A 114,278-nucleotide genomic window follows, 5' to 3' on the forward strand; every position below is an offset into this window, starting at 1 on the left:
GTTCCGCCACCCGGGCGCGGAACTCCTCGAACTGTGCCGGGTCCAGGATCGGGTTGGTGAAGAAGGATCCGGCCGACCACGTGTCGTGGTCCTCCGGGTCGAGCACCATGCCCTTGCCGGCCCTGAGCCGGAGCACGGTCTCGCGGGCGGCCGCGGCGGGAACGCGCTCCCCCTCCTCGACGCCCATGGCGCGTGCCGTCTCGGGGTACTTGAGGGGCGCGGAGAGGCCGCCGGCCTCTTCCAGCCCGAAGCGCACACGCAGCACGACGAACCGGTCGGGTTCGGCCTTGAAGCGGCTGTGCCGGTACGCGAAGGCGCACTCGGAGTTCGGGATGATCACCGTCTCGCCGGTGTGCCGGTCGTAGGCGACGACCTCCGTGAGGGTGGACGACACCTCCTGCCCGTACGCCCCGACGTTCTGGATCGGCGTCGCTCCCGCGGAGCCGGGGATGCCGGCGAGGCATTCGAGGCCCGCGAGTCCGGCGTCCACGCTGCGGCTGACGGCGTCGGTCCAGACCTCTCCGGCGGCCAGTTCGAGCGACGCCCCGTCCAGCACGAAGCCCTTGGTCGCGATGCGCAGGGCGGTTCCTTCGAAGCCCTTGTCGCCGATGACCAGATTGCTGCCGCCGCCGATGACGAGGAGCGGGGTGCCGCTGTCGTCGGCCTCGCGCACGGCCTCGACCACTTCGGCGTCGGTCGTCGCGGTGAGGAGGCGGGTGGCGGGGCCGCCGAGCCGGAAGGTGGTCAGGGGGGCGAGGGGCGCGTCGTGGAGTTCCTGCACGGGGACAAGAATACGGTCCGCGCCCGCCCGCACGAGCGAGGAGCCCGGCCCCTCCCCGTGTGGGGAGCGGCGCGCGGTCCCGACGCCCAGGGGCGGGAGGCGTCCACACGCGTGAAGGGGTGGGGTGGTCCCGACCCCCCGGGGCGCGGCGGGCGATTCCCGCACGCAAGGGGCGTGACAGGCGGTCGCCGCGGCCACGCGCAAGGCCGGGAAGGCCCACTCGTAAGGGGCGTGGCCCTATGGACCACGCCCCTTACACACATGCCGGTGAAACGTCAGCCGAGCTGCACGACGGCGCGGGACATGCCCAGCACCTTCTTGCCGTCACTCATGACCGTCAGGTCGACCCGCACCCGCTTGTCGTCCAGCAGGGCGGCCACCTTGCCGCTGACCTCGACCAGCGCGCCCTGGTCGTCATTGGGGACGACGACGGGCCTGGTGAACCGCACCCCGTACTCGACGACCGAACCCGGATCGCCGGCCCAGTCGGTGACCACGCGAATCGCCTCGGCCATGGTGAACATGCCGTGGGCGATCACATCCTCCAGGCCGACCTCGCGCGCGAACTTCTCGTTCCAGTGGATCGGGTTGAAGTCGCCCGAGGCGCCCGCGTACTGCACCAGCATCGCGCGGGTGACCGGGAAGGTCTGCGCCGGCAGCTCCGTACCGACCTCGACCGAGTCGTAACTCACCTTCGCCGTCATCACGCCTCCTCGGCGCCGCGCGCCACCAGCTTCGTCCACGCCGTCACGACATGCTCACCGGACTCGTCGTAGACCTCGCCACGCACGTCCACGATGTCGTTCCCCGCCATGGACTTGACCGCCTCGATGGTCGAGGTGACCGTCAGCCGGTCCCCCGCCCGCACCGGACGCACGTAGGCGAACTTCTGGTCACCGTGCACCACCCGGCTGTAGTCGAGACCCAGCTGCGGATCACGCACCACCTGCCCGGCGGCCTTGAAAGTGATCGAGAACACGAAGGTCGGAGGCGCGATCACATCGCTGTGACCGAGCGCCTTCGCCGCCTCGGGGTCGACGTACGCGGGATTGGCGTCGCCCACCGCCTCGGCGAATTCTCGGATCTTCTCCCGGCCGACCTCGTACGCCGGGGTGGGCGGATAGGTCCGCCCCACGAAGGACTGGTCGAGCGCCATGAGCTCGCAACCTCCCTGATGAATGATGAAGGGGCCGCAGTGCCGTTGACTCGCGGCCGGGTACATACAACGACACGAGGCCGCCCCCAGTGGGGACGGCCTCGTGTACGAGCCTGATTCAGCGCGTTTCGCGGTGCGCAGTGTGCGAGTTGCAGCGCGGGCAATGCTTCTTCATCTCAAGTCGGTCCGGGTTGTTACGCCGGTTCTTCTTGGTGATGTAGTTCCGCTCCTTGCACTCCACGCAGGCCAGCGTGATCTTCGGGCGGACGTCGGTGGCAGCCACGTGAGTGCTCCTTGGACGGACGGTGGACGGATGAACGCAAAAAAAGAGTAGCCGATCGGAGGACCGACCCCACAATCGGCTACTGGTAGTAGCGGTGACCGGACTTGAACCGGTGACACAGCGATTATGAGCCGCTTGCTCTACCGACTGAGCTACACCGCTTTGATGACTGAGTCCCCCCGCCGAAGCGGGGTTTCCCGATCACCAGAGCCCCAATGCGGAATCGAACCGCAGACCTTCTCCTTACCATGGAGACGCTCTACCGACTGAGCTATTGGGGCGAGCGATGAAGACATTACACGCTCGGTCGCCGATCGCCCAAATCCGTTTCGAAGCCCCGGTCCGAGCCCTTGATCGGTACGGCTCCGAGCCTCCCTCCGGCCCCTTGATCAGCCACTCCTCCATCCCTGGGCCCCCTGGGCGAGCCCGGCCCCGCAGGCACCACGGGACCGCACCGGTACGACTATTTCGCTCCTCCTCGAACCGGACCGGGCACGGCCCTAGGCTCGTCTCACTCTGCGTGATCTTGCCCCCCTTCCAGGAGCCGCGATGCCCGACAGTCAGCCGCGGCAGCCGGACGACCACGCGGCCGACGCCCCCGGCGGTCCGGAGAGCTCCACGCTGACGCTCTGCGGTGCCCGTCTCGCCGACGGCCGCCTGGTCGACGTGCGGCTCGGCGGCAGCCGCATCGAGGCCGTCGGCACGGCCGGCAGCCTCGTCGCACCGGGCGCCCGCGTGGACCTGCGCGGCCATCTGCTGCTGCCCGCCCCCGCCGAACCGCACGCCCACAGCGACACCGCGCTCACCGCGGACGGCGCCGGACCCGAGGCCCCCGGACCCGCCTCCCAGCACCCCGACGACATCCAGCGCCGCGCCACCGAGGCCGCGTTGCTGCAAATCGGCCACGGCGCGACCGCACTGCGCTCCCACGTGCGGATCGGCGACGTACAGGGCCTCGGCGCCCTCGAAGCCGTCCTCCAGGCCCGCCGCTCGCTGCGGGGCCTCGCCGACCTGTCCGCGGTCGCCGTCCCCCGGCTGCTCACCGGCGTCGCGGGCGCCGGCAACCTGGCGATGCTCCGCGACGCGCTGAAGATGGGCGCCGGTGCGGTCGGCGGCTGCCCGGACCTGGATCCCGACCCGGCGGGCTACGCGGAGGCCGTCCTGGAGGTCGCCGCCGAGCACGGCTGCCCCGTCGACCTGCACACGGACGGTGACGACCCGGCCCGGCTGGCCCGGTTCGCCGCGATGGCGGGCGGAATGCGGCAAGGGGTCTCCATCGGCCCCTGCGCCGGCCTCTCCCGCCTTCCCGACGAGGCCGCCGCCCGCGCGGCGGACCAGCTCGCCGCAGCCGGTGTGACGGTCGTCTGCCTCCCCCAGGGCGGTTGCTGCGGAGCCGAGCGCCGGGGCACCGCCCCCGTACGCCTGCTGCGCGCGGCCGGGGTGCGGGTCGCGGCGGGAAGCGGGGCGCTGCGCGACCTCGCCAACCCGGTGGGCCGCGGCGACCCGCTGGAGGCCGCCTTCCTGCTGGCGTCACAGAGCGGACTGCGGGCCGAGCACGCCTACGAGGCCGTCTCCACGGAAGCCAGGCGGGCCATGGGCCTGCCCGAGGTCCGGGTCGAGGCGGGCTTCCCCGCCGAACTGCTCGCCGTACGCGGGGAACGGCTGGCCGGGGTGCTCTCGCTGGCGTACAGCCGCATCGTGGTGCACCGCGGCCGCGTGGTCACCCGGACCAGCGCGGTGCGCGAGTACTGCGACTCGGAGGCGGGCGGCGGCTCGTTCGGGCTGCCGCGTCAGGGAAGACCCGAACCGGGGAACGGCGGCGGGCCCTGAGCGCGGCACCGCCCCACGGCGTACCGTCGAGTGCATGCGCATTGTCATCGCAGGTGGACATGGTCAGATCGCGCTGCGGCTGGAGCGGCTGCTCGCTGCGCGCGGGGACGAGGCGGCGGGCGTCATCCGTAACCCGCAGCAGAGCGACGATCTCCGGGCCGCGGGCGCCGAACCCGTGGTCCTGGACCTCGAGTCGGCCACCGTGGAGGAGGCCGCCGAAGTGCTGCGCGGCGCCGACGCGGCGGTCTTCGCGGCCGGAGCGGGCCCCAACAGCGGCACGGACCGCAAGGACACGGTGGACCGGGGCGCCGCGGTGCTCTTCGCGGACGCGGCACAGCGGGCGGGGGTGCGGCGGTACCTCGTGGTCTCGTCCATGGGCGCGGACCCGGACCACCCCGGCGACGAGGTGTTCGACGTCTACCTGCGGGCGAAGGGTGCGGCGGACGCGTACGTGCGCTCGCAGGCGGGCCTGGACTGGACGATCCTGCGCCCCGGAATGCTGACCAACGACGCCGGCACCGGCCAGGTCCTGCTCGCCGCGTCGACCGGCCGCGGCCCGGTCCCGCGCGACGACGTGGCGGCGGCGCTCCTGGAACTGCTGGACACCCCGGCGACGGCGGGCCTGACGCTGGAGCTGATCTCGGGCCATGTCCCGGTGTCGGTCGCGGTGAAGGACATCGCGGGGAACTGACCCCGACTGCGCGTCACCTGACGTGTCGAAAGAGGTCCTCGCGGAATTCGAGCCCTGGAGCGACGAGCTCCACGGCGCGTCCTGGATGTCCTGGGCGGAGCTGGCGGCCGCCGCCCGGGACGAGGTCGCGAACGAGGTCGACAGCTGCGTGCACGCGGTACCACCGGAGCTCTGACGGCAGCTGGAAGATGCGAATGGGGCGCCGTCCGGTCGGTCATGCGCACACGGGCGGCCCTGTGCGGCGATGAGGGGGTCCGCCTGGTCGTCTGGTTCGACGGCTGACCCCATCGGCTCGCCCCCATGCGAAAACCCCGCCCGACCTGGTGTTTAAGCAGGTCGGACGGGGTTTCACTTCCAGTGGCGGCGCCAGGGTTCGAACCTGGGTAGGCTGAGCCGGCAGATTTACAGCGGGCTACTTCCATGCCCGCCCACCAGGCACTTTCGGGTCTCTCCCTTCCCTCGGGGGACGCCTGGGGGGGGCCGCATCTGATTCAGCCTGCCCGGCCACAGTCCAAGACGGTGTGATCACGCCGAACATCACAAGCCGCCTCACCCGTGGCCGGCAAGTTTCGGATCGCCGGATCGCCCCCTGAGCGTCCCCCTTCGCGCCGAAGGAGGACGCGTCGAGGGTTGGGGTGGTGGTCAACTCGCCAGGCTTCGTGCGATCGCCAGCCCCAATGCTCGTGCGACGAAGGAATCTGACTAAAGCTGGCGTCCCAGGCGTCCACAACTGTCAGACTGCACCTCAAGCCTGCGCCCTTTGTTTAGCCATCTAGGGCGAAATGCTTGTGCTTCGGCCGAGACCTGACACGATCTCCAGCCAATTAGCTGCGATGGCGCGGGAGGTATTGCACAGCCCATGACTTCTCCAATCAGCAGGAACACGACCAACGAATTAATTCAATACCGCCGAAATGTCGCCGACTTGCAGCGGCGCATAAGAAATCGACGCATGCAGGTGCTCGGACTATACGGCACCCCCATTCTTTTCATCCTCAGTCTTTTTTCATGGATCGCTGCAAAGAACTTCCTCTGGCTAGGCAGGAACATGCCCGATTCGGCGCATGGGGCCTTCTTTGTGGTCGCGGCAGCCCTGGCATGCGCCAGCGCCTTCCAGTTTGCCATTGAGTTCAGTTCCGAATTCTGGGAATGGGAGGACGAAAAAACATCAGTAGCCAAACTCAGGCTCGACCTGGAACTCTCAGAAGAGCGTCGAATCCTTGAAGCGAGGAGGCTTACCCCTTCAGCAGTAGAGCGCCAGGCATCCTATAAGGAAAGAACCCCTGCGGAGGTAGATCGCCTCCGAAAGGAGTCTCGACACTACCGTCGCGTACACCTATGGATGCAATGGCTGCTCTTTTTTAGTTCGGCTAGCATCTCTGCGATCACTGCCTGGTATGACCCACCTCAACCAGGCAAAGGAGCTCTCATCTTCTTGGGTTTCACGATCACGGTGATAACGGCTGCCACTGGATACTTCAAGCCCCGCGAGCGCGCCTTCAATCTGCAGCAGACCGCAGACACTATTGAACAACATGTCACGGCGCTCGATCTAGGTATCGCACCATATGCGCAGACGGATGCTGCCAACCTAGAGCTCTTCGCAACCACCGTGGAAAACATGCGGGTTGAGCAGAGAAAGCGTGAGCAGCAGCTCGACCAGCCTCATCAAGGGCAGCAAGAGGTCGTCTGACCCTTAGCTAGCGAACACCAAATTCCATAAGGTCAATCATTCTGAGGAGAGGCAATGTCCTCGCGATCAATAAGTGAAAAAATCAGCGCATCCATCTTCGTGCTCATCGCGGGCCTCATTGCGGACGCGTCAGCAGCCGCGCTCTTCTTGCTGTCACCAGATGTCCGCGCATGGCTGAAAGGAAATTATTTCCTTGTCTCAATTACTGGACTGCTTCTTTTTGCCGCAGTGGTGACTCTAGCGAATCTACTAGCGGCTCGCCGGGTAAAGGTGACCGAGCTGCAAGGGGAGGTGCGCAACTTGACCAGCCTACTTGCCGCGCCAACTAATCACGACACTGAGATGTTCGCAGCAGTCAACGACCAAGCGTCGCCTCAGACCAGATACATCATTTGGTTGCGAGAATATTTTATGGTCACGCGCGCCAACTCGGAAACATTCCGCGAACTCGAAAAAATGATTGAATTCTTCGAGCGGGAGCCGAGGGGGTTCGACGACGCTGACATGGATGGCACATACCGGAAATTTCGCGAAGCCGGGCGCGATCTGATCAACAAGATGACCGAGCACATGTGGTACGAGGGAGATGAGTTGGCCCGCCTTGAAATTCCCAGAGAATGGGAACGAACGCAGCCGGAAAGACATGAGCAAGCAATTACCGAGATCGGCGAGTCTCACGATTCATTCATGATCTCCTATGATGACCTCTTCCGGATGGCTCAGCGTAAAAGGCTGACGAGCGTCCTCTCTGGGCTCACCTCGCGAAACAATGCCCCTGTCTGATCGTCGGGCCAGTGATTCCTGATGCAGCCTGTCAAGCCGCGCGTGCGGTTGATGGCGTGACAGGTCACATCATGGCCCGAGGCCTAGTTCGCCGGCACGAGACGGCTCGTGAACCCTTCGGAACACAGACGCTCGTAGGCCGCAGCAACAGGTTCCGGCACCTCCTGCCTGATCATGAACCCTTGCTCTGGGTAGATGAGCAGACGCTGCTGGGCACCTACAAGCATGTCCAGCACGAGACGCGGGTCCTTCATGGAGTCGACGTACTCCGAAAGCGTCATAGGAGTTGACGCACTGACGATCTCGACTCCCGGCCAGAGTTTCCGGGCCGTCGCGTAGGCGCGGCGCTCTTCGTACGGCTTACTCACGAGCAGCACGGATGACACCTCAATGCCTCGCTCTTCGAGCAGCACGCGTGTGAAGTTGATGTTCTCGCCCGTGTTCCGTGCCTTGGACTCAATGACGATCGCTGAAGCAGGAACGCCAAGTTCCAGCGCCCGCTCTCGATAGTGCTCGGCTTCCCCTCGGGGCATCCGATCGCGAGTCGTCCGACTGGTCGCCCCCGTGAAGACGATCAGCGGAAACATCCCACGCTGGTACAGGCCCACGGTCACATCAGCTACACCCAAGTCGTGACTGCCGAGACCGATGGCGACCGAGCAGGGCCGCGGCTCGTGATGCATCTGCTGAAAGTCCCAGAGCCGCTGAGCGTCAGACCACGTCTGTACCGAGATCACTGGGCTGATCCTTCCGCCGAGTCGGGCACCTTGAAGTCGTACTCCCACGCGAAGCGGGACGCCGCGTGGACGCCGACCGCGAACTCGACCACCGTGTCGTCCGCCGTGAACGTCGTGCGGTGCAGCTCGACTACCCACTCGCCGGCGGCCAGCTGCAGGAGCTTCGCCTCGTCCGACGTGGGGACGCGCGCGAAGAGTTGCTCCTTCATGTGGTCGATCTCGTAGCCCGCGTCGTACAGGACGCGGAAGCCCCCGCCACGGCCGGCGGGGCCCGGTGTGGGGTCGACGATGCGCGTGCCCTCGACGTGCTCGGGACGGTAGTAGCTGGTCAAGGTGTGCGTCGGCTGGTCGCCCTCCTTCACCAGGCGGGCTCGGGCGTAGACGTCCGCACCGGCCGGCAGGCCATGCGCTTCCGCGACTGCCGGCGGAGCTTCGACGAGAGAGACCGTCTGCGTCTGATCTCCCCGGCGGTAGGCCCGGCCTGTGGCAACCCGGTCAGCGATGAACGCCACTTGGTCGCCGTCGCGCCACTTCGCCTTGTCGTACCGGGCGACGCCGAGCCGCTTCAGCGGGGTCTGTTGACGCACGACCGTCCCGTGCCCCCGTGACGACGCGACCAGCCCTTCGGCCTCCAGCGCCTTGTACGCCGCGTGAACCGTGGACTTTGAGCCCTCGCCAGCCTCGACAAGCTCTCTGATGTGCGGCAACTGCTGGCCAGGGGCGTACTCGCCCGACCTGATCCGAGCAGCCAGCGTGTCGGCGAGCTCTCGCCATTTCGGTGCCATTCCAGCCTCCTTTCGACCCGCCCAGTCAAACACAGTCCCAGGACTGTTGACAGTCCTGGGACTGTGGGTGCATTGTCTCACTAGCGGTCACGCAGTCCCAGGACTACAAGCCTCGGGGGTTTGTTCTGCGTGCCTGCTCGCACCGCCCGGAGGGCTCCGTGAAACGGGTTCAAAGGAAGCGGCCGTTCATTGAGAACTGAACAGCGTGCCAAGGATCGCCGCCTCTCCTGTGCCTTAAGCAGGCGGCAGCGCGGGACACCATCCCGTGTGCTCAACCGCGTGACTCGACCACTTCGCAGCCCCCATGACCGCTGCGGCCGGTTGCCTCCTCCGCCCGTCCGGCCCTCATCTCAGGGCTGTACGGGCGGGGCTGAGGGGAGCCGGATGGCCCGGAACCAGGAGCGGCACCCCGGGGGCAACCGGGGTGCCGCGAGACAGGCACCTATGTAGGAGGCACCTGTGATCAGCAGTCTGACAGAGCAGGAACGCGAGGAACTCTCCAAGAAGGTCAGCGAGGCCAACCGCCGTTCTACCGGCGGGTCTGGTCGCTGACCATGCACCGCCCCGGATCACGGCGTGAGGCTGCCGGATCGAATCCGGCTCGGGGCGCTGGCCGCCTGGTCTGGCGGCTGGGCCGGCCGCCAGACGCGGCAGGCCATCTCTGAACGGCACGCGGCCCCGGGTCTAGCCACCCGGGGCCGCTCTTTGAGGCCGTCTCACCGCTAGGAGAAAACGACCCATGAAGACCATCGTTGCTGGTCGCGAGCCTGTTACCGCGACTGAGTTCATTGAGCTGGCTCTGGGGATCGACCTGGAGCTGTTCACTGGTTCGGCCGCGGAGTCCGCGATGGAGCGGGCGGCGCGGCTGGACGTCGCCCACGAGGTCCTGGCGGACCTGCGGGAGGGCGAACCGGAGACCGCGGCCTACGCCGCGAGCCTGCTACGGACGCTTCCCCTGAAGGTGCAGACGAACGGCCGGCGCCCGCGCCGTACGGTCCGCCGCCAGGGCGCGACGGGCTTCGCCGCCAATTCGGCGGTGGCCGCATGAGGGAGCACACCGCGCAGCTCTCCATCCGTGACGGCCGGTGGCGCCTGTATGTCGCGCTGATGGGCGTTCCGGTGTCCCAGTGGCCGGAGCACGACTTCGGCCCCGCGCTCGTCGTGCCGACGATGGCCGCGCGTTCACAGGCCCTTGCCGGGCTCGGGTTCGTGTTCACGGACGGTGCCGAGTGGGGGTGGGAGGAGTACAGCGAGACGCTGGACGACGACGCGTCGCCTGTGCGGCTGCTGGCCTCGGTTCAGGTGCGTTCACGGGACGGGGGTGCGCCGTGAACAGTGTTCAGATCCGTTCAGCAGAGCGCGCCCTGTCGGTCGGGACGTGGTTGATCGTGGGTGGGGCGATGCTCTTTTCCATCCTCACGGTGACGCCGCTGATGGAGAAGCACACGGCCGAGGGGTGGAAGTGGACCGCGCCGATTCTGCCCCTGGTGGTGGATGCCGCGGTCGTGATCGTGGTCCGTCTCGATGCTGTCCTGGCCCGTCTTGGCGGGCATGGGGGGCGGTGGCCGGTTGCGCTGCGGTGGATGACGGGGTGCATGACCCTGGCGTTGAACGTGGCCGACTCCGCGCTGAGGAAAGAGCTGGTCGGCGTGGCCGTGCACGCGGTCGCCCCGCTCCTGCTCATCGTCACCGCAGAGACCGGTCTTGCCTACCGCCAGGCCATCACGGCCGCCCTGGCCGCGCAGGAGGCCCGGCAGAAGGCAGAGCAGGCCGAGCGCGAGCAAGCCGCCGTGGAGCGCCGTGAGGTGGCCGAGCGGCGGGCCCGTGAGGAGCGCGAGCACGCCGCCCAGTTGGTGCGTGAGCAGCGTGAGCATGAAGCGCTGTTGGCCCGTGAACAGACCGCCCGGGAGCAGGCGGCGCGGGCGGAGGAGCGCGAGCGGGCCGAGGTCCGGGAGTGTGCTGAGCGGGAGGCTCGTGAACGCCGTGAACGCGAGCGTGAACAGCAGCAGGTAGAGCGTGAACGCCTCGAACGCGAGGCCGCTCAACGCCGTGCTGCTGAGCGTCGTGAGCGCGAGGAGCGTGAGCGCCGTGAAGAGGCCGAGCGGCAGGAGCGGGCCGAGCGTGAACGCGCCGCGCTCCTGGCGGCCGGCCCGCCCGAGAAGAAGCTGCTTGAGCCCCAAGCCCTGGAAACCGTGAAGGCGGCGTTCGTCGCGGGGCTCCCGGTGAGGGCTGCGGCCGAGTTGACCGGTTGGTCGATCGGCTGGATCTCCACCCGCTACCAGGAACTGCGCGACCCCGCCCCGAACCGGGCGCTTGAAAGCGCGAGCCAGTGAGCACGCTGCCGGTCTACCCCTGGCACCTGGCCCCGGACGGCTACGCGACCTTCCGACAGCTCCGGACCCGCGGGCTGCGGCCCGGCGGTCAGGACGTCGCCGCCGTGCTGGAGCGCCCGCGCAAGCGCCGGGGCCCGCTGGTCGCCTACCTCTACCGCGTGGACCGGGCTAAGCCGGTCCGGCCGATGACGCCGGCCAAACGGGCCGCGCTGGCGAAGGCGAATGCCGCTCAGCAGGTCTGCCCGAACTGCCGGCGGGACGCCGGGTATCGCATTCCGTCATCGCTCGGCATGTGCGTGCCGTGCCACGACGCCCCGCCCACACCGTGAACACCCACTGGGAGATCAGACATGCCCGAGGAACTGCCCGAGTACCACTTCATCATCACCGCGCAGAAGCCCTTGCCGGGCGGTGGGCACGCGATGGCCACCTGGTCCGCCTACCTGACGCCCCGGCCCGGGCAGAGGCGGCACGAGGTGTACGCGGAGATCCGCAACGCGTACGAGAAGCGCTACCCGGACCTGGCGCGGGCCTGCGTCACGTTCTTCTCGCTCGAACTGAACACGCTCTGACCTCGTACGACTGGCTGCGCGGTGACCCGGACGCCTGCTTGGACGGCCGTGTCCGGGCCACCGCCTCCTCCGCCAAGGGAGTGCACTCAGCATGACGGAAGTCAGCACAGCACCGGTAGCAGCCCCCGCTGCTGCCCCGCCCGAAACACCCCCGCCCACCAACCCGGCACCCACCCCCGCACCCGAGCAGCCCACCAGCAAGAGGGTGGAGCACACCGCGGGCGGGTGGCCGGTGGTGCCGCTTGCCGTGACCGGTGCGAACTCCACGATCGGGGTGGTCGCCGCATCCGCGCTCGCGGCTGGCCCGGTCGGTGCCGCGGTGGCCGCCGCCGGGGCCGCCGTGGTCGCCACCACGACCGCGGTACGCCGCCGCAACAAGACCCGCACCGCCCACCGCAAGGCGAGCCGCATCCGGTCCGGCACCCTCCAGAAGGCCGCAGGGGGCCGCACCGGCGGTGCTGGCCGCGGTCTCCCGACGCAGGGCCGCCCCACCGCGTCTCGCTCCACCGGCACCAAGCCCCGCCCCCACAGCGGCACCAAAGCCGCCACGGGCAAGGGTCGTTCGGCCGGCGGCGCGTCGACTCCCGGTGCGAGCCGGACCGATTCCGGGCTGACCCGGGGCGGTTCCGGCGGAAGGCGGGGCCCGCTCGGGAAGTCTGCGGGCCGTGGGTCTGCTGGCCGGGCTTCGCAGGTCAAATCCCTGCGGGATACGGCCCGGAAGCTGCCGCCGTCTCGTCACGCGGCCCGCACGGGAACGAACCAGGCGCGCCGTTCGGTGGCCGATGCCCGCCGCGCCGCCCGCGCCAACAGCACCACCGGCCCCGGCAAGACCCGGTCGGGGCTGATCGGCCGGGCCGGTAAGGCCGCGGCGGGCAAGGCCCGTTCCGTCCGCGACGCCGCGATCCGCAAGGGCCGCACCGCACAAGACCAGCGGGCCGCCGCCCGGCTGGAGTCCAGCCGGGACCGGGTACGTAAGGCCGGTGTCCGCAAGGCGGCACGGGCCGCGCTGCGCAGGTCCGCGGCCCGGAAGCAGGGCCGTCGCCTGATGGCCGCACTGCTGGCCGCCCCGCTCGGGGTGCTCGGAATGCTGAGCACTCCACTCGGGCGGAAGCTCGGCTGGGCCTGGCTGCAGCAGCCCGGCCGCCGCCTCTACCAGCACATGATGCGCTCTGCCGAGGAACGCAAAGCCGCCCGCGACGCCGCGATACGCGAGCGTCTGGCCGCCGAGGAGAAAGCCCTCGACGACGCCGCCGAAGGTCACGGCGAGGAGATCGGCGACACCGTTCAACGCCCGTTCCACCTGCTCCCCGCACAGCCCAACACCACCCCTGTGGAGGTTGTCAGCATGTCCGGTTTCAAGTTCGAAGAGGCCGCGGCCGAAATGGAGAACGCGGCCCGCACCTACGAGCCCGAGAACAACATGGAGATCCTCTCCATGGTCGAGAACCTCCCCGACGCACTCACCTCCGTTGCCAACACCTTCCGCATCCTGGCCGAGCGCTCCGACAGCGAGTTCCCGCTGGAGAAGGACATCGCCGGGGCCTTCGACGAGATCTACGGCGCCCTGATGCGGGCCGTTGACGCGTCCGGCGACCTCGGAGAGCTGTTCCGTCATGTTCACGAGCACGACATCGCCCGTCACGAGGACCCCCGCAACGGTCCCGAGGCCGAGAAGGGCTGGAACGTCTGACATGAGCACCAACACCACCACCACGAACCATGAGGGTGGTCCGGTGTGGGACTGGGCTGCTGGTCACGGACCCGTGACCGGCGCCCTGTCCGCCACCACCGGAGCATTCGCCCTCGCGACCACCGGCGCAGCCACCGGCATGCCCCCCGGCTGGGCCCTCGCCGTCGGCACAGCCGGCGCGATCGGCCACACCATCAGCTCCCTGCGCGACCGCCTCTCCGCCCGCACCATCAGCATGCGGTCCGCATCGTGGCTGGTCGGCGCCGGATGGACCACCTGGGCCATGACATCCGGGCCCCTGACCTGGACCGCACTCGGCTCGCTGGCCGTGATCGGGGTCGGGATCGGGACCACCGCCCACTCCACCCTCATCCACGAAGAAGCCCGCGAACTCGAAGCGCTGGAGGCGGCCGAACGGCAGGTCGCCGCGGAACTGTCCGCCGGCCGCCGGGCAATCGCCGCCGAGTGGGTGGACCGGATCCAGCGGGTCTGCGGGATCACGCTGCGGGTGCTGGCGGTGGAGATGTGGCCGACCGGGACCGGGTTCACCATCGACGCCGAACTTCCGCCCGGCGGAACGACGTACGGGCGGATCGCCCAGGAAGCGGCCAAGCTCAGCGCCGACGCACGGCTCCCGCACGGCTGCACCGCCACCGCGGGTCCCGGCATCGATCAGGGCCGCGTCCTGATCGACGTCACCACGAAGAACGTCCTTGAGCAGGAAGTGTTCTACCCCTCCGACTACAGCCGCCTGTCCATCCACACCGGCATCCCCTGGGGACTGCGTACCAACGCCGACGAGATCCGCGCGTACCTGCGCGAGCAGTGCGCGTTGGTCGTCGGGCCGACCGGGTCGGGCAAGACGAACATGGTCCACACGATCCTCGCCGGATTCGCCCGCGCCGAGGACGTGCTGACCTTCGTGATCGACCTGAACGCCGGATCGGCCGGCCTGCCCTGGATCCGTCCCGCATTCGACGCCAACGGCAACCTGCTGGACGGGGCCCGCCCGGGCATTGACTGGCTGGCCGCCTCCCACACTGAGGCGCTGGTCATGCTGAACGCCCTGGTCAGGATCGCGAAGCAGCGCAAGACCGCCTACCAGGACCTCATGGCACAGGCCAACACCGACCTCCTGCCGATCAGCCCGCAGATTCCCCAAATCATGCTGGTCGTCGATGAGGGTGCGGAGATCCTTTCCAGCAACGACCGCGAGTTGAAGAAACTCGCCGCCCTCATCCTCGAAGTGATCCGGATCGCCCGCGCCATGGGTGTCCGCACCGTCCTCACCGCGCTCGGCGCGACCAGCAGCGTCCTGGGCAACCTCATGCTCCGCCGGGAAGCCAAGGTGCGGGTGGCGCTGACCGGCGGGGAGAAGGAGGGCATGGACCTGGGCAAGCAGTTCCCCGGATCCCGAGGACTGCGCCCCGAACAGGCCCCCTACAAGGGCGCCGGGTTCATGGGCACCCCCGAGAGCGAGCCGGGGCTGTTCAAGTCGTGGCGAATCCTGCCCAACCAGATCCGCGACATCGTCACCGCGACCGCCGGCATCCACCCCACCCTCGACGGCCCCTCCGCAAAGGCTGCCGGACCCGCGTACACGACCCGGTGGGACCCGGACCGCACCCAGTGGATGCGCGACCACACCACCACCCCGAACCCCGCCGGACCGGCAGCACAGTCAACGGCCGGTGGTGGGAGCAGCCTCAACCTCTCCGCACTCCGCAACGACCAGCAGCCCACACCGGCCACCGACGAGGACGCCACGGTGCGGGCGTTCATAGAGCAGATCGACGCACAGTTCGCGACCGCCCCGGAGCCCGGCAGCACGCCGGAACCTCCGGCCGCACCGGGGCTGAACCTGTCCGCGCTACGGCCGGAGAACAACGCCGCCCGGCAGGCCGCGCTCCAAATCCTGATGGCTGCCGGCGCCGAGGGCACCGGGGCCTCAGCCATCGCCCGCGCCCTGGCCGAGGAGCACGGAACCACCCGGCAGACGGTTGCCGGATGGCTCAAGGAATGGGCCGAGACCGGTGAAGCCGTCCGCGTCGGAGAGGGCACCAAAACCCGCTACGTCCACCGCCGCTACACCTGACCGCGCCCCTTGCTTGTCGCCTGTCACCCGACCCGCCCAACAACCCCTCCACACGGGCCTCTGAGGGCCGAAAACGGCTTGTGACCTGCAAGGCGACAAGCGACACGACAAGACAAGCGACAAGCCGCACGACAAGCCAGACGACAAGCGACACGACAAGCCAGCACGGGCGTCACCCCGCACCAACGGGTGCCGCCCGTGCTGCTGAAGGAGCCCCGTCGTGCATGACACCACGAACCAGATCACCACCCCCACACCCACCTACCCGACCCTCACCGCGCCCGGGTACCCGAGCTATCTGCCCGCGCCCGAGGGGCCGGTGATGCTGCCCTCGGAGATCCCGCCCGGGGTGCAGATGGTCACCCTGCCCGGCGGCATCCGCACCCTCGCCTACACCCCGGCACAGGCCCCGCCAGCGCCGCCGGTTCCCGTCGCGCAGCCGATCCCGGCATGGGCCAAGACCACCGCACTCCTCACCCCGACCATCGGCGGGGGCATCGCCGCCGCGGGCATCGGGATCTCCTACGCAGCCCCGGGACTGATCGCCATGAGCCAAGCCCTCTGGGCCGCCGTCGCCCTCATCGCCGCCGCAGCCATCGGCGTCCCCGTGCTGCTCCGGCTCGGCAGGGCCGCCACCGGCACCAGTCGGAGCAGCACGCACATCACGCAGAACATCACCGCGTCCGGCATGTTCGGCCGCGCCAACGGCACCATCAACCACCGCTGAACGCTAAGGGCGACCCCCTCTCACGCCAATGAACCGGGGCCGCCCTCATCCATCAGCCCACTACAGACCTTCTGGAGGTCTCCAGCATGGCCCATGACCGCAATACCGCGCTGCTCGATGCAGCGTTACGAGCCGCTGACCGCGGCTGGCACGTCTTCCCACTCCGTCCTGGCGACAAGCGCCCCGCCCTCCACGGCGAGCAGGCTTGCCCCGCGCTCGGGGACTGCGTGAGCGGGCATCGCAAGTGGGAGGACCGGGCCACCACCGACCCGGACCGCATTCGTAGGGCATGGTCGGACCGGCCGTTCAACATCGGGATCGCCACGGGCCCCTCCGTCCTAGTTGTCGTCGACCTCGACATGCCCAAGCCCAACGGCAGCACGGACACGCCTTGCGGCGTGACGACCTTTAAGGCGCTCTGCGAGCGCACCGGGCAGGCCGTCCCCACCACCTACCGGGTGGGGACTGCGAGCGGTGGAGAGCACCTGTACTTCGCCGCCCCGGACGGCATCCGGCTTGGTAACACCGCCAGATTCCTCGCTCCGACCATCGACACCCGGGCATGGGGCGGATACGTCGTCGCCCCCGGCAGCACCGTCAACGGGCGTACGTACGACGTCATCGACCCCGCGCCAGTAGCCCGGCTGCCCGGATGGCTGCTGGACGTCCTCAAGCCCGCAGCGCGCCCCACTGGGCCCGTGAAGCTGTCCCTGCCGAAGCGAGGTGCTCGGGCAGCAGAGGCGGCACTGGAGCGTGAAACCGCCCTCGTAGCAGCCACCGCAGAAGGCAGGCGCGAGGCGCAGCTCTTCGAAAGCGCCCGGAAGGTGGCCCGCTTCGTCGGATGGGGCGACCTCACCCGGGACGAGGTGGAGGAGGCATTTCAGAGGGCGGGTGAGGCGGCCGGACTCCCCGCTTCCCAGTGCCGCTCGACTCTGCGCAGCGTTCTGAACTGGTCCCTGCGCACCTGCCGGCCCCGGGAGACGACATGAGCCCCCGGCCGAACCGCCCTCTGAAATGCCTGCCCTCCACCCCCACCGGCCCCAGCCTCGCCCAACCGGCCCCGACCGGCACCGGCGGTGGTGCGCCGAAAGGCTTCGCCGAAGGCGTCCCCACTGCCGTTCGCCCTGACCAGCACATGCGAGACGGGCGCTACCCCATCGCCTGGCTCACCATCAGCGCACCCCGCGGCGCGGTCCCGACTGTCACCAGCGCCTGTGCGTGCGGTCGCAACCGGTTCGCCGCAGGACATCGCAAAGCACTCGCTCTGATCGCAGACCACACCCGCCACCGCGACCTCTGCCCGCTCCGCACCCACCAGGAAGGCGCCGCCGTATGAACGCGACACCAACCGCACCGCCCCTCGACGGCGCCACCGTGCTCAACGACGTGGAGACCTTCCACCGCAGGTTCAACGTCTTCCCCACCGAGGCCGCCTACGTTGCCGTGACCCTGTGGGACGCGCACGCCCACCTGGTGGAGTGCTTCGAGACCACGCCGCGCATCGCGTTCCTGTCCCCGGAGCCGGGGTCGGGGAAGTCCCGGGCGTTGGAGATCGTGGAACTCCTCACCCCTCGCCCGGTCAGCACGGTCTCGGCATCCGCGAACGCCCTGTACCGGCTGGTCGACTCGGCCGCCGGGCTGCCTACGGTGCTCTTCGACGAGGTGGACACCATCTTCGGCCCGAAGGCCGGCGCGGACGAAGCACTGCGCGGATTCCTGAACGCCGGGTACCGGCGCATCGGTGGCGCCCTGCGGTGCGTGGGTGAAGGCTCCAACCAGAACGCGCAGGTCTTCGGCTCGTACTGCGCAGTCGCCATGGCCGGGCTCGGCTCCCTGCCCGACACCGTGCTGACCCGCTCCGTCATCGTCCGCATGCGCAAGCGCGCCCCGAACGAGAAGGTGGAGCCCTACCGACAGCGCATCCACGAGAAGCAGGGCCACGAACTGCGCGACCAGCTCGCGGCGTGGGCCGACTCCGTCCGCGACCAGGTTGCGGAAGCGTGGCCCGAGATGCCGGACGGGGTCACCGACCGGCCGGCCGACGTGTGGGAGCCCCTCCTGGCCGTCGCTGACGCCGCCGGGGGCGATTGGCCCGGCCGGGCCCGTGCCGCGTGCGTGGAGCTGATCAGCGCCGCCCACGACAACGACGAAGCCTCCCTCGGAGTACGGCTGCTGACCGACCTACGCGACCGGGTGTTCTGCGGTGCCGACCGCGTCCCCACCGCCGTCGTACTCGAAGGCCTACTGGCCATGGACGACGCCCCGTGGGGAGATCTGGAAGACAAGCCGATCAACTCCCGCACCCTGGCCCGACTCCTCGCCCAGTACGTCACCCCCGCCAACAAGCCCATCAAGCCGCGCGGCATTCGCACACCGTCCGGCTTCCCCAAGGGCTACTACGCGGAAGACCTCACGGACGCCTGGACCCGGTACTGCCCTCCGCCCCCGGAGGAATCCGCCACGTCCGCCACCGCCGCCACACCGCAGGTCAGCGGGGGTGAATCCGTGGCGGATACCGCCACGGCCATCCGCCACATGTCTGCGGAAACCGCCACACCGCTCTTCCCGGTCGCGGGCTGAGACCCAGCGCCACGAGGGGTCGTCACACTCCGGGTGTGGCGGCACCTATCCGCCACAGAATCGCTATCCGCCACAAACGCAGGCCTCTGACCTGCGGTGTGGCGGCGTGGCGGACGTGGCGGATCCCCCAGAGCCAAGAGACCACGCGCTCAAAGAGGAGTCGCCACCATGGCCAGCCCGCAGATGCTCAAGCTCCCCGAAGTCCTCGCCGAACTCGGCATGAGCCGCGCCGCCTTCTACCGCATGCGCGCCCGCGGCCTCGCACCGAAGCTCATCAAGCTCCCGAACCACCAGGTTCGCGTACGACGCACCGACCTGGACGCGTGGTGGGCGAAGCACGAAGAGTCCGCCGCCTGACCTCGATCTGACGAACCAACCACCAAGGGCCCGCCACTCCGGCGGGCCCTTTCTCTCTGGAGAACCATGCCTCTCACGTACGACGTGCGCCTCTACTCGATCGAAGTCCGCCGGGACCGCCCCAAGCCCTACCGTCTGCGTTGGCTGGTCGGGCAACGCAAGCACTCCAAGAGCTACCAGCTCAAGGCTCAGGCGGATGGACGCCGGTCCGAGCTGATGTCTGCCGTGCGGCGCGGCGAGCAGTTCGACGAGGAGAAGGGGCTCCCCGTCTCCGAGATCCGCGCCATGCAGGGGTCAGTGACTTGGTACGAGCACACCCGCGCCTACATTGACCGCAAGTGGGCCGACGCCCCGGCGAAGTCGCGGAAGAACTACGCGGACGCCCTTGCCACCATCACGCCAGCGCTCGTGAAGACCGCCGTCGGTCGCCCCGACGCGGCCACCCTCCGCAGGGCGCTCTACGGGTGGGCCTACAACCGCAACAGGTGGGACGACGAACCGCCGGCAGAGATTGCTCAGGCACTTCGCTGGCTGGCCAAGAACTCCCTGCCGATCTCCGCGCTCGAAGAGTCGGCCACCGTACGGATCGCCCTGGACGCGCTCGCCCTGAAGATCGACGGAAAGTCCGCCGCAGCCCGCACCGCGCGACGCAAGCGAGCCTGTCTGAGCGACGTTCTCGGGCTTGCTGTCGAACAGCGGTACTTCTCCACACCGGTCAATCCGCTCACGACCGTGAAGTGGGTCGCCCCGAAGGCCGTCGAAGAGGTCGACCCCCAGAGCGTGGCGAACCCCCGCCAAGTGCGGGCGCTACTGAAGGGCGTACGCGAGCAGGGCCCGCGCGGTGAACACCTCGAAGCGTTCTTCGGCTGCCTCTACTACGCTGCCATGCGGCCGGCGGAAGTGACAGCGCTCCGGCTGGCCCAGTGCCACCTCCCGGATAAGGGGTGGGGCACTCTGACCCTCCGGGGAGGCTTCGTGAGGGTCGGAAAGGGCTGGACCGACGACGGACAGGCGCACGAAGCCCGCCACCTCAAGGCCCGCGCAGAGAAGGACTCGCGCCCGGTGCCGATCCCGCCACACTTCGTGCGCATGCTTCGACAGCACGTCGCCACACACGGCACCGCTCCGGACGGGCGGCTGTTCCGTACCAACCGGGGCGGCCTGCTCCAAGAGACCGGATACGGCGAGGTGTGGGCCCAGGCGCGCGCGGACGTGCTCACCGAGGAGGAAGCGGCGTCGCAGCTCGCACGGCGACCGTATGACCTGCGTCACGCCGGGGTGTCCTTCTGGCTCAGCTCCGGCGTGGACCCGATGGAATGCGCCCGGCGAGCAGGGCACACCATCGCGGTGCTGTTCCGCGTTTATGCCAAGGTGCTGGCCCGTACGCAGGACCGGGCCAACAGGCGGATTGACGCAGCGATGCGGGAGTGGAACGAACCGGAGTAGCCCCTCCCCCGGGGGACGCCTGGGGGACACGCCCTGATCAGACCTGGGATCGGGGCGAGATCAGGTGAGACAACGTGGCGTTTCGGGCCCTTCGGCACGCCCCGTCACGGAATCAAGAAAACCCTCCCGACCTGCCATAACAGCAGGTCGAGAGGGTTTTCACTTCCAGTGGCGGCGCCAGGGTTCGAACCTGGGTAGGCTGAGCCGGCAGATTTACAGTCTGCTCCCTTTGGCCACTCGGGCACACCGCCAAGGGATGTCGCCGTGAGATCCGCCTTGCGGCGGCGCTCTGTGGCAACGACGTAAACGATACCTGATGACCAGGGGTGCTCCGCCACCTGATTGACCAGCGCCCGGAGCGGGCGCGGGTGGCTAGGCTTTGTGCCGTCCCCCAAGCATTCGACACAAGGAGCCACACGTCATGGCCGACTCCAGTTTCGACATCGTCTCGAAGGTCGAGCGGCAGGAGGTCGACAACGCCCTCAACCAGGCCGCCAAGGAGATCTCCCAGCGCTACGACTTCAAGGGCACCGGGGCGTCGATCTCCTGGTCCGGCGAGAAGATCCTGATGGAGGCGAACGGCGAGGAGCGGGTCAAGGCCATCCTCGACATCTTCCAGTCCAAGCTGATCAAGCGCGGCATCTCGCTGAAGTCGCTGGACGCGGGTGAGCCGCAGCTGTCCGGCAAGGAGTACAAGCTGTTCTGCACGATCGAGGAAGGCATCTCCCAGGAGAACGCCAAGAAGGTCGCGAAGATCATTCGTGACGAGGGCCCCAAGGGCGTGAAGGCGCAGGTCCAGGGCGACGAGCTGCGGGTCAGCTCGAAGAGCCGGGACGACCTGCAGGCCGTGCAGGCGCTGCTGAAGGGCCAGGACTTCGACTTCGACGTCCAGTTCACGAACTACCGGTAGGCCGCGGCGGTCCGGGCACGGGGCGGAACGCATCGCTCCGGGCTCGGACTGCATGTCCGAATCCCGCCGGTCGCGGGTGTCCGGGCGACGCAGACTGGTCCGTGGCAGCCGGCGATCCGGTGGGCCGACGGACGAGGAGAGGGACGAGTCATGACCATGTACGCGACGGTCGACAGCCCGCTGGGCGCACTGCTGCTGGTCGGCGAGGAGGCCGCGGGAACCGCGGGGGTCGCACTCGTCTCGCTCTCGCTGCCGGGCCAGAAGGGTGCGGCGCTCGTCCAGGACGGATGGCAGCACCGGCCCGCGGCCTTCGAGGGGGTCGCCGTACAGCTGCGGGAGTACTTCGAGGGGCGGCGGACCCGTTTCGACCTCGTGTACGCCGACGGCCTGGGCACGGACTTCCAGCGCCGGGTCTGGGCCGCGCTGGACGGTGTTCCGTACGGGGAGACGGTCTCGTACGGGCAGATCGCCGCGCGGGTCGGTTCCACCGGGGCGGGGGTGCGGGCCGTGGGGACGGCGATCGGGCGCAATCCGCTGCTGGTCGTGCGGCCGTGCCACCGGGTGATCGGCGCGGACGGGGCGCTGCGGGGTTACGCGGGCGGCCTGGAGCGCAAGCAGCAGCTCCTGGGGCTTGAGGGCGCCCTGGCGGCGGGCTGATGGCCGGGCTGTTCCCGAGACCGCGGGCCGTGGTCGCGCCCGGCGCCGTGCACGTGCCCGAGTGGTTGCCGGACGAGCGGCAGCGGGAGTTGGTGGCGGCGTGCCGTGCGTGGGCGCGTGGGCCCGTTCCCATGCGGCACACGGCTCTGCCGGGTGGCGGGGTGATGTCCGTGCGGACCGTGTGCCTGGGGTGGCACTGGCAGCCGTACCGGTACGCGCGTACCGCGGACGACGTGAACGGTGCGCCGGTCCTGGCCTTCCCGGAGTGGCTGGCGGAACTGGGGCGGGCGGCGGTGGCGGAGGCGTACGGCGCGGAGAGCGCGGCGGCACGGACGTACGCGCCGGACGCCGCGCTGGTCAACTTCTATGACGACGCGGCACGGATGGGCATGCACCAGGACAAGGAGGAGCGGTCCGGCGCCCCCGTCGTGTCGCTCAGCATCGGCGACACCTGTGTCTTCCGTTTCGGTAACACGGAGAACCGGGGGCGGCCCTACACGGACGTGGAGTTGGCGTCCGGGGACCTGTTCGTCTTCGGCGGGCCGTCACGGCACGCGTTCCACGGCGTGCCGCGGATCCTTCCCGGAACGGCGGCCCCCGGCACGGGGATGAGTGGGGGGCGGCTCAATCTGACGTTGCGCGAGACGGGGCTCGGCGCTCCGGGGGACGGCTGAGGTCAGCGGCGTTCGCGGGAGTTTCCGAACAGCAGGCGGTAGGCGATCAGCAGGACGAGGGAACCGCCGATGGCCGACACCCAGGTCGCCGGGTCGAAGAAGTCCTCGTTGTCGATCGTGCGGTCAAGGAAGCGTGTCGCTATCCAGCCGCCCACGAAGGCGCCGACGACCCCGATGAGGGTGGTGCCCACGAGGCCGCCGGGGTCGCGGCCCGGCAGCAGGATCTTGGCGATGACGCCTGCGACGAGTCCGAGAATGATCCAGCCGATAACAATGGTCATGCGCGCCAACCTATCCCGTCGCCCGGTCCTGGAATCCAAGACGTCGGCGCCGTTCGGATGGTTGCGGACCCGGGGTGCGGACTGCGGTGATCCCGCCGCCGTACGCGTGGGCTACCAGCCGGCGAACTGCTCGTCGGTGCGCACGATCTCCTTGCCGAAGGGCATCAGCGAGACCGGGATCAGCTTGAAGTTCGCGATGCCCAGCGGGATGCCGATGATCGTGAGGCACAGGGCGATGCCGGTGGTGATGTGGCCGAGCGCCAGCCACCAGCCGGCGAGGACCAGCCAGAGCACGTTGCCCACGCAGGAGGGGCCGCCCGCGTCCCGCCGGTCGACGACGCGGTACCCGAAGGGCCACAGCGCGTAGACGCCGATGCGGAAGGCCGCCAGGCCGAACGGGATGCCGATGATCGTGATGCACAGCAGGAGTCCCGCGAGCATGTACCCGAGGAACATCCAGAAGCCGCACAGGATCAGCCAGATGACGTTCAGAATTGTCTTCATGGGCGATGACCAGCCATCTTCTCGAGTCGGGCGATGCGCTCCGCCATCGGCGGGTGGGTCGAGAACATCTTGGACATGCCCTGCCCGGGGCGGAACGGGTTCGCGATCATCATGTGACTCGCGGTCTCGATCCGGGGCTCGGGGGGCAGCGGAAGCTGTTTGGTGCCCGCCTCCAGCTTCCTGAGGGCACTGGCGAGGGCCAGGGGGTCGCCGGTCAGCTGCGCGCCGGAGGCGTCCGCCTCGTACTCCCGGGAGCGGCTGACGGCCAGTTGGATGACGGAGGCGGCGAGCGGGCCCAGGATCATGATCAGCAGCATGCCGAGGACGCCGGGGCCGTCGTCGTCGTTGGAGCGGCCGACCGGGATCAGCCAGGCGAAGTTGACGAGGAACATGACGACGGAGGCGAGCGCGCCCGCGACCGACGAGATCAGGATGTCGCGGTTGTAGACATGGCTGAGCTCGTGGCCGAGGACGCCGCGCAGTTCCCGTTCGTCCAGGATCTGGAGGATGCCCTCGGTGCAGCAGACCGCGGCGTTGCGCGGGTTGCGGCCGGTGGCGAAGGCGTTGGGCGCCTGGGTCGGCGAGATGTAGAGCCTCGGCATGGGCTGGCGGGCGGCGGTGGAGAGTTCACGGACCATGCGGTAGAGCTGCGGCGCCTCGAACTCGCTCACCGGGCGGGCGCGCATGGCCCGCAGCGCCAGCTTGTCGCTGTTCCAGTACGCGTAGGCGTTGGTGCCGACGGCTACGAGGAGCGCGACGATCAGGCCCGTACGTCCGAAGAAGCTGCCGATGACGATGATGAGTGCGGACAGGCCGCCGAGGAGTACGGCGGTTCTCAGCCCGTTGTGCCGGCGGTGCACGGTACGCCCTCCAAGTGGTGCAGCAGGGGAACCCTTGCTCTGTGGTGCTCCACTCCCCAGTGGAGCCTCCCGTACTGGTCAACGCCAGGCGAGGAGAGCTAGTTCCCTTGTGCTCATGGCCGCAGGGCCGGGCCCGTCCGCGCGTTCGTGCCGGAGCGGGCCGTAGGCCGTACGGGTGGAGGGCGCCGCCGGGTCAGCGCTGGACGGGGAGCTTGGCGAGCGCCAGGGCCTCGGGGTCGGGCTCGACCTCGCTGGTGCAGTAGGCGCAGCGCGACGCGACGGCCGGGATCGCCGTGTAGCAGCGGGGGCAGTCGCGCAGGGCGGCCTTGATGTCGACCTGCTCCTGGTCCTTCTTGGTGGTGAAGCGGTCCTGGACCTTGGCCATGGGCACGACGACGCAGAAGTAGAGGACGGCGGCGGTGATCAGGAAGGCGATGGCGGCGCTGACGAAGAGGCCGTAGGGGAACTTCACTCCGTCGACGGTGAAGGTGGCCTTGCTGAAGTCGCCGGTTCCGCGGGTGATGACGCCGATCAGCGGCACGATGAACGCGTTGCTGAACCCGGTGACGACCGCCGTGAACGCTGCTCCGACGGCGAGGCCGATCGCCATGGAGACCACGTTGCCGCGAAGGATGAAGTCCTTGAACCCGTTCAGCACTGCCTCTGGCTCCTCTGTTGCGATGGGAAGGTTGTATGCGCCGTGCGCGCGCATGACCCTGCCCTGTGGGAGGCGCCCGGGGCAAACCGATCTTGGCGGCGGAGGGTGTCAGAACAGGCTGACGTCGGCGAACCTGAGGAGGGTCTGCGGGGCGCCCGACAGGGCGATTCCGGCGACGGCGGTGAGGACGATCGCGACGGTGAGGGGCGCCGGAGTGCGGTGCCGGGCGACGGGCTGGTCCGCAGCGTCCTCCGCGGGGCTGCGGAACAGGGCGGCGGTCCAGCGCAGGTAGTAGTAGAGCGCGATCACCACGTTGACGGCCATGACGACGGCGAGCCAGCCGAGCCCGGCGTCGACGGCCGAGGAGAAGACGGTGACCTTGGCGAAGAGTCCGATGATGCCCGGCGGCAGTCCGGCCAGGCAGAGCAGGAAGAAGGCCATGGCGAGCGCGGCGAGCGGGCGGGTGGCGTACAGGCCGCGGTAGTCGGCCATGCGGTTGCCGGGGTGGGTGCGGGCGACCAGTGCGGCGACGGCGAAGGCGCCGAGGTTCACGACGGCGTACATCAGCGCGTACGCGACGGTGGAGCCGATCTGCCGGTCTCCGGCGTACGCGGCGGCGGCGATCGGCACCAGGAGGTAGCCGGCCTGCGCGACGGACGACCAGGCGAGCAGCCGTACGGCGCTGCGGGCGCGGGTGGCGCTCTGGCGCAGCGCGGCGGCGTTGCCGACGGTCATCGTCAGCGCGGCGAGGACGGCGAGGGCGGGGCCCCAGACGTCGGCGTACGACGGGAAGGCGACGACGGTGACGAGGATGAGGCCGGAGAAGCCGACCGCCTTGCCGACGACCGAGAGGTAGGCGGCGATCGGCAGGGGGGCTCCGACGTAGGTGTCGGGAACCCAGAAGTGGAAGGGTGCGGCGGCCGTCTTGAACGCGAAGCCGACGAGGGTGAGGGCGACGCCCGCCTGGGCGAGGGTGGAGAGCTGTCCGGGGACGTCGTCGAGGCGGGCGGCGATCTCCGTGAGGTGGAGGGTGCCGGTCGCCGCGTACACGAAGCTGACGCCGAGGAGCATGACGGTGGTCGCGACGACGGAGGACAGGAAGAACTTCAGCGCGGCTTCGGAGGAGCGCCGGTCGCCGCGCTTGATGCCGACGAGGGCGAAGGCGGGCAGCGAGGCGACTTCGAGGGCGACGACGAGGGTGGCGAGGTCGCGGGCGGCGGGCAGGAGCGCGGCGCCGGCGGCCGAGGACAGCAGCAGGAACCAGAATTCGCCGGCGGGCAGCTTGCGGGTGTCGCCGACGGAGAGCAGTGCGGTGAGCAGGGCGCCGCCGAGCACGAGGGCCTGGATGACCAGGGTGAAGTGGTCGGCGGTGTAGCTGCAGGCGCGGGTGCCGGTGGTGAGGCAGAAGGTGGAGCGGTCGCCGTCGTGCAGGGGGACGAGGAGGGCGAGCGCGGCGGCGAGGCCGGCGACGGCGCCGTAGCCGAGGAGCGGTTTGCGTGCCGCGGGGACGAAGAGGTCGGCGACCAGGACGACGAGGGCGATTGCCGCGACGACGACCGGGGGCGCGATCGCGAGCCAGTCGACGGACTGGACGAGGCCGGTGGCACCGCCCCCGGCCGCCGGCGCGAGGGCGGTGGCGCTGCTTTCGGCCGCCGACTGGGCGAGGCCGGCGGTTGCGGCCGCTGTGGTCACGACTTGCCTCCTGCGAGGAGCTTCTGCACGGCCGGATCGGTGAGGCCGAGGAGGACGGCGGGCCACAGGCCGGCGAGGACGGTGAGGGCCGCGAGGGGGGTCCAGGCGGCGAATTCGTAGCTCTGGACGTCGGCGATGGCGTGCGGTTCCTCGCGCTGGGCGCCCATGCAGACGCGGCGGACCACGACGAGGAGGTACGCGGCGGTGAGCAGGGTGCCGAACGCGGCGATGGACATGAAGGTCAGGAAGGCGGCGCGGTTCAGTCCCTCGGCGGGGTCGAAGGCGCCGAACAGGGCGAGCATCTCGCCCCAGAAACCGGCGAGTCCGGGCAGGCCGAGGGAGGCGACCGCGGCGAACGCGAGGAGGCCGCCGAGGCGGGGCGCCCTGCCGTAGAGGGCGGCGCCGGTGGCCCCGGCGAGGGTGTCGAGGTCGGCGGTGCCGTACCGGTCCTTGACCGCGCCGACCAGGAAGAACAGCAGGCCGGTGATGAGGCCGTGGGCGATGTTGGCGAAGAGCGCCCCGTTGACGCCTGTGGGGGTCATGCTCGCGATGCCGAGCAGGACGAAGCCCATGTGGCCCACGGAGGAGTACGCGATGAGCCTCTTCAGGTCGCCCTTGGCGCCGGGCCGGGCGAGGGCCAGGCAGGCGAGCGATCCGTAGATGATGCCGGCGACGGCGAAGGCGGCGAGGTAGGGCGCGAACGTGTGCATGCCGTCGGGTGCGACCGGGAGCAGGATGCGGACGAAGCCGTACGTGCCCATCTTCAGCATGACGCCGGCCAGGAGGACGGAGCCGACGGTCGGGGCGGCGGTGTGGGCGTCGGGGAGCCAGCTGTGGAGCGGCCACATCGGGGTCTTCACCGCGAGCCCGATGCCGATCGCCAGAACGGCGGTGACCTGCACGGACGAGGTGAGGCCGCGGCCGTTGTCAGTGGCGAGTGCCACCATGTCGAAGGTGCCGCTCTTCAGTCCGATGAGGAGCAGGCCCAGCAGCATGACGACCGAGCCGAGCAGTGTGTAGAGGATGAACTTCCAGGCGGCCGCCTGCTTCTGCGCACCGCCCCACCGGGCGATGAGGAAGTACATCGGGATGAGCACCATCTCGAACGCCAGGAAGAACAGCAGCAGATCGAGGACGGCGAAGGTCGCGAGGGTGCCGGACTCCAGGACCAGGATCAGGGCGACGAAGGCCTTCGGGGAGGGGCCGGCGGGCATGGCGAAGTAGCTGTACAGCGCGCAGAGGAAGGTCAGCAGCGCGGTCAGTACGAGAAGGGGGAGCGAGATGCCGTCGATGCCGAGGTGGATGCGGACGTCGAGCGCCGGGATCCAGCTGATGTCGGTCGTGGCCTGCATCTTCGACGGGTGGTCGTGGTCGAAGCCCGCGGCCAGCACGATCGCCGCGATGAGGATCACGCCGGTGACGGTCACGCCGTGGCGGAGCACGGCCTGGTCGGGGTTCCTGCCCTTCAGCCCGGGCGGGGCCGGGAGCAGGGCGGCGACGGCCCCGAGGAGCGGGGCGACGACGAGGAACGCCAGAAGGTACTGCATCACGGATGCGCTGATATCGATCACGGCTCACGACCCGGCGTTGACGTTGGCGAAGACGACGGCGGCGACCGCCAGGACCAGCGAACCGGCGAGCAGTGCGCTGAGGTAGGTCTGCACGTTGCCGGTCTGGGCGCGGCGGACGGCGGCGCCGAGCCAGCGTGCGCCGGTGGCGGAGCCGCGTACGTAGGTGTCGACGACCTCGCGGTCCAGGAAGCGGACGAGGCTCGCCGCGGCCTGGACGGGGCGGACGAACAGGGCCGCGTACAGGGCGTCGAGGTGGAAGCCGGTGGCCGCGTGGCGGTGGAGGGGGCCGAGCAGCAGGCGGCCGGGGTCGGCGGGGTCGGGGGCGTCACCGGCGGTGCCGTAGGCGGCGGTGCGGGCCTCGATGGCCTCGATCTCCACGAGGGCGGGTTCCGCGTCGGGGTGGGCGACGACCGAGCCCATGGGGGTGCGGGCGGCGAGTGCCGTGGTGTGGCGCCAGGCCCCGTAGGTGACGAGGCCGCCGACGAGGCCGACACCGGTGGACAGCACGGCGGTGGTCAGCGACGGGGTGAGGGCGTGGCCGTCGAACCAGTCGGCGATCACTCCGACGGTGAGTCCGAAGGCCATGGTGGGGACGGCCAGCACCCACAGGACCGCGGTCATGGCGACGGGCTGCCTGCCGTGGTCGGGGGCCTCCGCGCCGCGGCCGCGGAAGGTGAGGAGCCAGAGACGGGTGGCGTACGCGGCGGTGAGCACGGCGGCCAGGAGACCGGCGACGAGCACGGTCCAGCCGGCGGCGGCCGGGGCGACGTGCCGTTCGCCGAGGGCGGTGTGCTCGGCGGCCACGAGGACGGCTTCCTTGGAGAAGAAGCCGGCGAACGGCGGGATGGCGGCCAGCGCGAGGAGGGCGACCGTCATCGTCCAGTAGGCGTCGGGGATGCGCTTGGCCAGGCCTCCCATGCGGGACATGGCGGCCAGTGAGTTGGTGCCGGCGGCGTGGATGACGACGCCCGCGGCGAGGAAGAGGACGGCTTTGAACGCACCGTGCGAGATGAGGTGGAAGACGGCGGCCCCGCGGTCCCCGACGGCGAGGGCGCCGGACATGTAGCCGAGCTGTCCGATGGTCGAGTAGGCGAGCACGCGCTTGATGTCGTCCTGCGCGAGGGCGGCGAGTCCGGAGCCGATCATCGTGACGGCGGCCATCACGGCGAGGACGACGAGTGCGGCGCCGGATTCGGCGAAGACGGGGAGGAGCCGGGCCACGAAGTAGATGCCGGCGGCGACCATCGTCGCCGCGTGGATCAGCGCGGAGACGGGGGTGGGGCCGGCCATGGCGTCGGGCAGCCAGGTGTGCAGGGGGAACTGTGCGGACTTGCCCGCGACACCGGCGAGGAGGAGCAGGGCGATCAGGGTGGGGTGATCGAGGCCGCCATGGGCGACGGCTCCCAGGATGCCGGTGATGCGGAAGGTGCCGGTGTCGGCGGCGAGGGCGAACAGGCCGATGAGGAAGGGGACGTCGCCGAGCTTGGTGACCAGGAAGGCCTTGAGGGAGGCGGCGCGGGCCTCGGGCGTCTCCCAGTAATGGCCGACCAGGAAGTACGAGCAGATGCCCATGATCTCCCAGCCGACCAGGAGCACCATCAGGTCGCCGGAGTAGACGACGAGCAGCATCGCGGAGGTGAACAGGGAGACCAGGGCCGCGTACGAGGGGTAGCGCGGGTCGTCGCGGAGGTAGGCGGTCGAGTAGATCTGCACGCAGCTCGCGACGAGGGCGACCAGGACGGCGACGAGGACGGCGAAGCCGTCGAGGTGCAGCGCGAGGTCGATCGGGACCGAGCCGGTGGGGGTGAGCTGGGTCGCGGCGTCGATGGCCCGGCCGCCCCCCTGGCGGGCGGCGACGACGGCCGCGAGGACGAGGGTGGCGAGGGCGGGCAGCACGGCGAGCGGCCGGACGAAGCCCGGTGTGCTCCGGCCGAGGAGAAGGCCGGCCGCCGCGCCCAGGAACGGGAGAAGGGGGACGAGAACGGCGAGGGTCGTGGTGGTCACGCGGTGGCCTCTGCCTTCTTTGCCTTCCCTGCCGGAGCAGTGGCCTGGTCTTCGGTGCCGTCGCCGGTGCCGGTGGGGTCGTCGCTGTCGCCGTCCGGGACCGTCTCGGCCTCGTCGGTCTCGGCGGTGTCGCGGAGGCGGTCGACGTCGGAGCTGCCGCGGTTGCGGTACACGGCGAGGACGATCGCCAGACCGATCCCGATCTCCGCGGCCGCGATGGCGATGGTGAACAGGGTGAGGGCCTGGCCGGAGTGCAGGGCGTCGCGGAGCCAGACGTCGAAGGCGACGAGGTTGAGGTTGACGGCGTTGAGCATCAGCTCGACGGACATCAGGACGAGGATCGCGTTGCGGCGGGCGAGGACGCCGTACAGCCCGGTGCAGAAGAGGAGGGCGGCGAGCACGGCGGGATAGGCGAGGTGCATCAGCTCTTGGCCTCTCGGCTCGTACGCGCTCGGGGAGCGTTCGCTGCGGGGGCGTGCGCCCGGCCCTTGCCGTCCCCGCCCCTGGCGTCCCGGTTCCTGCCGTCCCGGCCGTTGCCGTCCCCGCCCTTGCGGGACAGGACGATCGCGCCGACCAGGGCGGCGAGCAGCAGGACGGAGAGCGCTTCGAAGGGCAGTACCCAGTGCCGGAAGAGGAAGGAGCCGGTGACCTCGGTGGAGCCCTGGGCCGGTCCGTCCAGTTCGATCCACGTGGCCCGGAAGGCGTCGACGACGACCCAGACGAGGGTGCCGGCCGCGGCGACGGCCACCGCGAGGGCGGCCCACCGGTTCTCCGAGTCGGCGTCCGGGGAACGGCCGATGGGGGCCCTGGTGAGCATCAGGCCGAACAGGAGGAGGACGACCACGGAACCGACGTAGATCAGTACCTGCACCCAGGCGATGAACTCCGCGGTGAGCAGGAGGTACTCGACGGCGAGACCGCCGAGCGCCACGATCAGCCAGAGGGCGGCGTGCACCAGCTGCCTGGTCGTGACGGTGACGAGGGCTGCGCCGAAGGTGGCGATGCCGACGAGTACGAAGGCGATCTCGACCCCGGTCGGGGAGAGGAAGCCGGGGTGGCTCGCGGCGGCGGCGAGGGCGGGGCCGGTTGCGGTGATCACTCCTGTCCCTCCTGATCCGTCGGGGCGGGCGGCGCGGGCGGAGCCTGGGGGGCGGGCGGCGCGGGCGGGGCGGCCTCCGCTGCCGCGGCGGCTTCCTGTTCGCGCTGGGCGCGGAGTTTGTCCGCCGTCTTGCGGGCGGCGGCGACCTCCTTCGGCTCCTCGGCGGCCGGGTCGAGAGCGGGCGGCTCCGGAACCGTCCACATCCAGTCGCGGAGCTTGTCGCGCTCGTGGGTGAGGTCGAGGATGTCCGTCTCCGCGTACTCGAACTCGGGCGACCAGAACAGCGCGTCGAACGGGCACACCTCGATGCAGATGCCGCAGTACATGCAGAGGGAGAAGTCGATCGCGAAGCGGTCCAGCACGTTGCGGCTGCGCTCGCGGCCGCCCGGGACCGCCGCGGGCACGGTCTCCTTGTGGGAGTCGATGTAGATGCACCAGTCCGGGCACTCGCGTGCGCAGAGCATGCAGACCGTGCAGTTCTCCTCGAACAGCGCGATGACGCCGCGGGAGCGGGGCGGCAGTTCGGGCTGCACGTCCGGGTACTGGGCGGTGACGGTCTTCTTCGTCATCGTCCGCAGGGTGACTGCGAGGCCCTTGGCCAGGCCTGCGCCGGGGATCGGGGGCACTAGTTGATCGCCACCTTCACGATGCCGGTGAGCGCGATCTGCGCCAGGGCGAGCGGGATGAGAACGGTCCAGGCGAGCTTCTGGAGCTGGTCCTCCCGGAGCCGGGGATAGCTCACGCGCAGCCAGATGACGACGAACGCGAGGATGCCGGTCTTCAGGAGCGTCCAGACCCAGCCGAGCCCGTCGGCGCCCAGCGGGCCGTGCCAGCCGCCGAGGAAGAGGACGGTGGTGAGTCCGCACAGCACGACGATGCCCGCGTACTCGGCGAGCAGGAAGAGGGCGAAACGCAGGCCGGTGTACTCGGTGTACGCGCCGAAGATGATCTCCGAGTCGGCGACCGGCATGTCGAAGGGCGGGCGTTGCAGTTCGGCGAGCCCGGCCACGAAGAAGACGAGGGCGCCGACGATCTGCCAGGGCAGCCACCACCACTCGAAGGCGTTGAGGATGCCGGGGAGCGAGACCGTGCCGGCCGCCATCGCCACGGAGGCGGCGGCGAGCAGCATCGGCAGCTCGTACGCGAGCAGTTGCGCGGCGGTACGGAGGCCGCCGAGCAGGGAGAACTTGTTCGCGGACGCCCAGCCCGCCATCAGGGAGCCGAGCACGCCGACGCCCATCACGGCGAGCACGAAGAAGATGCCCGCGTCGACGACCTGGCCGACCGCGCCCTCACTCGGCCCGATCGGGATCGCGACGAGGACGAGGAGGTACGGGAGCAGCGCGACGGCGGGCGCGAGCTGGAAGACCCGGCGGTCGGCGTCGGCCGGGACGATGTCTTCCTTCTGCGCGAACTTGACGCCGTCCGCGACGAGCTGGGCCCAGCCGTGGAAGCCGCCGGCGTACATGGGGCCGAGGCGGCCCTGCATATGGGCCATCACCTTGTGCTCGGCCTGGCCCACGAGGAGGGGGACGACCATGAACACGGCGAAGACGATGACGAGGCGGAGGGCGACGTCCAGTACGTCGTTCACTCTTCGCCTCCGGCGGGGGTATGCGGGGTGCTGGGCGGCTGGGAGGTTCGGTCAGCGGGTGGTTCGGGAGCCGGATCGGCGGAAGCCGCATCCGCGGAAGCCGGACCAGCGGAAGCCGCATCGGTGGACGCCGGGTCATCGGAAGCCGCATCCGCCGAAGCCGCGTCAGCGGAAGCCGGATCAGCGGGGGTGTCGCTGTGCGGGGCCTCGCCCCGGCCCGCCCCGTCTCGAGCCGGGGGCTCCGCCCCCGGGCCCCCGGTCCTCAATCGCCGAAGGGGCTGACCTTCACCCGGTTCACCGGCTTGGCCGGTCTCACCGGGTTCCCCGGCTCCACGCCCTGTGTCCGCAGGCTCGTCGAACGCCGGGCGGGCCTCGTGCCACGGCGCGTCGGACGGGCGCCCGCGATTCTCGCTCGGGGGCACGGGAGCCGACGCCGCATCCGGATCCGCGCCCGGAGTGGCCGGGCCCGTGGGTGCTGTCTGCTGGCTGGCCGAGCCCTGCGAGGCGCTGCGGGCACGGCGCGGGGGCTTCGTTCCGGGGGCCGGTTCGGCCACCGGCGCCGCCGGGGTGGCGGCGGCGTCCGGTGTGGCGTCGCTCGTGGTGCGGGTGCGGCGGGCCGGGCGGTCGCCCGTGGGACGGGCGGCGCGGGCCGGGCGGGCGGGGGCCGGGGGGAGCTGGCCCTTCAGGGGGCCCCACTCGTTCGGGTCGGGTACACCGGGCGGCAGCATCGTGCGGCGCTTCGGGCCGCCGTGCTCCGACTCGCCCGGCTCCTTGGCTCCCGGCCACGCCTTCGCCACGCGGGCCGCCAGGACGAAGTCCTTGCGCAGGGGGTGTCCCTCGAAGCCCTCGGGCAGCAGCAGCGGGACCAGGTGCGGGTGTCCTTCGAATCCGATCCCGAACATCTCGTGCGTCTCGCGCTCGTGCCAGGCAGCGCCGGCGTACACACCGATCGCGGTGGGCAGCACAGCCTCCCCGTACGCGACCGTCGTACGGACCAGCAGCCGGCGGACACGGCCGCCCACGGCCGGCAGCGCGGCGACATGGGCGCAGACCCGGAAGCCGGCGCCCGCCTCGTCCACGGCGCTCAGCCAGTCGAAGTAGGTGCAGCCGAGCCGGTCGCGCGCCGTTTCGAGTGCGGCGATCCACGCGGCGGGGGGCACATCGACGGTCAGCAGGTCGTACGCCTGCTCCGCCGTGGCGTCCTCGCCGAAGATCTCCGTGACGGCGTCGGGGAGGCGGTCGTAGTCCTCGGCGGCGGTCACTTCTCCTCCTCCTTCGAGGAGCCGGGCGCCGCCGGGCCCGCGACCAGGCCGCTGCGCAACGCGGCCGTGGAGGGCCGGCCGCCGGCGGCCGTGGCGTAGCGCTCGCCCAGCGACTCGCGGGCGATCTTCTCCTGGAGCTTGAGAATGCCCTGGAGCAGAGCCTCCGGCCGGGGCGGGCAGCCCGGGACGTAGACGTCGACGGGGATGATCTGGTCGACGCCCTTCGTCACGGAGTACGAGTCCCAGTAGGGGCCGCCGCAGTTGGAGCAGGCGCCGAAGGAGATGACGTACTTGGGCTCGGGCATCTGCTCGTAGAGCCGCTTCACGGCGGGCGCCATCTTGTCCGTCACCGTGCCGGAGACGATCATGAGGTCGGCCTGCCGGGGGCCCGGGGCGAAGGGGATCACGCCGAGCCGGATGAAGTCGTGGCGGGCCATGGACGCGGCGATGAACTCGATGGCACAGCAGGCGAGTCCGAAGTTGAAGACCCAGAGGCTGTAGCGGCGGCCCCAGTTCAGGACCACCTTCATCGGCTCGGGCGCCAGCCGGGAGAGCACACCGAGGCGCTTCGGCTCCGGGAGGAACGTGGGTACGGGTTCGGCACCCGCCTCCGGGCCGGGCTGCGGGTGGCCGGAGGACGACGGGCTCGTCACGTCCATTCGAGGACGCCCTTCTTCCATGCGTAGAGCAGTCCCACGGCCAGGAAACCGAGGAAGATGAACATTTCGACCAGCGTCGTCGCGCCGTATCCCGGCGCGGCGAAGACGGTCGCCCACGGGAACAGGAAGATCGAGTCGACGGCGAAGATCACGTAGAGGAAGGCGTACACGTAGTAGCGGACCTGGGTATGCGCCCAGCCCTCCCCCACCGGGTCCACGCCGCACTCGTAGGTGAGGAGCTTCTCCGGCGTCGGCACCACGGGCCGCAGCAGCCGGCCCGCTCCGAAGGCGACGGCGACGAACAGGACCCCGATCACCGCGAGCAGTCCGACCACCGAGTAGCTCTGGAAGTAGTCCGACGCGAGAACGGATGACGCGGTCGGTCCCGGCGGGAGCGCCGGGTCCGGCAGGTCCGTCAGGCTCGTCACGCCGCCCGTCACGTCCGCCACGTCCGCCCCCTCGCTCCCTCAGAACCTGTTCGACGATCTGTACGCACGGGAGTCTAGGCCCTGTAAAGGGACGGTAAGCAGTTGCGTCGGGCAACTGGTGGGGATATCCCTACTTCGCCCCCACCCACGAGCCCCATGGCGTCCGGGGGCCGCGCCCGGCAGGCTGGTCGCATGACCATGAGCCCTCAGGTACCCGACCACGACGGGCCGCCTCCTGTCCGCTTCGCCTTCGACCGGTGGACGTGGAAGGAGATCGCGCACCTCCTCACCAACTTTCCGGTGGCGGTGGCCGGATTCGTCTACACGGTGGTGATGGTCGCCGTCGGGGTGGGGCTGGCCGTCACCGTGGTCGGTCTGCCGCTGCTGGCGCTCGGACTCCAGGGATCCCGGCTGCTGGGCCGGGCCGAGCGGGGCCGGGCGCGGGGGCTGCTCGGCCTGCGGATCGACGAGCCGAGCCCGATGGCCCGGGTCCGCCGGGAGGAGGGGTTCTTCGCCTGGCTGTGGTCGAGCCTGAAGGATCCGGTCGGCTGGCGCTCGGTGCTGTACTCCTTCATACGGCTGCCGTGGGGCGTGGTCACGTTCGCGGTGACGCTCGTGAGCCTGTTCGTCCTGTGGCCGGTGCTCCCCTATACGGCGCGGCTGCTGACCAACGCCGATCGCGGGATGGTCCGCGGGCTGCTTTCCCCCTCCGACGAGCTGGAGCGCCGGATCGCCGAGCTGGAGTCGGACCGCGGTGTCGTGGTCGACACGGCCGCCGCCGACCTGCGCCGCATCGAACGCGACCTCCACGACGGCGCCCAGGCCCGGCTCGTCGCCCTCGCCATGGGACTCGGGCTGGCGAAGGAGAAGCTGACGGACGACCCCGAAGCCGCCGCCAGGATGGTCGACGAGGCCCACGGCGAGGTCAAGGTCGCCCTCCAGGAACTCCGCGACCTCGCCCGCGGCATCCACCCCGCCGTCCTCACCGACCGGGGACTCGACGCCGCCCTCTCCGCCATCGCCTCCCGTTGCACCGTCCCCGTCACCGTCGACGTCGACCTCCCCGGACGACCCGCCCAGGCCATCGAAGGCATCGCCTACTTCACCGTCTCCGAACTCCTCCAGAACGTCAGCAAACACAGCGGCGCCCAGAAAGCCTCCGTCGACGTCTGGCGCTCCGCCGACCGCCTGATGCTCCAGGTCACCGACAACGGACGCGGCGGGGCGTCGATGGACGGCGGTACGGGGATGTCGGGACTCGCCGAGCGGCTGGGCGCCGTCGACGGACTGTTCGTCCTCGAATCCCCGGCCGGCGGCCCGACGACCGTCACGGCGGAGCTGCCCTGGCGCGACCGGGAGAGCGAGAAGGCCGCCGCCGACGCCCGCACGGCCTGACCCGGCGGCCGGCGGGGCCCCGAGGGTGGGGAAAACCCCCGGCCGAAGAGGGATACCGCCCTCATGGTGTGCGCGCCCGCCGCCCCGCACCCTGGAAGCGGATACGACGAGCACCGCCCGCACGAGCACGCCCACACGAGACGACGAAGCAGCCGACGCAGGCGCGGAAGAAACGGACGGAACCCCCATGGCCACGGCATACGGACCGGACACACGGGACCCCCAGCGGTCACACGGTCCGGGGGACCACCTCGCGGCCAGGCGTCTTCTGCCGGCCGCCCTGCGGGCGCCCGTCGAGGGCAGGACCTGGCGCGAGTTCGCCTATCTCATGCTGAGCTTCCCGATCAGCGTGGTGCTGTTCTGCTTCGCGGTCACCATGACCTCGCTGAGCGCCGGACTGCTCATCACCTTCCTGGGAGTTCCGCTCCTGGCGGTCGGGCTGACCATGTGCCGGGGGTTCGGCATGCTGGAGCGGGCCAGGGCCCGTGGCCTGCTGAAGCTGGAGGTCGCCGAGCCCGCCCCGGTGCGGGGACGGACCGGGGGTCTGATGTCGTGGGTCGGGGCGGTGCTGAAGAGCGGGGTGTCCTGGCGGCACCTGCTCTACGCGCTGCTGCACTTCCCGTGGGCGGTCTTCGCCTTCTGCGTCTCGCTGAGCCTGTGGACGTGGGGCTGGGCGGCGCTGACGTACCCGGTGTACGCCTGGGCCCTCCCCGCCCACGCGGGGGTCGACGGGGTGCAGCTGTACGGCGACGGCACGCACGAGGTCTACCTCGACTCGCCCTTCGAACTCGCTCTGACCAGTGCTGTCGGGCTGCTGATCGTCATGGCCACGGCGTGGGTGATCCGCGGCCTGGCCGCGGTGGACCGCCTCATGGTGTCCGGGCTGCTGGGCCCGTCGCGGCTGGCGACGCGTGTCACGGAGCTGGAGTCGGACCGCGGTGTCGTGGTCGACACCGCCGCCGCCGACCTGCGCCGCATCGAACGCGACCTCCACGACGGCGCCCAGGCCCGGCTCGTCGCCCTCGCCATGGATCTGGGGCTGGCGAAGGAGAAGCTGACGGACGACCCCGAAGCCGCCGCCAGGATGGTCGACGAGGCCCACGGCGAGGTCAAGGTCGCCCTCCAGGAACTCCGCGACCTCGCCCGCGGCATCCACCCCGCCGTCCTCACCGACCGGGGACTCGACGCCGCCCTCTCCGCCATCGCCTCCCGCTGCACCGTCCCCGTCACCGTCGACGTCGACCTCCCCGGCCGACCCGCCCAGGCCATCGAAGGCATCGCCTACTTCACCGTCTCCGAACTCCTCCAGAACGTCAGCAAACACAGCGGCGCCCAGAAGGCCTCCGTCGACGTCTGGCGCTCCGCCGACCGCCTGATGCTCCAGGTCACCGACAACGGACGCGGCGGGGCCGGCCTGGCGTCGGGCAGCGGTCTGGCCGGGCTGACCGAGCGGCTGGACGCGGTGGACGGAATCCTCGTCGTCGACTCCCCCGTCGGCGGCCCCACGAGGGTCACGGCCGAACTGCCCTGGCGCGGCTGAGGTCCCTCGTACGCCCGGTCCCGGAGGAGACGGGAACGCCGCGCCGCAGCTCCGCGAAGAGACGCAACCCCGCGAGGAGTCGCGACCTCACTGCCGTTACTGGGATGCTGGACGGCGTACGGGCGGGACAGCGGACAAGCGAGCAGTGGGGGAATCAGCGTCGTGGTGGAGGACAGAGTGCGCGTGGTCATCGCCGAGGATTCGGTACTGCTCCGGGAAGGACTCACCCGGCTGCTGACCGATCTCGGGCATGACGTCGTGGCGGGCGTCGGTGACGCCGAGGCGCTGATCAAGACGGTGAGCGACCTCGCCGGCCAGGACGCGCTGCCCGATGTGGTGGTCGCCGACGTGCGGATGCCGCCGACGCACACGGACGAGGGCGTGCGGGCCGCGGTGCGGCTGCGCAAGGAGTACCCGGGGATCGGTGTGCTGGTTCTCTCGCAGTACGTCGAGGAGCGGTACGCCACCGAGCTGCTGGCCGGGTCCAGCCGGGGTGTGGGGTACCTGCTGAAGGACCGGGTCGCCGAGGTCCGCGAGTTCGTCGACGCGGTGGTCCGGGTGGCTCAGGGCGGCACGGCGCTGGACCCGGAGGTGGTGGCGCAGCTGCTGGGCCGGAGCCGTAAGCAGGACGTGCTGGCCGGGCTCACTCCGCGTGAGCGCGAGGTGCTCGGCCTGATGGCGGAGGGCCGGACGAATTCGGCGGTGGCCAGGCAGCTCGTGGTGAGCGACGGCGCGGTGGAGAAGCACGTCAGCAACATCTTCCTGAAGCTGGGGCTGTCCCCGAGCGACGGGGACCACCGGCGGGTGCTCGCGGTGCTGACGTATCTGAATTCCTGAGCCGCATCCCGCGGGCCGCACCTCCGATGGCGGCATTCCGGCGCCGCACCGCCTTTTCTGACACCCAGTCAGGTATCTTTGGAGGCACTCCTTGCACCGCTCCGACCAGGCAAGTGGCGACTCGCCCCTCGCCGACTCAACCAAAGGTCCGCCGAGGATCCGAGTGGCTGATGAATCATGGCGGAGCAGCACCGGAAAGCGTCTCAAAAGGCCGTCCACCATGTGATCGGCCCGAGGAAGGCGACCCTTACAGTCGTAGGGTGGGGCTGGGGACCGCCGGCGGGCCGGATGGTTCCGAGCCGCCGCGCCGAGGGAGGTCCAGTAAGTGACCAGCCAGGTCAGTAGCCCAGCCGAACAGGCCGACGAGGCCAGTGAGGCACTCGTAGGGGGACAGCGTGCCCCCCAGTCCGCACCAGCAGGCGCCGACGGGAAAGAGGTCCGCCGCCTGGACCGGGTGATCATCCGCTTCGCGGGTGACTCCGGAGACGGCATGCAGCTCACGGGTGACCGTTTCACCTCGGAGACCGCGTCCTTCGGGAACGACCTCTCCACGCTGCCGAACTTCCCCGCCGAGATCCGCGCGCCCGCGGGAACCCTGCCGGGCGTGTCCTCGTTCCAGCTCCACTTCGCCGACCACGACATCCTGACCCCGGGTGACGCGCCGAACGTCCTGGTCGCGATGAACCCGGCCGCGCTCAAGGCCAACATCGCCGACGTACCCCGGGGCGCCGACATCATCGTCAACACCGATGAGTTCACCAAGCGGCCGATGGCGAAGGTGGGTTACGAGACCAGCCCCCTGGAGGACGGCTCCCTGGAGGCGTACCACGTCCATCCGGTGCCGCTCACCACGCTCACCATCGAGGCGCTGAAGGAGTTCGGGCTCTCCCGCAAGGAGGCCGAGCGCTCCAAGAACATGTTCGCGCTCGGTCTGCTGTCGTGGATGTACCACCGGCCCACCGAGAACACGGAGAAGTTCCTCCGGACCAAGTTCGCCAAGAAGCCGCAGATCGCCGAGGCGAACGTGGCGGCGTTCCGGGCCGGCTGGAACTTCGGGGAGACCACGGAGGACTTCGCGGTCAGTTACGAGGTGGCCCCGGCCACGACCGCGTTCCCCACCGGTACGTACCGCAACATCTCGGGGAACCTGGCCCTGTCCTACGGTCTGATCGCCGCGGGCCGGCAGGCGGACCTGCCGCTGTACCTCGGCTCGTACCCGATCACCCCGGCCTCGGACATCCTGCACGAGCTGTCCCGGCACAAGAACTTCGGCGTACGCACCTTCCAGGCCGAGGACGAGATCGCCGGGATCGGCGCCGCGCTCGGCGCGGCCTTCGGCGGCAGTCTCGCGGTCACCACCACCTCCGGCCCGGGTGTGGCGCTCAAGTCCGAGACCATCGGCCTGGCCGTCTCCCTCGAACTCCCCCTGCTCATCATCGACATCCAGCGCGGCGGCCCCTCCACCGGACTGCCGACCAAGACCGAGCAGGCCGACCTCCTCCAGGCGATGTACGGGCGCAACGGCGAGGCCCCGGTCCCGATCGTGGCCCCGAAGACCCCGGCGGACTGCTTCGACGCGGCCCTCGACGCCGCCCGGATCGCCCTGACCTACCGGACCCCGGTCTTCCTGCTCTCCGACGGCTACCTCGCCAACGGCTCCGAGCCCTGGCGCATCCCGGAGGTCGACGAACTCCCGGATCTCCGCGTCCAGTTCGCCCAGGGCCCGAACCACGAGCTGGCCGACGGCACCGAGGTCTTCTGGCCGTACAAGCGCGACCCGCAGACCCTGGCCCGCCCCTGGGCCGTTCCCGGCACCCCCGGCCTCGAACACCGCATCGGCGGCATCGAGAAGCAGGACGGCACCGGCAACATCTCCTACGACCCCGCCAACCACGACTTCATGGTCCGCACCCGCCAGGCCAAGATCGACGGCATCGAGGTCCCGGACCTGGAGGTCGACGACCCGGCGGAGGCCAGGACCCTGGTGCTCGGCTGGGGATCGACGTACGGCCCCATCACGGCCGCCGTGCGACGGCTCCGCGCCGCCGGGCACCCCATCGCACAGGCGCACCTGCGTCACCTCAATCCGTTCCCGCGGAATCTCGGCGAGGTGCTGAAGCGTTACGACAAGGTGGTCGTCCCCGAGATGAACCTCGGGCAGCTGGCCACGCTCATCCGGGCCAAGTACCTGGTGGACGCGCACAGTTACAACCAGGTCAACGGCATGCCGTTCAAGGCCGAGCAGCTTGCCGCGGCCCTCCAGGAGGCCATCGATGCCTGAGACCAACGAACTCCTCCAGCTGGTGCCGAAGACCGAGGCCAAGCAGTCCATGAAGGACTTCAAGTCCGACCAGGAAGTGCGCTGGTGCCCCGGTTGCGGTGACTACGCGGTCCTCGCCGCCGTGCAGGGCTTCATGCCCGAGCTCGGACTGGCGAAGGAGAACATCGTCTTCGTCTCCGGCATCGGCTGCTCCTCCCGCTTCCCGTACTACATGAACACGTACGGGATGCACTCCATCCACGGCCGCGCCCCGGCCATCGCCACCGGGCTCGCCTCGTCCCGGCGCGACCTGAGCGTCTGGGTGGTCACCGGGGACGGGGACGCCCTGTCCATCGGCGGCAACCACCTCATCCACGCGCTCCGCCGCAACGTGAACCTGAAGATCCTGCTGTTCAACAACCGGATCTACGGGCTGACCAAGGGTCAGTACTCCCCCACCTCCGAGGTCGGCAAGATCACCAAGTCGACGCCGATGGGGTCGCTCGACGCCCCCTTCAACCCGGTGTCCCTCGCCATCGGCGCGGAGGCCTCGTTCGTCGCCCGTACCGTCGACTCCGACCGCAAGCACCTCACGAGCGTGCTGCGCGCGGCGGCCGACCACCCCGGCACGGCGCTGGTGGAGATCTACCAGAACTGCAACATCTTCAACGACGGCGCGTTCGAGGTCCTGAAGGACAAGGAGCAGGCCCAGGAGGCGGTGATCCGCCTGGAGCACGGGCAGCCGATCCTCTTCGGCACGGACGGCTCGAAGGGCGTCGTGCGCGACTCGCTGACGGGTGATCTGAGGGTGGTCGCCGTCACGGAGGAGAACCGGCCGCAGATCCTCGTCCACGACGCGCACGCCGCATCGCCGACGACCGCCTTCGCGCTCAGCAGGCTGGCCGATCCGGACACCCTGCACCACACCCCCATCGGGGTCCTGCGCGACGTCCAACGGCCGGTCTACGACACCCTCATGGCCGACCAGCTCGACACCGCCGTCGAGCAGCATGGCAAGGGCGACCTGGCCGCACTGCTCGCGGGCAACGACAACTGGACGGTGGCCGGCTAGGACCTGCGTCCCGGCAGCCTCGAAGCGCCGGCGTCCCCGACACGGGGCGCCGGCGCTTCGTGCGTCACGCCGCCGGTTCGCGCCCCTGCTTGCGCGCGTCGTACGCCGTGCGCGCCGCGTCCACCGCGTCCAGGCTGCGCTCCGACCAGCGTGCCAGCGCCCACACCTGCTCCGCGGCCTCCCGGCCCAGATCGGTGAGGGTGTAGTCCACCCGTGGCGGGATCACCGGCTTGGCGTCCCGGTCGACGAAGCCGTCGCGCTCCAGGGTCTGGAGGGTCTGGGCCAGCATCTTCTCGCTGACGCCGCCGACCTCGCGGCGCAGCTCGCTGAAGCGGTACGAGCGCTCCAGCAGGGCGGCTAGCACCAGGACGCCCCAGCGGCTGGTGACGTGTTCGAGGACCAGCCGAGAGGGGCACATCGGCTCGCGCACGTCGGGCCGGGCGACCGGCCGGCCTTCGAGCCCTCGCTCCACGTTACTTACGCTCATACCTGTACCTTACTTCAAAGTGGGTACTTTCGTTTGGTTAGTGCACCCCCTACAGTGAGGAGCAGAACGCGCGAACAGGAACAAAGCACCTGAAGAGGAGAAACACCCCATGAGCATCGTCGTCACCGGAGCCACCGGAGCACTCGGCCGTCTCGTCATCGAGCAGCTGCTGACCACCGTCCCCGCCGACCGGATCGCCGCCGTGGTCCGCGACAAGGAGAAGGCCGCCGGTCTCGCCGCCCGCGGCGTGGAGCTCCGGATCGCCGACTACAGCCGCCCCGAGACGCTGACCGGCGCCTTCCGTGCCGGTGACCGGGTCCTGCTCATCTCCGGCAGCGAGGTCGGCAGCCGCGTCGCGCAGCACGCCGCGGTCATCGACGCGGCCAAGGCGGCCGGCGTGGCGCAGCTCGCGTACACGGGCATCCTGGGCGGACCGGACGCCGACTTCCAGCTGGCCGCGGAGCACAAGGTGACCGAGCAGCTGATCCTCGACTCGGGCCTGCCGTACACGTTCCTGCGCAACGGCTGGTACACGGAGAACTACACCGCCCATCTGGCCCCCGTCCTGGCCCACGGAGCCGTCGTGGCCAACGCGGGCGAGGGCCGGGTCGCCTCCGCCACCCGCGCCGACTACGCCGCCGCGGCCGCCGCCGTCCTGACCGGCGAGGGTCACCTGGGCGCGGTCTACGAGCTGAGCGGGGACGTCGCCTGGTCGTTCGCGGAGTACGCAGCCGAGGTCTCCCGGGCCTCCGGCAAGGAGATCGCCCACCAGGACGTCCCGGCCGCCGTGCACCAGGAGATCCTGGTCGGCGCCGGCGTGCCGGAGGCCTTCGCGGCGATCCTCGTCGACGTGGACGAGGCGATCCGGCGCGGACTGCTGGCCCGCACAGGCGGCGACCTGGCCCGGCTGATCGGCCGTCCGACCACGCCGCTCGCCGGGACCGTCGCCGCCGCGGTCGCCGCCCAGTAGGGGCGCACAGCCGGCGCGCGCCCACCCGGCCTCCGGCCCGATGTCATGACCGTCTGGCGATACGGCTATGACACCGGGCCGCCCCGGCGCTACCTTCGTCAGGTCGGCGGAGCCGTCGACGGACACCTGCCAGGAGGGGCCCGTGAGGGGAAAGAACGAACAGCGGGCCGGATTCCTGTCCGGGCTCGGGGCCTACGGCCTGTGGGGGGTCGTCCCGCTCTTCTGGCCCCTGCTGAAGCCGTCCGGCGCGATCGAGATCCTCGCCCACCGCATGGTCTGGTCCCTGGGCGTCGTCGGCGTCTCCCTGCTCGTACTGCGGCGCTGGTCGTGGATCGGCACGCTGCTCCGGCAGCCGAGGAAGCTGGGACTGATCACCGTCGCCGCGGCCGTGATCACCGTCAACTGGGGTCTCTACATCTGGTCCGTCAACCACGGACACGTCGTCGAGGCATCCCTCGGCTACTTCATCAATCCACTGGTCACCATCGCCATGGGCGTCCTGCTCCTCGGCGAACGGCTGCGCCCCGCGCAGTGGGTGGCGGTCGGCACGGGTCTCGCGGCGGTGCTCGTCCTGGCGATCGGCTACGGGCAGCCGCCCTGGATCTCTCTGGTGCTGGCCTTCTCGTTCGCCACGTACGGGCTGGTCAAGAAGAAGGTCGACATGGGCGGCCTGGAGTCGCTCACGGCCGAGACCGCCGTGCTGTTCGTGCCCGCGCTCGGCTACCTGGTGTGGCTGGGCACCCAGGGCGAGTCGACCTTCACCTCGGAAGGCGCCGGCCATGCGGCGCTGCTCGCGGCGACCGGCCTGGTGACCGCCGTCCCGCTGGTCCTGTTCGGGGCGGCCGCGATCCGTGTGCCGCTCTCGACGCTCGGCCTGTTGCAGTACCTGGCGCCGGTCTTCCAGTTCCTCCTCGGGATCGTGTACTTCCACGAGGCGATGCCCCCGGAGCGCTGGGCGGGGTTCGCGCTGGTCTGGCTGGCCCTCACGCTGCTGACCTGGGACGCGTTGCGGACGTCCCGGCGCACGCGCGTGCGCGCCCAGGCCGCGCGGCTGGCCGCGGCGCAGCAGGGCGCCCCCACCGTGACGGAGACCTCAGCCACTCCCTAAGTCATTACCTAGTTGCTTTTATGACTCGGTTGCGTTTCCCTGGAGGCTGTCACGGACGCCCGACCGAGGAGTACGCATGCCCCCATCCCCGACCACCGTGCTGATCGTCGGCGCCGGGCCGACCGGGCTCACCCTGGCCATCGATCTCGCCCGGCGGGCCGTCGACGTGACGATCATCGACAAGGCCCCGCAGTTCCCGCGCAGTTCGCGGGCGAAGGGCCCCAACCCGCGTTCCCTGGAGGTCCTGGAGGACCTCGGGGTCGTCGACGAGGTGCTGGCCGCCGGGGCCGCGCCCCCGCCGATGCGCAAGTACCGGGGCGGGGTGGCCATCGCCGACGCCACCCCCTTCGCCGACGCGCGCCCGACACCGGACGCCCCCTACGACCGGGGCCGGATGATCGCCCAGTGGCGGCTGGAGGAGGTCCTGCGGGACCGGCTCGCGACGTACGGCGTACACGTCGGACTCGGCCGCGAACTCGTGGGTCTCGCCCAGGACCGCACGACCGTGACCGCCACGCTCGCCGACGGCGGGGAGATCCCGGCCCGGTACGCCGTCGGCTGCGACGGCGGTCACAGCGCGGTGCGCAAGCTGCTGGGCGTCCCGTTCGAGGGGAAGACGGACGAGACGCAGATGATGGTCTGCGGCGACGTCGAGGTGACGGGACCGGACCGCGGCCTCTGGCACCAGTGGTTCGACGAGGACGGCGCCGTGATGCTCTGCCCGATCCCCGGCACGCGCTCGGGCTGGTGGTTCCAGGCCGGGCCCGAGACCGACGCCTCCGGCGCCCCCGTACCGCCGTCCCTGGAGAGCTTCCAGCGGCTGTTCGCCAAGCATGCGGGGCTGCCGGGCGGCCTGCTGTCCGAGGCCACGCTGCTCTCCACCTACCGGGTCAACGAACGCCTGGCGGAGCGCTACCGGGTGGGCCGGGTGTTCCTGGCGGGCGATGCCGCGCACGTGCACTCGATCGCGGGCGGGCTGGGCATGAACACCGGCATCCAGGACGCGTACAACCTCGGCTGGAAGCTCGCCCGGGTGGCCGCGGGACGGGCTGACGCGGCCCTCCTGGACACGTACGAGGAGGAGCGGCTGCCCGTCGCGGCCGACGTCCTGGACCTGAGCGCGGAGCGGCTGCGGGCCACGCTGGAGGCGATCAAGGAGCCGGGCGGCGGCCTCGACACGGCGATCGTCCCGCGCACCGACGGCCTCGGCGACGGCTACCGCTGGAGCTCCCTGGCCCGCGGCGGCGCGACGTCCCGGCTGCGGGCCGGCGACCGTGCCCCGGACGCCCCCTGCCGCGATCTGGCGACCGGTGCTCCCCGCCGCCTGTTCGAGACCTTCGCGGGACCGCACTTCACCCTGCTCGGCTTCGGCACGGGGACGGCGGCCGCGCTCCGGGAGGCGTCGGCGGCGCACGAGGGCGACCTGCTGGCGTACGGGGTGGACGCGGGCGGCCCGCACGGACTGGCCGACGACGGCGGTCACGCCCGTTCGGCGTACGGCGTCGGTCCCGGCGAGGACCTCCTGGTCCTGATCCGCCCGGACAACCACGTCGGCCTGATCGTCCCTGCCGCGGACACGCGGGCGGTCGGGGAGTACCTGCGCGCCGCCGCCTGACAACGCCCGTGCGCCTCACCGGCTCCGGGGCAAGAATGACCGCATGACTCTTGAGTGGAAAGTCGTCGTCGACGCCGCCGACCCGCACGCCCAGGCGGGCTTCTGGTCCGCGGCCCTCGGCTACGAGATCGAGGACAACAGCCCCCTGGTCGAACGCCTCCTGGGCCTCGGAGCCGTACCGGAGGCGATCACGACGACCGCGCACGGGCGGCGGGCCTGGCTCGACCTGGCGGCGGTACGGCACCCGGACGATCCGTACGAGGAGGAGAGCGGGACGGGGCTGGGGCGGCGGCTGCTGTTCCAGCGCGTGCCCGAGCCCAAGACGGTGAAGAACCGGCTCCACCTCGACCTGCACGCCGGGCCGGAGCGCCGCGACGCGGAAGTCGCCCGGCTGGAGGGCCTGGGCGCGAGGGTCCTCCGCAAGGTGGCGGAGCCGGGCGGGACGTGGACGGTGCTCGCCGACCCGGAGGGCAACGAGTTCTGCGTGCAGTAGGCGCCCGGAAGGATCCGGCGCAGCGCGAAGCCCCCTCGTGCGGTGCGCGAGGGGGCTTCGCCCGGCCGGGACGGACGGGTCAGAAGAAGACCCCGCACCGCAGGGACACGTTGGCGTACGGTGTCGCCTCGCCGGTGCGGACCACCAGCCGGGCCCGGGCGGTGCGGGCCTTCAACTGGTCGTGGCTGACGTACTCCAGCCCGGGCAGCCGGGCGGCGAGCAGCCGGTCCGTGGCGGGGGCGGAGGTGCGGACCTCCTCGGCCGCCGTCGCGCCCTCCACCACCAGCTCGTCGAGGAGCCCGTCGAGGACCTCGGCGAAGGAGGGGATCCCGGCCCGGAAGGCCAGGTCGACCACGCGCGGGCCGGCCGGTATGGGCATGCCCACATCGCAGACGAGCACCTCGTCGCCGTGGCCGAGTCCGGCCAGCGCCCCCGCGAGGCGCCGGTTGAGGATTCCGGACCGCTTCACCGGGCCGCCACCTCCTCGGCGGTCGGGTACGAATCCTGCGCCCCCGGCCGGGTGACGGCGGCGGCACCGACCCGCACCGCGTAACGGGCCGCTTCGACGAGGCTCTCGCCGAGGCCGAGCCGCCAGGCGAGCGCTGCCGTGAAGGCGTCGCCCGCGCCGGTGGTGTCGACGGCCTCGACGCGCGGGCTGGCCACCCGCACCCCGACTCCGTCGAGGGGGCCCGCGACGAGCGCGCCCGCCGCGCCGAGCGTGACCACGACCGAGCGCGGACCGAGGGCCAGCAGCCCCCGCGCCCACTCCTCGGGTGTCTCCCCCGCCCCGTCGCCCAGGATGAACCGGGCCTCGTGCTCATTGACCACCAAGGGGTCGCAGACCGCCAGGACCTCGGCGGGCAGCGGTGCGGGCGGCGACGGGTTGAGCACCAGCCGCCCGCCGGCCGGAAGGGTCCGCACCAGTTCCGTCACCGTCTCCAGCGGGATCTCCAGCTGGGTGGAGACCACCCGGGCCCCCGCGACGAGGGCCTCCGCGGCCCGCACGTCGGCGGGCGTGAGCCGGGCGTTGGCCCCCGGGGACACGACGATGCTGTTGTCGCCCGAAGGGTCCACGGTGATCAGGGCGACCCCGGTGGGAGCCCCGCCGACCAGCACCCCCGCGGTGTCGGTGCCGGCCCTGCGCTGCGCGTCGAGCAGCAGCCGTCCGTGCGCGTCGTCGCCGACCCGGGCCAGCAGTGCCGTACGGGCTCCGAGGCGGGCGGCGGCGACGGCCTGGTTGCCGCCCTTGCCGCCGGGGTGGACGGCGAGGTCGGAGCCGAGCACCGTCTCCCCGGCGGCCGGCCTGCGCGCGACGCTGATCACCAGGTCGGCGTTGGCCGAACCGACGACCAGCAGGTCGTGGCCCGCGTGCTGTTCCTGCACGGTGGTTTCTCGCTTCCTCAACTCGTGCTTCCTCAGGAGAAGTCGGCGACGTTCTTCGCGGTGACGACCTTGACCGGCACCTTCACCTGGGCGTCGGTCCTCTCCCCCCGCGCCGCCTTGACCGCGTTCTGCACGGCGACCTTGCCGAGTTCGGCGGGCTGCTGGGCGACGGAGGCGAAGAGGGTGCCGCCCTCGACCGCCTTCAGCCCGTCCGGCGTGCCGTCGAAGCCGACCACGGCGACGTCCTTGCCGGCCTTGGCGCCGAGCGCCTTCGCCGCGCCGAGGGCCATCTCGTCGTTCTCCGCGAAGACACCGTCGATGTCCCCGTGGCCCTGCAGCATGTTGGTCATCACGTCCAGGCCCTTGGAGCGGTCGAAGTCGGCGGGCTGCTTGGCGACGACCTTGATGCCCGGGTACGCCGCGAGTCCCTCGGCGAAGCCCGCTCCGCGCTCACGGCTGGCGGAGGTGCCGGCCGTGCCCTGGAGGATGACGATCTTCCCCCGGCCGCCCAGCTCGTCCGCGAGCGCCTTGGCGGCGAGCTTGCCGCCCTCGACGTTGTCGGAGGCGACGAACGCCGCCGTGTCGGCCTTGTTGACGCCCCGGTCGGCGGCGATCACGGGGATGTCCGCCTTGTTGGCGCCGCGCACGGCGGGGCCGACGGCATCGGAGTCGACGGGGTTGACGATCACCGAGGCCATCTGGGAACTGGTGAAGTTCTGGAGCTGGTTGGCCTGCTGCGAGGCGTCGTTCTGGGCGTCGGTGACGGTCAGTTCGACACCGGCGGCCTTCGCCTCGGCCTGGGCGCCTTCCTTCATCTGGACGAAGAAGGGGTTGTTGAGCGTGGAGAGCGACATCCCGATCTTCGTGGTGGTCGAGGAGGAGCCCGGGTTGAAGAGCGTGACGGCGGCGACGACGGCGGCCAGCGCGACGGCGGCCGCGCCGATCTTCATCGCGCTCTTCCCCTTGCCGCCGGATCCCGACGCCCCGGGTGCTCCCGCGGCGCCCGCCGTACTGCCGGTGCGGCGGCGCAGCGTGTCGAAGAGGACGGCCAGCGCGATGACGACGCCGATGACGACCTGCTGCCAGAAGGCGGACACGGAGAGCAGGTTGAGGCCGTTGCGGAGCACGGCGAGGATCAGAGCGCCGATGAGGGTGCCCGAGGCCTTGCCGACACCGCCGGCGAGGCTGGCGCCGCCGATGACGACGGCGGCGATGGCGTCCAGTTCGTATCCCTGGGCGGCCTGCGGCTGCGCGGAGGCGAGCCGGGAGGCGAGGACGACACCGGCGACGGCCGCGAAGAGACCGGCGAGGGCGTAGATGACGAGCTTCTGGCGCTTGACCCGGATGCCGGAGAGGCGGGCCGCCTCCTCGTTGCCGCCGATCGCGTACATGGACCGGCCGATGTAGGTGCGCCGCAGGATGACGGCGGTGATCAGGCCCATCGCGATCATGACGAGGACCGGCACCGGCAGCCAGCCGCCGAGGGTGTCGCCTATCCGCGAGACCGACTCGGGGAAGGCGATGGGGCTGCCCTGCGAGATGACCAGGGAGAGCCCGCGCCCGATGGAGAGCATGGCCAGCGTCGCGATGAACGGCGGGAGTTTGCCGTACGCGACGAGCGCGCCGTTGACCAGGCCGCAGGCGAGGCCGGTGGCCGCGGCGAGCAGCACGGCGAGGACGACGGGGACGCCTTCGCTGGTGGCGAGCCAGGCCAGCACCGTGGCCGAGAGCGCGGCGACCGAGCCGACGGAGAGATCGATCCCGGCCGAGACGATGACGAAGGTGACGCCGAAGGCGAGGATCGCGGTGACGGCGGCCTGGACGCCCACGTTGAGCAGGTTGTCCGTGGTCAGGAAGTCGCCGGAGAGCACCGACATGGCGACGACCAGGATCACGAGGGCGCTGAGGGCGCCGTTGTCGAGCAGGAGGCGGCGCAGTGCCGAGGCGGTTGTGCCGCCGCTGCCCGTGTTGTTCTTGACGGTGTCAGTGGCCACGGGGGGCCTCCACTTTCTTCACTGCGGGCTCGTTCGAGGGGGGTGGGGTGAGGGCGAGGGCCATCACGGCGTCCTGGGTGGCCGCGTCCCGGCTGAGTTCACCGGCGAGGCGGCCCTGTGCCATGACGAGCACGCGGTCGCTCATGCCGAGGACCTCGGGCAGGTCGCTGGAGATCATCAGCACCGCGTGGCCGGAGGCGGTCAGCTCGTTCATGAGCTGGTAGATCTCCACCTTGGCTCCGACGTCGATGCCGCGGGTCGGCTCGTCGAGGATCAGCACCTTGGTGTCGGCCAGCAGCCACTTGCCGATGACGACCTTCTGCTGGTTGCCGCCGGAGAGGGTGCGCACGTGCTGCCCGAGGCCGGCCATCCGCACGCCCAGCTGTCCGGCGATGCGGGCGGCCGCGGTGCGCTGGCCCTTGAGGTCGACGAGTCCGCCGCGCGAGGCGGACTTGAGCGTGACCAGGCCGAGGTTCTCCTGCACGGAGGCGTCGAGCAACAGGCCCTGGCCCTTGCGGTCCTCGGGAACCAGGCCGAGCCCTGCCCTCATGGCGGCGTTCACGTCGTGGCCGGGCAGCTCGCTGCCGAGGACCTCGACGCTGCCGCGGTCGTAGCGGTCGGCGCCGAACACGGCGCGGGCGACCTCGGTGCGTCCGGCGCCGACCAGTCCGGCGATGCCGACGATCTCGCCGGCGCGGACCTCGAAGTCGATGTCCTGGAAGACGCCGTCCCGGGTGAGCCCGCGCACCGTCAGCAGCGGTGCGCCCTGTTCGGCGCGTGCGCGCGGGTACTGCTGGCCGATGCTGCGGCCCACCATCAGCCGGACCAGTTCGTCCTGCGGGGTGGAGGCGGGGACCTGGTCGACGGAGCGGCCGTCGCGCAGCACGGTGACGCGGTCGCCGAGGGCGGCGATTTCCTCCAGGTGGTGGGTGATGAAGACGATTCCGACGCCTTCGGCACGCAGCTGCCGCACGATCGCGAAGAGCTTCTCCACCTCCTCGGAGGTGAGGACGGCGGTCGGCTCGTCCATGATCAGCACGCGGGCGTCGACGCTGAGCGCCTTGGCGATCTCGACCATCTGGAGGCGGGCGATGCCGAGGTCCCGGACACGGGCCCGGGGGGACACGTCGACACCGACCCGGCGCAGCAGCGTCTCGGCGTCCGCCTCCATCTTCTTGCGGTCGATCAGACCGAACCGCCGCGGCTGGCGGCCGAGGAAGATGTTCTCGGCGACCGTGAGGTCGGGCACCAGGTTGAACTCCTGGTAGATGGTGGCGATTTTGAGGCGCTCGGCGTCCTGGGCGCTCTGGATGCGCACCTCGGCGCCCTCCGCGTAGACGGTGCCGCTGTCGGGGCGGTAGGCGCCGGAGAGCATCTTGATGAGGGTGCTCTTGCCGGCGCCGTTCTCGCCGAGCAGGACGTGGACCTCGCCGCGGCGCAGGTCGAAGTCGACCGAGTCGAGGGCGACGACGCCGGGGAAGGTCTTGCGGATGTTCTCGATGCGCAGCAACTCGTCCGGGTCGCTCACAGCTTGCTCCTGGCGTCGCGGGGATCGGATGCGGTGGTGGCGGGCTCGCCGCAGGAGCGGCGCACGACGAGGCGGGCGGCCAGGGTGACCGACTGCGGGGGCCTGCCCTCGATGAGGTCGGTCAAGGCGTGCACGGCGGCCCGGCCGAGGTCGGCGGTGGGCTGCGCGACGGCGGTGATCGGCGGCCCGGTGTGGACGAACCACGGGATGTCGTCGAAGGCCGCCAGCCCGATGTCCTCCGGGACGGAGAGGCCCCGGGCGCGGATCGCGTCGAGCGCGCCGAGCGCCATCAGGTTGTCGGCGGCGAAGACCACGTCCGGCGGCTGGGCGAGGGCGAGGAAGCCCTCGGTGACGCGCCGGCCGCTGTCGGCCTGGAAGTCTCCCTGGCCGACGAGTTCGGCGGGCAGCGGGATGCCGTAGGCGTGCAGCGCCGCGCGGAAGGCCTCGACGCGCTCCTTGCCCGTGGTGGTGGCGGCGGGCCCGGCGATGATGGCGAGCCTGCGGTGGCCGAGGCCGTGCAGGTGGGCGACGAGGTCCCGGATGGCCCCTGTGCCGTCGGCCCGGACCACGGGGACGTCGAGGCCCGGCATCCACCGGTCGACGAAGACCATCGGGGTGGGCCCCTCGGCGGTCTGCCGCATCAGCGGCGAGCTGCCGTCGGCGGGTGAGACGAGGAGCCCGTCGATCCGCCGGTCGAGCAGGGTCCGCACATGGTGGTCCTGGAGCTCGGGCCGCTCGTTGGCGTTGCCGATGATGACGCTGTAGCCGAGCGCCCGCGCCTCCTCCTCCACCGACCGGGCCAGCTCGGTGAAATACGGGTTGAGCACGTCGCTGATGACGAGCCCGAGGGTGCGCGTCTGATCGGTGCGCAGCGACCGGGCGACCGCGTTGGGCCGGTACCCGAGCCCTTCCACGGCGGCCGTCACCCGCGTACGGGCGTCGTCACTCACCGATGGGTGTCCGTTGAGGACCCGCGAGACCGTGGCGACGGAAACCCCCGCTGCCGCGGCGACATCTTTGATGCCCGCCATGTCCGGACCACCTCCTTGTGGCTCCGTCCACCGCGGCCGACGACAGCGGGAGCTGCCCGGCCGCGAGGCGTGGAAACGATTACATGAGCGATTGGAAACGATTACACGGGCCTGAGGCAAGGGGGTGAGGGAGTGAGAAATCAGATCGTGATGCGCGCGCTCAGATGAGCAGGACCGGGAGTCCGGTCCCGTTACTCGCTGCTCCGGCGGGCGTTCACCGCGGAGGGCGCGTCATGGCGCCCCGCGTCCAGGCGCTGCCCGGCACCACCGTCCGCGTCCAGGCCCGCCAGCAGGCGCAGCCCGTCCTCGGCGGGGCTGCCCGGGGCCGCCGACAGCACCAGCAGCTCCCGGCCGGCTTCGTCCGGCAGCGCGAAGTTCTCCTGGTGCAGCTCCAGCAGTCCGACCAGCGGATGCCGGAACGCCTTGCGCCCATGGGTGCGGGCGCGCACATCCGCCCGGGCCCAGAGCCGACGGAACCGCTCGCTGCCCATGGCCAGTTCACCGATGAGCGAGGCGAGGCGGGGATCCTCGGGATATCTGCCGGCGGCCAGGCGCAGATGCCCGACCGCGTCGAGGGTGCAGGTCTCCCAGTCCGCGTACAGACCGCGCTCGCTCTCCTCCAGGAAGAGGTGCCGGGCGGTGTTCAGGCCCGGCATCGGCCGGCCGTAGAGCAGCCCGGCGAGGCGGTTCCCGGCGAGGACGTCCAGCCGGTGGTCCATGATCAGCGCGGGTGCGTCGACGACCAGGTCGAGGACCCGCAGCACCTCCGGCCGCACCCGTCCGCCCGGCGCCTTCGCACGTCGCCGCCGCTGCCGGGCGAGGCGGTGGAGGTGTTCCCGCTCGGTCTCGTCGAGGCCGAGGACACGGGCGAGCGCGTCGAGGACCTGCTCGGAGGGCTGGGTCGCGCGGCCCTGCTCCAGCCGTACGTAGTAGTCGACGCTGACTCCGGACAGGTGGGCGACCTCTTCGCGGCGCAGCCCCTCCACCCGGCGGCGGCTGTCGGTGGGGATGCCGACGGCGGCCGGGTCGACCCGGGAACGCCGGGTCCGCAGGAAGCCCGCGAGATCGTCCATGCCCTCCAGTATGGGCACGGTGTCGCGCGGGAAGGTGGCCCTGCCGGTACCAGGAAGTCCGGTCCGACGGAAGACGCGTCCCTGAACACCGGGCGCCCGGACGCCTTGAATCGAAGGCATCCGATCCGCCCCGAAGGAGTCCCCGTGAAGATCCTGATCGTCCACGCCCACCCCGAACCGAAGTCGCTCAACAGCGCGCTGAAGGACCTCGCGGTGTCCACCCTGGAGACCGCCGGCCACGAGGTACGGGTGAGCGATCTGTACGCGATGAACTGGAAGGCGGTCGTGGACGCCGCGGACTACGGCCCCGAAGCCTCGGCCCCGTTGCGGGTCGCCCGTGACTCGGGCCGGGCCTTCGACGCCGGAACGCTCACCCCGGACGTCCGTGCCGAGCAGGAGAAGCTGCTGTGGGCCGACACGGTCATCTTCCAGTTCCCGCTGTGGTGGTACTCGATGCCCGCGATCCTCAAGGGCTGGGTGGACCGGGTGTTCACCTACCACTTCGCGTACGGCGTCGGCGAGCACAACGACACCAAGTACGGCGAGCGCTACGGCGAAGGCACGCTCGCGGGCCGCAGGGCCCTGCTGTCGGTGACGGTCGGCGGCCAGGAGTCGCACTACGCCGCCCGCGGCATCAACGGCCCCATCGACGACCTGCTGTTCCCGATCCAGCACGGCATCCTGTACTACCCGGGCGTCGAGGTACTGCCGCCGTTCGTGCTGTACGGCACCGACCGGATGACCGACGACGAGTTCCCGGACGCGGCCAAGGCCTGGGAACAGCGCCTGCTCGCCCTGGAGTCGACCGACCCGATCCCGTTCCGGCGGCAGAACTTCGGCGACTACGAGATCCCCTCGCTGCACCTGAAGGAGGGACTGGAGCCGGAGGGCCGCACGGGTTTCGGCCTCCACGTGCGCGGCTGAGCGACGACGCCGAGGCCGTCGGCGGGGACGGTGGCCGCGTGATCCGGTGACCGTGCGGAACCACCCCTGACGGCCGCCGGAAGCCGACCGCATACGCTCGGCCCATGCCCCTCCCGCCCGCATATGCCCTCGTCGCCACGGACCTGGACGGCACCCTGCTGCGCCGCGACGACACCGTGAGCTCCCGCACCCGCTCCGCCCTCGCCCTCGCGGCCGCCGCGGGAGCCCGCCACCTGGTGGTCACCGGCCGGCCCGTTCCGGGGGTGAGGGAGTTGCTGGCCGGGCTGGGCTACCGGGGTATCGCCGTCTGCGGGCAGGGAACCCAGGTGTACGACGCCGGGTCCGGGCTCATGATCCGCGCGGTCGGCCTGGACCGGGAGCTGGCAGCCGCCGCGCTGGGCAAGATAGAGGCGCAGGTGGGGCAGGTCTTCGCGGCGGTCGATCAGGACGGGCCCGAGGGCCGGACCCTGATCGAGCCGGGCTACCTCATGCCGCACCCCGCACTGCCGGCCCATCGGGCGCTCCACCGGGACGAGTTGTGGGCGGCGCCGGTCGTCAAGGTGCTGATCCGGCACCCGGAACTGGACGACGACGCTCTCGCCTCCGCCGCCCACGCCGCCGTCGGGGATCTGGCCACCGTCACGCTGTCCGGCCCGGGGACCGTCGAGCTCCAGCCGTACGGCGTGGACAAGGGGACGGGGATCGCGCTCGCCGCCGAGTACCTCGGCCTGGATCCGGCGACCGCGATCGCCTTCGGCGACATGCCCAACGATCTGCCGATGTTCCGCAGTTGCGGGTACGGGGTCGCGATGGCCAACGCCCATCCGCTGCTTCTGGCGGCGGCGGACGAGGTGACCCTGTCCCATGAGGAGGACGGGGTGGCCGTGGTCCTGGAGCGGGCCTTCGCCTCCACGGGGCCGACGGCGGTGCCGGCCCCCTGATCGCCGTCCGGGCGGCGCTGCCGGGGCACCGGGCGGCTCTCAGCCGTCGGCTCCCCCGGCCCCCAGCGACCGCAGCACGTGCGCGACCAGGGCCGTCACCGTCTCAGGATCCTGCATCGGCTTGCGCAGGACGTGACGGTAGTAGACGGGGCCGTAGAGCATCTCCACCGCGAGGCGCAGATCCGCGCCGGGTGGGATCTGGCCCTGGTTCTGGGCGGACCGCAGGCGGTCGACCGCTGCCTCGAAGCGGGGGTCGATCAGTTGGGTGCGAACCGTTTCGGCCAGGGCGTCGTCGTGGTGGAGTTCGGAGAGTATGCCGGCGTACGCGGGGCCGAAGGGGGGTTCCGCGAGGAATCTCACCGCGCCCGTCACATGCGTGCGCAGGTCCTCGGTGATGTCGCCGGTGTCGGCGAACGGGGTGGCGGTGACCAGGGCCTCCGTGAACGCCTCCAGCAGCACCGCGCTCTTCGACGGCCACCAGCGGTAGATCGTCTTCTTGCTGACGCCCGCCCGGGCCGCGATGGCCTCGACCGTGACCCGCCCGTACCCCTTCTCCGTGCAGAGGTCGAGGGCGGCCTCCAGGGTCGCCCTGCGGGAGCTTTCGCTCCGGCGCAGGGAACTCGGCGATGTGATCATTCGGTGAGCATAGGTCTGTTCGAGCCAATCGTTGTTGACAGTCCGTCGCCAAAAGTCGAACATGGCTCAAGCGGGAAACGGAACGTACCGTGTCGGCTCGTTCCTTGCCTTGCACCGTTCGTGCCGTTCGTGCCGCGACGAGCCGATCGGGGGACGGCTCGCCGGCCGGCGGTACGGGTGCCGGAGCCGCTTCCCTCAGGCAGTGATGTCCTTCGCCGTGAACCGCGCCCAGGCCGCCGAGCCGAACACCGCCGCGTACAGCGCCTGGAGCTCCAGGTTCTTCAGCACCTCGTCCCAGTAGAACGGCTCGCGCAGCAGGTCCGAGAAGGACAGCCAGTAGTGCGGGAAGAGATACGGGTGGATGCCGCTCAGCTGCGGGATGGTGTCCAGGATCTGGACGGTGATCAGCACCCCGACCGTCGCCGCCATGGCCGCGATCCCGCTATTGGTGAGGGTCGACACGAAGAGTCCGAGCGCCGCGAAGCCGGTCAGTGACGCCGCGACCGCCACCGCGACCAACCCCGCCCTGAGCAGCCCGTCGCCGAAACCGATCCGGGTGCCGGAGATCGTCGTGATGTCCTCGATGGGGAAGAGCAGCGCGCCCACGGCCAGTGCCGAGGCCGCCACGACGAGGGTCGCCACCAGGCAGAACGCCAGGGTGGAGGCGTACTTGGCGAGCAGCAGCCGGGTCCGGCCGGCCGGGGCCACCAGGAGGTAGCGCAGCGTTCCGGCGTCGGCCTCACCCGCGACGGCGTCGCCCGCGACGACGCCCACCGCCATCGGGAGGAAGACCGGGAGGGTCGCGGCGAGGGAGGCGAAGACCAGGAAGAGGCCGTTGTTGGTCACCTGGGAGAGGAACGCGGGCCCCGCCCCGCCCTCGCCGGGCCCGGCGGGCGAACCGTCGGCCGTCTCGATGCGGACCGCGACCCCGATCAGCACGGGGACGGCGGCCAGTACGCCGAGCAGGGCGAGGGTGCGCCAGCGGCGCACGGTGGTGGTCAGCTCGGACCGCAGGATGCCGAGCGTCCACAGCGGGTTGCGCCGCGCCGCGGGGGCCTGGGCGGGGGCGAGTTCAGCCTGCGACATCGAATCCCTCTCCGGTGAGTGCGACGAACGCGTCCTCCAGCGAGGCGCGTTCGACGCCGAAGGACCGGACCCGGATCCCGCCGTGGACCAGGGCGGCGTTCAGGTCCGCGAGATCGACGGCGGCGGCCGGTGCGTCGGCCCGCACCCGGTCGCCGTCCAGCGTGATGCCGGTGATGCCGTGTTCCTTCAGGACGCGGGCGGCGTCGGCCGGGTCCGGCGTGGTGACGGCGAGCCGGCCGAGGGCGCCCGCGGAGAGGTCGGCGACGGGGGCCTGGGTGATCAGCCGGCCCCGGGCCATGACGGCCGCGTGGGTGCAGATCTGCTCGATCTCGTCGAGGAGGTGGGAGGAGAGGAAGACCGTGGTGCCCTCGGCGGCCAGTTCCCGGACCAGGGCGCGGATCTCCCGCATGCCCTGCGGGTCGAGGCCGTTGGTCGGTTCGTCCAGGACGAGCAGTCGGCGGGGCCGGAGCAGGGCGGCGGCGAGGCCGAGCCGCTGCTTCATGCCCAGCGAGTAGGCCCGGGCCTTCTTGCCCGCCGCGGCGGCCAGGCCGACCCGCTCCAGGGCGTCGCCGACGCGGGCGCCGCGGGTGCGCGGATCGGCGGTGGGGTCGGCGCGGTCGAAGCGCACGAGGTTGTCCCGGCCGCTCAGGAACCCGTACAGCGCGGGGCCTTCGATCAGCGCCCCGACCTCCGGCAGCACGGTGCGGGCCGCGCCGGGCATCGGGCGGCCCAGGACCGTCGCGGTGCCGGAGGTCGGCTCGATCAGACCCATCAGCATCCGGATGGTGGTGGTCTTCCCGGAGCCGTTGGGACCGAGGAAGCCGAAGACGCTGCCGCCGGGGACCGTGAGATCGAGCCCGTCGACGGCGAGCTGGCCGCCGCGGTACCGCTTGGTGAGGCCCCGCGTCTCGATCACGGGCGCGGTGCCGGCCGTGGCGGCGGCGCGGGCGGTGCCGGCCGTATCGGCCCCTGTCATGTGTGCTCCCCAGATCGCGTCCGCCCCGCCCCGCCGTACGGAGGCTACGGCGGGGCGGGCGGACCGTGCACGCGACGGTGCACGACGGGCGGCTCAGCTCGCGTCGTCCGCGGCCTTCACCAGCGCGTCCTTGGTGACCGCGCCGACGTAGACCCGGCCGTCGTCCGTCATCAGAGCGTTGACCAGGCGGGTCTTGAAGACCGTGCCCGAGCCGAACTTTCCGGTGACCTTGTCGCCGAGGGCGTCCAGGAACTGCTGCGCCTCGGCCGGTACGTCGCCCGATTCCGCCGACGGGACGGCCGCGCCGCCCGGGGTCCTGATCTCGGCGACGGCGTTCCAGCCCTCGCCGATCACCTTCGCGCCGCTCGCGCCCTCGAAGCCGCTCAGGCCGCCCAGGTGGTCCAGGTGATCCAGGTCGCCCTTCGCCTTCCCGGCGTCGGCCTTCGCGTCGCCCTCGGCCTCGTCCGCCTCGGTGACCTTCGCGCCCTTGGGCGGGGTGAAGGAGAACGAGGAGGCGTCGGGCTTCTTGAAGTCGACCGAGGTGAACCCGGCGTCGACCGCCGCCTTGCCGCCGCTGCTGGGCTGGAGGGTGAACTTGAGCGGTGTGCCGTTCTCCGCGTCCACCGCGACGGTGATCGAGCCGATCGTGGAACCGCTCTGCTCGGGCTTGATGACCAGCCGGTAGGCGTCCCGCCCGGCGACCTGCGCGGTGCCGCCGACCGTGACGGACGTCGTGCCGTCGGCGGCCTTCAGCGCCTGTTCCGCCAGGGCCTTGGGGGTGGTGGGAACGCCTTCGGGAGCGGCCTGCTCCTTGCCCCGCCCGGCCTTCTCCTCGGCGTGGTAGACCGCGTTCGCCTTGCTGTCGTACGCCCAGACCTGGTCCCCGTTGTGGATCAGGCTGTACTCGGACGCGTCGTCCAGGATGGACACCCGCTGCTTGTCGGGGCCGTCGGCGGCCACCCGGAGGGTGTGCGTGCCGGAGGCGAGTTCCGTCAGCTTCGTCTGCGGGTCGGCGCTCGCCGAGCCCTTGTCGCCCGCCCCGTCCCCGAGGAACGAGCCGGCCAGGCCGCCCATCGACGGGATGCCGAGGTCGGTGCTGATCTTCACCGTGCCGGAGAGCTGCTGCGTGTCCGAGGCGGCGATCTTCTCGATGAGTTCCTGCGCGGTGATCTTCGGCAGATCGGGGTCTCCCGAGCTCGCGAGCGCCGGGACCAGCCCGATCGTCGCGGCCGCCACCCCCGCCACCGCGACCGGGACGATGTAGCGCACCGCCTTCCGGCGGCCCGCGCCGGCGCCGGTGGTGCCGTGCGTCGCCGTGTCGTTGGTGCCTGCGCTGTCGTTCGGTGCCATGTGTGCCCTACCTCCGTGGTCGGCGGCTTCCGTCCGGATGCACTCGTCCACTCCGTGCCGCCATTCTCACCCGTTTTTTGGTTCAGGAGTGGTTGTTCTCCATCTGACCAAATCGGGCGGCTCCAGGCGTCAGCCCGCGGGAGCAACTCCGCGTACCTCTCCGGGATGACACCGGGGGGCGGCGTCACCGCCGTCCCGTAGGGGTCGGCGGTGACCGGCAGTCAGCCCGCGCGGTGCACCACGGCGTCGCACATCTCTTCCAGGGCGTCCTTCGCGTAGCACGACGGCAGCGGCTTCAGGGTGGCCCGCGCCTCCTGGGCGTACCGGACGGTGTCGCGTCGCGCCTGGTCGAGCGCCGGGTGGGCGCGCAGCCGGCGCAGTGCCTCCTCCAGACGGCCGGGGCCGTTCAGGTCACCGTCCAGCAGCGCGACGAGCTCCAGGTCGTCCGGCTCGCCGTCGGCCGCGGCCCGCGCCCTCAGGTGGAGGACGGGCAGGGTCGGGATGCCTTCGAGGAGATCGGTGCCGGGGGTCTTACCGGACTCGTGGGAGTCGGAGGCGATGTCGAGGACGTCGTCGGCGAGCTGGAAGGCGACGCCGAGCCGCTCGCCGTACTGGGTGAGGATGTCGGTCGTCGCCTCGTCGGCGCCGGCCATCATCGCGCCGAACCGGCAGGCCACGGCGATCAGCGAGCCGGTCTTGCCGCGCATCACGTCGAGGTAGTGCTCGACCGGATCGCGCCCGTCGCGCGGGCCCGCGGTCTCCAGGATCTGGCCGGTGACCAGCCGCTCGAACGCCTCGGCCTGGATGCGGACGGCCTCGGGGCCGAGGTCGGCCAGGATGTGCGACGCGCGCGCGAAGAGGAAGTCGCCGGTCAGCACGGCCACCGAGTTGCCCCAGCGCGAATTGGCGCTGTCGACTCCGCGGCGTACGTCTGCCTCGTCCATCACGTCGTCGTGGTACAGCGTCGCGAGGTGCGTCAGCTCGACGACCACGGCGGCGGGCACCACGCCCGGCGCGTCGGCGTCGCCGAACTGGGCGGCCAGCATCGCCAGCAGGGGCCGGAACCGCTTGCCGCCCGCGCGCACCAGGTGCTGCGCGGCCTCCGTGATGAAGGGCACCTCGCTCTTGGTGGCATCGAGCAGCCCCGACTCGACAGCAGCCAAACCGGCCTGGACACCGGCCTCAAGAGCCTGGTCCCGCACGCTCAGTCCGAACGGCCCGACGACGGTCACGAGGGGATCTCCTGTCTGCTGACGATCACATGGAATGTCGATGTGTCGCTGTCATCACTCAAGTCAGCGTATCCGGTCCCCTTTGGATCACCGTGGGCGGCTTCCCGCGACCGCCGGTATGTTCGGGATCAGCTCATACGATCAGGAGTTGCCGCTTTGTCCCGGACCGCCGCAGACACCGAAGCCGCCCAGCCCCCGCCGGGTGACGACCACGCCTTCTTCGGCCAGCCACGGGGTCTGATGACCCTGTCCGGCCTGGAGGTCTGGGAGCGGTTCTCGTTCCTCGGCATGCAGGCGATCCTGGTCCTCTACTTCGCCGACACGGTCGCGCACGGCGGCATGGGGATGGAGGCCGGCACCGCGGCGTCCGTCTCCGCCGCGTACGGCACCCTCGTCTATCTGGTCTCGGTGGCCGGCGGCTGGCTGGCCGACCGGATCCTCGGCTCGTACCGGGCCGTGCTGTACGGGGGCGTCCTCATCGCGTGCGGGCACTACGCCATGGCGGTGCCCACCGATGTCATGACGTGGGTCGGCCTGGGTCTGATCAGCGCCGGAACGGGCCTGCTCAAGCCGAACGTCGCCACCATGGTCGGCAAGCTGTACCGCACCGACGACGAGCGCCGGGACGCCGGCTTCGCCCTCTACTACATGGGCATCAACATCGGCGCGTTCCTCGGCCCGCTGATCACCGGCTGGCTCGGTGACCACGCGAGCTGGCACTGGGGCTTCTCGGCCGCCGCCGTCGGCATGACGCTCGGCCTGATCCAGTACGTGGCGGGCCGGCGTCACCTGGCCGGGCGCAGGAACACCGCCGAGTTCGCCCTGGCCCCCGGGCCCATGCGCCGGGCGGTCCTGCTCATCGCCGTCGGCGTCCTCGTGGTGGCCGCCGTCGCCACCGCGCTGGCCCTGGCGGGGTGGCTGACGATGGACCGCTTCGTCGACCTGCTCACCCTCGTCTCCGTGATCGCACCGGTCGTCTACTTCGCGGTGATGTTCCGGAGCCCCCGGGTCACCGCGGAGGAACGCGGCAGGCTGCGCCCGTACGTGGTGCTGTTCCTGGCCTCCGTCGTCTTCAACTTCATCCTCTTCCAGGCGTACTCGACGATGATGCTGCTCGCGTCGACCAACGCCCGCACGGAGATCTTCGGCTTCCACTTCCCGGCGAGCTGGTACGCGTCCGCGCTCGGCGCCTTCGAGGTGGCGCTCGCCCCGGTGGTCGCGGCCGTCTGGGCGAAGATGGGGCCGCGCCAGCCGCACGCGTCCAACAAGATCGCGATCGGGGTGATCCTCGGCGGGCTCTCGTTCCTGCTGATGGTCCTGCCCACCTCCGGGCACGCCTCGGACACGTACAAGATGGCCGCCTGGTGGATCGTCGGCTCGTATCTGCTCCTCGGGCTCGGCGACGTCCTGCTGGAGACCTCCGGCATGTCCGCGACCACGAAGCTCGCCCCGAGGGCCTTCGCCAGCCAGACGATGGCGCTCTGGTTCCTCTCGCTGGCCCTCGCCAACGGCATCCAGGCACAGATCGTGAAGCTCTACGGCGAGGTGTCCAACCCCGCCTACTTCGGTGTCAATGGCGCTGTCGCGGTGGTGGCCGGTCTGGCCGTCATCGCCGCCGCCCCCTGGCTCAGGCGCACCATGCACCCCGTCCACTGAGGGACTCCCATGCACATCCGGACCGCGTTCCCGTACGAGACGACCCGCGAGGACGTCTACATCCCGTTGCGAGGGGGCACCTCCCAGGCCGAAGGCTCTGGGGGAAGCACCCAGTTGTACGCCCGGATCTGGCGGCCGGTCACCGACGAGCCGGTGCCCGCGCTGCTGGAGTACCTGCCGTACCGGCTGAGCGACTGGACCGCGCCGCGGGACTGGCAGCGCCATCCCTGGTACGCGGGCCACGGCTACGCCTCGGTCCGGGTCGACGTGCGCGGGCACGGCAACAGCGAGGGGATGCCGGGCGACGAGTACGACGCCACGGAGCTCGCCGACGGGGTGGCCGTCATCCACTGGCTGGCCCGGCAGGAGTGGTGCTCGGGCCGGGTCGGCATGTTCGGCATCTCCTGGGGCGGCTTCAACTCGCTGCAGATCGCCGCCCTCGCCCCCGAGCCGCTGAAGGCGATCGTCACCGTGTGCTCGGCCGACGACCGCTACGACAACGACGTCCACTACATGGGCGGGTCGGTCCTCGCCGTGGACATGCACGCCTGGGCGGCGACCATGCTGGCCTTCGTGTGCCGGCCGCCCGACCCGGCGGACGTCGGTGACGACTGGCGGGAGATGTGGCTGAACCGGCTCGAAGCCGTGGACCCCTTCATCCACACCTGGCTGGGGCACCAGACGCGCGACGACTACTGGAAGCACGGCAGCGTCTGCGAGGACTACTCCGCGATCAAGGCCAGCGTCCTCGCGGTGGGCGGCTGGCACGACCCGTACCGCGACACCGTGCTCCGGCTCGTCGAGCACCTGGACCCGGCGAAGGTCCGCGGGCTCATCGGTCCCTGGTCGCACCAGTACCCCGACCGGGGGCTCCCGCCCGGGCCCGGCATCGGCTTCCTCCAGGAGACGCTGCGCTGGTGGGACCAGCACCTGAAGGACAAGGACACCGGCGTCATGGCGGAGCCGCTGCTGCGGTCCTGGATCAGCGAGTCGCACCGGCCGGCCACGGTCTACGAGACCCTGCCCGGCCGCTGGGTCGGGGACACCGGCTGGCCGTCGGAGAACGTCGCGCCGGTCGCGTACGCCCTCCAGGGCGGTCCGCAGATCGTCGACTCGCCGCAGCAGACCGGGATGGACGCCGGCCGGTTCTTCCCCTTCGGCAACGACGCCGACCTGCCGCCCGACCAGCGGGACGAGGACGCCAAGTCGGTGTGCTTCGAATTCCCGGTCGAGGACGCCCCGATCGAGATCCTGGGCCGCCCCCGGGTGAGGCTGCGGATCCGGATGGACGCCCCGCGCGGCCAGGCCGTCGCCCGGCTCTGCGACGTGGCCCCCGACGGCTCGTCCACCCTCGTCACCCGCGGCGTCCTCAACCTGGCCGCGCGCAACGGCCGGGACCGCGCGGAGGACTGGCCCGCCGGTGCGACGGAGGACGTCACCTTCGAGCTGAACGGCATCGGGCACGCCTTCCCGCCCGGGCACCGGATCAGGCTCGCCGTCTCGTCCTCGTACTGGCCGTGGATCTGGCCGCAGGCGGGCTCGAAGGGCTTCACCCTGGAGGCCGAGGGCAGCCTCGTCGAACTCCCGGTGCGCCGGCACACCGAGGACCCCGCGATCCGCTTCGAGGAGCCCGAGCAGGCCGAACCGCTCGGCGTCGTCGTCCCCGTCACCCTCGACGAGCAGCGGCCCGAGCGGCTCATCGTCCGTGACGTGGCCAAGGGCGAGTGGCGGATGGAGGTCGACCCGCGGTACGGCGGCACGCGCGTCTACCCCGACGGCCTGGAGTTCACCGAGGACGCGGTCGAGACGTACACGATCCAGGAACGCGATCCGCTCTCCGCGCGCACCCGCTCCGACTGGACGGTCCGGCTGCACCGGCCGGAGATGTCCTGGGACGTGCTGATCGAGACCCGCTCCGAGATCACGGCCGACGCGAGCGACTTCATCACGTCCGACGAGGTGGTCTGCAAGGAGGGCGGCGAAGTCGTCTTCCACCGGACCTGGGAGAAGCGCATCCCGCGCACGGCGGGCTAAGGGCTGTCCCGCGGGGGTCTTCCATCCCGAGGTCCCTCGCGTTGCCCCGCGCGCATACCATGCTGCTCATGACGCAAGAAGACGGGCAGCTGGACAGCCTCGTACGGAAACGGATCCGCGCGCTGCGCGTCGCGCAGGGCTGGTCGCTGGAGGAGCTGGCCACCCGCGCCCACCTCAGCCAGTCCTCGCTGAGCCGCATCGAGAACGGTCAGCGCCGCCTGGCGCTCGACCAGCTCGTCACGCTCGCCCGCGCCCTGGACACCACCTTGGACCAGCTCGTGGAGAACGCCGCCGACGATGTCGTCATCAGCCCGGTGATCGACGGCAGGCACGGCCTCATGCGCTGGCCGATCAAGGGCGACCCCGGCATGAGCGTCGTGCGCCAGAGGATGACCGAGCCGCCGCCGGACAACCCCGCCCGCATGCGGGCCCACCCCGGCCGTGAATGGCTCGTCGTCCTGTCCGGCACCGCCGTCCTCATGCTCGGCAACCGGCGCTTCCGCATCGAGACCAACCAGGCCGCCGAGTTCCCCACCATGATGCCGCACGCCATCGGCGTCGAGGGCGGGCCGTGCGAGATCATGGGGATCTTCGACCGTGACGCCCGCCGCGGCCACCAGAAGGATGCCGACGCCGGCTCCGAAGCGGAGTGCGGAGGCGTCCCGGACCTCTAGGCACACCTCCGGGCGGAGCAAGCCGCGATTCACCCGGAAGGCTCCGCCAAGAGGGCCGGCCTTGCGCCCCGGGCAGCGAACGGCACCACCTTCTTGCGTTATGCGCAAAGGGTTGTGCTGCACGCGCATGACGACCCTACGGTGGTGCCATGAGCCGAACGCACCAGCACACCCCTGACCACGGCGAAGGCGGCCACCACCCCGGCCCCGGCCACCACCACGGCGACCACCCCGAGCACAGCGACAGCGGGCAGGCGGAGATCCTCGATCTGGATGCCGAGGTGCTCGCCGGGCACATCGCGTCGATCACCGCCTGGCTGCCGCTGACGAGCGAGCCGGCCCGGATCGTGGACCTGGGCTGCGGCACCGGCGCGGGCACCTTCGCGCTCCTCGAACGCTTCCCCGACGCGCACGTCACCGCCGTCGACACCTCGGCCGGGCACCTCCGGCTCCTGCGCGAGAAGGCGTGCGCCCGCGGCGTCGAGGGGCGCGTTCGGACCGTGCAGGCCGACCTCGACAGCCCCCACTGGCCCGACCTCGGCACACCGGATCTGGTGTGGGCCTCGGCCTCGATGCACCACATGGCCGACCCCGGCCACACCCTCACGAGCGTGCGCGACCTGCTCGCACCCGGCGGCCTGTTCGCCGTCGTCGAGCTCGCGGGCTTCCCCCGGTTCCTGCCGGCCGGCGCACCCGAGGGCCGGCCCGGCCTCGAAGAGCGCGCCCATGCCGCGACCGACAGCTTCCACGCCGAGCACGTTCCGCACCGCGGCGCCGACTGGGGCCCGATGCTGACAGCCGCCGGCTTCACCGTCGAGGCCGAGCGCACCGTCGTCGTCCGCATCGAGGGTGAGCGCAGCCCGGCCATCGGCCGCTATGCCCACGGCAGCCTCCAGCGGATCCGCGGCGTGGCCGCCCCCGCACTCGACGCCGAGGACCTCGCCGCTCTCGACGAGCTCCTGGACGCCGACAGCCCGCACGGCCTTCTGCGCCGCGAGGACCTCGCCGTGCGCACCGAACGCACCGTCTGGGCCGCGCGCCCGGCCTGAGGGCCGGCGCCTCACGAGGTCGCTCGCGCAGGAGGGTTTTCGAGGGACCGCAACGGCACTTTCCGGGGCATTGCGGATGGTTGGGGCGCTGACGCCGGGGGATGTCCCCCACGTAACGTGTCCCCCACAGCGACCTGGAAAGCGAGGCAGCAACAGATGCCCGAGCAGAGCAGCCCGCTCGACGTGGCCGAGGGCGATCCCTTCGGTCCGCACCACCTTCCGTACGGTGTCTTCTCCACCCCCGACCGGCCCACCGAACGGCGCGTCGGCGTCCGCATCGGCCACCACGTGCTGGACGCCGGGGCGGCCGCGCACGCACTGGGTTCGCCCTATGCGCAACTGCTGGCCCAGCCCGATCTGATGGCCCTGCTCGAGGCGGGCCGCACCGCCTGGAGCGACGTCCGCCGCGCGCTGACCGCCTGGGTGACGGTGCCGGCCCACCGCGCGGACATCGAGCCGCTGCTGCACCCCGTCGACTCCGTGACGCTCCACCTCCCCTACCGGGTCGCGGACTACGTGGACTTCTACGCCAGCGAGCACCACGCCACCAACGTCGGCCGCATCTTCCGCCCGGACGGCGACGCGCTCACACCCAACTGGAAGCACCTGCCGATCGGTTACCACGGCAGGGCCGGCACGGTCGTCGTGTCCGGTACGGACGTGGTGCGCCCCTCGGGGCAGCGCAAGGCCCCCTCCGACCCGGCCCCCGTCTTCGGCCCGTCCGTCAAGCTGGACATCGAGGCCGAGGTCGGGTTCGTCGTCGGCGTCGGCTCGGAGCAGGGCAGGGCGGTGCCGCTCGCCGACTTCCGCGAGCACGTCTTCGGCCTGTCGCTGCTCAACGACTGGTCGGCGCGCGACATCCAGGCCTGGGAGTACGTCCCGCTGGGCCCGTTCCTCGGCAAGTCCTTCGCCACCTCCGTATCGGCGTGGGTGACGCCGCTGGACGCCCTGGACGCCGCCCGGACCCCGCCGCCCGCACGGGACTTCCCGCTGCTGCCCTACCTCGACGACGCGGACGAGGAGGAGCCCGGCGGCTTCGATCTGCGGCTCTCCGTCGCGATCAACGGCCAGGTCGTCTCGGAGCCGCCGTTCTCCACCATGTACTGGACGGCCGCCCAGCAGCTGGCACAGATGACCGTCAACGGCGCCTCGCTGCGCAGCGGTGACCTGTACGGCTCCGGCACCATCAGCGGTGCCGACCCGGCCCAGCGGGGCTCCCTGCTGGAGCTCACCTGGAACGGCCGCGACCCCCTGGAACTCCCGGAGGGCAAGCGGACGTTCCTGGAGGACGGCGACACGGTCACCCTGACGGCCTGGGCCCCGGGCCCGCACGGCACCCGCGTCGGCCTCGGCGAGGTGACCGGCCGGATCGTGCCCGCGCCGTGATGCCCGGGGGAAGGGTGCCGCCGGCGCCCGGCAGGTGACCCCGGGCACCGGCGGCGGATCTTCCCGCGCCGGACGCCGAGGGCGGGTCCTTCCCCGGCGGGCCCGGTGGCGGCCGTTCCGGGCGCCGGCGGCGGGGCTTCCCGTTCCCCGTGCCGCGGCGGATCTTCGCGGGCCCGGCGACGGTGGCGGATCTTTCCGTGGCGGCTCGCATCACCGCAGGTCAGAGCCGTACCCGCCCAGCCTCCAAGTGGCGCAACACTGCGGCAACACCAACTCCCGCACAGCGTCGGTATGGTCCACCGCATGCCAGCCGAACGCATCCGTGAGCACACCGTGCCGGTCGCCGCCGCCCGTCGGCGCCGACTGCGCGCGGACGGTGCCCGGCTCCTCGCCGACCTGCTGCGCCACCAGGTGCGCGCGGGGGCGTTCCCGGGTGGCGTCCTGCCGTACGAGGACACGATCGGCACCGAGTACCGCGTCTCCCGCAACACCGTCCGCCAGGCCCTCGACCTGCTGCGCGGTGAGGGGATCGTCGAACGGCAGCCGGGCGTCGGCACCGTCGTCGTCGGCGAGAGGTATCCGCACGCCCTGGACCGGCTCCAGGGCCTGGCCGAGACCCTGCGCGAACACGGCAGGGTGACCAACGAGGTCCGTACGGTGGGCCCCGTCCCCGCACCCGCGCCCGTCGCCCGGCGGCTCGGCGTCGACGAGCACACCGACGTGCTCTACATCGAACGCCGCCGGCTGCTGAACGGGCTGCCGCTCTCCCTCGACCTCACCTACGTCCCGATGGACATCGGCGCCGGGCTGCTCGGCGCCGACCTGGAGAACACGGATGTGTTCCGGCTGCTGGAGTCCCTGACCGGGCAGCCCCTGGGCCGTGCCGACATCACCCTGGAGGCCGTCAATGCCGACGCGCACTCCGCCGCCGTCCTGGAGACCCCGCGCGGCTCCGCCGTACTGATGCTGGAGCGGCTCACCCACCTCGCCGACGGACGCCCGGTGGACCTGGAGTTCATCCGGTTCCGCGGCGACCGCATCAGCATGAACGGCGTGCTGCACCGGACCTGCTGACCCCTCCCCCTTTTCGCACACCCCCTTCCCTGGAGCTCCGCCATGCCTCTGGTGCCCCAGCGGGCCGACGTGCCCGTGACCATCGACGAGTCGAAGTGCATCGACGGCTGCACGCTCTGCGTCGACATGTGCCCGCTCGACTCCCTCGCCATCCACCCGGACAACGGCAAGGCGTACATGCACGTCGACGAGTGCTGGTACTGCGGTCCCTGCGCGGCCCGGTGCCCCACCGACGCCGTCACCGTCAACATGCCCTACCTCCTCCGCTGAAAGGCCCCGACTCCCATGCGAAGCAAGGCATTCGGCGCCCTGGCCGGCGCCGCGCTGCTCGTCACCCTCACCGCGGGCTGCGGCGGCGCCGCGAGCGCGGGCGGCGACGGCACGGTCACCGTGACCGTCGGCTACCAGTCCCGGACGATCAACACCGTCACCGCCGGCACCCTGCTGCGCTCCCTCGGCTACTTCGAGGAGGAGCTGCGCAGCCGCGGGAAGCGGGACGGGGTCACGTACAAGGTGGAGTGGCAGGACTACGCCACCGGAGCTCCGATCACCGCGCAGATGACCGCCGGGAAGATCGACATCGGGTCGATGGGTGACTTCCCGCTCCTGATCAACGCGGCCCGCGGCGAGCAGCTCCACCGCCCCACCCGGCTCGTCTCGGTCACCGGCTACAACCTGGCCGGCGGCCTCAACACCGTGGTCACCGGGCCGGACTCGAAGCTGAAGTCGCTGACCGACCTGCGCGGCAAGAAGGTCTCCACGAGCGTCGGGTCGGCGGCGGACGGCACCCTCGTCCGCGCCCTCCAGCAGGCCGGGCTCGACCCGGAGAAGGACATCCGCAAGCTCAACCAGCAGCCCGCGGTGGGTGCTTCGGCCCTCCAGGCCGGCAGCGCGGACGCGCTCTCGCAGTTCGTGGCCTGGCCCGGCCTGCTCGCGTTCCAGGGCCGGGCGAAGGCCCTGTACGACGGCGCCGAGCTGAAGCTGCCGACGTTCCACGGGGTCACGGTCCGCGAGGACTTCGCGACGAAGCGGTCCGCCGTGGTGGAGGACTTCCTCCGGGCCCAGGGCCGGGCGACGGAGTACCTGCACCGGCACCCGGTGGCGGCGTCCGAGTCGGTCGCGAAGGCCACCGGCCTCCCGGCCGAGGTCGTCCACCTCTACAACGGCGCCCAGGGCATCGCGACCTTCGACACCACGCTGAAGCCCGCGCTGATCGCGGCGCTGAAGAAGGACGTCCCGGTGCTGCGCTCGGCGAAGCTCGTCGGCGACGTCGATGTGGACTCCTTCGTCGACGACAGCCATGTGAAGCGGGTGTACGGCTCCGGCTACGCGAAGGCGCTGGCCGCGGGTCCGCCCGCCCGGCGCGGCGGCGAGGTCTGGCTGAAGGGGAAGGACACCACGACGTCGTACGCCACCTCCGCCGGGCTGCTGCGGTACGTCGCCGCGCACCGGGACGCCGTCCGGGTGGCGTACGTCCCCGACGCGTCCACCGGCACCCTGTGGTTCGCGGACCGGGCGGTGTGGGTCGCGGACGGGGACGCGCTGCGGCCCCACGTCACCGGGTCCGCCGCCCGCGCCGATGTGGCGGCCCACTCCGGCGCCCGGATCGTCTCGTACGCCGACGCGCTGAGTCTGGCCCGGGCCGCCTCATGAGCGGCCGCTGGTCCCTCGTGCGCCGGGCGCTCTCGCTCGTCGCCGCGCTCGGGCTGTGGCAGGCGCTGACCTCCTACGACATCAATCTGTGGCTGCGCTTCGAGCAGTTCCCGACGGTGACGGAGGTGGCCCGGGCCTACGCGGACCGGATCTCCGGGGACACGTACTGGCAGGACCTCACCGACAGCCTGACCCGGATCGTCACCGGATTCGCGCTGGCCGCCGTCCTCGGCGTCACCGTCGGCACGGCCGTCGCCCGCTCGCGGCTCGCGGCCGACCTGCTCGGCCCGGTCCTCGAAGTGCTGCGGCCCGTCCCGGCGATCGCGCTCGTCCCGGTGGCGATCCTGCTGTTCCCCAGCAACGAGCAGGGCATCGTCTTCATCACCTGCACCGCGGCGTTCTTTCCCGTCATGGTCTCCACCCGGCACGCGGTGCGGGCCCTGACCCCGGTGTGGGAGGAGGCCGTCCTGACGATGGGCGGCGGACGGGGGCGGATCCTGTTCTCCGTCGTGCTGCCCGGGGCGCTCCCCGGCATCCTCGGCGGCCTGTCCGTCGGCATCGGGGTGTCCTGGATCTGCGTGATCTCGGCGGAGATGATCTCCGGCGAGTACGGAGTCGGCTACCGCACCTGGCAGGACTACACGGTCGTCGACTATCCCGGCGTCTTCGTCGGCATGGCCACCATCGGCCTGCTCGGCTGGCTGACCTCGACGGCGGTGGAACTGCTGGGCCGCAGGCTGACCCGCTGGCTGCCGCGTACGGAGAGCGGCCCCGCCGCGTCCGTGCGCCGCAGGCCCGCTCCGGCGCCGGCGGCTGTCCCCTCGGTCCGTACGGCACAGGAAAGGGTGCACTCATGACCGCCGGCCCCCATGGCGTACGGCTCACCCTGCGCGACGTCACGCTCGGCCGGGCCGGTGTGCCGGTCCTGGAGGGGGTCGACCTCGACGTCGTCCCCGGCGAGATCCTCACCGTCGTCGGCCCGTCCGGCTGCGGGAAGTCCACGCTGCTGCGCACCCTGGCCGGGCTGCTGCCTGCGCTCGACGGTGAGGTGAGCCAGGACGGCGAACCCGTCACCGCCCCCCGCGCCGAGCGGGCCCTCGTCTTCCAGGACGACGCCCTGCTGCCCTGGCGCACGGTCCGCGCCAATGTCGAACTGCCCCTCGCCATCCAGGGGGCGGGCCGCGCCGAACGCCGGGAGCGCGCCGCTTCCTGGCTGGCCCGGGTGGGTCTGGAGGAGCATGCCACGAAGCTCCCGCACCGGATCTCCGGCGGCCAGCGCCAGCGGGTCCAGCTGGCCCGCGCCCTGGCGGCCGGGCCCCGCGCGGTCCTGATGGACGAGCCGTTCGGCGCCCTGGACGCCCAGACCAGGGCCGGGATGCAGCAACTGCTCGTGGACGTGCTCCGCGGCACCGGCGCCACCGTCGTCTTCGTCACGCACGACGTGGACGAGGCGCTGTTCCTCGGCGACCGCGTGGCACTGCTCTCCACCGGCCGGGTGCTGACCGTGCCGCGTCCGCGCGAACGCGCCGCCCACGCCGACCCGGCGACGGTCGCGCTGCGCCGCCAGGTCCTGGAATCCCTCACCACCCTCTCCTGAAAGGCACCCCCGTGCAGATCCCCGCCCTCGCCGACGCCGAGGAACTCTCCTGCGACGTGCTGGTCGTCGGCGGCGGCACGGCCGGCACGATGGCGGCCCTCACCGCCGCCGAGCGAGGCGCCGCCGTGCTCCTGCTGGAGAAGGCGCACGTCCGTCACTCCGGCGCGCTCGCCATGGGCATGGACGGCGTGAACAACGCCGTGATCCCGGGCCGCGCCGAACCCGACGACTACGTCGCCGAGATCACCCGCGCCAACGACGGCATCGTCGACCAGTCCACCGTCCGCCAGACCGCGACCCGCGGCTACGCGATGGTGCGGCGGCTGGAGTCGTACGGGGTGAAGTTCGAGAAGGACGAGCACGGCGAGTACGCGGTGCGCCAGGTCCACCGCTCCGGCTCGTACGTCCTGCCGATGCCCGAGGGCAAGGACGTGAAGAAGGTCCTCTACCGGCAGCTGCGCCGCCGCGAGATGCGCGAACGCATCCGGATCGAGAACCGCGTCATGCCCGTGCGCATCCTCACCGGTGACGACGGCCGGGCGATCGGCGCGGCCGGCTTCAACACCCGCACGGGGCGGTTCGTCACGGTCCGCGCGGGCGCCGTCATCCTGGCCACGGGCGCCTGCGGACGGCTCGGGCTGCCGGCCTCCGGGTACCTCTACGGCACGTACGAGAACCCCACCAACGCCGGTGACGGCTACGCCATGGCGTACCACGCCGGCGCCGAGCTGACCGGCATCGAGTGCTTCCAGATCAACCCGCTGATCAAGGACTACAACGGACCGGCCTGCGCGTACGTCGCCAACCCCTTTGGCGGCTACCAGGTCAACCGGCACGGCGAACGCTTCGTGGACTCCGACTACTGGTCCGGGCAGATGATGGCGGAGTTCGCGGCCGAGGTGGCCTCCGACCGCGGGCCGGTGTACCTCAAGCTGAGCCACCTCCCCGAGGAGTCGGTCAGCGCGCTGGAGAACATCCTGCACTCCACGGAACGGCCCACCCGCGGCACGTTCCACGCCGGCCGCGGCCATGACTACCGCACCCACGACATCGAGATGCACATCTCCGAGATCGGTCTGTGCGGCGGCCATTCGGCCTCCGGGGTCCGGGTCGACGCCCACGCCCGCACCACGGTGGACCGGCTCTACGCGGCCGGGGACCTGGCGTGCGTCCCGCACAACTACATGATCGGCGCGTTCGTCTTCGGTGACCTGGCGGGCGAGGACGCGGCCCGGTTCAGGGCGTACGAGGGCGAGTTGCCCGCCGAACAGCTCCGCGCCGCCCACGAGCTGATCTACCGGCCGCTGCGCCATCCGGACGGGCCGCCGCAGCCTCAGGTCGAGTACAAGCTGCGCCGCTTCGTGAACGACTACGTCGCGCCGCCCAAGTCCGGCGCCCGGCTCTCGATCGCCCTGGAGTCGTTCGAGCGGATGCGCACCGACCTCGCGGAGATGGGCGCGAAGACCCCGCACGAACTGATGCGGTGCGCGGAGGTGTCGTTCATCCGGGACTGCGCGGAGATGGCCGCCCGCTCGTCGCTCGCCCGGACGGAGTCCCGGTGGGGGCTCTACCACGAGCGCACGGACCATCCGGAGCGGGACGACGCGGACTGGTTCCACCACCTGGACCTGTACAAGTCGGCCTCCGGGGCGATGGAGTTCACGGCCCGGCCGGTGGCGCCGTACCTGGTCCCGGTGGAGGGGTTCGCACCCGCCGGGGGGCCGGTGCGGTGGATCGGCGAGGTGGAGCCGGAGGGCGTGGGGACGGCGGGCGCGCGGGACGCGGCACCGGTGTCCGCGTCCGCGCGGGCCGCCTCTCCCGCGGTGGCCGACGCGGTCTCCTCCACCTCCCCGCGCATCCTGGAACTGCTGGCCCTGGCCGAGGGCGAACCGGACCTCGCCGCTCTCACCCCCTATCTGGACGATCCCGACCCGGCCGTCCGCCGGGCCGCCGTCGCCGCGCTCACGGAGTCCACCCCGCCGGAGGCGGGCCCCGCCCTGGCGGCCGCGCTCGCCGACCCGGCCGCGCTCGTGCGCGCGGCCGTCGCGGCGTCCCTGCGCGAACTGGTCGAGGTCCTGGAACCCTCGCCCGCGCTGCGGGCGCCCCTGGTCGCCGCCCTGTCGTCGGCCGACCCGGTGGTCCGCGCCGCCTCCCTCGACATCCTGCGGGCGCTGCGGCTCGGCGACGCGGAGCTGTACGCCGACACGCTGACCGACCCGGATCTCGAGGTACGGGTCGAGACCGTCCGGGCCCTGGTGTCCGTGGACGCGGTGGAGGGGCTGGCCCTGGCCGCCGCCGACGCCGCCCGCGAGGTGCGGGTGGCGGTGGCGAAGGGGCTGGCCGCGGTCCGCTCCCCCGGCCCCGGCCCTCTCGCCCCGCTGCTGGACGACCCGGACGCGCTGGTCCGCGCGGCGGCCCTTGCCGCGCTCGCGGGGACAGGGTGCCCGCCCTCGTACGCCGAGCGGGCGGTGGCCGCCCTCGCGGACCCGGCCTGGCGGGTCCGGGCGGGGGCGGCGACGGCCCTGTCCTCGGCGGACCCGGACCGGGCGATCACCCCGCTGGCCGGTGCGCTGGCAGACCCGAACGCCGATGTGCGCAAGGCGGCGGTGCTGGCGCTGCTGCGTCACCCGGGCGAGGCGGCGGCGCGGGAGGCCCTGGCGGGGGCGGTGGCGGACCCGGACGCGGATGTGCGGGCGTACGCGGCGAGGGGGACGGCGGCGGTCAACGGCGCGTGACTCGTGCACACGTTCAGGCAAGCCCGAGCCGGTTCCGTGCGGATACGCTGGACGGACCCGCCAGACTCCGGCCCATGGGAGCACTGATGAGCGTCGAGCCCGAGGCCCCCGAGCCGCGGTGGGCGGTCCCGCCCGTGGGCGGCTGGACCGCCGATGACCTGGACACGCTTCCGAATCTGCCTCCGCACACGGAGCTGATCGACGGGAGCTTGGTTTTCGTGAGTCCGCAGACCCTTTTTCATTCGCGGGCGGTCGACTTTTTCAATTGGCAGTTGCAGTCGCTGGCTCCGCCCGAGCTTGAGGTTGTGCGGGAATTCACCATCGACGTCGACTTCCAGAACAGGCCCGAACCCGATGTCGTCGTCGTCCGCGCCGACGCCGTCGAAAGTCTGCGCCAGACGCGCTTCCCCGCGAGCAGCGTGCTGCTCGCCATCGAGGTCGTGTCCGACGAGTCCGTCACCCGTGACCGGGAGACCAAGCCCGTGAAGTACGCGCGGGCGAGGATCCCGCACTACTGGCGGGTGGAGAACCAGGACGGCCGCGCGGTCGTCTACGTCTTCGAACTGGAGCCGGCGACCGGGGCCTACACCTCCACCGGGATCTTCCACGACCGGATGAAGGTCTCCGCGCCGTTCCCGGTCGATCTGGACCTCACCGCGATCGTGTCGCGGCGCCGGGGGGCGGACCCGCAGTAGCCCGCCGCACCCGTCCCCGCCCCCGCCTCACTCGTACTCCGGCGGCTCCTCGTCCCAGCCGAACTCCGGGTCGGCGGCCGGGGCGGGCACGCGCGCGGAAGCAGCGTGAGCCGGGGCAGCCGGGGCCGGGGCAGCGTGAGCCGGGGCCGGGAGTGCTTCCGTGGGGGCTGCGGGTTCCGCATCGCCCGGGAGCTCCGCCAGCACCTCCAGCACCCCCTCCCCGTACGTCGCCAGCTTCTTCTCCCCCAGGCCGCTGATCCCGCCCAGCTCGCCGAGCGACGACGGCCGGACCGTCGCGATCTCGCGCAGCGTCGCGTCGTGGAAGATCACATACGCGGGGAGGCCGAGCTCCTTGGCCTGGGCGCCGCGCCAGGCGCGCAGCGCCTCGAAGACCGGGACGGCCGTCTCGGGGAGGTCGGCGGCCACGGCCGCCTTGCCCTTGCGCTCGCCCCTCGACGAGGAGCGGGACGTCGTGGGCTGCTTCGGCTCCTTGCGCAGCAGCACCTCGCGTTCCCGGCCGAGCACGGAACCGCTCTCCTCCGTCAGCGTCAGGGTGCCGTACTCGCCCTCGACGGCGATCAGGCCCTGGGCCAGCAGCTGCCGGACCACGCCCCGCCACTCCGCCTCGGCCAGCTCCTCGCCGATGCCGAACACCGAGAGCTGGTCGTGGTCGAACTGGATGACCTTCGCGGTCTTGCGGCCGAGCAGGATGTCGATGATCTGGCCGGCGCCGAACTTCTGTCCGCGCTCCCGCTGCAGCCGGACCACCGTGGACAGCAGTTTCTGCGAGACGACCGTGCCGTCCCAGGTCTCGGGCGGGGCCAGGCAGGTGTCGCAGTTGCCGCAGGAGGAAGCCGCGGGGTCCTGGCCGAAGTACGTGAGCAGCTGGGCCCGGCGGCACTGGACGGTCTCGCAGAGCGCCAGCATGGAGTCCAGGTGCGCGGCCGCGCGGCGGCGGAACGCCTCGTCGCCCTCCCCGCCCTGGATGAGCTTGCGCTGCTGGACGACGTCCTGGAGTCCGTACGCCATCCAGGCCGTGGACGGGGCTCCGTCACGGCCCGCCCGGCCGGTCTCCTGGTAGTAGCCCTCGACGGACTTCGGCAGGTCGAGGTGGGCGACGAAGCGCACGTCCGGCTTGTCGATGCCCATCCCGAAGGCGATCGTCGCGACGACGACGAGGCCCTCCTCACGCAGGAACCGGGACTGGTGGAGCGCACGGGTCCCGGCGTCCAGACCCGCGTGGTACGGGACGGCCTCGATCCCGTTGCGGCAGAGGTATTCGGCGGTCTTCTCCGTGGAGTTGCGGGAGAGGCAGTAGACGATGCCCGCGTCCCCGTCGTGCTCCTCCTTGAGGAAGGTCAGCAGTTGCTTCTTCGGGTCGGACTTCCCGACGATGCGGTACTGGATGTTCGGCCGGTCGAAGCTGGCCACGAAGTGCTTGGCGTCGGGCATGCCGAGGCGCTGGGTGATCTCGCGGTGCGTGGCGCCGGTCGCCGTGGCCGTCAGGGCGATGCGCGGGACGTCGGGCCAGCGCTCGCCCAGCACGGACAGGGTCAGGTAGTCGGGCCGGAAGTCGTGGCCCCACTGGGCGACGCAGTGCGCCTCGTCGATCGCGAAGACGGAGATCTCGCCGCGGGAGAGCAGACCGAGGGTGGAGTCCAGGCGGAGCCGTTCCGGGGCCAGGTACAGCAGGTCGAGCTCGCCCGCGAGGAACTGCGCCTCCATCGAGCGGCGCTCGTCGAAGTCCTGGGTGGAGTTGATGAACCCGGCCCGCACGCCGAGGGCCCGCAGCGCGTCCACCTGGTCCTGCATCAGGGCGATCAGCGGTGAGACGACGATGCCGGTGCCCCGGCGGACGAGGGCCGGGATCTGGTAGCAGAGGGACTTGCCGCCACCGGTCGGCATGAGCACGACGGCATCCCCGCCCGCCACCACGTGGTCGACGACCGCTTCCTGCTCGCCGCGGAACGTCTCGTACCCGAAGACCCGGTGCAGCGTCTGCCGCGCCTCGCTCTCGGTCACGTCCTTCGTCATGTCCGTCACGCCTGTCCCGTCCGTCATGCTCATCGCCCTGTTCCCCCGCTATGCGTCCCGTTCTGTCCCCGCGCTCTCCCCTGCCACGATAAGCGCCGCCTACGACAACGCCGGACGGGCTTGACTTCAAGCCCGTCCGGCGCGGTCCCCGCAGGTGGTGCGTCCCCGTTACCTCACGAACACTCCGGCCTGGCTCGCCAGGTCCAGGAAGTACTGCGGGGCCAGGCCCAGCACCAGGGTGACCCCGACGCCGACCGCGATCGTGGTCATCGTCAGCGGCGACGGAACGGCGACCGTGGGGCCGTCCGCCTTCGGCTCGCTGAAGAACATCAGCACGATGACCCGGATGTAGAAGAACGCGGCGATCGCGGAGGAGATCACACCGACGAGCACCAGTCCGCTCGCACCGCCCTCGGCCGCGGCCTTGAACACCGCGAACTTCCCGGAGAAGCCCGAGGTGAGCGGAATGCCGGCGAACGCCAGCAGGAACACCGCGAAGACCGCGGCGACCAGCGGGGAGCGCCGGCCGAGCCCCGCCCACTTCGACAGGTGCGTCGCCTCGCCGCCCGCGTCGCGCACCAGGGTGACGACGGCGAAGGCGCCGACCGTCACGAAGGAGTACGTGGCCAGGTAGAACAGGACCGAGGAGATGCCCTGCGGGGTGGCCGCGATGACACCGGCGAGGATGAATCCGGCGTGCGCGATCGAGGAGTAGGCCAGCAGCCGCTTGATGTCGGTCTGGGTGATGGCGACGACCGCGCCGCCCACCATCGTGACGATCGCGATGCCCCACATGACCGGGCGCAGGTCCCAGGTGAGGCCCGGCAGCACCACGTACAGCAGGCGCAGCAGCGCACCGAACGCGGCGACCTTCGTGGCCGCGGCCATGAAGCCGGTGACCGGGGTCGGGGCGCCCTGGTAGACGTCCGGGGTCCACATGTGGAACGGGACGGCGCCGACCTTGAAGAGCAGACCGGTCAGGATCATCGCGCCGCCGATCAGCAGCAGCACGTCATTGCCCATGGTGTCGGCGAGCGCCGGGTCGATCTGCTGGATCGACCCGTCGACGACGGTCGCGATCCGGGCGTACGAGACGGAGCCCGCGTATCCGTAGAGCAGGGCGATCCCGAAGAGCAGGAACGCCGAGGAGAAGGCGCCGAGCAGGAAGTACTTCACCGCGGCCTCCTGCGACAGCAGCCGCTTGCGACGGGCCACGGCGCACAGGAGGTAGAGCGGGAGCGAGAAGACTTCCAGGGCCACGAACAGCGTCAGCAGGTCGTTGGCCGCCGGGAAGACGAGCATGCCCGCCACCGCGAAGAGGAGCAGCGGGAAGACCTCGGTGGTGGTGAAGCCGGCCCTGACGGCCGCCTTCTCGCTGTCGCTGCCGGGGACCGAGGCGGCCTGCGCGGCGAACGAGTCGACGCGGCTGCCGTGCGACTCGGGGTCGAGCCGCCGCTCGGCGAAGGTGAAGACGGCGACCAGCGACGTCAGCAGGATGACGCCCTGGAGGAACAGGGCGGGCCCGTCGACGGCGATGGCGCCCATGGCGGCGATGTGCGCCTTGGTCGTGCCGTATCCGGCGGCCGCCAGGCCGATGACCGCGGCGAACGCGGCGACCAGGGCGACGACGGCCAGGAACACCTGCGTGTGGTAGCGGGCCCGGCGCGGTACGAAGGCCTCGGCGAGCACGCCCAGGACGGCGGCTCCGATGACGATCAGGACCGGCGTCAGCTGGGTGTACTCGATGACCGGTGCCTGGAACTTCTGGTCCGGGGCGGCCGATGTCACCCCGCCCGCCATGGTCCACAGGCTGTGGACAGCTGTTGCGCTCACTTGGCGGCCTCCACCTCGGGCTGGGGGTCCTTCTTCTGTACGTCCGACATGGTGTGCTGCACCGCCGGGTTGACGATCTCCGTCAGCGGCTTGGGGTAGACGCCCAGGAAGATCAGCAGGGCGATCAGCGGGACCACCACCACCAGCTCACGGGCCTTGAGGTCCGCCATGCCCTGGACCTCCGCCTTGACCGGTCCGGTCATCGTCCGCTGGTAGAGGACGAGGACGTAGAGCGCGGCGAGCACGATCCCGGTGGTGGCGATGATGCCGACCGCCGGATACGCGGCGAACGCGCCGACCAGGACCAGGAACTCACTGACGAACGGGGCCAGCCCCGGCAGCGACAGCGTGGCCAGGCCGCCGATCAGGAAGGTGCCGGCCAGGACCGGGGCCACCTTCTGCACTCCGCCGTAGTCGGCGATGAGCCGCGAACCGCGCCGGGTGATCAGGAAGCCCGCCACCAGCATCAGCGCGGCGGTCGAGATGCCGTGGTTGACCATGTAGAGCGTCGCGCCCGACTGCCCCTGGCTGGTCATCGCGAAGATGCCCAGGATGATGAAGCCGAAGTGCGAGATCGACGCGTAGGCGATCAGCCTCTTGATGTCCCGCTGGCCGACGGCGAGCAGCGCCCCGTAGACGATGCTGATCAGCGCCAGCACCAGGATGACGGGCGTGGCCCACTTGCTGGCCTCCGGGAAGAGCTGGAGGCAGAAGCGCAGCATCGCGAAGGTGCCGACCTTGTCGACGACCGCGGTGATCAGCACGGCGACCGGGGTGGTCGCCTCGCCCATGGCGTTGGGCAGCCAGGTGTGCAGCGGCCACAGCGGGGCCTTCACCGCGAAGGCGAAGAAGAACCCGAGGAAGAGCCAGCGCTCGGTGCTCGTCGCCATCGAGAGCGAGCCGTCGGCCCGGGCCGCGGCGATCTCGGAGAGCGAGAACGTCCCCGTCACCACGTACAGCCCGATGACCGCGGCCAGCATGATGAGCCCGCCGACCAGGTTGTAGAGAAGGAACTTGACCGCGGCGTACGAGCGTTGGGCCGCCGCGTTCTCGTCGGTCCCGGAGTGGGCCCGGTCGCCGAAGCCGCCGATGAGGAAGTACATCGGGATGAGCATGGCTTCGAACAGGATGTAGAAGAGGAAGACGTCGGTAGCGACGAAGGACAGGACCACCATCGCTTCGACCATCAGGATCAGGGCGAAGAAGCCCTGGGTGGGGCGCCAGCGCGAGGAGTTCGTCTCCAGGGGGTCGGCGTCGTGCCAGCCGGCCAGGATGACGAAGGGGATCAGCAGGGCCGTGAGCGCCATGAGCACCAGGCCGATGCCGTCCACCCCCAGCTCGTACCGCACGCCGAAGTCCTTGATCCAGGCGTGCGATTCGGTGAGCTGGTAGCGGCTGCCGCCGGGCTCGAAGCGGGCGAGCGCGATGCCCGCCAGCACGAGGGTGCCCAGTGAGAACGCGAGCGCCAGCCATTTGGCGGCGGTGCGCCGGGCCGCCGGGACGGCGGCGGTGGCGACCGCGCCGATCGCCGGGAGCGCCGCCGTCGCTGTCAGGAGGGGAAAGGACATGTGATCAGACCGCCCTCATCAGCAGGGTCGCGGCGATGAGAACCGCCGTACCGCCGAACATCGAGACCGCGTAGGAGCGGGCGTAGCCGTTCTGCAGTTTGCGCAGCCGGCCGGAGAGCCCGCCCATGGACGCGGCCGTGCCGTTGACGACGCCGTCGACCAGGGAGTGGTCGACGTAGACCAGGGAGCGGGTGAGGTGCTCGCCGCCGCGGACCAGGACCACGTGGTTGAAGTCGTCCTGGAGGAGATCGCGGCGGGCCGCCCGGGTGAGCAGCGAGCCGCGGGGGGCCACCGCGGGCACCGGCTTGCGTCCGTACATCGCCCAGGCGATCGCGACACCGATGACGAGCACCACCATGGTGGCGGCCGTGACGGTGGTCGCGCTGACCGGGGAGTCCCCGTGGCGGTGGCCGGTGACGGGCTCCAGCCAGTGCAGGAAGCGGTCACCGATGGAGAAGAAGCCTCCGGCGAAGACCGAACCGAACGCCAGGATGATCATGGGGATCGTCATGGACTTCGGGGACTCGTGGGGATGCGGCACGGAGTACTCGCCGCGCGTCTCGGCGGCGGGCTCCACGTCCGGCTCGGCGGGTGAGGCCGTGGGTGCGTTGCGCCAGCGCTCCTCGCCGAAGAACGTCATCAGCATCACGCGCGTCATGTAGAACGCGGTGATCGCGGCGCCCAGCAGGGTCACGGCCCCGAGGATCCAGCCCTCGGTGCCGCCCTTGGCGAACGCCGCCTCGATGATCTTGTCCTTGGAGAAGAAGCCCGACAGGCCGGGGAAGCCGATGATCGCGAGGTAGCCGAGGCCGAAGGTGAGGAAGGTGACCGGCATGTACTTCCGCAGGCCGCCGTACCGCCTCATGTCGACCTCGTCGTTCATACCGTGCATGACCGAACCGGCGCCGAGGAAGAGCCCGGCCTTGAAGAAGCCGTGCGTCACCAGGTGCATGATCGCGAAGACGTAGCCGATCGGACCGAGCCCGGCGGCCAGGATCATGTAGCCGATCTGCGACATCGTCGACCCGGCGAGGGCCTTCTTGATGTCGTCCTTCGCGCAACCGACGATCGCACCGAAGAGCAGGGTGACCGCTCCGACGACCACGACGACCAGCTGTGCGTCCGGTGCGCCGTTGAAGATCGCCCCGGAGCGGACGATGAGATAGACGCCCGCGGTCACCATGGTGGCGGCGTGGATCAGGGCCGAGACCGGGGTCGGGCCCTCCATCGCGTCACCGAGCCAGGACTGCAGCGGCACCTGGGCGGACTTGCCGCAGGCGGCGAGGAGCAGCATCAGGCCGATCGCCGTCAGCTTGCCCTCGCTCGTCTCGCCGGTCGCTTCGAGGACCGGTCCGAAGGCGAAGGTGCCGAAGGTGGTGAACATCAGCATGATCGCGATCGACAGGCCCATGTCGCCGACCCGGTTGACCAGGAACGCCTTCTTGGCGGCGGTGGCGGCGCTGGGCTTGTGCTGCCAGAAGCCGATGAGCAGGTACGACGCCAGACCGACGCCCTCCCACCCGACGTACAGCAGCAGGTAGTTGTCGGCGATGACCAGGATCAGCATCGCCGCGACGAACAGGTTCAGATAGCCGAAGAAGCGGCGCCGGCGCTCGTCGTGCTCCATGTAGCCGATCGAGTAGATGTGGATCAGGGTGCCCACACTCGTGATCAGCAGCACGAAGGTCATCGACAACTGGTCGAGCTGGAAGGCCACATCGGCTTGGAAGCCCTCGACCGGAATCCAGCTGTACAGCTTCTGGTGCAGCGCGCGGTCCTCGGCGCCCTTCCCGAGCATGTCGGTGAAGAGCACCACGGCGACGACGAAGGAGGCGGCGGCGAGCGCGGTGCCGAGCCAGTGGCCCACGCGGTCCAGCCGACGGCCGCCGCAGAGCAGCACCGCCGCTCCGAGCAGGGGCGCCGCTACGAGCAGCGCAATCAGATTCTCCACAGTGCAAGCGCCCCTCTACAGCTTCATCAGGCTGGCATCGTCGACCGAGGCCGAGTGGCGGGAACGGAACAGCGACACGATGATCGCGAGCCCGACCACGACCTCCGCCGCGGCGACGACCATCGTGAAGAACGCGATGATCTGGCCGTCGAGGTTGCCGTGCATCCGGGAGAAGGTGACGAACGCGAGGTTGCAGGCGTTGAGCATCAGCTCCACGCACATGAACACCACGATCGCGTTCCGCCTGATCAGGACCCCGGCCGCGCCGATCGTGAACAGCAGAGCGGCGAGATAGAGGTAGTTGACCGGATTCACTTGGCGACCTCCTCTTCTTCTGCGGTGTCCCGGCCGAGCCGCTCACCGGAGCGCTGCTCCAGTGCCTTGAGGCCGGCCAGCGACTCGTGGGACACATCGCGCATCTGGCCGCGCTTGCGCAGCGTCTGCATGACGGTGAGTTCGGACGGTGTGCCGTCCGGGAGCAGTCCGGCGATGTCCACGGCGTTGTGCCGGGCGTAGACGCCGGGTGCGGGGAGCGGCGGCAGGTGGTTGCCGCGCACGCGCTCCTCGGACATCTCCCGCTGGTTCTTCGCCCGTTCGGTGCGCTCGCGGTGCGTGAGCACCATCGCGCCGACCGTGGCGGTGATGAGCAGCGCACCGGTGATCTCGAAGGCGAAGACGTACTTGGTGAAGATGAGGCTGGCGAGCCCCTCCACGTTCCCGCCGTGCGCGGCGTTGGCGGTGCCCAGCCCGTTGAAGCTGTTCAGCGAGGCGTTGCCGATGCCCGCGATCAGCAGCACACCGAAGCCGAGCCCGCACCCGGCGGCCAGCCAGCGCTGGCCCTTGAGGGTCTCCTTCAGGGAGTCCGCCGCCGTGACGCCGACGAGCATGACCACGAAGAGGAACAGCATCATGATCGCGCCGGTGTAGACGACGACCTGGACGATGCCGAGGAAGTAGGCGCCGTTGGCGAGGTAGAACACCGCCAGGATGATCATGGTCCCGGCGAGGCTCAGCGCGCTGTGCACCGCCCTCTTCATCAGTACGGTGGACAGGGCCCCGATCACGGCGACCGTGCCGAGCACCCAGAACTGGAAGGCCTCGCCGGTCGACGTCTGGGAGGCCGCTGCGGCCAGGCCGGTCATGCGTCCACCTCCTGCGTGGCGCCGTTGCTCTCGCCGAGCCCGTCGTCCGGCTTCTCGCCCTTGGAGACGGCGAGCTGGCGTTCGGTACCGGGGGCGGCCTCGGTCACCAGGCCCCGGTAGTAGTCCTGTTCGTCCGTGCCGGGGAAGATCGCGTGCGGGCTGTCGACCATGCCTTCCTCCAGGCCCGCGAGCAGCTCGTCCTTGGTGTAGATGAGGCTCTCGCGGGTGGTGTTGGCGAGCTCGAACTCATTGGTCATCGTCAGCGCCCGGGTCGGGCAGGCCTCGATGCACAGTCCGCAGAGGATGCAGCGCGCGTAGTTGATCTGGTAGACGCGGCCGTAGCGCTCGCCCGGGGAGTAGCGCTCCTCGTCGGTGTTGTCCGCGCCCTCGACGTAGATCGCGTCCGCCGGGCAGGCCCAGGCGCACAGCTCGCAGCCGACGCACTTCTCCAGCCCGTCCGGGTGGCGGTTGAGCTGGTGCCGGCCGTGGAAGCGCGGCGCCGTCACCTTCGGCGTCTCCGGATACTGCTCGGTCAGCCGCTTCTTGAACATGGCCTTGAAGGTCACGCCGAAGCCGGCCACCGGATTCTGGAACTTGTCCTCCGAAGAATCCGAGGACCGCGAAGATTCCGAAGATCCCGAGGGACCGGAAGGACGCGTGGACTTCGCCGGCTTCTTGGACCCCGGCGACTCAGACAGTTCAGACACCGCCGGCCTCCTTTCCGTCACTCGGATTTCCGTCACTCTGAGTATCCATGCCGCCACTGACAACGAGCTCGCGCTCGCGGCGCGGCCTGCGCCTCGGCACGGGAGGCAGGGTCTGTCCGGGCAGCGGCGGCACCGGGAACCCGCCCGCCATCGGGTCGAACGCCGGCTCCGGAGCCGCGTCCTCCACGGCCGCCCGGCCCTTCTTGTCGCGGAAGATGTCGACCACGAAGGAGATCAGCAGCACCGCGATCACGGCCCCGGCCACGTAGAGCAGGATCCTCGAGAAGTCGTAGCCCTCGTTGCGCAGGGCCCGCACGGTCGCGACCATCATCAGCCAGACGACGGAGACCGGGATCAGGACCTTCCAGCCCAGCTTCATCAGCTGGTCGTAGCGGACGCGGGGCAGCGTGCCGCGCAGCCAGATGAAGAAGAACAGCAGCAGCTGGACCTTGACGACGAACCAGAGCATCGGCCACCAGCCGTGGTTCGCGCCCTCCCAGAAGGTGCTGATCGGCCACGGGGCCCGCCAGCCGCCCAGGAACAGGGTCACGGAGACCGCGGAGACGGTGACCATGTTGACGTACTCGGCGAGCATGAACATCGCGAACTTGATCGACGAGTACTCGGTGTTGAAGCCGCCGACCAGGTCGCCCTCGGACTCCGGCATGTCGAACGGGGCGCGGTTCGTCTCACCGACCATCGTGACGATGTAGATGATGAAGGAGACCGGCAGCAGGATGATGAACCAGCGGTCCTCCTGCGCCTCCACGATCTTCGAGGTCGACATCGAACCGGAGTAGAGGAAGACCGAGGCGAACGCGGCGCCCATCGCGATCTCGTAGCTGATCATCTGCGCGCACGAGCGGAGCCCGCCGAGCAGCGGGTACGTCGAACCGGAGGACCAGCCCGCCAGCACGATGCCGTAGATCCCGACCGAGGCGACCGCGAGGATGTAGAGCATCGCGATCGGCAGGTCGGTGAGCTGCATCGCCGTACGGTGCCCGAAGATCGAGACCTCGTTGCCGGACGGCCCGAAGGGGATGACCGCGATCGCCATGAACGCGGGGATCGCCGCGATGATCGGGGCCAGGACGTAGACGACCTTGTCCGCCCGCTTGACGATGACGTCTTCCTTCAGCATCAGCTTGATGCCGTCGGCGAGCGACTGGAGCATGCCCCAGGGGCCGTGCCGGTTCGGGCCGATGCGCAGCTGCATCCAGGCGACGACCTTGCGCTCCCACACGATGGAGAAGAGCACGGTCACCATCAGGAACGCGAAGCAGAAGACCGCCTTGATGACGACGAGCCACCACGGGTCGGTGCCGAACATCGACAGGTCCTCGGCGGCGAGCACGGCGCCGTGCGGGGCCGCGGCCAGTTGAGCGAAGGCACTCACGCCCCCACCTCCGGTGTGACGTCGGAAATGCCGGGTGCGGCGGGGCCGATCCGGACCAGGCCGCCCGGCTGGACGCCGGTGTCGGCCGGGACACCGCGCCCGACGGAGTTCAGCGGCACCCAGACCACCCGGTCCGGCATGCCGGTGATCTGGAGCGGCAGTTGGACGGTGCCCGCCGGGCCGGAGACGGCCAGCAGATCGCCGTCCTTGACGCCCGTCTCGGCCGCGGTGACGGCGGAGAGCCGGGCGACCGCGGCGTGCCGCGTCCCGGCCAGCGCCGGGTCGCCCTCCTGGAGCCGGCCCAGGTCGAGCAGCATCCGGTGGCCCGCGAGGACCGCCTCGCCGTCGCCGGGCCGCGGCAGCGGCCTGGCCGACGCCCGCGGGTCCTCCGCGTGCGTGCCCTGCCAGCCGCCGAGCCGGTCCAGCTCGCGGCGCACGGACTTCAGGTCCGGAAGCGCGAAGCGGACGTCCAGGGCGTCGGCCAGCATGTGCAGCACCCGGGCGTCGCCCGGAGCCACGTTCCGCGTCATCTGCTCGGGCTTCAGCGCGGCCTCGAACATCCGCGCCCTGCCCTCCCAGTTGAGGAAGGTGCCGGACTTCTCGGCGACCGCGGCGACCGGGAGGACCACATCGGCCCGCTCGGTGACCTCGCTGGGGCGAAGCTCCAGGGAGACCAGGAATCCGACCTGGTCCAGGGCCTCCAGGGCCCGGGCCGGATCGGGCAGGTCATCGACCTCGACCCCGGCGACGAGCAGCGCGCCCAGTTCGCCGGAGGCCGCGGCCTCGACGATCTGGCCGGTGTCGCGGCCGAAGCGGGAGGGGAGTTCGGCGACGCCCCAGACGGACGCCACCTCGTCCCGGGCCCGCGGATCGGTGGCCGGGCGGCCGCCGGGCAGCAGCGACGGAATCGCGCCCGCCTCCACCGCGCCGCGCTCGCCGGCCCGGCGCGGGATCCACACCAGGGTGGCCCCGGTCGCGGTCGCCGCCCGCACCGCGGCGGTCAGCCCGCCCGGCACACCGGCCAGCCGCTCACCCACCACGATCAGGGCGCCGGCCCCGCGCAGCGCCTCGGCCGCCGCGGCTCCGTCGCCGTCGAGGCCGACGCCGCCCGCGATCGCGTCCAGCCACTCGGTCTCGGTGCCGGGGGCGGCGGGCAGCAGCGTGCCGCCCGCCTTCGTGAGGCCGCGCGTCGCGTGCGAGGCGATGGCGAACGTGCGCTGTCCGTGCTTGCGGTGGGCCTTGCGCAGCCGCAGGAAGACGCCGGGCGCCTCCTCCTCGGACTCGAACCCGGCCAGCAGGACGGTCGGGGCCTTCTCCAGCGAGGTGTACGTGACACCGCTGCCGTCCAGGTCACGGCCGCGCCCTGCGACGCGGGAGGCCAGGAAGTCGGCCTCCTCGCCGCTGTGCACCCGGGCCCGGAAGTCGATGTCGTTGGTGTCCAGGGCTACCCGGGCGAACTTGCTGTACGCGTACGCGTCCTCGACGGTCAGCCGGCCGCCCGTGAGGACGCCGGTCCGGCCGCGTGCGGCGGAGAGGCCGGCGGCCGCGGCGGCCAGCGCCTCGGGCCAGCTCGCCGGCTCCAGCACGCCCGCCGCGCTGCGGACCAGCGGGGTGGTGAGCCGGTCGCGCTGCTGGGCGTAACGGAAACCGAACCGGCCCTTGTCGCAGAGCCACTCCTCGTTGACCTCGGGGTCGTTGGAGGCGAGGCGCCGCATGACCTTGCCGCGCCGGTGGTCGGTGCGGGTGGCGCAGCCGCCGGCGCAGTGCTCGCACACCGAGGGCGACGACACCAGGTCGAAGGGACGGGCGCGGAACCGGTACGCCGCCGAGGTCAGCGCCCCGACCGGGCAGATCTGGATGGTGTTGCCGGAGAAGTACGACTGGAACGGATCGCCCTCGCCGATGCCGACCTGCTGGAGCGCGCCGCGCTCGATCAGCTCGATCATCGGGTCGCCCGCCACCTGGTTGGAGAACCGGGTGCAGCGCGCGCAGAGCACACACCGCTCACGGTCCAGCAGCACCTGGGTGGAGATCGGCACGGGCTTCTCGTACGTCCGCTTCCGCCCGTCGAAGCGGGAGGTCGCGTCTCCGTGCGACATCGCCTGGTTCTGCAGCGGACACTCGCCGCCCTTGTCGCAGACCGGACAGTCCAGCGGGTGGTTGATGAGCAGCAGCTCCATCACGCCCCGCTGCGCCTTGTCGGCGACCGGCGAGGTGATCTGCGACTTGACGACCATGCCGTCGGTGCAGGTGATGGTGCAGGACGCCATCGGCTTGCGCTGGCCCTCGACCTCGACGATGCACTGGCGGCAGGCGCCGGCCGGGTCGAGGAGCGGGTGGTCGCAGAAGCGCGGGATCTCGATGCCGAGGAGTTCGGCGGCCCGGATGACCAGGGTGCCCTTGGGCACGCTGATCTCGATGCCGTCGATGGTCAGCGTGACCAGGTCCTCGGGCGGGACCGCCGCCTCGCCGCCCCCGGAGGGCGCACTCGTGGTGACTGTCATGCGTTCACCCCCTGGGGTGCGTTCTTGTCGTCGGCCCAGACGGTCGACCTGGCGGGATCGAAGGGGCAGCCCTTGCCGGTGATGTGCTGCTCGTACTCGTCGCGGAAGTACTTCAGCGAGGAGAAGATCGGCGAGGCTGCGCCGTCGCCGAGGGCGCAGAAGGACTTGCCGTTGATGTTGTCGGCGATGTCGTTCAGCTTGTCGATGTCGGCCATCTGTCCCTTGCCCGCTTCGATGTCGCGGAGCAACTGGACGAGCCAGTACGTGCCCTCACGGCATGGCGTGCACTTGCCGCAGGACTCGTGGGCGTAGAACTCGGTCCAGCGGGTGACGGCCCGCACGACGCAGGTGGTCTCGTCGAAGCACTGGAGCGCCTTGGTGCCGAGCATGGAACCGGCGGCGCCGACGCCCTCGTAGTCGAGGGGCACGTCGAGGTGCTCCTCGGTGAACATCGGGGTGGAGGAGCCGCCCGGGGTCCAGAACTTCAGCCGGTGGCCGGGTCGCATGCCGCCGCTCATGTCGAGGAGCTGGCGCAGCGTGATGCCGAGCGGGGCCTCGTACTGGCCGGGACCGGCGACGTGTCCGCTGAGCGAGTACAGCGTGAAGCCCGGGGACTTCTCGCTGCCCATGGACTTGAACCAGTCCTTGCCCTTGTTCAGGATCGCGGGAACCGAGGCGATGGACTCGACGTTGTTCACCACGGTGGGGCAGGCGTACAGACCGGCGACCGCGGGGAAGGGCGGGCGCAGCCGGGGCTGGCCGCGGCGTCCTTCGAGCGAGTCGAGGAGTGCCGTCTCCTCACCGCAGATGTACGCACCGGCGCCCGCGTGCACGGTGAGTTCCAGATCGAGCCCGGAGCCCATGATGTTCGTGCCGAGGTAGCCCGCCTCGTACGCCTCGCGCACGGCTTCGTGCAACCGCCGCAGTACGGGGACGACTTCGCCGCGCAGATAGATGAAGGCGTGCGTGGAGCGGATCGCGTAGCAGGCGATCACGATGCCTTCGATCAGGCTGTGCGGGTTGGCGAAGAGGAGCGGGATGTCCTTGCAGGTCCCGGGCTCCGACTCGTCGGCGTTGACGACCAGGTAGTGCGGTTTGCCGTCGCCCTGCGGGATGAACTGCCACTTCATCCCGGTGGGGAAGCCGGCGCCGCCGCGACCGCGCAGACCGGAGTCCTTGACGTACGCGATGAGGTCGTCCGGGGACATGGCGAGGGCCTTGCGCAGCCCCTCGTACCCCTCGTGGCGGCGGTAGGTCTCCAGGGTCCAGGATTCCGGCTCGTCCCAGAAGGCGGACAGAACCGGCGCGAGAAGCTTCTCGGGGCTGGTCCCGTTCTTGTCGAGTTCGGCGGCCAACGTCATCACTCCCCCTCCTCGGCGGCGGGACCGGCCGGGTGGTCCGGGTCGGAGGCCGAGGTCTGCTGTGGCGCGTCATGGGAGCTGAGGTGTTCGGCGCCCTTCTGCGGTTCGTCGCGCGGCGCCTGACCGCGGGGGCCCACCACGCGGGGCTGGGGCCCGGCCTCGCCCTTGGCCAGCTTCAGACCGATGAGCGAGGCGGGTCCGGCTCCGCCGGACGCGGCGACGGCGCCGGGGCGCTCGTCGGGGAAGCCGGCCAGGATGCGGGCGGTCTCCTTGTACGAGCAGAGCGGGGCGCCGCGGGTGGGCTCGACGGCGCGGCCAGCGATCAGGTCGTCGACGAGCCGCGTGGCGCTCTCGGGCGTCTGGTTGTCGAAGAACTCCCAGTTGACCATCACGACGGGCGCGAAGTCGCAGGCCGCGTTGCACTCGATGTGTTCGAGGGTGACCTTGCCGTCCTGGGTCGTCTCGTCGTTGCCGACGCCGAGGTGGTCCTTGAGCCGGTCGAAGATGGCGTCGCCGCCCATCACCGCGCAGAGCGTGTTGGTGCAGACGCCGACCTGGTAGTCGCCGCCGGCCTTGCGCCGGTACATCGTGTAGAAGGTGGCGACCGCGGTGACCTCGGCGGTGGTGAGGCCGAGCACGTCGGCGCAGAACGCCATGCCCGTACGCGAGACGTACCCCTCCTCGGACTGCACGAGGTGCAGCAGCGGGAGCAGCGCGGAGCGGCTGTCGGGGTAGCGGGCGATCACCTCCTTCGCATCCGCTTCGAGCCTGGCGCGCACCTCGGCCGGGTAGGCGGGGGCGGGGAGCTGCGGCATCCCCAGACTGACTTCGCTGCGTGCTTCGGTCACCGGTCGACGCCTCCCATCACGGGGTCGATGGACGCGACGGCGACGATGACGTCGGCGACCTGGCCGCCCTCGCACATCGCCGCCATGGCCTGGAGGTTGGTGAAGGAGGGGTCGCGGAAGTGGACCCGGTAGGGGCGGGTGCCCCCGTCGGAGACGACGTGCACGCCGAGTTCGCCCTTGGGCGACTCGACGGCGGTGTACGCCTGTCCGGCCGGGACCCGGAAGCCCTCGGTCACCAGCTTGAAGTGGTGGATCAGGGCCTCCATGGAGGTGCCCATGATCTTCTTGATGTGGTCGAGCGAGTTGCCGAGTCCGTCCGGTCCGAGCGCGAGCTGCGCGGGCCAGGCGATCTTCTTGTCGGCGACCATGACCGGGCCCGGTGCGAGCCGGTCGATGCACTGCTCGATGATCCGCAGCGACTGGCGCATCTCCTCCAGGCGGATGAGGAAGCGGCCGTAGGAGTCGCAGCTGTCGGCGGTGGGGACGTCGAACTCGTACGTCTCGTACCCGCAGTAGGGATCGCTCTTGCGCAGGTCGTGCGGGAGTCCGGCGGAGCGCAGGATGGGACCGGTGGCGCCGAGCGCCATGCAGCCGGTGAGGTCGAGGTAGCCGACGTCCTGCATGCGGGCCTTGAAGATGGGGTTGCCGGTGGCGAGTTTGTCGTACTCCGGCAGGTTCTTCTTCATGGTCTTCACGAACTCGCGCAGCTGGTCGACCGCGCCCGGGGGCAGGTCCTGGGCGAGTCCCCCGGGGCGGACGAACGCGTGGTTCATCCGCAGGCCGGTGATCAGCTCGAAGAGATCGAGAACGAGTTCACGATCGCGGAAGCCGTAGATCATGATCGTGGTGGCGCCGAGCTCCATGCCGCCGGTGGCGATGCACACCAGGTGCGAGGAGATCCGGTTGAGCTCCATCAGGAGCACGCGCAGGACGGTGGCCCGGTCGGGGATCTGGTCCTCGATGCCGAGGAGCTTCTCGACACCCAGGCAGTACGCCGTCTCGTTGAAGAAGGGCGTCAGGTAGTCCATGCGCGTGACGAAGGTGGTGCCCTGCGTCCAGTTCCGGAATTCGAGGTTCTTCTCGATGCCGGTGTGGAGGTAGCCGATGCCGCAGCGGGCCTCGGTGACGGTCTCGCCGTCGATCTCCAGGATCAGCCGGAGCACTCCGTGCGTGGACGGGTGCTGGGGACCCATGTTGACGATGATGCGCTCGTCGTCGGACTTGACCGCCGACTCGACGACCTCGTCCCAGTCGCCGCCGGTGACTGTATATACAGTCCCCTCGGTCGTGGCCCTGGGCGTTGCATGGGGAGTGGTCATCAGGAGTACGACCTCCGCTGGTCCGGAGCCGGGATCTGGGCGCCCTTGTACTCGACGGCGATGCCGCCGAGCGGATAGTCCTTGCGCTGCGGGAAGCCCTGCCAGTCGTCCGGCATCATGATCCGGGTGAGGGCGGGGTGCCCGTCGAAGACGAGCCCGAAGAAGTCGTACGTCTCGCGCTCGTGCCAGTCGTTGGTCGGGTAGACCGGGACGAGCGACGGGATGTGCCGGTCGTCGTCCGGCGCGGACACCTCCAGCCGGATGAGCCGGCCGTGGGTGATCGAGCGCAGGTGGTAGACGGCGTGCAGCTCGCGTCCCTTGTCACCGGGGAAGTGGACGCCGCTCACCCCGGTACAGAGCTCGAAGCGCAGGGCCGGGTCGTCGCGCAGGGTCCGGGCGACGGCGGGCAGGTGCTCGCGGGCGATGTGGAAGGTGAGCTCGTCGCGGTCGACGACCGTCTTCTCGATGGCGTTCTCGGGGAGCAGGCCCTGTTCCTCCAGGGCCCCTTCGAGTTCGTCGGCCACCTCGTCGAACCAGCCGCCGTACGGGCGCGAGGTGGCGCCCGGCAGGGCGATGGTGCGGACGAGCCCGCCGTAGCCCGAGGTGTCGCCGCCGTTCTCGGCGCCGAACATGCCCTTGCGTACGCCGATGACCTCGCCGTGCTCGTCGCGCGGGGCGGGGACGTTGCCGTTGTCGTTCTCGCTCACCGGAGCAGCCCCTTCATCTCGATCAGGGGCAGTGCGTTCAGCGCCGCTTCCTCCGCCTCGCGGGCGGCCTCCTCGGCGTTGACTCCGAGCTTGGAGCCCTGGATCTTCTGGTGCAGCTTGAGGATCGCGTCCATCAGCATCTCGGGCCGCGGCGGGCAGCCCGGCAAATAGATATCAACCGGGACAATATGATCAACACCTTGAACAATGGCGTAATTGTTGAACATTCCGCCGGATGACGCGCAAACGCCCATGGAGATGACCCACTTGGGGTTCGGCATCTGGTCGTAGACCTGCCGCAGGACGGGCGCCATCTTCTGGCTGACCCGTCCCGCCACGATCATCAGGTCCGCCTGCCGCGGCGATCCGCGGAAGACCTCCATGCCGAACCGGGCCAGGTCGTAGCGCCCGGCCCCGGTCGTCATCATCTCGATGGCGCAGCAGGCGAGGCCGAAGGTGGCCGGGAAGACGGAGGACTTCCGTACCCAGCCGGCGGCCTGCTCCACGGTGGTCAGCACGAAGCCGCTGGGCAGCTTCTCTTCGAGTCCCATATGTGCCCCTCAGCCCCTCAGTCCCATTCCAGGCCGCCGCGACGCCACACATACGCGTAGGCGACGAAGACGGTGAGCACGAAGATCAGCATCTCGACGAGCCCGAAGATCCCGAGGGCGTCGAAGGTGACGGCCCAGGGATAGAGGAAGACGATCTCGATGTCGAAGACGATGAAGAGCATCGCCGTCAGGTAGTACTTGATGGGAAAACGGCCGCCTCCGGCTGGAGTCGGGGTGGGTTCGATACCGCACTCGTACGCTTCGAGCTTCGCCCGGTTGTACCGCTTGGGGCCGATAAGCGTGGCACTGACCACGGAGAAGATCGCAAACCCTGCCCCGAGGGCGCCGAGCACGAGGATGGGCGCGTAGGCATTCACGCTCCTCGCTCCTTCCAGTCGTCCTTGACCGTTGGACCGCATCGGGCGACCTTGCTCGCCACCTCACCAAGATCGTGCATATGTGAGGCAGTTCACAAGCCCGACTGCCCCGCATCCTATGCCTGCCACCCTGTGATCTGTGACACGGGGTACGACAACGTCTTTGTGATCTCCACCACCTGACGAACGATCATGAAGTCGGATGAGCGGTGATCTTCGTACACGAAGCGGCCGAGTGATCACGAGACGTGACATCTCCTGCCGTTACCGCTGGTCAAAAGGGTGGCGCACTATCAAGCAGTGGCGCATGAAGCCAAATTGGCGATGGACGCGATCCGGTGATAAAGGGATCTGTCCCCCTCCGGGCGAGGAGGGGGTCACTCGCGCGGGGGTTCACGCGGAACGAAGTGGACGCATGCCGACATCGATCCTCTATCGGGCGAATGGCTCACCATGGGCGGCCCGTTCCCCGTCCGCACGACCCTTCGCGCGCGAGGCCCTCGTATGCCCTTCACCCGGAGACCACACTGTGACCTGCGTCACCCGACCGGGGTCTCCAGAGAAGCGGGCTTGGCCAACGGTGTGAACGGATGGTAAGCGGCGGGCAATTCGGGCGTATTACCGATAACCCGTGATCACGGCCGCAATCACGTATGCCCGTTTTGTCCGTTACGGCGTCAATAAAGGGCCCCAGAAAGCGGATTCACAGATTCCGGACGTAACTGTGTCGCAACACACGTTTCTTGATGGGACCCCTGAGGCCCTGATAGCGCTAGTACCCATGTCCCACACCGCTCTCATACCCAGCCACCGGAAGCCCCGCCGAAACGCCTCGAAGACGGCGCTGCGGGCCGGAGTTGCCGGTGGCGTCCTCAGCACCATCGCCGTCGCAGGCGCTGCAGGCCCGGCCCAGGCCGAGCCGGTGACCCAGACCATCGAGATGCCCACCATCACGGCCGGGCTCTCCCCCGCCGTCGCGGCGTCCGCGGAGGCCACGCAGCAGGTCGCCCTGGACCTGGAGACGCAGGCCCACGAGGAGGCAGCGGCCACCGCCGCCGCCAAGGACGCCAAGAAGGCCAAGGCCGAGGCTGTCCGCAAGGCCGAGGCCAAGAAGAAGGCCGAAGCCAAGGCGAAGGCCGAGGCCGAGGCCAAGGCGGAAGCCGCCGAGCGCGCCTCCCGCGCCGCCGCGCGCACGACGCTGAGCGCCTCCACCGGCTCGTCCTCGTCGGGCTCCTCGTCGTCCGCGACGCCGTCGTACACCTCCACCGCCACGGGCTCCGCGGCCGCCGTCGTCGCGTTCGCGCAGGCGCAGATCGGCGACGCGTACGTGTCCGGCGGCACCGGCCCCAACTCCTGGGACTGCTCCGGCCTCGTCCAGGCCGCGTTCCGCTCGGTGAACATCGACCTGCCCCGCGTCTCGCAGAGCCAGTCGACCGCGGGCACCCAGGTCTCCCTGAGCAACCTCCAGCCGGGCGACATCCTGTACTGGGGCGGCGCGGGCAGCGCGTACCACGTCGGGATCTACGTGGGCGGCGGCCAGTTCGTCGGGGCACAGAACTCCTCCACCGGTGTGGTGCAGAAGTCCCTGGACTACGACCCGCCGTCGGGCGCGGTCCGCGTCCTCTGAGTTCACGGATTCACAAGCGCCTCGGCGCACGGTGAAGGGCCGTCGCTCCCCCGCTCGGGAGCGACGGCCCTTCGCCGTTCCCGGCGGCTTCCCGACGTCACCCCCGGCGCCGGCGGGTGACGTCGCGAACCCGCCGGACTCCGTCCGCCTGCGCTTGTGAACTGGGGCGAACAGCCCCCGCGTCACCGAGCACAGGACGGCCCACCATGTCCACGACGGCCACCCCCCGCGACGACATCCCCTCCCGCACGCCCTTACGCGGCCGCCTGGCCGTGCTCTCCGTGACGCTGGGCATCTTCGCCGTCGTCACCACGGAGATCCTGCCGATCGGTCTGCTGACGCCGATCGGGGCCGACTTCGCCGTCGCGGACGGCACGGCGGGCCTGATGATGACGATGCCGGGCCTCCTCGCGGCCGTCGCCGCCCCGGTGGTGACCCTCGCGACGGCCCGCGCCGACCGGCGGCTGATGCTCGGCGCCTTCGTCCTGCTGCTGGCGGTGGCCGACTTCCTCACCGCCGCCGCGACGGCCTACTGGGTGGTGCTGCTCGCCCGGGTCCTGGTCGGCGTCACCATCGGCGGTTTCTGGTCGGTCGGCGTCGGTCTGGCCGCCCGCCTGGTCCCCGCCCGGTCCGCCGGGCGTGCGACCGCGGTCGTCTTCGCCGCCGTGCCCCTCGGTTCCGTGCTCGGCGTCCCCGCCGGCACCCTCATCGGCGATCTGGCCGGCTGGCGCACCGCGTTCGTCACGATGGGTCTGCTGTCGGCGGGCGTGCTGGCCCTGCTGCTCCTGACCCTGCCCGCCCTGCCGCCGGAACAGGTCACCCGCCCCGCCGTGCTCCGCGACCTGCTGCGGGAGCCGGGCACCGGGTTCGCGCTGCTGACGACGTTCCTCGTCGTACTGGCGCATTTCGGTACGTACACCTACGTCACGCCGTTCCTGCGGGAGGTCACCCACGCCGGCCCGGGGACGGTCACCGGCTTCCTGCTCGTCTACGGGTGCGCGGGCGTGGCCGGCAACTTCCTCGGGGGCGCCCTCGTGACGCGCCGCCCGCACGCCACGTTCGGGGCGGCCGCCGCGCTGATCGCGCTCGCCACGGCGCTCCTGCCCTTCCTCGGCCGGTCCGAGGCGGGCGCGCTGGCGCTCCTCGTCCTCTGGGGCCTCGGCTACGGCGCGGTGCCGGTCTGCTCGCAGAACTGGTTCGCCCGTGCGGCGACCCGTACGCCCGAGGCGGCCTCGGTCCTGTTCACCGCGTCCTTCCAGGCGACGATCGCCATCGGCGCGCTGGCGGGCGGTTTCGTGGTCGACCACGCCACCCTCCCCGCGGTCATGGCGCTCGGCGCCGCGACCGCGGGTCTGGTGTCGCTCGCCGCCCGGATCCACTTCGTACGGGCGCGGTCTACGCCCGGGGCGCGACCTTCGTCAGGCCGTTGATGATGCGGTCCATCGCGTCGCCGCCCGTCGGGTCGGTGAGGTTGGCGAGCATCTTCAGCGTGAACTTCATCAGCAGGGGGTGCGTGAGGCCGCGCTGGGCCGCGATCTTCATGACCCGCGGGTTGCCGATCAGCTTCACGAAGGCGCGGCCCATCGTGTAGTAGCCGCCGTAGGTCTCCTTGAGCACCTTCGGGTAGTTGTTCAGCGCCAGTTCGCGCTGGGCCGGGGTCGCGCGGGCGTGCGCCTGGACGATGACGTCCGCGGCGATCTGGCCCGACTCCATGGCGTACGCGATGCCTTCGCCGTTGAACGGGTTGACCATGCCGCCCGCGTCACCGACGAGCAGCAGGCCCTTGGTGTAGTGCGGCTGGCGGTTGAAGGCCATCGGCAGTGCGGCGCCGCGGATCGGCATCGTCATGTTGTCGGGGGTGTAGCCCCAGTCCTCCGGCATGGAGGCGCACCACGCCTTGAGGACCTCGCGCCAGTCCAGCTCCTTGAAGGCGGAGGAGGAGTTGAGGATGCCCAGACCGACGTTGGACGTGCCGTCGCCCATGCCGAAGATCCAGCCGTAACCGGGCAGCAGCCGCTCCTCGGCCCCGCGCCGGTCCCAGAGCTCCAGCCAGGACTCGAGGTAGTCGTCGTCGTGGCGGGGCGAGGTGAAGTACGTACGGACCGCGACACCCATCGGGCGGTCCTCGCGGCGGTGCAGGCCCATCGCGACGGACAGCCGGGTCGAGTTGCCGTCGGCGGCGACGACGAGGGGGGCGTGGAAGGTGACCGGGGTCTTCTCCTCGCCGAGCTTCGCGTGCACGCCGGTGATGCGGCCCGTGCGCTCGTCCTTGACGGGCGCACCGACGTTGCAGCGCTCGTACAGCCGCGCGCCGGCCTTCTGCGCCTGGCGGGCCAGCTGCTCGTCGAAGTCGTCGCGCTTGCGGACCAGTCCGTAGTCCGGGTACGAGGCGAGATCCGGCCAGTCCAGCTGGAGCCGGACGCCGCCGCCGATGATGCGCAGGCCCTTGTTGCGCAGCCAGCCCGCTTCTTCGGAGATGTCGATGCCCATGGAGACGAGCTGCTTGGTGGCGCGCGGCGTGAGGCCGTCGCCGCAGACCTTCTCGCGCGGGAAGGCGGTCTTCTCCAGGAGGAGGACGTCGAGTCCGGCCTTGGCGAGGTAGTAAGCGGTGGTGGAGCCGGCTGGGCCCGCTCCCACGACGATCACGTCCGCGCTGTGTTCGGAGAGGGGCTCGGTCACGGTCGGATCTCCCGAAGACTCGAAATCGCGTGCCGCGCGGCACATGTCCCGTGCAGTCTATGGGGGCCTGCTGATCAACCGTCCGAAGGGCTCCCCGATGTCGCTCGCACCTCCCGCACTCCCCGTCGTACAGCTGCGCGTCCCCACCGACGAGGACGCCGTGGCCTGGCACCGCGTCTTCGACGACCCGGAGGTGATGGAGTTCTTCGGCGGTACGTCCGACGAGTTGTCGATGTACGAGGAGTGGACCGCCCGCCAGCGCCGGCACGACGCGGAACTCGGCTACTGCCTGTGGACCGTGCTCGACGGCGACGGCGAGGTGCTCGGCTTCACGGGGGCGCAGCCGTGGCCGCACGACGCGTACGGGCCCGTGGGCGAGACCGAGATCGGCTGGCGGCTGGCCCGGCGGGCCTGGGGCCGCGGCTACGCGACCGCGGCGGCGCGCCTCACGCTGGAGCGACTGCGTGCGGCGGGTGTGGAGCGGGTGGTCGCGACGATCGACGCGCGCAACGAACGGTCGATCGCCGTGGCCGGCCGCCTCGGGATGGACCGGGCGGAGAGCTTCACGACGCCGCGGGCGGGCCAGGAGGCGTGGTGTTTCCGGCTGGAGCTGAACCGGTGACGGCCCGGGGGTGACGCGGGGCGTGGCCGGCGTCAGCGGTTCATCAGGGCCAGCCCCGAATCCTCCGGTTCCCGGCGCACCGTTGTCACGGCGGGTGTCTACGCCGGTGCGGGGGCGGCAGCCGGCCCGGCGCCGGCTGCCGGGGCATGGGGGGGCGTTTGCCGCGTAGGGCCCCGGTGCCGCTGTACGCGCGCGAGGAGCCGCCCCCGTCGGTCGCGGCGGGGCGCAACGCAACACCGCGCCGCCGGCCCCCGGCAGACCGAACGGCTGCACCTCCGGGAGCGCACCGGATGTCACCGGCCGGGCGATCCCGCCGTGGACGAGCAGCCCGGTCTCAGTCGCGTACACCCCGGTGCAGCGCGACCACGCCGCCCGTGAGGTTGCGCCAGGCGACCTTCGACCAGCCGGCCCGCTGGAGCTTCGCCGCGAGCCCGGCCTGGTCGGGCCAGGCGCGGATCGACTCGGCGAGGTAGACGTACGCGTCGGGGTTGGACGACACCGCGCGCGCGACCGGCGGCAGCGCCCGCATCAGGTACTCGGTGTACACGGTCCGGAACGGCGCCCAGACCGGCTGGGAGAACTCGCAGATGACGACCCGGCCGCCCGGCTTGGTCACCCGGTACAGCTCGCGCAGGGCGGCGTCCGTGTCCTGGACGTTGCGCAGCCCGAAGGAGATGGTGACCGCGTCGAACGTCTCGTCCCGGAACGGCAGCTTCGTGGCGTCGCCCGCGGTGAACGGCAGCCAGGAGTTGCGCTTCTTGCCCTCGCGCAGCATGCCGATGGAGAAGTCGCAGGGCACCACGTACGCCCCGGTCGCGGCGAACGGCAGCGAGGACGTCGCCGTCCCCGCGGCCAGGTCGAGGACCTTCTCCGCGGGCCGGGCGTGCACCGCGGCGGCGACCTCCTTGCGCCACAGCCGGGCCTGGCCGAGCGAGAGCACGTCGTTGGTGAGGTCGTAGTTCGCCGCCACGTCGTCGAACATCGAGGCGACTTCGTGCGGCTGCTTGTCCAGGGAGGCTCGGGTCACCCACCCATTCAAGCAGCCCGGCCGCGCCGCCCCGGGGCGGCCCCGCTGTGACGGAACCCCCGGCCGCCGGTCAGCGGCGCGGCGCCCCGGCCGGGCCGGAGGCGGACGCCCGCCACGCCTTCCCGTCCCCGCACCGGAGACCGATCGCGGACCGGCTTCAACCTTTCCGGCCCGTCGGGTGCCTCTGCGACGCCTGGCCCTACGACGCCATGGGGCACTACCTCGGCGGCCCTTCGGTCCCGTGACGCACCGCCCCCACGAGCGGATGCCGCCCGTTTTGCTTGTGGACTGAACCAATGGGTCCCGGCAGCGGTCCTTACAGCGGGAGTGGAACACGCCGGAGACTGGGGAGGAGCGCCGAATGTCCGCAAAGGATGTGCGCCGGAGCGGGCAGCGGGAACGCGGCCGGAACCGGCTGTTCGTCAAGGCCGTCGTGCCGGTGGTGCTGCTCGCGGCGGCCGTCGTGGGCATCCGGTGGACCGGTGACCACGACGCGAAGGCGTCCAACGCGACCGGCACCTTCACGGTCGCCCGCAAGGGCGTCTCGGAAACCGGCAAGGGCGACGCCTACCGGGTCGAGGTGGAGAACGGCTCCGGTCTGGACGCCGACCGGGCCGCCGCCGAGGTCGCCCGCATCCTGGCCGCGCCCCGGGGCTGGTCGCACCACGGCGAGCATTCCTTCCGCCAGGTCGCCGAGGGCCCCGCGGGGCTGGTCATCCGCATCGCCACCCCCGAGACCACCGACCGCATCTGCGGGAAGGGCGGCCTCGACACGCACGGCGAGGTCAACTGCCGCGTGGGCACCGACGTCATGGTCAACCTGAAGCGCTGGCAGCGGGGGTCGCCGGAGTTCCACGGCCCGCTGGCCGACTACCGCGCCCTGATCGTCAACCACGAGGTCGGCCACTGGCTCGGCCACGGCCACGAGACCTGCCCCGGCAAGGGGCGCCCCGCCCCCGCGATGATGCAGCAGATATACGGCCTCAAGGGGTGCGTCTCCAACGCCTGGCCCTACGACGCCAAGGGGCGGTACCTCGGCGGCCCCTCGGTCCCGTGAGACCCGGCCGGACGCTGCCCGGCGCTCCCTCCGTTCCCTGCCCCGGGACCACGGCCAGGTGCTGCCTGACGCCCCGCCAGACGGCCTTCGGCCGTGCGGCCTGAGGCGGCCCGTCGCCCCCTCCGCACCGGGGCGTACGGGCACGGCCCCTACCGGCCCCGGTACACCAGTCGCCCCGCCGCCACCGTCGCCACGCAGCACGCCCCGCCCGCCGCGAGCAGCGCGCCCTCGTCCGCCGCGTCGAAGGCGGCGAGATCGGCCCGTCCCCCGGCCGTGAGCGGCGCGGCGATCGCGGTGTCCACCGCGGCGGCCCCGGCCAGCGGATCGAGCACCGGCTCACCGGCGCGCGCGGGCCCGGGAACGACCAGCAGCCCGGACCGGCGCATGGCCGTGATCAGGGCGGGCGGCGCGGTGGGGTCCGCCGCCACCGCGGTCGTCCCGTGACGGAGCATCCGGTGCAGTCCGCGCCGCACGCTTCCGGCCCGCCAGGTGTCGTCGGGACCGAGCGCGTCGAGCGCCTCGCCGGTCAGCGGCGCCGTGCCCAGGGTGTCGGTTTCGCGCGGATCGGGGAAGTACGCCTCCTCCAGCAGCCGGACCGCGTCCCGCTGGTAGAGCCCCGGGGTCAGGACGCCCGGCCATCGCCGGACGCGGGCGGCGGGATGGGTGTCGGCCAGTTCCGCGTACGGACCGAAGGCGACGGTCACCGCGTCCCGCACGGCCACCGCCCCGTCGGGCACGGGTGCACGGCCGCCGCCCGGCAGGAGCAGGACGGCGGCGTGGATCGTCAGCAAGGCGGAAGGCCCTAGTTGGCGTTGAGGAGCTTGAGCTCGGGGTGGGCCGTGCCGCCCTCGATCGCGGTGGACGAGATGTGCGAGACGACGCGCTCGTCGACGGGGTCGTTCGCCGGGTCGTCGTGCACGACGAGGTGCTCGTACGTGGTGGCGCGCTGGGCCGGGACACGGTCCGCCTTGCGGATCAGGTCGATGATCTCCAGGCGGTTGGAGCGGTGCTTCGCGCCGGCGGAGGAGACGACGTTCTCCTCCAGCATGATCGAGCCGAGGTCGTCCGCGCCGTAGTGCAGCGACAGCTGGCCGACCTCCTTGCCGGTGGTGAGCCAGGAGCCCTGGATGTGGGCGACGTTGTCCAGGAAGAGCCGGGCGATGGCGATCATCCGCAGGTACTCGAAGAGCGTGGCCTGCGTCTGGCCCTTCAGCTTGTTGTTCTCCGGCTGGTACGTGTACGGGATGAAGGCGCGGAAGCCGCCGGTGCGGTCCTGCACGTCACGGATCATGCTGAGGTGCTCGATGCGCTCGGCGTTCGTCTCGCCGGTGCCCATGAGCATGGTGGAGGTGGACTCGACACCCAGGCCGTGGGCGATCTCCATGATCTCCAGCCAGCGCTCGCCGGACTCCTTGAGCGGGGCGATCGCGGTGCGCGGCCGGGCCGGGAGCAGCTCGGCGCCGGCTCCGGCGAAGGAGTCGAGACCGGCGGCGTGGAGCCGCTGGATGGCCTCCTCGGCGGAGACCTTGGAGATCCGGGCCATGTGCTCGATCTCGGAGGCGCCGAGCGAGTGGATGACGAGCTGCGGGAACGCCTTCTTGATCGCGGAGAAGTGCTCCTCGTAGTACTCCACGCCGTAGTCCGGGTGGTGTCCGCCCTGGAACATGATCTGCGTGCCGCCGAGTTCGACCGTCTCCGCGCAGCGGCGCAGGATGTCGTCGAGGTCGCGGGACCAGCCCTTGGCGGTGTCCTTGGGCGCGGCGTAGAACGCGCAGAACTTGCAGGCGGTGACGCACACGTTGGTGTAGTTGATGTTGCGCTCGATGATGTACGTCGCGATGTGCTCCGTACCCGCGTAGCGGCGGCGGCGCGCGGCGTCGGCGGCCGCGCCCAGGGCGTGCAGGGGCGCCGACCGGTAGAGGTCGAGGGCCTCCGCCGGAGTGATCCGGCCGCCTTCGGCGGCTCGGTCGAGGATGGGCTGGAGGTCGGCCTTCTCGGTCACCGGGCTGTCACCTTTCGGCGGTTTTTCAACGGATCTACGGACCGGTTCAGCGTACGCCAGCACCCGCACGGGTCAGCGGGCGGACCGGGCCGGGGTGCTGTACGGGCGTGCCGTACGGGTGTTGCGCGGCTGTCCGGGTCAGCCGCCGGACCGGGTCAGCGTTCCGTACGGGAGTCCGGCTCCGCGCTCGTCGGACCGGAACCGCAGCGCGCCGTCGCCGGTGCGCGTGAAGTGGACGTCGGAGGTCGTGGTGGTGCACAGGCCCGCCGTGCTGGGCCGGTCGGGATCGGTGCGTTCCCGCAGCTTCAGCTCTGTGTCCGTGCCGGAGGTGAGGGTGGCGACGCTGTAGCAGCTGAGGTCCACGCCGAGCCCGGTGATCGTGGTCGTCATGTGGACGACCTCCGCGCCCGTCCTCCCCTTCTCGAACACCGCGGTGAGCGTGCCGTGGGGAGCTCCGGTCGTCTTCTCGGTGAGCGGCCCCCGCCAGGTGCCGACGAAGGCCGCGGGGACCTCGGTGATCCGGCCCGGCGAGCCGGTGGCGGACGCCGACGGCCTGCCGGACGAGCCGGCGCCCGGGGGCGACGCCGACGGGGCCGGCGTTCCCTGCCCGGCGCTGTCGGCGTCGCCCCCGCCCGGCATCAGGTCGAAGAGGAACGCGCTGCCCACGGTGACCGCGGCCAGCGCACCGGCCACCGCGAGGGCGACGGTGCAGCTGAGCCTGCGCCCCCGCTGCTCGCCCGGACCCGAGCCGGCGCTCATGGTGAGGCCGAACCGGGGATCGGCGGTGCGCTGCCCCGGCACCCCGTCCGTACTGCCGTAAGGCCCCCGCGGCGGCGGGGTCCGGTCGATGGCCGGCGGCGGCTCGACCGGCGGTCCGAAGACGCCGAGGGCCCCGCCCTCGCCGCTCGCACCGCCCGTGCCGAACGCCCCGAACCCCCCACCTGCCCCGCCCTCGCCGCCCGTCCCGCCCACGCCGAACGAGGCGTTGCTGAACGGCACCGGCCCCGACTGCCCCGGCGCCTCCTGCGGTTCCAGGTCCAGCAGGGCGACCGCCGAAGCGCTGACCTCGCGCACCAGCGGACCGGGCAGCCACCCCACCGCGACCGCGGCCGACGCCCCGTCGGGCGCCAGCTGCCGGGCGAGTTCGTCGGGGGTGGGCCGGCCGGACGGGTCCTTCGCGAGGCAGGACGCGATGATGTCGCGCAGCCCGCCCTCCAGCTCGCCCAGCTCGGGTTCCTCGTGCACCACCTTGTAGAGGAGCACGGCGGAGGAGTCCCCGAGGAAGGGCGCGGACCCGGTAGCCGCGTAGGCCAGCACCGCGCCCAGCGAGAAGATGTCGGCCGCACCGGAGATGTCCTGCCCGCGGATCTGCTCGGGCGCCATGTAGCCGGGTGAGCCGACGGAAACGCCCGTGGAGGTGAGCGAGGCGGTGGCGTCGATGGCCCGGGCGATACCGAAGTCGATCAGCCGGGGGCCGTCGAGGGCGAGCAGCACGTTGGACGGCTTCACGTCCCGGTGGATCAGGCCCTGCCCGTGGACGGCGGCCAGCGCCTCGGCGAGCCCGGCGCCCAGGGTGCGTACCGCCTGCTCCGGCAGGGGCCCGTGGACGGTGACCGCGGACGAGAGCGGCGGCCCTGCCACGTAGCCGTGGGCGACCCACGGCACGGGGGCGTCCGGGTCGGCGTCCAGGACGGGGGCGGTCCACTGCCCGCCGATCCGCCGCGCCGCGTCCACCTCGCGCCGGAACCGGGCCCGGAACTGCTCGTCCAGCGCGAAGTGCGGGTGGACGACCTTGACCGCGACGGTCCGGCCGCCCGCGCTGCGCCCCAGGTACACGCGGCCCATGCCGCCCGCCCCGAGGCGGCCGAGCAGCCGGTAGGCACCGATGCTCAGCGGTTCGCCGGCTTCGAGCGGCTGCATATACGGACTCCCCTTGTGGACCGGCCGGACCTCCGACCGAAGCCTAGGGGCGAAGGTCATCGGGTCACAGGGGAAACCATCCGCCGATTTCGGCCCCAAGGGAACGAACGACGTCATTCGCCACAACAAAAGGCGTGAATGTGCCGTTCCCCGGGGCGATAGCGGATCGATTGCGGAACGATTGGAGGAGGGACCGTGGGCGTTCCGCCGCCCCTCCCGCCCCTCGGCCATTCCGCGCGTATTTACCCGAATCGATATCCGCACATCTGCGCGGGCCGCCTCTCCGCCGGTTCCGTACAAGGGAAGGGCGGGAATGGCCGTGCATTCCCGCGGTTCCCGCCGGGACGGTCCGCAGTGCGCCCGGCGGGAGAGCGGGAGGGGTCAGCCGCCGAGCAGCTCGACGTTCACGTCGGCCGGGAAGCCCGTGGTGGGGCCGGTCCGGCGGGCGAACTCCGTGACCCCGGCCAGCTGTGCGGGTCCGAAGCGGAAGTCGAGGGTCGTGAAGTAGCGCTCCAGGACCTCCGCGTCGAAGGCCTCCCAGCGCGCGGCCTGCTCCGCGACCTTGGTGACCTCCTCCAGCGACACGTCCCGCGAGGCCAGGAACGCCTCGTGCACCTTCTTCACCGCGAGGGGCTCGGCCGCCAGGTAGTCCTTGCGCGCGGCCCAGACGGCGAAGACGAACGGCAGCCCCGTCCACTCCTTCCACATCGCGCCCAGGTCGTGGACCTGGAGCCCGAGCCGGGGGGCGTCGTGCAGATTGGCGCGCAGCGCGGCGTCACCGATGAGGACGGCGGCGTCCGCCTCCTGCATCATCAGGCCGAGGTCGGGCGGGCAGGTGTAGTAGTCGGGGGTGACCCCGAACCGCTCGGAGAGCAGCAGCTGCGCCAGCCGGACGGAGGTGCGGGAGGTCGAACCGAGGGCCACCCGGGCCCGGTCGAGGTCCTCCAGGGGGCGCTGCGACACGATCACGCACGACATGACGGGCCCGTCGCACCCGACCGCGATGTCGGGGAAGGCGACCAGGTCGTCGGCGTTGCGCAGGAACTCCACGAGGGTGACGGGGCCGATGTCCAGATCGCCCCTGATCAGCTGCTCGCTGAGCTTCTCCGGGGTGTCCTTCGAGAGCTCCAGGTCGAGCAGAGTTCCGGTCCGTGCGAGCCCCCAGTACAGGGGAAGGCAGTTGAGGAACTGGATGTGGCCGACGCGCGGCCGGCTGCGACGGTTGTCGCCTGCGACGGTTGAGACGGTTGAATTGTCCACATCGCGAGGCTAGACCCGCGACGGGCGGGCGGCCTCACCGGGGGCGCGCGGCGTCACCCCGGCCCCTCGTCCGGGCCCCCGGGACGGCCGCCGAAGGTCACTCGGGAGGGGCTGGGAGTCACTCGGATGGACGCTCCGGAGCATTCATGCGCACGAGGGTCAAACATCCGGTGGAGTGATCTTTCCCTCTACCCTTCCTCACATGCTGCGTGCTAGGCTCGTCGCCAAGTTGCAGTTTGGTTTCCCTTGCAGTACAGAGCCTGCGGAGCATGTAACCCGCAGGCTTTTGTAGTTTTCAGACTTCTTTGCAGGTTCTGGAGCAGGGCAACCCTTTGGCCCAAGGAGGGCTTATGGCTACCGGAACCGTCAAGTGGTTCAACGCTGAAAAGGGCTTCGGCTTCATCGCCCAGGACGGCGGCGGCCCGGATGTCTTCGTCCACTACTCCGCGATCAACGCGTCCGGGTTCCGCTCCCTCGAGGAGAACCAGGTCGTGAACTTCGACGTCACTCAGGGACCCAAGGGTCCGCAGGCTGAGAACGTCACCCCGGCTTAGGGTCTTTCGTTCGGATCGGGCCGGATCAGGGAGCGGGGTCCGGGGCCGTGCATCGCAAGGCGGAGGAGGGAGTCATGGCGGAGCCATGGCGACCGACGACAACGCGGCGAGGTGCGGCCCCGGGGCACGCGAGCCCGGCATGATCCGAACGAGAGGCCCGGGGTTGCCCGGGTCGGCCGATCGCGGCCGGTAAGCAGTACCCAAGGAGCCCCGCTCCTCCGCCCCGGCGGAGAAGCGGGGCTCCTGCCTGTGCGGGGCGCCCACAGATGGCCCGTGCCTCCGTACGCGCTCGGGCTCGGGACGGCGCTTGACCTTCACACCGTGTCAGGCCGTGCACTCGGAGACATCATGTTCACCATCGGAGACTTCGCCAGGTACGGACGGGTGTCGGCCCGCATGCTGCGTCATTACGACGCGGTCGGACTGCTGCCCCCCGACCGCACCGACCCGGCCACCGGCTACCGCTACTACGGCGCCGCCCAGCTCGCCCGGCTCAACCGGATCATCGCCCTCAAGGACCTCGGCTTCACGCTCCAGCAGGTGCGGGCCGTCCTGGACGAGGAGGTGGGTCCGGAGGAGCTGCGCGGAATGCTGCGGCTGCGTCGGGCGGAGCTGGAGGCGGCGATGGCGGCGGCGGCCGCACGGCTGGCCCAGGTCGAGGCGAGGCTCCGGTCGATCGAGAGCGAGGGACGCATGTCCGTTGACGATGTCGTGATCAAGAGCGTTCCGGCGGTACGGGTGGCGGAGCTGACCGGGGTGGCCGCGGGGTACGGACCGGAGGACATCGGGCCGGTGATCAGCCCTCTGTACGAGCGGCTGTTCCCGCTGCTCGAGGAGGCCGGGGTACGCCCCACGGGCCCGGGCATCGCCCGCTATGAGGATGCCCCGGAGGGCGGCGGGGCGATCGTCGTCCACGCCGGGGTGACGGTCTCCGCCCCGGTGGGGCCGGTGGGTGACACCGGGGTCACGGTGGTCGAGCTGCCCCCGTTCGAGGCGGCGACCATCGTCCACCGGGGCTCGATGGACGGGATCCTGCCGACGGCGCAGGCCCTGGCCCGGGGGATCGACGCGAGCGGCTATCGCTCGACGGGGTATGCGCGCGAGATCAACCTGGAGTGCCCCGAGGACCGGGACAAGTGGGTGACGGAGCTCCAGGAACCGGTCAGCAGGGCCTGACGGCCGCGGAGGGGGCCGGGGGCGGTCCCGTGCACGGGCCACCTGACAGTGCGGAGGGGGCCGGGGGCGTCCGTGGACGGGGCCGGGGGTGGTCCGGGGGTCGGGGGCGGTCCGGGGCCACGGGGTGTCCGTGGACGGGACCGTCCCCCGGCCCGTGCGCGGGCCGCCCCCCGGCCCCCCTCTCCGTTCACGCCCCCGCGCCGGCCCCCGCCCACAGTCCGTCGGCCGTGAGCCCGAGGAGATCGATCGCGTTCCGGCGCACGATGCGGTCCACGACCCCGGCGTCCAGGTGACCCATCTGGGCTTCGCCGACCTCGCGGGACCTGGGCCAGGTCGAGTCGGAGTGCGGGTAGTCCGTCTCGTACAGGACGTTCCCCACCCCGATCGCGTCCAGGTTCTTCAGCCCGAACGCGTCGTCGAAGAAGCAGCCGTAGACGTGCTCGGCGAACAGCTCCGACGGCGGCCGGTGGACCTTGTCGGCCACCCCGCCCCAGGCGCGGTTCTCCTCCCAGACGACGTCGGCGCGCTCCAGGATGTACGGGATCCAGCCGATCTGGCCCTCCGCGTACATGATCCGCAGGTTCGGGAAGCGTTCGAACTTGCCGCTCATCAGCCAGTCGACCATCGAGAAACAGCAGTTGGCGAAGGTGATGGTGGAGCCGACGGCCGGCGGGGCGTCGGCGGAGGTGGACGGCATCTTCGAGGACGAGCCGATGTGCATGGCGATCACCGTCCCCGTCTCGTCACAGGCCCGGAGGAACGGGTCCCAGTCGTCCGTGTGGATCGACGGCAGTCCGAGGTGCGGGGGTATCTCGGAGAACGCCACGGCTCGCACGCCGCGCGCGGCGTTGCGCCGCACCTCGTCGGCGGCCAGTCGCGCGTCCCAGAGCGGGACGAGGGTGAGCGGGATGAGCCGGCCGTGCGCCTCCGGCCCGCACCACTCCTCGACCATCCAGTCGTTGTACGCGCGCACGGACAGCAGTCCGAGTTCCCGGTCCTTCGCCTCGGTGAAGGTCTGGCCGCAGAAGCGCGGGAACGTCGGGAAGCAGAGGGCGGACTGGACGTGGTTGACGTCCATGTCGGCGAGCCGCTCGGGCACCGAGAACGAGCCGGGGCGCATCTGCTCGTACGTGATGACTTCGAGCTTGATCTCGTCCCGGTCGTAGCCGACGGCGGTGTCGAGCCGGGTGAGCGGGCGGTGCAGGTCCTCGTACACCCACCAGTCACCGATCGGCCCGTCGTCCCCCTTGGCGCCCATCACGGGCGCGAACTTGCCGCCCATGAAGGTCATTTCCTTGAGCGGCGCCCGGACGATGCGCGGTCCGGAGTCCGCGTACCTGGACGGGAGCCGGTCCCGCCAGACATGAGCGGGCTCCACCGTGTGGTCGTCCACCGAGATGATCTTCGGAAAAGTCTCCATGTGTACCACCGTAGCGCCGATCTGACGAACCGTCAGTAAACTGGGCCACCGTCCGGGCGGGGCCTCGTTCCACAATCGTTGTCGAGGGCTTGTGCAGAGCGTCACCCGCAGCTGACGCGCACCCCTTCCACAAGGCAGACTGTTGACGGCGATACCAACGGTATGGAGCAATCCGGATGGCCCAGGCCGAATCCGGACATGTGCGACCGTGCCGGGCAGCGCACAGAGCAGGACGGGAGGAACCAATGGGCCGTGACGACGGGCCACGCGTACGTGTTCCGGTACAACGCTCCCCGGAGCAGGGGCCGGTGGAGGACACCGGTCTGCACTTCTGCGTGCTCGGTCCGGTACGGGCCCGGCGGGGCGGCGAGACGCTGCCGTCCGGTTCACCCCAGCAGCGTGCCCTGCTGAGCGCTCTGCTGCTCCGCGGCGGGCGCACCGCCACGGCCGCCGAGCTCATCGACGCCCTCTGGGGCGAGGACCCGCCCTCCCAGGCACTGGCCGCTGTGCGCACGTACGCCTCCCGGCTCCGCAAGACCCTGGGCCCGCTCACCCTGGCGAGCGATTCCGGTGGCTACGCGATGCGGATCGGGACCGGAGCGCTCGACCTGACCGTGGCTCAGGACCGGGCGGCCGACGCGGAGAAGGCCCGGGCGTCCGGCGACCGCCACCGGGCCCGGACCCTGCTGAACGAGGCGCTCGCCCTCTGGGACGGCGAGGCGCTGGCCTCGGTGCCCGGCCCGTACGCCGAGTACCAGCGCTCCCGGCTGGAGGAGTGGCGGCTCCAGCTCACCGAGACCCGCCTCGATCTGGACCTGGAAGTCGGATGCCACGCCGAGGCGGTCTCCGAGCTGACCGCGCTCACCGCGGCGCACCCGTTGCGCGAACGCCTGCGCGAACTCCTGATGGTGGCCCTGTACCGCAGCGGCCGCCAGGCGGAGGCGCTCGCCGTGTACGCCGACACGCGGCGGCTGCTCGCGGAGGAGCTGGGCGTCGACCCGCGCCCCGAACTGTCGGCGCTCCAGCAGCGCATCCTCCAGGCGGACGAGGAACTGGCCCGCCCGGCCGACGAGCCCGCGCCCGCCGCGGTGCGGACCCGCCCCGCTCAGCTCCCCGCCACGGTCCCGGACTTCACGGGCCGGGCCGCCTTCGTCCGCGAACTGGGCGACCGCCTCGCCACGGCCGAGGGTTCCGTCATGGCCGTCTCCGCCCTCGCCGGAATCGGCGGCGTCGGCAAGACGACCCTCGCCGTGCACGTCGCGCACCAGGCGCGCCCGCACTTCCCGGACGGCCAGCTGTACGTCGACCTCCAGGGCGCGGGCGCCCGCGTCGCGGAGCCGGAGACGGTCCTCGGCGCGTTCCTGCGCGCCCTGGGCACGGCGGACTCGTCGATCCCCGACTCCCTGGACGAACGCGCCGCGCTCTACCGCTCGACCCTCGACGGCCGCCGCATCCTGGTGGTCCTGGACAACGCCCACGACGCGGCCCAGATCCGGCCCCTGCTCCCGGGCACGGCGGGCTGCGCCGCGCTGGTCACCAGCCGGGTCCGGATGGTCGACCTCGCGGGCGCGCACCTGGTCGACCTGGACGTGATGTCACCGGAGGAGGCCCTCCAGCTGTTCACCCGGATCGTGGGCGAGGAGCGCATCAACTCCGAGCGCGAGGCCGCCCTCGACGTGGTGGCCGCGTGCGGCTTCCTCCCCCTCGCCATCCGCATCGCGGCCTCCCGCCTGGCGGCCCGCCGCACCTGGACGGTCTCGGTCCTGGCCGCGAAGCTCGCGGACGAGCGCCGTCGCCTGGACGAGCTCCAGGCGGGCGACCTCGCGGTGAAGGCCACGTTCGAACTCGGCTACGGCCAGCTGGAACCGGCCCAGGCCCGCGCCTTCCGCCTGCTGGGCCTCGCGGACGGCCCGGACATCTCCCTGGCGGCGGCCGCGGCCCTGCTGAACCTGGAGGCCCACGCGGCGGAGGACCTGCTGGAGGCGCTGGTCGACACGAGCCTCGTGGAGTCGGCCGCGCCGGGCCGCTACCGCTACCACGACCTGGTCCGCCTCTACGCGCGTTCGTGCGCGGAGCGGGACGAGCAGGCGCCGGAGGAGCGGGAGCTGGCGCTGTCGCGGCTGCTGGACTTCTATCTGGCCACGGTCGCCCGGGTCAGCACGATGGAGAAGCCGGGCGACACCCTGGTCGACCACCTCACGCCCACCTCGTACCCGGGCCTCGGGTTCGCCGGCCGGCGCGAGGCGCAGGACTGGCTGTACGCCGAGGCGGGCACCCTGCTCGCCTGCGCCCGGCAGTCCGCCCGGGGCAGGACGCTTCCCCGGGCGGTGGACCTGCTGTGGGTCGCCGTCGATCTCGCGGAGTCCGGCGCCATCTCCAAGGAATACGAGGCGACCGTGACCGCGGCCGCGAAGGCCGCGCAACTCGTCGGGGACGCCCGGTCGGAGGGCCGTGCCCTGCTCATCCTGTCCAATGTCCACCACGTCTCCGGCCGCTTCGACCTGATCGACCAGGAGTGCAGCCGGGTGCTGCACCTGTCGAGCATCGCGCAGGACCCGCTGCCCGCCTGCTGGGCGAGCAACCTGCTCGGCATCATCTCCCTCTACGAGAACCGGCACGCGGAGGGCGAGAAGCATCTGACCCGTGCCATCGAGCAGTTCCGCGAACTCGACGACCTCCCCGGCCAGGCCTCCGCCCTGTGCAATCTGTCGCGCGTCCACCTGGCGATGGGCCGGACGCCGACGGCCGTCTCGCTGGCGCGTCAGGGAACCGCGATGTACGACGAGATGGACCATGCGCTCAAGGGCGCGAACGGCCGCTACGCGCTGGGCCTGGCGCTCACGCAGAGCGGGCAGTTGGAGGCCGCGGCGGAGAGCCTCCAGGAGGCGTACCAGGTCTTCAAGGACAGCCGGCAGCGGCTCTGGGAGGGCATGGCGCTCTTCCGCCTCGCCGAGGTCGACATCGCGGCCGAGCGGCCCGCGCAGGCAGCCGCCGGAGCGGAGGTCGCCCTCACCGTTCTGCGGGGTATCGGCGGCGAGTGGCGGCGCGCCAACGTCCTCACCGTATTGGGAAGTTCACTGGACGGCATCGGCCAGACGGGGCGCGCCCAGGTCTGCTGGCGCGAGGCCCTGGCCATCTTCGAGACACTCGGCTCCCCGGAGGCGGAAGAGGTGCGCACGCTTCTGCGCGCCGGTGCGTCCGTCTGAGCGGCCCCTGCCAGGCCGTTCATCGTTCGTTTATCGCGGCACGACAGTCTCTGACCAGTCGATCCGTCGCGTCGGGGGGCAGGCGGGGCGACCAACGGCCGTGGCACTAATGTGAGCGGCCCCGACAGGCCCGTCCGGCAGTCCACGGGGGAACAGCCGGACGGGCCTCGCCGACCCAGCACGCCGAATCACCAACGGGAGTAGACGATCATGGCCGACGCACAGAGCAACGACCCGATCATCAAGCCGCTCAACACCCACGCCACCAGCGAGCCGCTGAACGTCCTGGGCGGGGACGGCGCGATCAAGCCCCTGAACACCCACGCCACCAGCGAGCCCGCCGGCGAGGCCGAGGACACCACCGACAACACCCACGCCACCACGGAGCCGGCCAACTGACGACTTCTCTCGACGGGGGCAGTGGCCGCGGCGGCGCGGAGGGGGAGCCGTCGCGGCCGCTGCATGTCGGCGTCCGGGCACGCCCGCGCGATCGCGCCGGGCGACGCCCACGCCACCCGGGCCGCACGCGGTCCGCACAGAGGGTCCGAGCCTCCCGGCTCGGACCCTCTCGCGTACCCCCTGCCGGCCCCCGCCCGAACCCCGCCCCGCACGGCTTGCCCCTGCCCTCCTCGTCCGAGGTGGACGCCCCGCCCGCCCCGGGGCCCGGCGGGCGCGCATCAGCACTCCCGCAGGTTGCCCTTCACCACCTTGCCGCTCGCGTTGCGCGGGAGCTCGCTGACGAACTCCACCGCCCTCGGCACCTTGTAGTTCGCCATCTCCCGCCGCGACCACGCGATCAGGTCGTCCGCCGTCACCGTCGCACCCGGCCGGCGCACCGCGTACGCCTTGCCGACCTCGCCGAGGCGTGGGTCGGGCACGCCGATCACCGCGACGTCGGCCACGTCCGGGTGCAGGCCCAGGAGCTGCTCGATCTCCGCCGGGTAGGCGTTGAAGCCGCCGACGATGAACATGTCCTTGATCCGGTCGGTGATCCGGAGGTTCCCGTCCTCGTCGAGCACGCCCACGTCGCCGGTGCGCAGCCAGCCGTCCGCGGTGATCGTGGCGGCCGTCGTCTCCGGGTCCTCGAAGTAGCCGCTCATGACGTGGAACCCGCGGACCATGATCTCGCCGGGTTCGCCGGGGGCGGCCAGGACGCGGAGTTCCGTGCCGGGGACCGCCCGGCCCGCGGTGGACGCGATCACCTCCGGCGGGTCGCCGCGGCGGCACATCGTGACGATGCCGCTCGCCTCGGAGAGGCCGTACGCGGTCAGGACCGTGGCGATGTCCAGTTCGGTGCGGAGTCGTTCGACCAGCTGGAGCGGGACCACCGCCGCTCCCGTCACCACCAGGCGCAGGGCAGAGAGGTCGTGGGAGGCGCGGGCGGGGTGGTCCAGGAGGGCCTGGTGGAGCGTGGGCGGGCCGGGGAGGACCGAGATGCGTTCGGCGGCGATGTTGGCGAGGACCGTGTCCACGTCGAAGACCGGCTGCGGGATCATCGTCGCGCCCCGCATCAGGCACGCGATGATGCCCGCCTTGTATCCGAAGGTGTGGAAG

Annotated in this window: 106 protein-coding genes and 3 tRNA genes (2 of these 109 only partly in view); 51 read left to right on the plus strand and 58 right to left on the minus strand. The window is 71.0% G+C overall.

Annotated features, from left to right (window positions below):
- The 6 genes from E6R60_RS22655 to E6R60_RS22680 form a co-directional block, all read right to left on the minus strand.
- Positions 1-781, minus strand: the 5' portion of a protein-coding gene (locus E6R60_RS22655) for a UDP-N-acetylmuramate dehydrogenase (RefSeq protein WP_136328455.1). It extends 275 nt beyond the left edge of the window; the window shows 781 of its 1,056 coding nt (coding positions 1-781); the start codon lies at positions 779-781; the stop codon falls past the left edge of the window.
- A gap of 275 nt (positions 782-1,056) precedes the next feature.
- Complete coding sequence (locus E6R60_RS22660; RefSeq protein WP_136328456.1) at positions 1,057-1,485, minus strand: MaoC family dehydratase; 429 nt, start codon at positions 1,483-1,485, stop codon at positions 1,057-1,059.
- The gene (locus E6R60_RS22665; protein WP_136328457.1) at positions 1,485-1,937 is read right to left on the minus strand and encodes a MaoC family dehydratase N-terminal domain-containing protein; all 453 of its coding nucleotides are present in this window, start codon (positions 1,935-1,937) and stop codon (positions 1,485-1,487) included. The genes E6R60_RS22660 and E6R60_RS22665 overlap by 1 nt, the downstream gene beginning before the upstream one ends.
- A 118-nt stretch (positions 1,938-2,055) precedes the next feature.
- A complete protein-coding gene (gene rpmG, locus E6R60_RS22670; RefSeq protein ID WP_003956487.1) occupies positions 2,056-2,220 on the minus strand; it encodes a 50S ribosomal protein L33 in 165 nt (54 codons plus the stop codon).
- An 89-nt stretch (positions 2,221-2,309) separates the two neighbouring features.
- Positions 2,310-2,382: transfer RNA gene (locus E6R60_RS22675), tRNA-Met, on the minus strand.
- Positions 2,383-2,428: 46 nt separating this feature from the next.
- A tRNA-Thr gene (locus E6R60_RS22680) sits at positions 2,429-2,501 on the minus strand.
- Positions 2,502-2,769: 268 nt separating this feature from the next.
- Between E6R60_RS22680 and E6R60_RS22685 the strand changes: the two genes are divergently transcribed.
- The 5 genes from E6R60_RS22685 (at position 2,770) to E6R60_RS22700 (ending at position 7,217) form a co-directional block, all read left to right on the plus strand.
- Positions 2,770-4,050, plus strand: a complete 1,281-nt coding sequence (locus tag E6R60_RS22685; RefSeq protein ID WP_136328458.1) for an amidohydrolase family protein — start codon at positions 2,770-2,772, stop codon at positions 4,048-4,050.
- A gap of 34 nt (positions 4,051-4,084) precedes the next feature.
- A complete protein-coding gene (locus E6R60_RS22690) occupies positions 4,085-4,741 on the plus strand; it encodes an SDR family oxidoreductase (RefSeq protein ID WP_136328459.1) in 657 nt (218 codons plus the stop codon).
- Positions 4,742-4,763: 22 nt separating this feature from the next.
- Positions 4,764-4,916, plus strand: coding sequence for a hypothetical protein (locus tag E6R60_RS36785; protein ID WP_168713664.1), 153 nt, complete (start codon positions 4,764-4,766; stop codon positions 4,914-4,916).
- Between the two features lie 684 nt (positions 4,917-5,600).
- Positions 5,601-6,434, plus strand: coding sequence for an SLATT domain-containing protein (locus E6R60_RS22695; protein WP_206309489.1), 834 nt, complete (start codon positions 5,601-5,603; stop codon positions 6,432-6,434).
- Between the two features lie 54 nt (positions 6,435-6,488).
- Positions 6,489-7,217, plus strand: coding sequence for a hypothetical protein (locus tag E6R60_RS22700; RefSeq protein ID WP_136328460.1), 729 nt, complete (start codon positions 6,489-6,491; stop codon positions 7,215-7,217).
- 83 nt (positions 7,218-7,300) lie between these two features.
- Here the strand turns inward: E6R60_RS22700 and E6R60_RS22705 are convergent, their stop codons facing one another.
- Positions 7,301-7,954 (minus strand): YdcF family protein, encoded by a 654-nt coding sequence (locus E6R60_RS22705; protein ID WP_136328461.1) that lies wholly within the window; start codon positions 7,952-7,954, stop codon positions 7,301-7,303.
- Positions 7,951-8,739: a GntR family transcriptional regulator gene (locus E6R60_RS22710; protein WP_136328462.1), complete on the minus strand. Its 789-nt coding sequence runs from the start codon at positions 8,737-8,739 to the stop codon at positions 7,951-7,953. The genes E6R60_RS22705 and E6R60_RS22710 overlap by 4 nt, the downstream gene beginning before the upstream one ends.
- Before the next feature lie 739 nt (positions 8,740-9,478).
- On the opposite strand from E6R60_RS22710, the gene E6R60_RS22715 reads away from it, so the two are divergent.
- The 12 genes from E6R60_RS22715 (at position 9,479) to E6R60_RS22775 (ending at position 20,539) form a co-directional block, all read left to right on the plus strand.
- Entirely contained in the window at positions 9,479-9,787 is a 309-nt protein-coding gene (locus E6R60_RS22715; protein WP_136328463.1) for a hypothetical protein, read from the plus strand.
- A complete protein-coding gene (locus E6R60_RS22720; RefSeq protein WP_136328464.1) occupies positions 9,784-10,071 on the plus strand; it encodes a DUF6303 family protein in 288 nt (95 codons plus the stop codon). The genes E6R60_RS22715 and E6R60_RS22720 overlap by 4 nt, the downstream gene beginning before the upstream one ends.
- Positions 10,068-11,072, plus strand: a complete 1,005-nt coding sequence (locus E6R60_RS22725; RefSeq protein ID WP_136328465.1) for a DUF2637 domain-containing protein — start codon at positions 10,068-10,070, stop codon at positions 11,070-11,072. The genes E6R60_RS22720 and E6R60_RS22725 overlap by 4 nt, the downstream gene beginning before the upstream one ends.
- Positions 11,069-11,401, plus strand: coding sequence for an RRQRL motif-containing zinc-binding protein (locus E6R60_RS22730; RefSeq protein WP_136328466.1), 333 nt, complete (start codon positions 11,069-11,071; stop codon positions 11,399-11,401). Before E6R60_RS22725 ends, E6R60_RS22730 begins: the two co-directional genes overlap by 4 nt.
- 21 nt (positions 11,402-11,422) lie before the next feature.
- Positions 11,423-11,644: a hypothetical protein gene (locus E6R60_RS22735; protein WP_136328467.1), complete on the plus strand. Its 222-nt coding sequence runs from the start codon at positions 11,423-11,425 to the stop codon at positions 11,642-11,644.
- A 91-nt stretch (positions 11,645-11,735) separates the two neighbouring features.
- Positions 11,736-13,334 (plus strand): hypothetical protein, encoded by a 1,599-nt coding sequence (locus E6R60_RS22740; RefSeq protein WP_136328468.1) that lies wholly within the window; start codon positions 11,736-11,738, stop codon positions 13,332-13,334.
- Position 13,335: 1 nt separating this feature from the next.
- Positions 13,336-15,429, plus strand: coding sequence for a helix-turn-helix domain-containing protein (locus E6R60_RS22745; protein WP_136328469.1), 2,094 nt, complete (start codon positions 13,336-13,338; stop codon positions 15,427-15,429).
- A 220-nt stretch (positions 15,430-15,649) separates the two neighbouring features.
- A complete protein-coding gene (locus E6R60_RS22750; RefSeq protein WP_206309490.1) occupies positions 15,650-16,156 on the plus strand; it encodes a hypothetical protein in 507 nt (168 codons plus the stop codon).
- Between the two features lie 86 nt (positions 16,157-16,242).
- A complete protein-coding gene (locus E6R60_RS22755; RefSeq protein ID WP_136328470.1) occupies positions 16,243-17,145 on the plus strand; it encodes a bifunctional DNA primase/polymerase in 903 nt (300 codons plus the stop codon).
- Positions 17,146-17,488: 343 nt separating this feature from the next.
- Entirely contained in the window at positions 17,489-18,736 is a 1,248-nt protein-coding gene (locus tag E6R60_RS22765) for a DUF3631 domain-containing protein (RefSeq protein WP_136328472.1), read from the plus strand.
- 168 nt (positions 18,737-18,904) lie between these two features.
- Positions 18,905-19,093, plus strand: a complete 189-nt coding sequence (locus E6R60_RS22770) for a helix-turn-helix domain-containing protein (RefSeq protein WP_136328473.1) — start codon at positions 18,905-18,907, stop codon at positions 19,091-19,093.
- Positions 19,094-19,159: 66 nt separating this feature from the next.
- Complete coding sequence (locus tag E6R60_RS22775) at positions 19,160-20,539, plus strand: tyrosine-type recombinase/integrase (RefSeq protein WP_136328474.1); 1,380 nt, start codon at positions 19,160-19,162, stop codon at positions 20,537-20,539.
- 169 nt (positions 20,540-20,708) lie between these two features.
- Here E6R60_RS22775 and E6R60_RS22780 read toward each other — a convergent pair.
- Positions 20,709-20,790: transfer RNA gene (locus E6R60_RS22780), tRNA-Tyr, on the minus strand.
- Positions 20,791-20,960: 170 nt separating this feature from the next.
- Here E6R60_RS22780 and E6R60_RS22785 point away from each other — a divergent pair.
- The 3 genes from E6R60_RS22785 to E6R60_RS22795 all read left to right on the plus strand — a co-directional run bounded on the left by E6R60_RS22785 (position 20,961) and on the right by E6R60_RS22795 (position 22,780).
- The gene (locus E6R60_RS22785; RefSeq protein ID WP_136328475.1) at positions 20,961-21,449 is read left to right on the plus strand and encodes a YajQ family cyclic di-GMP-binding protein; all 489 of its coding nucleotides are present in this window, start codon (positions 20,961-20,963) and stop codon (positions 21,447-21,449) included.
- Between the two features lie 150 nt (positions 21,450-21,599).
- A complete protein-coding gene (locus tag E6R60_RS22790; RefSeq protein WP_136328476.1) occupies positions 21,600-22,106 on the plus strand; it encodes a methylated-DNA--[protein]-cysteine S-methyltransferase in 507 nt (168 codons plus the stop codon).
- Positions 22,106-22,780 (plus strand): alpha-ketoglutarate-dependent dioxygenase AlkB, encoded by a 675-nt coding sequence (locus E6R60_RS22795; protein WP_136328477.1) that lies wholly within the window; start codon positions 22,106-22,108, stop codon positions 22,778-22,780. The genes E6R60_RS22790 and E6R60_RS22795 overlap by 1 nt, the downstream gene beginning before the upstream one ends.
- A gap of 2 nt (positions 22,781-22,782) precedes the next feature.
- Here the strand turns inward: E6R60_RS22795 and E6R60_RS22800 are convergent, their stop codons facing one another.
- The 14 genes from E6R60_RS22800 to E6R60_RS22865 form a co-directional block, all read right to left on the minus strand.
- Positions 22,783-23,061 (minus strand): GlsB/YeaQ/YmgE family stress response membrane protein, encoded by a 279-nt coding sequence (locus tag E6R60_RS22800; protein ID WP_136328478.1) that lies wholly within the window; start codon positions 23,059-23,061, stop codon positions 22,783-22,785.
- A gap of 111 nt (positions 23,062-23,172) precedes the next feature.
- A complete protein-coding gene (locus tag E6R60_RS22805; RefSeq protein ID WP_136328479.1) occupies positions 23,173-23,565 on the minus strand; it encodes a YccF domain-containing protein in 393 nt (130 codons plus the stop codon).
- Positions 23,562-24,425, minus strand: a complete 864-nt coding sequence (gene htpX, locus E6R60_RS22810; protein ID WP_136328480.1) for a zinc metalloprotease HtpX — start codon at positions 24,423-24,425, stop codon at positions 23,562-23,564. The genes E6R60_RS22805 and htpX overlap by 4 nt, the downstream gene beginning before the upstream one ends.
- Positions 24,426-24,618: 193 nt before the next feature.
- Positions 24,619-25,083, minus strand: a complete 465-nt coding sequence (gene mscL / locus E6R60_RS22815) for a large conductance mechanosensitive channel protein MscL (RefSeq protein WP_136328481.1) — start codon at positions 25,081-25,083, stop codon at positions 24,619-24,621.
- Positions 25,084-25,191: 108 nt separating this feature from the next.
- Positions 25,192-26,775 (minus strand): NADH-quinone oxidoreductase subunit N, encoded by a 1,584-nt coding sequence (locus tag E6R60_RS22820; protein WP_168713665.1) that lies wholly within the window; start codon positions 26,773-26,775, stop codon positions 25,192-25,194.
- The gene (locus E6R60_RS22825; RefSeq protein ID WP_136328552.1) at positions 26,772-28,322 is read right to left on the minus strand and encodes an NADH-quinone oxidoreductase subunit M; all 1,551 of its coding nucleotides are present in this window, start codon (positions 28,320-28,322) and stop codon (positions 26,772-26,774) included. Before E6R60_RS22825 ends, E6R60_RS22820 begins: the two co-directional genes overlap by 4 nt.
- 27 nt (positions 28,323-28,349) lie before the next feature.
- Positions 28,350-30,350, minus strand: coding sequence for an NADH-quinone oxidoreductase subunit L (locus tag E6R60_RS22830; RefSeq protein WP_136328482.1), 2,001 nt, complete (start codon positions 30,348-30,350; stop codon positions 28,350-28,352).
- A complete protein-coding gene (nuoK, locus tag E6R60_RS22835) occupies positions 30,347-30,772 on the minus strand; it encodes an NADH-quinone oxidoreductase subunit NuoK (RefSeq protein ID WP_136328483.1) in 426 nt (141 codons plus the stop codon). The genes E6R60_RS22830 and nuoK (E6R60_RS22835) overlap by 4 nt, the downstream gene beginning before the upstream one ends.
- On the minus strand, positions 30,772-31,449 hold the full coding sequence (locus E6R60_RS22840; protein ID WP_168713666.1) for an NADH-quinone oxidoreductase subunit J: 678 nt from the start codon (positions 31,447-31,449) through the stop codon (positions 30,772-30,774). The genes nuoK (E6R60_RS22835) and E6R60_RS22840 overlap by 1 nt, the downstream gene beginning before the upstream one ends.
- Complete coding sequence (locus E6R60_RS22845; RefSeq protein ID WP_136328484.1) at positions 31,446-32,075, minus strand: NADH-quinone oxidoreductase subunit I; 630 nt, start codon at positions 32,073-32,075, stop codon at positions 31,446-31,448. Before E6R60_RS22845 ends, E6R60_RS22840 begins: the two co-directional genes overlap by 4 nt.
- Positions 32,075-33,043, minus strand: a complete 969-nt coding sequence (locus tag E6R60_RS22850) for a complex I subunit 1 family protein (protein ID WP_136328485.1) — start codon at positions 33,041-33,043, stop codon at positions 32,075-32,077. The genes E6R60_RS22845 and E6R60_RS22850 overlap by 1 nt, the downstream gene beginning before the upstream one ends.
- Positions 33,040-34,305: an NADH-quinone oxidoreductase subunit C gene (locus E6R60_RS22855; RefSeq protein ID WP_136328486.1), complete on the minus strand. Its 1,266-nt coding sequence runs from the start codon at positions 34,303-34,305 to the stop codon at positions 33,040-33,042. The genes E6R60_RS22850 and E6R60_RS22855 overlap by 4 nt, the downstream gene beginning before the upstream one ends.
- Positions 34,302-34,964: an NADH-quinone oxidoreductase subunit B gene (locus E6R60_RS22860; RefSeq protein WP_136328487.1), complete on the minus strand. Its 663-nt coding sequence runs from the start codon at positions 34,962-34,964 to the stop codon at positions 34,302-34,304. The genes E6R60_RS22855 and E6R60_RS22860 overlap by 4 nt, the downstream gene beginning before the upstream one ends.
- Positions 34,955-35,383, minus strand: a complete 429-nt coding sequence (locus E6R60_RS22865) for an NADH-quinone oxidoreductase subunit A (RefSeq protein ID WP_206309492.1) — start codon at positions 35,381-35,383, stop codon at positions 34,955-34,957. The genes E6R60_RS22860 and E6R60_RS22865 overlap by 10 nt, the downstream gene beginning before the upstream one ends.
- Before the next feature lie 201 nt (positions 35,384-35,584).
- Between E6R60_RS22865 and E6R60_RS22870 the strand changes: the two genes are divergently transcribed.
- From E6R60_RS22870 to E6R60_RS22890, 5 genes are all read left to right on the plus strand, one after another.
- Positions 35,585-36,787, plus strand: coding sequence for a sensor histidine kinase (locus E6R60_RS22870; protein WP_136328488.1), 1,203 nt, complete (start codon positions 35,585-35,587; stop codon positions 36,785-36,787).
- Between the two features lie 187 nt (positions 36,788-36,974).
- The gene (locus tag E6R60_RS22875; protein WP_136328489.1) at positions 36,975-38,327 is read left to right on the plus strand and encodes a sensor histidine kinase; all 1,353 of its coding nucleotides are present in this window, start codon (positions 36,975-36,977) and stop codon (positions 38,325-38,327) included.
- 177 nt (positions 38,328-38,504) lie between these two features.
- The gene (locus tag E6R60_RS22880) at positions 38,505-39,164 is read left to right on the plus strand and encodes a response regulator transcription factor (protein ID WP_136328555.1); all 660 of its coding nucleotides are present in this window, start codon (positions 38,505-38,507) and stop codon (positions 39,162-39,164) included.
- A 325-nt stretch (positions 39,165-39,489) separates the two neighbouring features.
- Positions 39,490-41,445 carry a 2-oxoacid:acceptor oxidoreductase subunit alpha gene (locus E6R60_RS22885; protein WP_136328490.1) on the plus strand — a complete coding sequence of 652 codons (1,956 nt, stop codon included), beginning with the start codon at positions 39,490-39,492 and terminating at the stop codon, positions 41,443-41,445.
- On the plus strand, positions 41,438-42,496 hold the full coding sequence (locus E6R60_RS22890; RefSeq protein ID WP_136328491.1) for a 2-oxoacid:ferredoxin oxidoreductase subunit beta: 1,059 nt from the start codon (positions 41,438-41,440) through the stop codon (positions 42,494-42,496). The genes E6R60_RS22885 and E6R60_RS22890 overlap by 8 nt, the downstream gene beginning before the upstream one ends.
- Positions 42,497-42,560: 64 nt before the next feature.
- Here E6R60_RS22890 and E6R60_RS22895 read toward each other — a convergent pair whose 3' ends face one another.
- Positions 42,561-42,983, minus strand: coding sequence for a helix-turn-helix domain-containing protein (locus E6R60_RS22895; protein WP_136328492.1), 423 nt, complete (start codon positions 42,981-42,983; stop codon positions 42,561-42,563).
- A 109-nt stretch (positions 42,984-43,092) separates the two neighbouring features.
- Between E6R60_RS22895 and E6R60_RS22900 the strand changes: the two genes are divergently transcribed.
- The 4 genes from E6R60_RS22900 (at position 43,093) to E6R60_RS22915 (ending at position 47,169) form a co-directional block, all read left to right on the plus strand.
- On the plus strand, positions 43,093-43,953 hold the full coding sequence (locus tag E6R60_RS22900) for an SDR family oxidoreductase (protein ID WP_136328493.1): 861 nt from the start codon (positions 43,093-43,095) through the stop codon (positions 43,951-43,953).
- A gap of 142 nt (positions 43,954-44,095) precedes the next feature.
- A complete protein-coding gene (rarD, locus tag E6R60_RS22905; RefSeq protein WP_136328494.1) occupies positions 44,096-45,061 on the plus strand; it encodes an EamA family transporter RarD in 966 nt (321 codons plus the stop codon).
- 76 nt (positions 45,062-45,137) lie between these two features.
- Positions 45,138-46,676, plus strand: coding sequence for an FAD-dependent oxidoreductase (locus E6R60_RS22910; RefSeq protein WP_136328495.1), 1,539 nt, complete (start codon positions 45,138-45,140; stop codon positions 46,674-46,676).
- Between the two features lie 43 nt (positions 46,677-46,719).
- Complete coding sequence (locus E6R60_RS22915) at positions 46,720-47,169, plus strand: VOC family protein (RefSeq protein ID WP_136328496.1); 450 nt, start codon at positions 46,720-46,722, stop codon at positions 47,167-47,169.
- 79 nt (positions 47,170-47,248) lie between these two features.
- Here the strand turns inward: E6R60_RS22915 and rbsD are convergent, their stop codons facing one another.
- The 6 genes from rbsD to E6R60_RS22945 all read right to left on the minus strand — a co-directional run bounded on the left by rbsD (position 47,249) and on the right by E6R60_RS22945 (position 54,178).
- Positions 47,249-47,638, minus strand: coding sequence for a D-ribose pyranase (gene rbsD / locus E6R60_RS22920; RefSeq protein ID WP_136328497.1), 390 nt, complete (start codon positions 47,636-47,638; stop codon positions 47,249-47,251).
- Complete coding sequence (locus E6R60_RS22925; protein WP_136328556.1) at positions 47,635-48,552, minus strand: ribokinase; 918 nt, start codon at positions 48,550-48,552, stop codon at positions 47,635-47,637. Before E6R60_RS22925 ends, rbsD begins: the two co-directional genes overlap by 4 nt.
- Positions 48,553-48,584: 32 nt before the next feature.
- On the minus strand, positions 48,585-50,546 hold the full coding sequence (locus E6R60_RS22930; RefSeq protein WP_136328498.1) for a substrate-binding domain-containing protein: 1,962 nt from the start codon (positions 50,544-50,546) through the stop codon (positions 48,585-48,587).
- On the minus strand, positions 50,536-52,074 hold the full coding sequence (locus E6R60_RS22935; protein WP_136328499.1) for a sugar ABC transporter ATP-binding protein: 1,539 nt from the start codon (positions 52,072-52,074) through the stop codon (positions 50,536-50,538). Before E6R60_RS22935 ends, E6R60_RS22930 begins: the two co-directional genes overlap by 11 nt.
- The gene (locus E6R60_RS22940) at positions 52,071-53,105 is read right to left on the minus strand and encodes a LacI family DNA-binding transcriptional regulator (RefSeq protein ID WP_136328500.1); all 1,035 of its coding nucleotides are present in this window, start codon (positions 53,103-53,105) and stop codon (positions 52,071-52,073) included. Before E6R60_RS22940 ends, E6R60_RS22935 begins: the two co-directional genes overlap by 4 nt.
- Positions 53,106-53,296: 191 nt before the next feature.
- On the minus strand, positions 53,297-54,178 hold the full coding sequence (locus E6R60_RS22945) for a helix-turn-helix transcriptional regulator (protein WP_240802652.1): 882 nt from the start codon (positions 54,176-54,178) through the stop codon (positions 53,297-53,299).
- A gap of 144 nt (positions 54,179-54,322) precedes the next feature.
- Here E6R60_RS22945 and E6R60_RS22950 point away from each other — a divergent pair, with 144 nt between their 5' ends.
- A complete protein-coding gene (locus tag E6R60_RS22950; RefSeq protein WP_136328501.1) occupies positions 54,323-55,102 on the plus strand; it encodes an NAD(P)H-dependent oxidoreductase in 780 nt (259 codons plus the stop codon).
- Positions 55,103-55,206: 104 nt separating this feature from the next.
- Positions 55,207-56,043: an HAD family hydrolase gene (locus E6R60_RS22955; protein ID WP_136328502.1), complete on the plus strand. Its 837-nt coding sequence runs from the start codon at positions 55,207-55,209 to the stop codon at positions 56,041-56,043.
- A 39-nt stretch (positions 56,044-56,082) separates the two neighbouring features.
- On the opposite strand, the gene E6R60_RS22960 is transcribed toward E6R60_RS22955, so the two are convergent.
- The 5 genes from E6R60_RS22960 to E6R60_RS22980 form a co-directional block, all read right to left on the minus strand.
- A complete protein-coding gene (locus E6R60_RS22960; RefSeq protein WP_136328503.1) occupies positions 56,083-56,679 on the minus strand; it encodes a TetR/AcrR family transcriptional regulator in 597 nt (198 codons plus the stop codon).
- Between the two features lie 195 nt (positions 56,680-56,874).
- Positions 56,875-57,765, minus strand: coding sequence for an ABC transporter permease (locus E6R60_RS22965; protein ID WP_136328504.1), 891 nt, complete (start codon positions 57,763-57,765; stop codon positions 56,875-56,877).
- A complete protein-coding gene (locus tag E6R60_RS22970; protein ID WP_136328505.1) occupies positions 57,752-58,741 on the minus strand; it encodes an ABC transporter ATP-binding protein in 990 nt (329 codons plus the stop codon). Before E6R60_RS22970 ends, E6R60_RS22965 begins: the two co-directional genes overlap by 14 nt.
- Positions 58,742-58,834: 93 nt before the next feature.
- Entirely contained in the window at positions 58,835-60,091 is a 1,257-nt protein-coding gene (locus E6R60_RS22975) for an outer membrane lipoprotein carrier protein LolA (RefSeq protein ID WP_136328506.1), read from the minus strand.
- Positions 60,092-60,312: 221 nt separating this feature from the next.
- Positions 60,313-61,323: a polyprenyl synthetase family protein gene (locus E6R60_RS22980; RefSeq protein ID WP_136328507.1), complete on the minus strand. Its 1,011-nt coding sequence runs from the start codon at positions 61,321-61,323 to the stop codon at positions 60,313-60,315.
- Between the two features lie 156 nt (positions 61,324-61,479).
- Here E6R60_RS22980 and E6R60_RS22985 point away from each other — a divergent pair, with 156 nt between their 5' ends.
- The 12 genes from E6R60_RS22985 (at position 61,480) to E6R60_RS23040 (ending at position 75,876) form a co-directional block, all read left to right on the plus strand.
- A complete protein-coding gene (locus E6R60_RS22985) occupies positions 61,480-62,979 on the plus strand; it encodes a peptide MFS transporter (RefSeq protein ID WP_136328508.1) in 1,500 nt (499 codons plus the stop codon).
- Between the two features lie 9 nt (positions 62,980-62,988).
- A complete protein-coding gene (locus tag E6R60_RS22990; protein ID WP_136328509.1) occupies positions 62,989-65,013 on the plus strand; it encodes a CocE/NonD family hydrolase in 2,025 nt (674 codons plus the stop codon).
- A 68-nt stretch (positions 65,014-65,081) separates the two neighbouring features.
- The gene (locus tag E6R60_RS22995) at positions 65,082-65,687 is read left to right on the plus strand and encodes an XRE family transcriptional regulator (protein WP_136328510.1); all 606 of its coding nucleotides are present in this window, start codon (positions 65,082-65,084) and stop codon (positions 65,685-65,687) included.
- 149 nt (positions 65,688-65,836) lie between these two features.
- On the plus strand, positions 65,837-66,736 hold the full coding sequence (locus tag E6R60_RS23000; RefSeq protein WP_136328511.1) for a class I SAM-dependent methyltransferase: 900 nt from the start codon (positions 65,837-65,839) through the stop codon (positions 66,734-66,736).
- Positions 66,737-66,892: 156 nt separating this feature from the next.
- A complete protein-coding gene (fahA, locus tag E6R60_RS23005) occupies positions 66,893-68,122 on the plus strand; it encodes a fumarylacetoacetase (protein ID WP_136328512.1) in 1,230 nt (409 codons plus the stop codon).
- A 303-nt stretch (positions 68,123-68,425) separates the two neighbouring features.
- Entirely contained in the window at positions 68,426-69,196 is a 771-nt protein-coding gene (locus E6R60_RS23010) for a GntR family transcriptional regulator (protein WP_240802653.1), read from the plus strand.
- A 42-nt stretch (positions 69,197-69,238) separates the two neighbouring features.
- Positions 69,239-69,466 carry a ferredoxin family protein gene (locus tag E6R60_RS23015; protein WP_136328514.1) on the plus strand — a complete coding sequence of 76 codons (228 nt, stop codon included), beginning with the start codon at positions 69,239-69,241 and terminating at the stop codon, positions 69,464-69,466.
- 15 nt (positions 69,467-69,481) lie between these two features.
- The gene (locus E6R60_RS23020; protein ID WP_136328515.1) at positions 69,482-70,849 is read left to right on the plus strand and encodes an ABC transporter substrate-binding protein; all 1,368 of its coding nucleotides are present in this window, start codon (positions 69,482-69,484) and stop codon (positions 70,847-70,849) included.
- Positions 70,846-71,706, plus strand: coding sequence for an ABC transporter permease (locus E6R60_RS23025; protein ID WP_136328516.1), 861 nt, complete (start codon positions 70,846-70,848; stop codon positions 71,704-71,706). Before E6R60_RS23020 ends, E6R60_RS23025 begins: the two co-directional genes overlap by 4 nt.
- A complete protein-coding gene (locus tag E6R60_RS23030; protein WP_136328517.1) occupies positions 71,703-72,446 on the plus strand; it encodes an ABC transporter ATP-binding protein in 744 nt (247 codons plus the stop codon). Before E6R60_RS23025 ends, E6R60_RS23030 begins: the two co-directional genes overlap by 4 nt.
- 11 nt (positions 72,447-72,457) lie before the next feature.
- Positions 72,458-75,181 (plus strand): fumarate reductase/succinate dehydrogenase flavoprotein subunit, encoded by a 2,724-nt coding sequence (locus E6R60_RS23035; protein WP_136328518.1) that lies wholly within the window; start codon positions 72,458-72,460, stop codon positions 75,179-75,181.
- An 86-nt stretch (positions 75,182-75,267) separates the two neighbouring features.
- On the plus strand, positions 75,268-75,876 hold the full coding sequence (locus tag E6R60_RS23040; protein WP_136328557.1) for a Uma2 family endonuclease: 609 nt from the start codon (positions 75,268-75,270) through the stop codon (positions 75,874-75,876).
- Positions 75,877-75,903: 27 nt separating this feature from the next.
- On the opposite strand, the gene recQ is transcribed toward E6R60_RS23040, so the two are convergent.
- From recQ to E6R60_RS23115, 15 genes are all read right to left on the minus strand, one after another.
- On the minus strand, positions 75,904-77,943 hold the full coding sequence (gene recQ, locus E6R60_RS23045; RefSeq protein ID WP_206309491.1) for a DNA helicase RecQ: 2,040 nt from the start codon (positions 77,941-77,943) through the stop codon (positions 75,904-75,906).
- Between the two features lie 135 nt (positions 77,944-78,078).
- A complete protein-coding gene (nuoN, locus tag E6R60_RS23050) occupies positions 78,079-79,743 on the minus strand; it encodes an NADH-quinone oxidoreductase subunit NuoN (protein WP_136328519.1) in 1,665 nt (554 codons plus the stop codon).
- Positions 79,740-81,311, minus strand: coding sequence for an NADH-quinone oxidoreductase subunit M (locus E6R60_RS23055; RefSeq protein WP_136328520.1), 1,572 nt, complete (start codon positions 81,309-81,311; stop codon positions 79,740-79,742). The genes nuoN and E6R60_RS23055 overlap by 4 nt, the downstream gene beginning before the upstream one ends.
- A gap of 4 nt (positions 81,312-81,315) precedes the next feature.
- Positions 81,316-83,262: an NADH-quinone oxidoreductase subunit L gene (gene nuoL, locus E6R60_RS23060; protein ID WP_136328521.1), complete on the minus strand. Its 1,947-nt coding sequence runs from the start codon at positions 83,260-83,262 to the stop codon at positions 81,316-81,318.
- Positions 83,263-83,277: 15 nt separating this feature from the next.
- Positions 83,278-83,577, minus strand: a complete 300-nt coding sequence (gene nuoK, locus E6R60_RS23065; protein ID WP_018101339.1) for an NADH-quinone oxidoreductase subunit NuoK — start codon at positions 83,575-83,577, stop codon at positions 83,278-83,280.
- Positions 83,574-84,404 carry an NADH-quinone oxidoreductase subunit J gene (locus tag E6R60_RS23070; protein ID WP_136328522.1) on the minus strand — a complete coding sequence of 277 codons (831 nt, stop codon included), beginning with the start codon at positions 84,402-84,404 and terminating at the stop codon, positions 83,574-83,576. Before E6R60_RS23070 ends, nuoK (E6R60_RS23065) begins: the two co-directional genes overlap by 4 nt.
- Entirely contained in the window at positions 84,401-85,111 is a 711-nt protein-coding gene (gene nuoI / locus E6R60_RS23075; RefSeq protein WP_136328523.1) for an NADH-quinone oxidoreductase subunit NuoI, read from the minus strand. Before nuoI ends, E6R60_RS23070 begins: the two co-directional genes overlap by 4 nt.
- Entirely contained in the window at positions 85,104-86,507 is a 1,404-nt protein-coding gene (gene nuoH / locus E6R60_RS23080) for an NADH-quinone oxidoreductase subunit NuoH (RefSeq protein WP_136328524.1), read from the minus strand. The genes nuoI and nuoH overlap by 8 nt, the downstream gene beginning before the upstream one ends.
- Complete coding sequence (locus E6R60_RS23085; protein ID WP_136328525.1) at positions 86,504-89,011, minus strand: NADH-quinone oxidoreductase subunit G; 2,508 nt, start codon at positions 89,009-89,011, stop codon at positions 86,504-86,506. The genes nuoH and E6R60_RS23085 overlap by 4 nt, the downstream gene beginning before the upstream one ends.
- Positions 89,008-90,372 carry an NADH-quinone oxidoreductase subunit NuoF gene (gene nuoF, locus E6R60_RS23090; protein WP_136328526.1) on the minus strand — a complete coding sequence of 455 codons (1,365 nt, stop codon included), beginning with the start codon at positions 90,370-90,372 and terminating at the stop codon, positions 89,008-89,010. Before nuoF ends, E6R60_RS23085 begins: the two co-directional genes overlap by 4 nt.
- On the minus strand, positions 90,372-91,187 hold the full coding sequence (gene nuoE / locus E6R60_RS23095) for an NADH-quinone oxidoreductase subunit NuoE (protein WP_136328559.1): 816 nt from the start codon (positions 91,185-91,187) through the stop codon (positions 90,372-90,374). Before nuoE ends, nuoF begins: the two co-directional genes overlap by 1 nt.
- 29 nt (positions 91,188-91,216) lie before the next feature.
- Positions 91,217-92,539, minus strand: a complete 1,323-nt coding sequence (locus E6R60_RS23100; protein WP_136328527.1) for an NADH-quinone oxidoreductase subunit D — start codon at positions 92,537-92,539, stop codon at positions 91,217-91,219.
- Complete coding sequence (locus tag E6R60_RS23105; RefSeq protein WP_136328528.1) at positions 92,539-93,246, minus strand: NADH-quinone oxidoreductase subunit C; 708 nt, start codon at positions 93,244-93,246, stop codon at positions 92,539-92,541. Before E6R60_RS23105 ends, E6R60_RS23100 begins: the two co-directional genes overlap by 1 nt.
- Positions 93,243-93,797: an NADH-quinone oxidoreductase subunit B gene (locus E6R60_RS23110; protein ID WP_073964532.1), complete on the minus strand. Its 555-nt coding sequence runs from the start codon at positions 93,795-93,797 to the stop codon at positions 93,243-93,245. Before E6R60_RS23110 ends, E6R60_RS23105 begins: the two co-directional genes overlap by 4 nt.
- A 17-nt stretch (positions 93,798-93,814) precedes the next feature.
- A complete protein-coding gene (locus E6R60_RS23115; RefSeq protein ID WP_136328529.1) occupies positions 93,815-94,174 on the minus strand; it encodes an NADH-quinone oxidoreductase subunit A in 360 nt (119 codons plus the stop codon).
- A 781-nt stretch (positions 94,175-94,955) separates the two neighbouring features.
- Between E6R60_RS23115 and E6R60_RS23120 the strand changes: the two genes are divergently transcribed.
- Together E6R60_RS23120 and E6R60_RS23125 are read left to right on the plus strand one after the other, a co-directional pair.
- Positions 94,956-95,801 carry a C40 family peptidase gene (locus tag E6R60_RS23120; protein WP_136328530.1) on the plus strand — a complete coding sequence of 282 codons (846 nt, stop codon included), beginning with the start codon at positions 94,956-94,958 and terminating at the stop codon, positions 95,799-95,801.
- 206 nt (positions 95,802-96,007) lie between these two features.
- Complete coding sequence (locus E6R60_RS23125) at positions 96,008-97,231, plus strand: MFS transporter (RefSeq protein WP_136328531.1); 1,224 nt, start codon at positions 96,008-96,010, stop codon at positions 97,229-97,231.
- Here E6R60_RS23125 and E6R60_RS23130 read toward each other — a convergent pair.
- On the minus strand, positions 97,197-98,480 hold the full coding sequence (locus E6R60_RS23130; protein WP_136328532.1) for a geranylgeranyl reductase family protein: 1,284 nt from the start codon (positions 98,478-98,480) through the stop codon (positions 97,197-97,199). The genes E6R60_RS23125 and E6R60_RS23130 overlap by 35 nt on opposite strands.
- Positions 98,481-98,577: 97 nt before the next feature.
- Here E6R60_RS23130 and E6R60_RS23135 point away from each other — a divergent pair, with 97 nt between their 5' ends.
- A complete protein-coding gene (locus E6R60_RS23135; protein WP_136328533.1) occupies positions 98,578-99,102 on the plus strand; it encodes a GNAT family N-acetyltransferase in 525 nt (174 codons plus the stop codon).
- 334 nt (positions 99,103-99,436) lie between these two features.
- On the opposite strand, the gene E6R60_RS23140 is transcribed toward E6R60_RS23135, so the two are convergent.
- Positions 99,437-100,129 (minus strand): demethylmenaquinone methyltransferase, encoded by a 693-nt coding sequence (locus tag E6R60_RS23140; RefSeq protein ID WP_136328534.1) that lies wholly within the window; start codon positions 100,127-100,129, stop codon positions 99,437-99,439.
- 361 nt (positions 100,130-100,490) lie between these two features.
- Between E6R60_RS23140 and E6R60_RS23145 the strand changes: the two genes are divergently transcribed.
- Positions 100,491-101,186, plus strand: coding sequence for a DUF3152 domain-containing protein (locus E6R60_RS23145; protein ID WP_136328535.1), 696 nt, complete (start codon positions 100,491-100,493; stop codon positions 101,184-101,186).
- A 149-nt stretch (positions 101,187-101,335) separates the two neighbouring features.
- On the opposite strand, the gene E6R60_RS23150 is transcribed toward E6R60_RS23145, so the two are convergent.
- From E6R60_RS23150 to E6R60_RS23165, 4 genes are all read right to left on the minus strand, one after another.
- Positions 101,336-101,977, minus strand: a complete 642-nt coding sequence (locus E6R60_RS23150) for a hypothetical protein (protein ID WP_136328536.1) — start codon at positions 101,975-101,977, stop codon at positions 101,336-101,338.
- 11 nt (positions 101,978-101,988) lie between these two features.
- Positions 101,989-103,188: a cyclic dehypoxanthinyl futalosine synthase gene (gene mqnC, locus E6R60_RS23155; RefSeq protein WP_136328537.1), complete on the minus strand. Its 1,200-nt coding sequence runs from the start codon at positions 103,186-103,188 to the stop codon at positions 101,989-101,991.
- Positions 103,189-103,326: 138 nt separating this feature from the next.
- Complete coding sequence (locus E6R60_RS23160; RefSeq protein ID WP_136328538.1) at positions 103,327-105,108, minus strand: serine/threonine-protein kinase; 1,782 nt, start codon at positions 105,106-105,108, stop codon at positions 103,327-103,329.
- A 381-nt stretch (positions 105,109-105,489) separates the two neighbouring features.
- Entirely contained in the window at positions 105,490-106,368 is an 879-nt protein-coding gene (locus tag E6R60_RS23165) for a menaquinone biosynthesis protein (protein ID WP_136328539.1), read from the minus strand.
- 350 nt (positions 106,369-106,718) lie between these two features.
- Between E6R60_RS23165 and E6R60_RS23170 the strand changes: the two genes are divergently transcribed.
- The gene (locus tag E6R60_RS23170; RefSeq protein WP_003967102.1) at positions 106,719-106,922 is read left to right on the plus strand and encodes a cold-shock protein; all 204 of its coding nucleotides are present in this window, start codon (positions 106,719-106,721) and stop codon (positions 106,920-106,922) included.
- Between the two features lie 348 nt (positions 106,923-107,270).
- Entirely contained in the window at positions 107,271-108,098 is an 828-nt protein-coding gene (locus E6R60_RS23175; RefSeq protein WP_136328540.1) for a MerR family transcriptional regulator, read from the plus strand.
- 187 nt (positions 108,099-108,285) lie between these two features.
- Here E6R60_RS23175 and E6R60_RS23180 read toward each other — a convergent pair whose 3' ends face one another.
- On the minus strand, positions 108,286-109,518 hold the full coding sequence (locus E6R60_RS23180; protein ID WP_136328541.1) for an amidohydrolase family protein: 1,233 nt from the start codon (positions 109,516-109,518) through the stop codon (positions 108,286-108,288).
- Positions 109,519-109,763: 245 nt separating this feature from the next.
- On the opposite strand from E6R60_RS23180, the gene E6R60_RS23185 reads away from it, so the two are divergent.
- Positions 109,764-112,724, plus strand: coding sequence for a BTAD domain-containing putative transcriptional regulator (locus tag E6R60_RS23185; RefSeq protein ID WP_136328542.1), 2,961 nt, complete (start codon positions 109,764-109,766; stop codon positions 112,722-112,724).
- Between the two features lie 210 nt (positions 112,725-112,934).
- Positions 112,935-113,123: a hypothetical protein gene (locus E6R60_RS23190; protein WP_136328543.1), complete on the plus strand. Its 189-nt coding sequence runs from the start codon at positions 112,935-112,937 to the stop codon at positions 113,121-113,123.
- A gap of 278 nt (positions 113,124-113,401) precedes the next feature.
- Here E6R60_RS23190 and E6R60_RS23195 read toward each other — a convergent pair whose 3' ends face one another.
- Positions 113,402-114,278: the 3' portion of a FadD3 family acyl-CoA ligase gene (locus tag E6R60_RS23195; protein WP_136328544.1), read on the minus strand. 683 nt of this gene lie beyond the right edge of the window; the window shows 877 of its 1,560 coding nt (coding positions 684-1,560); its start codon lies beyond the right edge, outside the window; the stop codon is at positions 113,402-113,404.

Origin of the sequence: Streptomyces sp. A0642 (genome assembly GCF_004795105.1) — a bacterium.
Taxonomy (GTDB): Bacteria; Actinomycetota; Actinomycetes; order Streptomycetales; family Streptomycetaceae; genus Streptomyces.

Excerpts from the sequence above, each read along its gene's own strand:
- E6R60_RS22660 (WP_136328456.1), bottom strand. The coding sequence starts at position 1,485 with ATGACGGCGAAGGTGAGTTACGACTCGGTCGAGGTCGGTACGGAGCTG.
- E6R60_RS22665 (WP_136328457.1), bottom strand. The coding sequence starts at position 1,937 with ATGGCGCTCGACCAGTCCTTCGTGGGGCGGACCTATCCGCCCACCCCG.
- E6R60_RS22685 (WP_136328458.1), top strand. The coding sequence starts at position 2,770 with ATGCCCGACAGTCAGCCGCGGCAGCCGGACGACCACGCGGCCGACGCC.
- E6R60_RS22690 (WP_136328459.1), top strand. The coding sequence starts at position 4,085 with ATGCGCATTGTCATCGCAGGTGGACATGGTCAGATCGCGCTGCGGCTG.
- E6R60_RS22695 (WP_206309489.1), top strand. The coding sequence starts at position 5,601 with ATGACTTCTCCAATCAGCAGGAACACGACCAACGAATTAATTCAATAC.
- E6R60_RS22700 (WP_136328460.1), top strand. The coding sequence starts at position 6,489 with ATGTCCTCGCGATCAATAAGTGAAAAAATCAGCGCATCCATCTTCGTG.
- E6R60_RS22710 (WP_136328462.1), bottom strand. The coding sequence starts at position 8,739 with ATGGCACCGAAATGGCGAGAGCTCGCCGACACGCTGGCTGCTCGGATC.
- E6R60_RS22715 (WP_136328463.1), top strand. The coding sequence starts at position 9,479 with ATGAAGACCATCGTTGCTGGTCGCGAGCCTGTTACCGCGACTGAGTTC.
- E6R60_RS22720 (WP_136328464.1), top strand. The coding sequence starts at position 9,784 with ATGAGGGAGCACACCGCGCAGCTCTCCATCCGTGACGGCCGGTGGCGC.
- E6R60_RS22735 (WP_136328467.1), top strand. The coding sequence starts at position 11,423 with ATGCCCGAGGAACTGCCCGAGTACCACTTCATCATCACCGCGCAGAAG.
- E6R60_RS22740 (WP_136328468.1), top strand. The coding sequence starts at position 11,736 with ATGACGGAAGTCAGCACAGCACCGGTAGCAGCCCCCGCTGCTGCCCCG.
- E6R60_RS22745 (WP_136328469.1), top strand. The coding sequence starts at position 13,336 with ATGAGCACCAACACCACCACCACGAACCATGAGGGTGGTCCGGTGTGG.
- E6R60_RS22755 (WP_136328470.1), top strand. The coding sequence starts at position 16,243 with ATGGCCCATGACCGCAATACCGCGCTGCTCGATGCAGCGTTACGAGCC.
- E6R60_RS22765 (WP_136328472.1), top strand. The coding sequence starts at position 17,489 with ATGAACGCGACACCAACCGCACCGCCCCTCGACGGCGCCACCGTGCTC.
- E6R60_RS22770 (WP_136328473.1), top strand. The coding sequence starts at position 18,905 with ATGGCCAGCCCGCAGATGCTCAAGCTCCCCGAAGTCCTCGCCGAACTC.
- E6R60_RS22775 (WP_136328474.1), top strand. The coding sequence starts at position 19,160 with ATGCCTCTCACGTACGACGTGCGCCTCTACTCGATCGAAGTCCGCCGG.
- E6R60_RS22785 (WP_136328475.1), top strand. The coding sequence starts at position 20,961 with ATGGCCGACTCCAGTTTCGACATCGTCTCGAAGGTCGAGCGGCAGGAG.
- E6R60_RS22790 (WP_136328476.1), top strand. The coding sequence starts at position 21,600 with ATGACCATGTACGCGACGGTCGACAGCCCGCTGGGCGCACTGCTGCTG.
- E6R60_RS22795 (WP_136328477.1), top strand. The coding sequence starts at position 22,106 with ATGGCCGGGCTGTTCCCGAGACCGCGGGCCGTGGTCGCGCCCGGCGCC.
- E6R60_RS22800 (WP_136328478.1), bottom strand. The coding sequence starts at position 23,061 with ATGACCATTGTTATCGGCTGGATCATTCTCGGACTCGTCGCAGGCGTC.
- E6R60_RS22805 (WP_136328479.1), bottom strand. The coding sequence starts at position 23,565 with ATGAAGACAATTCTGAACGTCATCTGGCTGATCCTGTGCGGCTTCTGG.
- E6R60_RS22825 (WP_136328552.1), bottom strand. The coding sequence starts at position 28,322 with ATGCAGTACCTTCTGGCGTTCCTCGTCGTCGCCCCGCTCCTCGGGGCC.
- nuoK (WP_136328483.1), bottom strand. The coding sequence starts at position 30,772 with ATGCACCTCGCCTATCCCGCCGTGCTCGCCGCCCTCCTCTTCTGCACC.
- E6R60_RS22860 (WP_136328487.1), bottom strand. The coding sequence starts at position 34,964 with ATGGACGTGACGAGCCCGTCGTCCTCCGGCCACCCGCAGCCCGGCCCG.
- E6R60_RS22870 (WP_136328488.1), top strand. The coding sequence starts at position 35,585 with ATGACCATGAGCCCTCAGGTACCCGACCACGACGGGCCGCCTCCTGTC.
- E6R60_RS22875 (WP_136328489.1), top strand. The coding sequence starts at position 36,975 with ATGGCCACGGCATACGGACCGGACACACGGGACCCCCAGCGGTCACAC.
- E6R60_RS22890 (WP_136328491.1), top strand. The coding sequence starts at position 41,438 with ATGCCTGAGACCAACGAACTCCTCCAGCTGGTGCCGAAGACCGAGGCC.
- E6R60_RS22895 (WP_136328492.1), bottom strand. The coding sequence starts at position 42,983 with ATGAGCGTAAGTAACGTGGAGCGAGGGCTCGAAGGCCGGCCGGTCGCC.
- E6R60_RS22900 (WP_136328493.1), top strand. The coding sequence starts at position 43,093 with ATGAGCATCGTCGTCACCGGAGCCACCGGAGCACTCGGCCGTCTCGTC.
- E6R60_RS22910 (WP_136328495.1), top strand. The coding sequence starts at position 45,138 with ATGCCCCCATCCCCGACCACCGTGCTGATCGTCGGCGCCGGGCCGACC.
- E6R60_RS22915 (WP_136328496.1), top strand. The coding sequence starts at position 46,720 with ATGACTCTTGAGTGGAAAGTCGTCGTCGACGCCGCCGACCCGCACGCC.
- E6R60_RS22940 (WP_136328500.1), bottom strand. The coding sequence starts at position 53,105 with ATGGCGGGCATCAAAGATGTCGCCGCGGCAGCGGGGGTTTCCGTCGCC.
- E6R60_RS22945 (WP_240802652.1), bottom strand. The coding sequence starts at position 54,178 with ATGGACGATCTCGCGGGCTTCCTGCGGACCCGGCGTTCCCGGGTCGAC.
- E6R60_RS22955 (WP_136328502.1), top strand. The coding sequence starts at position 55,207 with ATGCCCCTCCCGCCCGCATATGCCCTCGTCGCCACGGACCTGGACGGC.
- E6R60_RS22960 (WP_136328503.1), bottom strand. The coding sequence starts at position 56,679 with ATGATCACATCGCCGAGTTCCCTGCGCCGGAGCGAAAGCTCCCGCAGG.
- E6R60_RS22965 (WP_136328504.1), bottom strand. The coding sequence starts at position 57,765 with ATGTCGCAGGCTGAACTCGCCCCCGCCCAGGCCCCCGCGGCGCGGCGC.
- E6R60_RS22970 (WP_136328505.1), bottom strand. The coding sequence starts at position 58,741 with ATGACAGGGGCCGATACGGCCGGCACCGCCCGCGCCGCCGCCACGGCC.
- E6R60_RS22975 (WP_136328506.1), bottom strand. The coding sequence starts at position 60,091 with ATGGCACCGAACGACAGCGCAGGCACCAACGACACGGCGACGCACGGC.
- E6R60_RS22990 (WP_136328509.1), top strand. The coding sequence starts at position 62,989 with ATGCACATCCGGACCGCGTTCCCGTACGAGACGACCCGCGAGGACGTC.
- E6R60_RS22995 (WP_136328510.1), top strand. The coding sequence starts at position 65,082 with ATGACGCAAGAAGACGGGCAGCTGGACAGCCTCGTACGGAAACGGATC.
- E6R60_RS23000 (WP_136328511.1), top strand. The coding sequence starts at position 65,837 with ATGAGCCGAACGCACCAGCACACCCCTGACCACGGCGAAGGCGGCCAC.
- fahA (WP_136328512.1), top strand. The coding sequence starts at position 66,893 with ATGCCCGAGCAGAGCAGCCCGCTCGACGTGGCCGAGGGCGATCCCTTC.
- E6R60_RS23010 (WP_240802653.1), top strand. The coding sequence starts at position 68,426 with ATGCCAGCCGAACGCATCCGTGAGCACACCGTGCCGGTCGCCGCCGCC.
- E6R60_RS23015 (WP_136328514.1), top strand. The coding sequence starts at position 69,239 with ATGCCTCTGGTGCCCCAGCGGGCCGACGTGCCCGTGACCATCGACGAG.
- E6R60_RS23020 (WP_136328515.1), top strand. The coding sequence starts at position 69,482 with ATGCGAAGCAAGGCATTCGGCGCCCTGGCCGGCGCCGCGCTGCTCGTC.
- E6R60_RS23025 (WP_136328516.1), top strand. The coding sequence starts at position 70,846 with ATGAGCGGCCGCTGGTCCCTCGTGCGCCGGGCGCTCTCGCTCGTCGCC.
- E6R60_RS23030 (WP_136328517.1), top strand. The coding sequence starts at position 71,703 with ATGACCGCCGGCCCCCATGGCGTACGGCTCACCCTGCGCGACGTCACG.
- E6R60_RS23040 (WP_136328557.1), top strand. The coding sequence starts at position 75,268 with ATGAGCGTCGAGCCCGAGGCCCCCGAGCCGCGGTGGGCGGTCCCGCCC.
- recQ (WP_206309491.1), bottom strand. The coding sequence starts at position 77,943 with ATGAGCATGACGGACGGGACAGGCGTGACGGACATGACGAAGGACGTG.
- E6R60_RS23055 (WP_136328520.1), bottom strand. The coding sequence starts at position 81,311 with ATGTCCTTTCCCCTCCTGACAGCGACGGCGGCGCTCCCGGCGATCGGC.
- E6R60_RS23070 (WP_136328522.1), bottom strand. The coding sequence starts at position 84,404 with ATGACCGGCCTGGCCGCAGCGGCCTCCCAGACGTCGACCGGCGAGGCC.
- E6R60_RS23085 (WP_136328525.1), bottom strand. The coding sequence starts at position 89,011 with ATGACAGTCACCACGAGTGCGCCCTCCGGGGGCGGCGAGGCGGCGGTC.
- nuoF (WP_136328526.1), bottom strand. The coding sequence starts at position 90,372 with ATGACGTTGGCCGCCGAACTCGACAAGAACGGGACCAGCCCCGAGAAG.
- nuoE (WP_136328559.1), bottom strand. The coding sequence starts at position 91,187 with ATGCCGCAGCTCCCCGCCCCCGCCTACCCGGCCGAGGTGCGCGCCAGG.
- E6R60_RS23100 (WP_136328527.1), bottom strand. The coding sequence starts at position 92,539 with ATGACCACTCCCCATGCAACGCCCAGGGCCACGACCGAGGGGACTGTA.
- E6R60_RS23110 (WP_073964532.1), bottom strand. The coding sequence starts at position 93,797 with ATGGGACTCGAAGAGAAGCTGCCCAGCGGCTTCGTGCTGACCACCGTG.
- E6R60_RS23120 (WP_136328530.1), top strand. The coding sequence starts at position 94,956 with ATGTCCCACACCGCTCTCATACCCAGCCACCGGAAGCCCCGCCGAAAC.
- E6R60_RS23125 (WP_136328531.1), top strand. The coding sequence starts at position 96,008 with ATGTCCACGACGGCCACCCCCCGCGACGACATCCCCTCCCGCACGCCC.
- E6R60_RS23135 (WP_136328533.1), top strand. The coding sequence starts at position 98,578 with ATGTCGCTCGCACCTCCCGCACTCCCCGTCGTACAGCTGCGCGTCCCC.
- E6R60_RS23145 (WP_136328535.1), top strand. The coding sequence starts at position 100,491 with ATGTCCGCAAAGGATGTGCGCCGGAGCGGGCAGCGGGAACGCGGCCGG.
- E6R60_RS23160 (WP_136328538.1), bottom strand. The coding sequence starts at position 105,108 with ATGCAGCCGCTCGAAGCCGGCGAACCGCTGAGCATCGGTGCCTACCGG.
- E6R60_RS23170 (WP_003967102.1), top strand. The coding sequence starts at position 106,719 with ATGGCTACCGGAACCGTCAAGTGGTTCAACGCTGAAAAGGGCTTCGGC.
- E6R60_RS23175 (WP_136328540.1), top strand. The coding sequence starts at position 107,271 with ATGTTCACCATCGGAGACTTCGCCAGGTACGGACGGGTGTCGGCCCGC.
- E6R60_RS23180 (WP_136328541.1), bottom strand. The coding sequence starts at position 109,518 with ATGGAGACTTTTCCGAAGATCATCTCGGTGGACGACCACACGGTGGAG.
- E6R60_RS23185 (WP_136328542.1), top strand. The coding sequence starts at position 109,764 with ATGGGCCGTGACGACGGGCCACGCGTACGTGTTCCGGTACAACGCTCC.
- E6R60_RS23190 (WP_136328543.1), top strand. The coding sequence starts at position 112,935 with ATGGCCGACGCACAGAGCAACGACCCGATCATCAAGCCGCTCAACACC.